Below are 86,395 nucleotides of genomic sequence, written 5' to 3'. Positions count from 1 at the left end.
ATCATTTTTGTACCAACTTATTTTTAAAGCGTTACTAAATAAAGGTATTTGCACAGTCAATGATCCGCTCTATATCTTCATTCGTCAGTAATGGAGATATAGGGAGGCTTAGCTCCTCATTATGGATGCGTTCCGTAATGGGGAGTTGTTGCATTCCATATTCTTTTTTCAACGCCTCCTGGCGATGGGGAGGGATGGGGTAATGAATTTGAGTACAAATGCCGCGACTGTTGAGATAACGTTGCCATTCATCCCTGCGGGGAGAAAAGACGGGGAAGATATGAAAAGCATTGGCATCATTGATATCATCCGTATGGACAGTACTCTGTAATTCCAGATGCTGCCAGTCGATCCCTTCTTTATATAATTGCGCTATTTCCCTTCTACGGATATTATCCTGATCCAAACGAGGAAGCTTCACGGAAAGGACTGCCGCCTGCAACTCGTCCAGACGGCTGTTTATACCTTGATACCGATGGACATATTTCTCCGTGGAGCCATAATTGGCAATGGAACGCACTGCAGCGGCAAGCCTTGCATCGTGAGTGGTTATAGCACCGCCATCCCCTAATGCCCCTAAATTTTTGGCAGGATAAAAACTGAAAGCAGCGGCATCTCCCAGATTACCGGCACGCAGAGGACGATTCTCTTTCCCCGGTAAACTTTTGTTCCAGATAGCTCCATGTGCTTGTGCGGCGTCTTCTATGACTTTCAGTCCGTGTTGGTTGGCTAACTTGCATATCTCTTTCATGTCAGCTAAACGCCCATACAAGTGGACGGGCAGTATGGCACGCGTGCGGGGAGTAATCAGTGTCTCGGCATAGGCGGCATCTATATTGCATGTTTCGAAAGAAGGTTCACAAAGCATTGGTTTCAGACCGGCACGAAGAATGGAAAGCAGGGTGGCAATGTATGTATTGGCGGGAACAATAACTTCATCTCCTGCATTCATCACTCCCAGTTCCCGGTAAGCCAGAAATATCAAAGTAAGAGCATCCAGACCATTTCCAGTGCCAACACAATAAGAAGTGCCGCAATAAGCAGCGAACTCCTCCTCAAAACGGGCTGTAGCTTCACCGTGCAGATACCATCCGGAATGTGAAACATGCAACAGAGCATCCGAAAGTTCGGGTTCGAAGGAGGCGTTGATCTTTTGCAGATCTAAATACTTTATCATAAGCGTAATTCGTAAACGTCATACATAATTGCCCGTGCACCGAAACCTTCTTTTTGGAAAAGTAATCCCTCGTTCAATATTTGTCCGCCGTGTTCGGTAGATATGCCAAAGTCGAAGTATCGCTTCTGCGCATAACGGTCGTATATTAATTGGTGGAAAAGCAGGTCGAGCGCACCGCATTTCTTTCCGCGTGGGGAAGCTGCGATGTATTGCACGTGGGCTACCTCGTCAGTTTCATACACAATGCATCCACCCAACGTTTCGGCTCCATCGCATACACGGAAAAGGGAAATCTGGCGGGGGAAATTGCTGTGCAGACGGGCAATCTCCTCCAGCGAATGTACGGGAGAGACACCGTATCGTTCGTGCAGGTTTTCTTCCAGTATCGGCCAGAAAGAAGCAAAGTCTTCGTCTTCTGTAATCGTCAGTGAGGATGCCAGGGCTTTTTTCAGTTGGCGACGGCGGAGAGTACGGAAAGGCAGGCGGTCGTCCAGTGGAATGACGGATGAGATGCTCCGTGCCACAAGGGTTGCACCCAGCCGGGTGAGGACATAAAGGTCTTCTTCTGCAGGATAGCAGTGATAGATATGTGGGATAGCACGATAGACTATCGACTGCACACTGCATTCCTTATGCAGATAATCGAGTGCGGCATGAAATACACTTTCTACTTGTTGCAGGGTGATGGAAGGGGAAAGGAGCATTCCGCCATACGTCAGTCCTTGATGGGAATGGAAACAACTGCCGGAAAGATTGCCGGGAAGCAGGGCTGTTAACTTTCGGTTGCAGAAGATTAGCAGGGAACAATCCTGGAAACGGTCGGCATGATAATCCATATAGTCACGCAGCAAGAGGAACGTACCGTTTTTAGAGCGGCGCACGAAGCGGTCCCAGCGCTCTTTATCTCCTGCCGAGTAGCGGATTATATGCCATTCCTGGTCGGTTGCCACACTTATTTCCATGTATCTGCCTGTCTTTTATATTACTTTCGAAATTCAAATATAGGTATATTTTTAAAGTTTTGCATCTGTGTCAGCTTGAAAGGCTGTGTGCGTAACTTACGTATATTTTAATAACGTAAGTTTCGGCGGTTTATTATTTATGTGAATCATCAGGAGTTGAATTGGGCTCATAACTGAAAAGACATGAATCAATAGATACGCGGACGACGCGGATAAGGCGGACGAACGCGGATTTAAAAGGCTGCGCTATACTATTAATAAATTAAAGTCCGCGTTCGTCCGCCTTATCCGTGTCGTCCGCGTACCCATTTGATTCAAAACCGCTCCGAGAGGAGTTAAAAGCCGATACTACGCTTTATGCCTTCCTTTTGGTTATGAGTAGCAGCACTATCATCCCGAAACTTAAAAATATGCCTGAAAACGAAAAAGTTCATCTTTTTTCTTTCCGTCAGGACGGGATAAGAAAGACAATTCGTTATATTTGTAGCAATTTAAAAACCCGAACAAAATGAAAAGAATAACTTTGAAATTCATTCCCGGTGTACTTTTGGCAGCTGCATTCCTGCTAAGTTCTTGTACTTCTGCATATAAGGTGACGAAGTCAGAGGGAACCATGGTGGCGATTGACTCTACTTGGGATGTGAACCCGGATGCTGAAGCGGTGGCACTGCTTGCTCCTTATAAGGCAAAAGTTGACAGTATCATGTATCGTGTGGTGGGTACTGCGGAAATGAGTATGGATAAAGGAGCTCCGGAGAGCTTGCTTTCCAATCTGGTAGCGGATGTACTGCGCAATGCTGCCGCACAAGTGCTGGGTGAGCCTGCCGACATGGGGCTGATAAATATGGGTGGTTTGCGTAATGTACTGACAGAAGGCCCTATCACTACCGAAAACATCTATGAGATATTACCTTTCGAAAATTCTCTTTGTATATTGACTATGAAGGGAGTCAATCTGAAAGAACTGTTTAATAATATCGCCGTGCGTCATGGCGAAGGTGTCAGTGGAGTACAACTTCTGATTACAAAAGACGGGAAACTGTTGCAGGGTACGGTTGGCGGGCGTCCGATAGAAGACGATCAACTTTATACAATTGCTACAATCGACTATCTGGCTGACGGAAACGACGGGATGACTGCCTTGCCCCAGGCTGAGAAACGGGAATGTCCGGACGGAGCCACTTTGCGCGGCCTGTTCATGGACTATGTGGAACGTCAAACTGCTGCCGGAAAGAAGATCACTTCGCGTCTGGAAGGTAGAGTAACTGTGAAAGATGAGTAATCCTGCTCATCGAGAAAATAAATCATAATTCATAAATCAGAAATCATGAAACGATATATTCTTTTAATGTTGGCAGTCTGCTGCCTTCTTCCGGCATCAGCACAACAACCTACCCGGAAAATCTCCGAGGAACCTCTTTGTCTGCTGGCTCCTGACTCTGCACAGAAAACCAAACAATTGGTGATTCTGCAAACAAGTGATACACATAGCCGTATTGAGCCTATTGCTGTAAATGCTGCTGACCGCTATGCCGGTATGGGCGGAACCGTGCGCCGGGCTACCTTTATTAAAGAGGCACGCAAGGTGAACCCTGATCTGTTGTTATTTGACTGTGGAGATATCTCCCAGGGAACTCCTTACTATAATCTGTTCCAGGGGGAAGTAGAAGTCAAGATGATGAACCTTATGGGCTACGATGCCATGACGATTGGTAATCATGAGTTTGATTTCGGTCTGGAGAATATGGCACGTCTGTTCCGTATGGCAAACTTCCCGGTGGTATGTGCCAACTATGATGTAACAGGTACGGTACTGGAAGGACTGGTGAAACCTTATACTACTTTCAGCCGCAACGGATTGAAGATCGGTGTCTTCGGTCTTGCTCCGAGGATGGAAGGATTGGTGCAGGCAGATAAATGTGAAGGTGTGGTTTATAATGATCCGATAGAAGCGGCACAGAAGACGACAGATCTGCTGAAGAACCAGGAAGGTTGCGATGTCGTTATTTGCTTGTCGCATCTGGGTTATCAGCTTAAAGGTGCTCCTTGCGACGAAGAACTGGCGCAGAAAACAAATAATATTGATGCCATATTGGGCGGGCATACCCATACTTTCATGAAAGAGCCTGCTATTTATTTGAATAAAGACGGTAAGAATGTACCTGTGATGCACACAGGAAGAAGTGGAATTTATGTGGGAATGTTGAAACTGACACTTACAGAAGAAGAGTGATAAGGTGGTAGGGTGATAGGGTGATAAAGTGGCTGCGCTATATATCACAGAGCGTTATCCCGCTATCACCTTATCACCTTACCGCCTTATCACTCTTTGTTCATATCCTATCAAGAAATGAATGAATACCGCCAACGAACTACAAAGAAATGAAAAGAATAATTCTTTTGTTGTTAGCTATCCTTTTATGGGGTGGCACATCCTTGCTTCATGCCCAGGCGGAAGCCCCTTTTCTACCTTCAGCGGCAGATGCCCGTTGCAAGCAGTGGGTAGATTCCGTATTTTCCGGTCTGAACCTGCAAGAGAGAGTGGGACAGTTGATTGTCACCACCTTCCCGGCCAAGGCGGATAAGCAGAAAAAGAAGCAGATACGTGATCTTGTGAAGAAGTATAAGATCGGAGGTCTGCTCTTTGCCGAAGGCACGCCGGAGGAACAGGCAATACTGACGAATATTGCGCAGAAGAACTCCAAAGTTCCCGTTATGATCACTTTTGACGGTGAGTGGGGACTTTCCATGCGTTTGGAAGGTACCCCTTATTTCCCCAAGAATGCTGCTCTGGGCTGCATTGAAGATAATCAGTTGATTTATGAATACGGACGTGAGGTGGCACGGGAATTTCGTGAATTGGGTGTGCACGTCAATTTTGCACCTGATGCGGATGTGAATACCAATCCTTTGAATCCGGTGATTCATGTTCGTTCGTTCGGTGAAGATCCGAAGAAAGTAGCCGAAAAGGTGCTGGCTTACAGTCTTGGATTGGAAAGTGGTGGCGTGCTGTCCGTAAGCAAACACTTTCCCGGTCATGGAGATACGGACGTGGACTCGCATAAGGGACTGCCGGTGCTCTACTATAATCGTGAACGGTTGGATAGCGTCGAGCTGTATCCGTTCCGCGAAATGGTGCGTGCCGGATTGGGCGGTGTGATGGTAGGTCATTTGCAGGTGCCGGCTTTGGAACCGGACGCCAAAACGGCATCTTCACTTTCCAGAAATGTAGTAACGGGATTACTGAAAGATGAAATGGGCTTTCAGGGCTTGGTGTTTACAGATGCGCTGGATATGAAAGGTGTTTCGTCTGTGCCCCAGCTTACCACAAAAGCCTTACTTGCCGGAAATGATATGGTACTGGTGCAGTACAACACCGCAAACGCTGTGCAGGAAGTGCTGAGTGCTGTGAAAGAGGGCGTTCTCTCTGAGAAAGAAGTGGAAGCGAAATGTCGTAAGATACTTACTTATAAATATTTGTTAGGCTTGCGCCAGCCGCGCCCGCAGTTGCAAGTTAGCGGAATGAGCTATCGTATCCATACGGATGAAGCGAAGGCGCTGGTAACCAGGTTGCGCCAGGCCGCCGTTACGGTACTTGGCAATCATTTCGGGATATTGCCTTTGACGCCCGTCGGTGGTGCTCCTATTGCTCTTCTGAGTATAGGCGAAGGCAAAGACAGTGTTTTTGTGGATGAGATGAAGAAATTATCTCCAGTTCCTATGGAGTGTTTTCGTTTGACAAGAGAAACGTCGGAAGATGGCCGCCGTGAACTGGCGCGTAAATTGGTGGACTATCGGCGTATAGTGGTCAGCGTATCGGGAAAAGATGCTGATGTGGTTGCTTATGCCGATTTCCTGGCGGGATTGGACTTGTCCGTGCCGCTGGTATATGCTTTCTTTACGTCTTATCGTGGAATGCAACCGTTAGAGCCTGCTTTGAACCAAGCCAGTGCCGTAGTGCTGGGACATTCTTCCGAAGCGGATATCCAACAGTATGTGGCAGGTGTCATCTTTGCCAAAGTGCCTGCCCAAGGCAAACTTTCCATGAGTATCGGAAGTCTTTATCAGGCCGGTGAGGGAAGTGTGGTCACTCCGGGGATGAAGCCGGGAAGCATTATTCCCGAGGATTTGGGGATGAAGTCCAATGAGTTACACCGCATTGATGCTATCGTTCGGTCGGGATTGGCTGCCGGAGCTTTTCCCGGTTGCCAGGTGCTGGTGCTGAAAGACGGTCAGACGGTGTATGATAAATGCTTCGGTATACATTCCGATAAGGATACCACTGCTGTACGTCCTACGGATCTGTTCGACCTGGCTTCCCTGACAAAGACTACTGCAACGCTGCTTGCCGTGATGAAACTTTATGATGGCGGTAAGTTGAAACTGACGGATAAGGTTTCCCAATACTTACCTTTCCTGCGAAGTACGAATAAGAAGAATATTACGATTAAGGACTTGCTTCTTCACGAGTCCGGACTGCCGCCTTATATTCGTTTCTATCTGGAGGCTATCGACCCGAACTCCGTGCATGGACCGTATGCCCAAAGTTGGGTGGATGAATGGCATCGCACTCGGGTAAGCGAGCATAGCTATTATTGTTCGGACTTCAAGTTCAAGAAAGGACTGGTGTCGGAGAAGGAATCATCGGTTTACAACTTGCATGTAGCTGATAAGATGTGGTTGAATAAGAGCTTTAAGAATACCATCCTGCAAAAGATCGCCCGTTGCGAAATGGACGGTAGGCGGTATGTGTACAGTGATCTCGGCTTTATCCTGCTGCAACAGGTGGTAGAGTCAATTGTCAAGTTGCCGATGGACCTCTATCTGACTAAGGAGCTTTACGCGCCTATGGGCTTGCAGCGTACCATGTACCTGCCTTTGCGGGAATACTCCAAAGAAGAGATAATGCCTACGGCTGCAAACGACTTCCTGCGTCGTCAGGACTTGTGTGGCTATGTGCATGATGAGGCTGCCGCCTGCATGGGTGGCATATCCGGCAATGCCGGTCTCTTCTCCACCGCCTCCGAAGTGGCTAAAATCTACCAGATGCTATTGAACGGTGGCGAATGGAACGGTAAACGCTATCTGAGCGAAGCGACCTGCCGCCTGTTCACTACGGAAACTTCCGATATCAGCCGCCGGGGACTGGGCTTCGACAAACCTGATCTGAAGGATTTGAAGAACAGTCCTTGTGCCGCCTCCGCTACCGCTGCCGTTTATGGGCATACCGGTTTCACGGGGACTTGCGCCTGGGTGGATCCTGAACACGGGACGGTGTACGTCTTCCTCAGTAACCGCCTGTGTCCCAATGTGTGGAACACGAAACTGGGTGAAATGAATATTCGCACGGATATACAGGAGGTGATTTATAAAAGTCTACCCCAGACTAAACCTTAGTCTACCCCTGGACAAATCGTTAGTCTACCCTTGGACAAGTCGTTTGTCCACCCTGGACAAGTCGTTTGTCCAATAGTGAATAACCGTTAATGAAAAGAGCCATATCTTAATAAAGTGTAAAACCGTGAGTTGCAAGCTACGAGTGGCCGCGCTATATTCCGAAAGGCACTCGTAACTCGTAACTCATAATTTGTAGCTCGTAACTCGTAACTCGAAGCTTGTTAATGTATGAAGAAACTATTCCTATTCCTCCTGATACTATTCAGTTGTTGTGTCCGTCCGGATGCCCGGACACATCGTTTGCCGGCACCGCAATCTCCTGTTGCGCCTGTTGAACCTATCCTGATGCGTCCCTTTACCAATGATGCCCGCTGCCGGCAGTGGGTGGACTCAGTGCTCAACAAGATGAGTCTGAAAGAACGTATCGGACAACTATTCATTTATACCATTGCCCCCCAACAGGATAAAGCAAACCGCGACCTGTTGCGCAAAGTAGTGGACGACTACAAAGTGGGTGGCCTGCTCTTTTCCGGTGGACGGATGGAAAACCAGGTGGCACTGACTAATGAAGCGCAGAAAATGGCGGATGTTCCGTTGATGATTACCTTTGACGGCGAGTGGGGGCTTTCCATGCGTTTGCGGGGTACGCCGGTGTTTCCGCGAAATATGGTTCTGGGCTGTATACAAAACGACAGCCTGCTCTATGAGTACGGGCGCGAGATGGCCCGGCAGTGCCGTGAGCTTGGCGTGCAAGTCAACTTTGCTCCCGTGGCAGATGTGAATATCAATCCGAAGAATCCCGTTATCAATACCCGCTCTTTTGGAGAAAGTCCGGTAAATGTGGCGGATAAAGTGATAGCTTATGCACGTGGACTGGAAGATGGCGGTGTACTTTCCGTAAGCAAGCATTTTCCCGGTCATGGAGATACGGATGTGGATTCGCATCATTCATTGCCGAAGCTGTCGTTTTCGCGTGCACGTCTGGACAGCGTGGAGCTTTATCCGTTCAGAAAGGCGATTCAGGCCGGACTGTCCGGTATGATGGTGGGACATTTGGAAGTGCCGGTGCTTGAGCCGAAACGGGGGGTGCCTTCTTCGCTTTCGCGCAAAGTGGTGCATGATTTGTTGACGCAGGAGATGCAGTTCAAAGGGTTGGTGTTTACGGATGCACTTGCCATGAAGGGAGTATCTGCCAATAACGCGAGTATTTGCTTGCAGGCGTTGCAGGCCGGGCACGACCTGCTGCTTGTTCCCCGGCGGATAAAGGAAGAGGTGGAAGCTATACTGGATGCCGTGAAGAGCGGTGAGTTGACAGAAGCGGAAATCGAAGCGAAGTGCCGGAAGGTGCTTACCTATAAATATGCTCTCGGATTATCGAAGAAACCTTTTGTCCGTCTTTCCGGTTTGGGAAACCGCATCAATACGGCACATACGCGTGATCTGATACGGCGTCTGAACCAGGAGGCGATCACTGTGCTGAGAAATAAAAACAATGTGCTTCCATTGGATGCGGATATCCGTGAAGTGGCGGTGCTCAATGTGGGGGATGCGAAAGAGGTACAGCCGTTCCTGAAAGAACTCTCCGGATATATAAATTCCACCAGGACGGAAGGAAGTCCCACCGTCTTTCAGCTGAAGAAAGACTTGCAGCCTGCTGCACGCAAGCTGTTGCGTGATTCATTGTCACAATATAAACGTATTCTTGTCTGCGTCACGGAACATCGCCTGGCACCCTACCAACCCTTCTTTGCCGAGTTTACTCACGATGTGCCGGTGGTTTATCTGCTTTTTATTCCCGGTAAACAGATGTTGCAGATACGCCGGGCAGTGTCGGCTGCGGACGCCGTAGTATTGGCGCATTCTTCGATAGATGATGTGCAGTGCCGGGTAGCCCAAATACTTTATGGAGATGCGACAGCCGACGGACGCCTTTCGGCAAGTATCAGCAATTTGTTTGCCACAGGTACGGGGCAGGTTATTACTCCGAAGACACCGCTCCACTTTGTGCCCGATGAGTATGGAGTGAACTCTCGTCTGCTGACCCGTATCGATGAGATTGCGAAAGAAGGGATTAAGGAAGGTGCCTATCCCGGTTGCCAGATCGTGATATTGAAAGATGGAAAGGAAATGTATAATAAGGCATTCGGAACGCATACCTGGCCGGGCGCTTCTGCCAACGGACTTTCTGCATCCGCTATTCCGGGTGCTACCTTGCCGGTATCCCCGACGGATGTTTATGACCTTGCTTCGCTGACAAAGACTACGGCAACACTGCTTGCCGTCATGAAGCTGTACGATAAAGGGCGTCTGAATCTTACTGACCGTGTGTCGGACTATCTGCCTTGGCTTCAGGATACGGATAAAAAGGATATTACTGTCCGGCAATTACTGTTGCATGAGTCCGGATTGCCTTCCACGTTGTTGTTCTATCTGGAAGCTATCGATAAGGAAAGTTATGAAGGAACTCTTTTCAAGGCAAAGCCCGATGCCGCACATTCCGCACAGATTGGTGTACGTACCTGGGCAAACCCGAAGTTCAAGTTCCAGAAGGGGCTGATGTCTAAGGTACGGACGGCAGAGCACACATTGCAGGTCTCTGATAGCTTGTGGCTGAATCGCTCCTTCAAGGAGGCATATCGGCAGAAGATTATAGAAACTCCGTTGCGTGACCGCCGCTATAGGTATAGTTGTGTCGGCTTCATCCTGTTGCAGCAGTTGGTGGAAGCGCGTACGGGAATGTCGATGGATGCTTTTCTGGAGCAGGAGTTCTATGCTCCGATGGGACTGAAACGTACCGGATACCTGCCGCTGCGAGGTGCAGCTACTGCGGGAACGGTTTATGCCGGCATTGTTTCCGGTGGCCATGCTCCTCTGTCGAAAGCCGAAATTATACCTTCTTCCTTTGATCCTTTCTTGCGGAAGACTGTTCTTCAAGGCTTTGTACATGATGAGTCGGCAGCCTTCCAGGGTGGTGTATCGGGGAATGCCGGACTATTCTCTAATGCAACGGAAGTAGCGCGAATTTATCAGATGTTGCTGAATGGTGGTGAACTGGATGGCAAGCGTTATCTGAGTCCGGAGACTTGCCGTGTATTTACTACTACGGTTTCGCGCATCAGCCGCCGTGGTCTGGGATTTGATAAGCCCGACCGTCAGAATCCGGCAAAGAGCCCATGCGCTGCCGCTACCCCTTCTACTGTTTATGGTCATACCGGCTTTACGGGTACTTGTGCCTGGGTAGATCCGACGAACGGCCTTGTTTACGTCTTCCTGTGTAATCGCATTTATCCCAATGTATGGAATACGAAACTGATGAAGATGGATATTCGTACACGAATACAGGAGGTGATGTATCAGGCGGTGAAATGAGAAAAAAAGGGGAATAGCCCCCCGCTCACGCGGCCGGTTATTCCCTTTTTTCACGTCTTGAAACAATCAATTAATACCAGTCAAACTTATTGTGTTGCAATGCAAATTATGTTAGAATGCAATACCCAGGCGTAGACCGAAGTTGCTCAAACCATCTACACTGTATGTGAACAGGTCACCCTTGTTTGTGCCGTAGCTATAGTAAGCGGCAACGTGCAGACCCGGACCATAAGCCCATGGGTAGATGTTGATACCAATTTCCGGTGATACGTAGAAGCCCCAGGTGCTCTTGTTAGCTTCGTACACATTGAAAGTAGACTTGATTTCGGCATATTGAGGACCTACTTTCACACCAACGTAAGGTTGGAAAGCGCTACCGCGGTCGAAAGTATAGCGTCCGGCAAGGCCGAAAGGCAATTGGAACAATGTGTGCTGCTGGTCAGTATTGATGCTACCGCCTTCGCCTACGGGAAGTGTCTGGCGACCGAAGTATTCATGGTTGCTGTGGTAGGCCAGGAAGGCACCAAGAGCAATATTCGGAGTCACATAGTAACCGCCTTCAAAGCTCATACCCCATCCGCTGGCTTTATCAGCGAAGTGGTTGCTCAAGGGGAAGTTGAATTGCCAATCGATGTTGGCATAACCGTTATCGGTTAGTTGTGCCTTTGCCGGCATGGCGAAGACGAGAGCCAGGGCAGTGATTGCCAGTACTCTCATAGAAAGATATTTTATTGTTTTCATACTTGTTATTGTTTTTAGTTATGAGATACTTCAGGCTGTACCTCTCTACTTAACTATTTACTACTAATATAAATCAGGAGTGAAAGGTTGATAGTTTATTATGGTATCTCCTGTTTCTCATTACTTATTAGTAAGATAGGAAGATTGAGCGTAGGCTTGGTTCACACCTTCAACGGCCAGTTTGGTGTTTACAGCTGTAGAACCGCTAAGCAATCCACTCATATAGCTTGTCCAGAGTATGGGCAATTTTTCCTTTTCGCCTTGAGTGGCTTCCAGGTTGAGGAGCTCGGTGATGAATGAACCGGTGCTATATGTATAAGTCACGGCATACGGGTAGTACCATCCGCCCCAGTTACCCCAGTAAGGTGCATCCCAGTAGCCTGGGTAGTTCCACCACCATTCGGGACGTCCGTAGTCATTAAAGTAGTAAGTGCTCTTAATGTAGCTGACCTGCAAACCGAGGTTGGCTTCTTCGCGATCGTCTACACGGACATAGCCGCGATTGTTCATATTGGTAGCGTAGGCTTGCAAAATTTCCTGGGCGCTCTCATCTTTCCAGTATTCAGCTTCTTTCTTATCACCGATGATAAGGATGCTGTCCGGCATGTAGTACGTTTGGAAAGCTTTGAAATCAGCTTTCGTGTCATAGTTAGTATAAACCAGATACTTGTTGTCCAGCTTATCCGTGTCAGGGTCTTTTTCGCAGGCTGCGAAAGTCAAGACCACCAATAATAGGGGAATTAATTTCTTCATACTTTTATAATGTTTAGGTTAAATATAAAAATCCTGCCCTGGTACCTCAGGCTTTTGGTACATGAACAAGATAAAAAATAAAAGGTTCAGAAGGGGGTATGTTAAAATTGTATTCTTGGTGAAAAAAGTCTTAAGAAAGGGAATGCTTGTTCCCTCACGTAGGAACGCCTGTTCCTTTAATGGGAACTGGGATTTCCCTTAATGGAAACGAGCGTTCCCTTTCGTGGAACGCTCGTTACTCTTAAAAGGAACCGATTTACCTGATGATGATAAAACAAGTCCTTGTTATCAGTTTATTTCAGACTATCTATCTGATTGATCTTTTCTAATTCTTCTGCCGTGAATTTCGTATTTTTGATACTTTGCAGATTGTCATTTAACTGTGCTACAGAGCTTGCTCCGATAATGACTGAAGTAATCATATCATCTTTCAGTAACCATGCCAGAGCCATCTCAGCAAGAGTTTGTCCGCGTTGTGTGGCAATTTCGTTTAGGGCTCTTATCTTCTTCAGTGTCTCGTCAGTCAATGCTTCTTTTTTCAGGAAACCGCCTTTGGCGATGCGTGAGTCTTCGGGAATACCTTTCAGATAACGGTTCGTCAGCAGTCCTTGTGCCAACGGTGAGAAGGCGATGAAACCTGTTCCGTTTTCTTTGGCCTGTTGCAGAATACCTTCTTCTTCCGGTTCCCGGTTGAACATATTATATCTTCCTTGATAAAGCAAGCAATGCACATCTCTCTCTTCCAGATAGCGGTAAGCAAATTCGGCAGCTTCTTTCGGATATTTGGAGATACCCACGTATAAGGCTTTGCCCTGTCGGACAATGTCAACAAGAGCTTGCAGTGTTTCTTCCAATGGAGTTTCCGGATCATAGCGGTGCGAGTAGAAGATGTCTACATAGTCCAGATTCATCCGTTTCAGACTTTGGTTGAGGCTGTTCATCAGATACTTTCTGGACCCCCATTCACCGTATGGGCCGGGCCACATGTCATGACCGGCTTTGGTTGAAATGAACAGTTCGTCCCGGTAGGGCATGAACGATTTCTTCATAATCATTCCGAAGGTTTCTTCGGCAGAACCGTAGGATGGACCGTAGTTGTTGGCAAGGTCGAAATGGGTGATACCTTGGTCGAAAGCGTAATGTGCCATTGCCTGGGAATTGGCCAGCGTGTTTACGTCGCCGAAGTTGTGCCATAAGCCTAAGGATATTTCGGGCAGCAGGATGCCGCTTCGTCCGCACCGGCGGTACTTCATACCATTGTCATACCGGTTGCTGTCGGGAGAGTAAATGGGGTTTATCATGTTATTGGGTTTAAGAGATTGTTCGGATACAAAAGTATATATTTCTTCCGGAAAAGACTTGTTTTGTTCATCAAAAGTATGAGGAATACAACTGATACCTCGATTTGAAACAAATTGTACTACATTTGGATAAGAAACTGTTGCCGGAAATTCATGGAGAGCACTATCTTTGCGGTGTAACGGAAAAGAAAAGAAGGAAAAGAGTGATAAGGTGGTAAGGTGATAGGGTGATAAAGTAGCTGCGCTATATATCACAGAGCGTTATCCCGTTATCATTTTATCACTCTACCACCTTATCACATTTAGTTCATATCCTAATAATAATGAAGAAAATAATCGCAACTATGGCAATCGGAGCTTGTTTGTGTTCCTGTGGCGGAAGCCAGAAGGAAGTGTATAAAGACTCTACCGCACCCGTAAAGGACAGGGTAGAAGATCTCTTGAAAAGAATGACTCTGGAGGAGAAAGTAGGTCAGATGAATCAGTTCGTCGGTGTGGAACATATCAAGGCAAACAGTGCCGTGATGACCGAAGAAGAATTGAAGAATAATACCGCAAATGCTTTCTATCCCGGCTTTACGGAGAAAGATATAGAGAAGTGGACGGAAGAAGGCCTGATCGGTTCTTTTCTACATGTATTGACCATTGAAGAGGCCAACTATCTGCAATCTCTCGCAATGAAGAGCCGCTTGCAGATACCTATTATATTCGGTATCGATGCTATTCATGGCAATGCCAATGCGCCGGATAATACAGTATACCCCACCAACATCAACCTTGCCTGTTCCTTTGATACGCTGATGGCTTATAAGATAGCCCGGCAGACTGCAAAGGAAATGCGTGCCATGAACATGCACTGGACGTTTAATCCGAATGTAGAAGTAGCCCGTGATGCCCGTTGGGGACGTGTTGGCGAAACGTATGGTGAAGATCCTTATCTGGTCACTTTGCTGGGCGTACAGTCCGTGAAAGGTTATCAGGGTGATTTGAATGGCAACGAAGATGTACTGGCTTGTATCAAGCATTTCGTCGGTGGCAGTGAACCCATCAACGGAACGAACGGGTCTCCCACAGATTTGTCAGAGCGTACACTTCGTGAAGTTTTCTTTCCTCCCTTTGAGGCAGGAGTGAAGGCGGGAGCTATGTCCCTGATGACTGCCCACAATGAACTGAACGGTATCCCTTGTCATAGCAATGAGTGGCTGATGCAGGATATTCTGCGTGGCGAATGGAACTTCCCCGGATTCGTAGTCAGCGACTGGATGGACATTGAACATATCCATGACCTGCATGCCACTGCCGAAAATCTGAAGGAAGCTTTTTATCAGTCCATTATGGGAGGTATGGACATGCACATGCATGGTATCCACTGGAATGAAATGGTAGTGGAATTGGTGAAAGAAGGGCGTATCCCCGAATCCCGTATTGACGAATCCGTACGCCGTATACTGGATATAAAATTCCGTCTCAGTCTTTTTGAACAACCATACGCTGATGAGGCCGAAACCATGAAAATACGCCTTTGCGATGAGCATCGTGCAACGGCTCTTGAGTCTGCCCGCAATGGCATTGTATTGTTGAAGAATGACGGTGTGCTCCCTCTGGATGCTTCCAGATATAAGAAGATTATGGTGACCGGCATCAATGCCGATGACCAGAATATCCTGGGTGACTGGAGTGCTCCTGAGAAAGATGAAAACGTAACTACCATCCTGGAAGGTCTGAAGATGATTGCTCCCGATACTCAGTTTGATTTTGTAGACCAAGGTTGGGACCCTCGCAACATGGATCCGAAGAAAGTGGCTGAAGCTGCTGTACGTGCCAAGAGTGCCGATCTCAATATAGTAGTGGCAGGTGAATATATGATGCGCTTCCGTTGGAACGACCGTACAGACGGTGAAGATACCGACCGGTCGGATCTCGACCTGGTAGGTTTGCAGAACGAGTTGATAGAGAAAGTGGCCGCTTCCGGTAAGCCGACTATTCTTATTTTGGTGAACGGACGTCCTCTCGGTGTGCAGTGGGCGGCCGAAAATCTTCCCGCTATCGTAGAAGCATGGGCACCAGGGATGTACGGAGGGCAGGCAGTAGCCGAAATTCTGTATGGTAAGGTGAATCCGTCAGCCAAGTTGGCTATTACGATTCCTCATAGCGTAGGTCAGTTGCAGATGATATATAACCATAAGCCGTCACAATACTTCCATCCTTATGCGGCAGGCAAGCCAAGCACTCCGCTTTATCCGTTCGGTCACGGTCTTTCTTATACTACATATAAATATGATGACCTGAAATTGGCACAGAAAGAAATCACTAAGGACGGCACGGTGGATGTGAGTGTAAAAGTTACGAATACGGGCGACCGTGATGGAGTGGAGATCGTGCAACTGTATGTCCGTGATAAATTCAGTAGCGTCACCCGTCCGGTGAAGGAACTGAAAGACTTTGCCCGCGTATCGTTGAAAGCTGGCGAAAGTCAGGTCGTGAGCTTTAAGATTACTCCCGATAAACTGGCTTTCTATGATAAAAAGATGAAGAAGATTGTAGAACCGGGTGAGTTCATTGTGATGGTAGGTGCATCTTCTGATGATAAAGATCTGCTGAAAGATTCTTTCTTTGTGAAATAAAATAGGAGAAATAAAATACAGTTATTGCTTTTTTCTTTTAAGGTTATACCTTTCCGATGGCTAGGTATAACCTTTCTTTCTTTTATAACAAATCTTACCCCATAATAAAACAAATTCTACCATTCGGGATTAAAAAGAATGGTTATTTTTGTGACATGATACTATTTTAACCAATCAATATGGAAAACTCAAACTACATTATGAGGGAGATTACTCCCTTGTCCGACCGCGATTGTTTTTATATCGCCGACCGTCGCAAGACGGAGTTTACTTACCCTATCCACTGTCATGCCGAATTCGAATTGAACTTTACGGAACATGCAGCCGGTGTCCGCCGGGTAGTGGGAGACTCTGCCGAGGTTATCAGCGACTATGACTTGGTACTGATCACCGGCAAAGAACTGGAGCATGTGTGGGAGCAACACGAATGTACTTCGAAGGAGATACGGGAAATCACGATTCAGTTCTCATCCAACCTGTTTTTCAAGAACTTCATGAATAAGAACCAGTTCGACAGCATCCGGCGTATGCTGGAAAAGGCGCAATGCGGCATTAGTTTCCCCATGCAAGCCATCATGAAAGTGTATAACTGGCTGGATAAACTGGCTTCCGAAGAACAGGGATTCTATGCAGTGATGCATTTTCTGCGCATTCTTTATGAATTGTCTTTGTATGATGATGCAAAGGTGCTGTCCAGTTCTTCCTTTGCTAAGATCGAGACGTTCTCTGACAGCCGCCGGGTGCAGAAGGTACAGAAATATATTGCCGATCATTATCAGGAAGACATCCGTTTGAATACTCTGGCGGATATGGTGGGCATGACACCGGTTTCGTTCAGCCGTTTCTTCCGTTTACGTACAGGGAAGACGCTTTCCGACTATATTATAGATATTCGCCTGGGGTTTGCTACACGCCTGCTGGTGGACTCGGCGCATACCATTGCCGAAATCTGCTATGATTGCGGCTTCAATAATCTGTCCAACTTCAACCGGATGTTTAAACGTAAAAAAGATTGTTCACCGAAGGAGTTCAGGGAAAACTATAGGAAGAAGAAGATTGTGATATGATAATATTGTATCATTATTATTCTTCGAAACCACGTACATTTGCAACAACGAACAAATCTTAGTTTTCTACCATGAGAAAAATATCACTTCTTTTTGGATGTCTGTTGTGTATGCTTGCTGCAACAGCGCAGATACGCGGTAATGAAATCCGTGTAATGGTTTCTCCTGATCATACCGATTGGAATTATCGTTTGAATGACAAATGTACATTTACCGTGAGAGTGCTGAAAGCTCAGAATCTTTTGCAGAATGTGACGGTGGATTATGAGCTGGGGCCGGAGATGTACCCTACCGAAGTCAAGAAAGGTGTATTGCTGAAGAATGGTGAATTAAAGTTGCAAGGGACGATGAAGACATCCGGATTTCTGCGTTGCAAAGTGACGGCACACGTAGGTGATCGTAAATACGAAGGATTGGCGACCGCTGCTTATGCTCCCGAACAATTGCAGCCTATTACGGAGTTTCCCGCGGATTTTCGTGAATTTTGGGCGAAAGAGCTGGAAGGCGCCCGCCGGACATCGCTTCAACCCTTGATGACTCTGCTTCCCGAACGATGTACTGCGACAGTCAATGTCTATCATGTCAGCTTTCAAACAGATCGTTGGGGTTCCCGTTTCTACGGTGTCCTTTGTGTACCGAAAAAAGAAGGTAAGTATCCGGCTCTGTTGCGTGTACCCGGTGCAGGTATACGTCCGTATGCCGGAGATGTTTATACAGCGGAACAAGGTGCAATCACATTGGAAGTTGGCATCCATGGTATTCCCGTTACTATGGAGCAATCTTTTTATGATAATCTGATGAATGGTGCATTGAATGGTTACTGGACTTTCTGCCGGAATGATTTGAGGAATTTCTATTATCACCGGGTGATTATCGGCGCTTTACGTGCGGTTGATTTCATCTGTGAATTGCCGCAATATAACGGGCAGGCACTTGGTGTGACGGGCTCCAGCCAGGGTGGGGCACTATCTGTGATGACGGCGGCCTTTGATCCGCGCGTCACTTTCTTTGCTGCCGTTCATCCGGCACTGTGCGACCATGAAGCCTTTATGAAGAAACGTGCTTGTGGCTGGCCGCATTATTTCTATTATTATGGTGCTCCCGATGCTAAAGAACTGGAAGTGGTGCGTTATTATGATACGGCTAACTTTGCCCGTTGTCTTACAGTACCCGGTTGGTTCAGTTGGGGATATAATGATGATGTTTGTCCGCCGACTTCCATGTATGCCGCTTATAATGCGGTGACTTCTCCAAAAGAACTCCATCCATATCTTGAAACAGGTCATTATTGGTATCAGGAACAATGGGACGAATGGCTGGCATGGCTGTGGAAACAGTTGGGAATAGGGAAATGATAAAATTGTTACTAAAACCTGATAATATGAGACACTTATTCTTATTGACTCTTCTTTTATCCTTTTTGGGTGCATGTACTCCTAAACCTATTGAAAACTCATTCGTTCATGTGAATGCGAACGGACAGTTCATCCGTAATGGAAAACCCTATTATTATGTAGGTACCAATTTCTGGTACGGTGCCATTCTTGGTTCCGAAGGTGAAGGAGGCGATCGTGAACGCCTGCATAAAGAATTGGATTTTCTGAAAAGTATCGGTATTAATAATTTGCGTGTATTGGTAGGTGCGGACGGTGAAAATGGTGTGAAAACCCGTGTGCAACCTTCTCTGCAAATAGCTCCCGGTGTGTATAATGATACTATTTTAGCCGGATTGGATTACTTCATGAATGAATTGCGCAAACGGGATATGACCGCCGTACTTTATTTGAATAACTCCTGGGAGTGGAGTGGTGGTTATTCTGTATATCTGCAATGGTCGGGACACGGTAAGGCTGTAGTGCCTGCAATAGACGGCTGGCCTGCCTATATGGAGTACGTGAAACAATTTCAGCAATCGGATAGCGCGAAGGTGTTGTTTGCCAATTATGTCAAAGACATCGTCACAAGAACAAATAGGTATAATCAGATAAAATATGTGGATGATCCAACGCTTATGTCCTGGCAGATAGGCAATGAGCCTCGCGCTTTTTCCGATGAAAACAAGGAGCCTTTCGCTAAATGGATGGCAGATGTTGCCGCTCTTATTAAGTCACTTGATTCCAATCACATGGTTTCTTCGGGAAGTGAAGGTGCTGCGGGATGTGAGGGGGACATTGCATTATATGAAAGAGTGCATGCAGATCCGAATATTGACTATCTGAATATCCATATTTGGCCTTATAACTGGGGATGGGTAAAAGCTGATAGTTTGAAAGAACTTCTTCCGCGAGCTAAGGAGAATACGAAGAAATATATTAATGATCACATGGTGGTTGCGCAGAAATATAAGAAGCCTGTGGTACTTGAAGAATTTGGCTTCCCTCGTGATGGTTTTCGTTTTTCTAAAAGCACTTCGACAGAAGTTCGTGATGAGTATTATCAATATGTATTTGATTTGATTCGTCAGGATCGGGAGAACGGCGGACTTTTTGCCGGATGTAACTTTTGGGCATGGGGTGGTTTTGCTGAACAGAATCCCGACCATATCTATTGGGAAAAGGGAGATGATTACACCGGAGATCCGGCTCAGGAAGAGCAGGGGTTGAATTCTGTTTTCGCAACGGATACTACTGTTGAGATTATAAAAACTGAAAATGCAAAATTGAAATAATATGATGAATATCTGGAAAAGTTTGTTGGCCGTTTGTCTGCTGACCGCAATGTTTGGGTGTGGGGCAGGTGCGTCTAAAAAAGCAAATCAGGAAGGTGCTGCAAAGCAGTTGCCCCGTCTGTGTGTGACTGGTACGCAATTGATGAATGAACAGGGCGATACGGTTGTACTGAAAGGTGTTAGTTATGGGTGGCATCAGTTTTGGCCTCGTTTCTATAATGCTTCTACCGTAGCTTATCTTTCAGGAGATTGGGGTGCGGAGGTGCTTCGAGCTTCTATGGGAGTGGACTTGGATAGTGCCTGCTATGTGTACAAGCCGGAGTTTGGCATTAAGTGTGTCACGACAGTAGTGGATGCGGCTATTGAAAATAATGTTTATGCAATCATTGACTGGCATAGCCATAATCTGCGTCAGGAAGAAGCCAAGGAATTCTTTGCACAAATGGCAACTCGTTATAAGGGTGTCCCTAATGTGATTTATGAAGTGTTTAATGAACCGGTGGAAGATAGTTGGGAACAAGTGAAGGCTTATTCTGTCGAAATTATCAAAACCATCCGTGCCATAGAACCAGAGGCTGTTATTCTGGTAGGTTGTCCGCATTGGGATCAGGATATTCACCTAGCGGCAGATGATCCTATTACCGGCTATAATAATATAATGTATACTGTTCACTTTTATGCCAATACTCACGGACAATGGTTGCGTGACCGTACAGACTATGCTTTGAGCAAAGGGCTTCCAATATTCATATCCGAATGTGCCGGTATGGAGGCCAGTGGCGACGGTGCAGTAAATAAAGAAGAGTGGCAAAACTGGCTGGACTGGATGCAGCAACGTTCCATAAGTTGGGTAGCATGGTCTGTTTCGGATAAGAATGAGACTTGCTCGATGCTTCTCCCCTCAGCTTCTTCTGATGGCGATTGGGCTGATCAGGATATGAAGGAATGGGGGCAGATAGTACGCGATGGACTACAGAAAAAATAGAATCATATAATCAATTCAGACATTAAAGCAAGGGTATGGAACTGATACTGTTATTTTGTAAATATAGTATTAGTTCCAGATAAAATTGTATTTGTTTGCGCCACTGATATCATCTACCTTTGTCGTGAAAGATTTGTGACATATTAAATCTAATAATTATAGTATGAAGAACTTTATGTTGTTTCTGATGACGCTCTTCCTGAGCTGTCATGTGATGGCCCAACAGACCACAGTTACCGGTACAATTACTGACGGTACGGATGGTTCCCCTCTGATTGGCGCCAATGTTCTGGTAAAAGGAACCGGTACCGGTTCTATAGCGGACGTAAATGGGAAATTTAGTGTGAGTGTTCCGACCGGTAAAGATGTTCTGGTAATTTCCTGTATTGGATATAAGCAGCAGGAAATTACCTTGAAGCCGGGACAAAAAGTTGTGAATGTGGTAATGAAAGAAGACTCGGAACTTCTGGATGAAGTGGTCGTTGTAGGCTATGGTACAATGAAAAAGAGTGACCTTTCAGGTGCGTCGGTATCTATGGGCGAAGATGCTATCAAAGGCTCTATTATTACCAATCTTGATCAATCATTGCAGGGACGTGCCGCTGGTGTTACGGCGGTGCAGACTTCGGGTGCGCCGGGCTCTTCTTCTTCTATTCGCGTACGCGGACAAGCTACAATCAATGCCAATGCTGAACCGCTGTATGTAGTAGATGGTGTGATAGTACAGGGGGGCGGACAAAGCGGTGGTGATTATGGTTTTGGCGATGCGTTGGGTAACGGTACAGTCTCTACTATATCTCCGCTTTCCACGATTAATCCCGCAGATATCGTCAGCATGGAAATATTGAAAGATGCTTCGGCCACAGCTATCTATGGCGCTCAAGGTGCCAATGGTGTAGTGCTTATCACTACCAAACGCGGTAAGGCAGGTGAAGCTAAATTTACCTATGATGGTATGGTAGCTATGCAGCGCCAGACGAAACGTCTTGACCTGATGAACTTGCGTGAATATGCTGACTATTACAATGATTTTACAAAAACGTTTGATGGTGGTTTGAAAGAGAGTGCATATTATTCTGACCCATCTCTACTTGGCGTGGGCACCAATTGGCAAGATGCGATTTTTCAAACAGCTTTCCAGCACCAACATCAGATTGGAGCACAAGGAGGCACAGAAAAGATTCAGTATTATGTTTCTGCCGGATATATGGATCAGGAAGGTACGTTGATTGGCTCAAACTTCAATCGTTTGTCAGTGCGTACCAATCTCGATGCTCAACTCAAAAAATGGTTGAAGTTAGGGCTTAGCGCAACATTCTCCGACACGAATGATGACTTGAAGCTTGCCGAAGGTGAGGAAGGTATTATCAATTTTGCCATGACTTCATTGCCGGATGTACCTATCTATAATATGGATGGCAGCTATGCGACGGTAGTCCGCGAGAATTATACTTCGCGTAACCCTATCGCTTTGGCCATGGAGAATTCTAATAAACTGAACCGTAAGAAGCTGACGGGTAACATATATGCAGAGATTTCTCCTATCAAGAATTTGACTTGGCGTGCCGAAGTTGGTTATGATATCAGTTCCAGCAAGGCTGATGTCTATAGGCCGATTATTGATTTAGGTACTTGGAAACAGAGTAATAGTAGCAGTATGCAGAAGAATAGTTCAACTTTTTGGCAAATTAAGAACTACGTTACATATAATAATACATTTGGTAAACATAGTCTGACTGCCATGTTGGGACAAGAATGTTGGGAGAGTAAATGGGACTACGCTGCCGTGTCCAGTACGAATCTACCTTCCGATGCTGTTCATAACCCTCAACTGGGAGCCGACAATAAAACGATTGGTTCTGCTTTTGGCAGTTCGGCGATGGCTTCATTCTTTGCCCGTTTGAATTATAATTATAGTGACCGTTATCTGGCAACTTATACCTATCGTTACGATGGTAATTCCAATTTTGGCCCTAATAACCGCTGGGCGGGCTTCCATTCGTTTGCTGCTTCTTGGCGTTTCTCAAATGAAAAATTCTTCGAGCCGTTGAAGAAGGTTGTCAGCAACGGTAAGGTACGTGTCGGTTGGGGACAAACTGGTAACTCAGGCATTGGCAGTTACAAATGGGGCACAAGTATGAGACAGGTTTATACCTCTCTTGGACAGGGTTATCGTCCGTCAAACATTCCTAATCTTGACATCCAGTGGGAAAGTCAGGAACAATGGAACATCGGACTTGACCTTGGATTCTTCAATGACCGCATCAACATCACTGCCGATTGGTATCAGAAGGAATCGAAGAATATGTTGATGGAAATGCAGTTACCCTCTTATATGGGAACAGGTGGAAATGCTAGTTCTAGACTATCGGCTCCCTGGGGCAACTATGGGCACATCCGTAACACAGGTTTCGAGCTTGCTGTCAATACTCACCCTATAGTAGGAACATTTGAATGGGATAGCAATTTCCAGATATCTTGGAACAAGAATAAACTCTTGGCGCTGAACAATACAGCTAACGCAGCCATTGTAGGTTATGGTCAGTGGAACGATGTGGTAAGTATGACTACTATCGGAGAAAGTCTCTACAACTTTTATGGATATGTCACAGATGGTATCTATCAGAATCTGGAAGACATACAGAACTCCCCGAAACCGGAAAAATATCCGGCAGATGGTGTGTTCAATCGTTCGCAGACGGTATGGGTTGGTGATGTGAAGTATAAAGACCTGAGTGGCCCCGACGGTAAACCTGATGGTGTTATCAATGAGTATGACAAAACTAACATCGGCTCTCCGATGCCCGACTTTACGTTTGGCTGGACGAATACTTTCCGCTACAAAGGCTTTGATCTTTCAATCTTTATCAATGGTTCTTATGGAAACAAGGTTTATAACTACTTGAAGATGAAGATGACTTCTATGAGTGGTGCTTGGAGTAACCAGCTTGCTGACGTCGTGAATCGTGCGCGTCTTGAGCCTATTGACGCAACTGTGGTGTATGCTGATGGTACTCAGTGGTACGATCACATCGAGAATGTGAGAGTTGCCAATCCCTCAGCTTCGCTTCCGCGTGCCGCTATTGGAGACCCGAACGATAATGATCGTATCAGCGACCGCTATATCGAAGACGGTTCATATATCCGTTTAAAGAATATTGCTTTTGGATATACATTCCCCAAGAAATGGATTAAAACAATTGGTGTAGAGAACCTTCGTGTTTACATGAACATACAAAATCTGCTAACCATAACTGGTTATGATGGATATGATCCTGAAATTGGTGTAAACACTCAGAATGTCAATGTTTACGGTATGGACTTCGGACGTTATCCATCGCCCACTACTTATTCATTCGGACTAAGCTTAACTTTCTAACTCAATTAACAGATATATCATTATGAAACTATCAAATATCAAATATATAGCATTAGCGATGTTGTTTGGACTATCCATCACTTCGTGTGAGGATTTTCTGGACCGTCCAGCAGAAGACAGCTACAATGACTCTAATTATTATCAGAATGATGAGCAGTGTAAAGCGGGTGTACTTTCTCTATATAATGTTCCTTGGTATGATTTCCTGAGTCGTGGCTTCTATAAAATTCCTGAAGTGATGGCGGGTAACATCTATATGGGAGGCAGTCCCTACCTGTCACTTAACGTTAACGGAAGTGATCCGGATATAAAGAGTACGTCAGAGTCGCTTTGGGCGGTTAATGCGCAGGCAAACGTTATCTATAATCGCTTGAAGTCGGCTAATGCTTCGGAAACCGTGAAGAACACTTGCATGGGAGAATGCCTTGCCTGGAAGGCTATGGCTTATTTCTATTTGGTGCGTATTTTTGGCGAAGTGCCCATTGTTCATGATAACAGTAGTGAAATAGGCGACGGGAGTTATAATGATAAATATAAGGTGCAGAAAGGTGATTTATACGAATATATCGTGATGACGCTTGAGAAAGCCATTGAGTTGTTGCCAGAGCGTAATGATCCTGGTAGGGTAGATAAGTGGGGGGCTAAAGGGTTGCTTGCTAAGGTCTATCTCACGAAGTCGGGTGTTGAAGCCGGTGGTAGCGGTCAACGCAATACCGATGATTTGACCAATGCTGCACGTTACGCCAAAGATGTGATAGATAATTCAGGAAAAGAGCTGATGACGAATTATGAAGACATCTTCAAAGGGGAGAACAATAACTGCGCTGAAAGCCTTTTTGGCTGGAGATGGAGTGCTGAGCAACTGGTTTATACTTGTGGTAACTGTCTGACATCGGAACTTGCAATGAGCGGTTTCGACATCTATTCGAGCTGGGGTGACTGGACGGCTCCGTCTACCGACCTGCAAGATGCTTTCGAAGTTTCTCCACTCGGTAATCCTGCTCAGCGCATCAACCCGGACACACGTCGCAAGGCAACTATGATGATGCCGGGAGATAAGTACAGTTATTGGTGGCAGGATAAGGGTGGATTTGACTATTTGCAATTTCTTTATGACAAGAGCTATGCGCCCGGTTCCAATGTAGGACTCAGTTCTGCAACCGGTGCCAATATCGCAAAACATCTTTATGGCAACAACGAAGACCATAAGAAGACATTCGGCATCGCTGCCGAACAGCAGACAAGCAGTCTCAGCACACATGTGCTTCGTTTGGCAGACGTTTATTTAGTGTATGCGGAAGCCGTGATAGGTAATGCCACCTCCACCACCGATGTAAGTGCTATCGACGCTTTCTATGCCGTTCGTCATCGTGCTGTAAGTTCTTACGAACGTCCGGTCTCCATTACGCTTGATGATGTATTGAAAGAGCGTCGTCTGGAATTGGCTTTCGAGGGTGACTATTGGTTCGACTTCGTGCGTATGTCATATTACAATATGGATAAGGCTATACAGACTTTGCAGAATCAGCGCCGTAACGGTTACTATGGTTTAGGAGGTCTCTATAAAGCTTATTATGAAGATCCTACCCAATGGATTGTGAATCCTGAGGAAATGCTTTATGAAACAGATACTGCTAAACCGAACGTAACGGCTTCAGTATTCACGCTGCCGCTCCCCTCGGATGATGTAGTCTTCAATCCTCATCTTATGGAAGATGCACAACATGTGGATGTTCGTGCCACTTTCTCATATTAATTGTGTAAATGACAACTATATTAAAAGGAAAAAATATGAAAATCAAGAGATATTTTAAATGGATGATATGCTTGACTGTTGCAACGCTGGCATTCACAGCCTGCGAAGATCAGCCTGATGCATTCGAAAATACGGGCGGACTTCCTGAGGTGAGTTATATCCGTTTGCCCTATGCCGCGTCTTCAGACTCTCTGATTGTAAGCGGATATATGGGAAACACGATTTGTATGGTAGGTAATAACCTTACCAGCATACGTCGCCTTTACTTCAATGACCAGGAAGCTACGCTTAACACCAGTTATATCACTGGCAGCACGCTGCTCGTGGATATCCCTAATACCATACCTGGGGTGGTGTCCGATAAGATATATATGGTGAATTGCAGCAATGATACGGTAACTTACGACTTTCATGTTAGCGTTCCTGCCCCTACGGTGAGAACCATGTCGTTTGAGTACGCTCCTGTGGGAAGTGTCGTAACTATTAACGGAGATTATTTTATTGACGATCCCAATGTGCCGCTAAGCGTTAAATTCGGCGAAATACCAGCTGTCATTGACCACTTTACAAAGACTGCTATTGATGTAGTAGTGCCTGAAGGTGCAACAGAAAGTGCTGTGACTGTAGAAACCGTTTACGGTGCAACGAAATCAGTGTTTCACTATCGGGAGTCGCGCGGGCTTATGTTTGACTTTGACGGCATAACCGGACTCGGTAACCATGGATGGCATAATGTTCCTATTGAAACAGATGCAGACGCGCCTTCCGGTAACTATATCATGCTGGGTGATGGTGCAACTCTGATGGCTGCCGAAGGCCCATGGAATGACGGCAAGTTTGCATTCGAGTATTGGCCTGGCGACTGGAGTACGCCTACTGATTATCCGGCAGACGGTATCCGTTTGTTCGATCTTGTAGACTTCAATGATTTCAAGAATATGGCCATTAAGTTTGAGATGTGTATACCTGCTGAATATGCTTGGGGTGCCGGTGCATTGCAAGTTATCTTTGCCGGTACCGATAAGGTGACGCTGGGAAATGCCGGTACTGATATTTACGGTAATGCTGTACCCGGCCCTAACAATACTTACTTCCAGAACAGTGAATTGCCGCGTGCGCTGTATCGTCCTTGGACTGCTTCAGGATCTTATCACACCAACGGCAAGTGGATTACTGTGACTCTGCCCATTGCCACTGAGTTTGTCTATGCGTTTGAAGGCGGAATAGCTACCGGTGCACTTAAGAAAACCGATTTTGCTAGCCTTGTGCTCTTCGTTGTGGGCGGTGGTATCAGTGGTACCGATTGTACTCCTCTTATAAAGATTGACAATATTCGTGCGGTACCCAATTAAATTAAGTAAGAACCATAAAAATAAATGACTAATATGAAACTATATCATAAATTATCGGTGCTTTTAATGTCGAGCTTGCTGCTTGTGGGTGGTTCTATGCTGACGGGGTGTGATAATGATGATTTGGATACCAATCCATACAATAAGGCCGGTGTGAACTTATTGGGCTTTGGCCCATGTCCACTGAAGCGTTTGGATAATATGCGCATCACCGGTACTCAATTGAATAGAGTGGACAAGGTTCTTTTCCCGCAAGGGAATACCTTGTTGACAGAATCCACTACCTATGAAGAAGCTGAATTTCGTCTTGTCAATAATGAAGAGATAGAGGTGGTGGTGCCCGATCAGACAGTTCCCGGAAAGCTTCGACTGGTTGTCGGTAATGATACCATTGTATCTGTATCGAAGATTACATTTGAGGAAACGGCTGTAATAGAAAATGTTACTCCAATCAGAAACCTGCGTGCCGGAGACGTAATAACCATTTCCGGAGAATTTGTCTGGAACATTGCTTCGGTAACTTTCAGCGACCATGTGGTGGTAGAAGCGGAAAACTTTCTGAAGAATACTCGTAAGGAGATTCAGGTGACGGTACCGCGTGAAGCGCAGAGCGGTGAGATTACATTTAGCAACGGTGCGGATAAGCCTCAGGTGGTTTCATGGCCCGAACCGCTTGAAATCCGACAGACGGTAGTAACCGGACTCTCAGCTGAAGCATTGGAGTTTGGTGAAACAATTACTATTTCCGGTATAGATCTTGATCTGGTAGAGAGAGTTAGCTTCCCGCTGATGACTGAAGGTGCTGCTTTCACAGTAAATGCTGATGGTACTCAGTTGACGACAGCTGTACCTGCAACTACTGTTTCCGGTACCATTTCTTTGGTTCAATATTCTGGTTTGATAGCCGAAACTGTTGCGTACACATTGCCGATGGCTGAGTATGTTAGTATTTCTCCTACTGAAGATTTGAAAGAAGGGGATGCCGTGGTAATTGTAGGAAAGAACTTAGACCGCATTGCGTCAATTAATTTGCCGGGTGGCATCGTGTTGGAACAAGGTGAGTTTGCTCAAAGTGAGACCCAGATTCAATTTACAGTGCCTGAAGATATGGGTGATGGTAAAGTTGTTCTGGTACAGCACGAAAATTATAGTATTGAAACAGATAAAGTTGCTATGCACCATGATGGCGCAGAAATTGTTATTTGGACTGGTCCTTGGCCCTGTACGGGTTGGGCAGGTAATCAAGACCTTGCATGGGGTAATTTTGATTGGTCAACCGTAAAAGTGGGGCAAGAGATTATCTTCTATGTTGAATTTGCAGATCCTACGGCTGGTTGGGCTTGCATTAGTCCTCGTGTGGCTGACGGTTGGGGTAATTTACCTTCTGTTGGTCAGATAGACTTGACTCCAAGTGCTGAAGTTCAGAGGGTGGTATTTAAGCCGACAGCTGAAGATTTGGAAGCTTTGCAAACGAAGAATGGTTTGGTTATCACAGGAGATGGCTTTATCTTAAAACAAGTAGCACTTTCCATTCTTGAAACAGTTCTTTGGACAGGTTCGGTTGACTTAGGAAACTGGGCTAACGGTTTCCAAGAACTTGCATGGGGTGGTTGTGATTGGACTACAGTCAGTGCTGGACAAAAGCTGCTTGTTTACTTTGAACAGGATACAGCTGCTGATTTTTGGCAGTTGAAGTTTGGTCAGGGCAATGGTTGGGATACTTTACCTGATTTTAAAGATTTTGCAGGTGGTGCAGATGCTGTAGATATTGCTGCTGGTGATACTAGTTTAGAATATGTACTTGGTGCGCGAGATGTGGCTACTTTACAGGATGGTGGTCAGGGACTCATTATGCAAGGGGCAAATTTGATTATTAAAAAAGTTGCTATTCAATAGACAGGGATAGAGACAATCGTTTGGTTGAACTCCCTTCATTTTGACTTTTCAGGTAAAGTGGAGGGAGTTTGTTTGCACTATTCTTACAATGCAGGTAAATGAACAATCCAAATAGAATGAAAGATATGAAAATTGAATCTATGGTATTATATAAATGTATTGGAAAGTTACTCATTGTTCTCCTTTTGCTGCCTCTTTTCTATGCGTGTGGCAGTGATAGCTCCTCGCAGGAAGAACCGCAACTGGATGCTCCTCAATTGGTATCCAGTACTCCTGCTAACGGTGCTGTTGATGTTGCTAATGCAGACTTGAATGTTGTGTTGACTTATGACCAAAACGTGACGGCACCTTCTGCTGGACATAGTCGGGTTGTAGTTGCGGGGGCAACGGTGGATAAAGTATCTGCTAATCTTAAAAATGTGACGATTTGCTTGTCGGGATTAGAAAAAGGGACAAACTATAATTTGGTTATTCCTGAAGGGGTGGTTTTGGGACCTACTGGGGTGAAAGCACCGCAGCTGACTATTTCTTTCTCGACGGTGAAGAAGCCGGAAATTAAACCTGTAGATGCTGAGCTCTGTACCTCTAATCCCTTGCCACAGGCAAAGAAAGTATACGATTATTTGATCAGTGTTTATGGTAGTAAAACATTGTCTGCTTCTATGGCCAATGTTAGTTGGAATATTGCTGAGGCAGAACTAGTGGAAAAAGCTACAGGTAAATATCCGGCTATTGCTTTCTTCGACTATATTCATTTGGCGTGGTCGCCTGCTAACTGGATTGATTACTCTGACACCAAAATAGTGGAAGATTGGTGGAATGCAAATGGATTAGTAGGTGCGAGTTGGCATTGGAATGTTCCGGCTAAGGAGGGAGATACTGATTTGAATAAATATACTTGTACTCCGGGGAATGGAACCCAGAATAGCGATGGTAACTGGACGACCACTTTCCGTCCCAAGAATATCTTCACAGAAGGCACTTGGGAGAGTAATATAGCTAAAGCCGATTTGGAGAAAATGGCAGGATATTTAAAGTTGCTTCAGGATAAAGGTATTCCGGTAATTTGGCGTCCACTTCATGAGGCTGCTGGTAACATTTATGAGTATAATGGTGGTACGGCTTGGTTCTGGTGGGGAATTGATGGTGCGGAGGCGTACAAGAAATTATGGCGTTATATGTTCGACTTCTTCAAGGGAAAAGGCATCCGTAACCTGATTTGGGTATGGACTACCCAGACAAAGGATACGGACTTCTATCCGGGAGACGAGTATGTGGATATCATAGGACGTGATATTTACAGCCAGACCGTCGGGACGGATAATGCATCGCAATATAATCTGATTTTTGGCTCGTACCCGCAGAAGATGATCGCACTGAGTGAGTGCGGCAGTGTCGCGAAACTTTCCGAACAATGGAGTGCCGGAGCGAATTGGTCGTTCTTCATGCCGTGGTATCAGTATGATGCTACTACACTGGTTGGTCATCAACATGCAGATCAGGCTTGGTGGAAGGATGCCATGAGTCAGGATTACGTAATCACTCGCGACCGGATGCCTTCTATGAAGTGACAAGGGGCAGCGATGAATATTGCTTATATAAGCATGATACAGCAAAGTGATAAAAAAGTATCACTTTGGTATCTTTTAATCGGCTATTTTTGTATCTGTATATAAACAATAGGACTGGATATAAATAGAATACAATCAATGAGAGACAAGTATATGAGAAACATAGGAACAAGGCTTGCGCTTCTGGCAGTTGGTATGCTGATGGCATGTGGTTCTGCTAAAAAAGAACGGGAGGTTACAGAAAAGAATACGTTTGTGCGTACCCCCGAGACCGAGAACCTGCTCGCCCATCTTAAAAAAGTATCATCCCGCGGCTTTATGTTCGGCCATCATGACGACACCAACTATGGCATCGGCTGGGAAGGCGATGAAGGGCGTTCCGATGTAAAGAGCGTCTGTGGAGACTATCCCGCAGTCATCAGTTTCGACCTGGGGCATTTGGAACTGGGCGATACGTTGAGCCTGGACAAAGTGCCGTTCAGCAAAATCAGAAGAGAGATATTGAACCAATATAAAAGAGGAGGGCTGTCCTCTCTTAGCTGGCACCTGCGCAATCCGCTGACAGGGGGAGACTCCTGGGATGTGTCAGATACGACGGTGGTGAAGTCCATTCTGCCCGGCGGAGCCAATCATGAGAAGTTTGCAGGCTGGGTAAGTAAAGTATCGGCTTTCATCAACTCCCTGCAAACGGAAGACGGAGTGAAAGTCCCGGTACTCTTCCGCCCGTGGCACGAACATACGGGCAGCTGGTTCTGGTGGGGAGAGAAGCTCTGTACACCTGAAGAATACAAAGCCCTCTGGCACATGACGGTGGACATCCTCCGCAGCGATGGCGTGGACAATGCCCTGTATGCCTATTCCCCCGGCAGTGAACCGCAGGATACGGCAGAATATCTGAAACGCTATCCCGGTGACGACCTGATAGATGTAATCGGTTTCGACACCTATCAGTTCGACCGCCCTTCTTATCTGGCGAATGTGGGCAAAAGTCTGGCTATTGTAGACAGTATAGGCCGGACGCACGATAAAGTGATAGCCATCACCGAGACGGGCTACGAAGGCATCCCCGATCCGAAATGGTGGACTGAAACCCTGTTGCCGGCCATTGAAGATTATCCGATAGCCTACGTCCTAGTGTGGCGCAATGCCCGCGAACGTGTCACGCATTTCTATGCCCCCTATCCCGGACAGGCATCAGCCGAAGATTTCGTAACATTCTATAATCATCCCAAGACCCTTTTTGTGACAGACGTAAACTCTTTGTATAAATAAGATAAACAACGAATATGGAAACTTTTAATGATAAGGTATCAAGACTCTTTCAGGAACACGAGGAGTTGATCACGAGAAAGAATGAACCGGTGGAAGGTGGCAACGGCATATTTACACGTTATAAATATCCGGTGGTGACGGCTGCTCACACGCCCGTTTTCTGGCGCTACGACCTGGATGAAAAGTCCAATCCCCACCTGATGGAACGTATTGGCATGAATGCCGCGCTCAACTCCGGCGCCATCAAGTGGAATGGTAAATACCTGCTGTTGCTGCGCATGGAGGGGGCCGACCGCAAATCGTTCTTTGCCGTGGCGGAAAGTCCTAACGGTGTGGATAACTTCCGCTTCTGGGATTATCCCGTCACGATGCCCGAAGATGTGATACCGGCTACCAATGTCTATGATATGCGCCTCACCGCCCATGAAGACGGATGGATTTATGGTATCTTCTGTGCCGAGCGTCATGATGATAATGCCCCCGCGGGCGATTTATCCTCGGCTACGGCTACGGCAGGCATTGCGCGTACCCGGGATTTGAAAACCTGGGAGCGTCTGCCGGACCTGAAGACTAAGAGCCAGCAACGTAATGTGGTGCTTCATCCCGAATTTGTAGATGGCAAATATGCCCTTTACACCCGTCCGCAGGATGGATTTATTGATGCCGGAAGCGGTGGCGGCATAGGCTGGGCCTTGGTAGACGACATGACACATGCGGAGGTGAAAGAGGAAACCATCATCGACCAACGTTACTACCACACCATCAAGGAGGTAAAGAACGGTGAGGGCCCGCATCCGATAAAGACTGATAAAGGCTGGTTGCACCTGGCTCATGGGGTGCGTGCCTGCGCTGCCGGACTGCGTTATGTGCTCTATATGTATATGACCGCCCTGGACGATCCTACACGCCTGATAGCCACCCCTGGAGGTTACTTCATGGCTCCTGAGGGAGAGGAACGTATCGGCGACGTAAGCAATGTGCTCTTCACCAACGGCTGGATTGCGGATGAAGACGGCAAGGTGTTCATCTATTATGCCTCGTCGGACACGCGGATGCACGTAGCCACTTCTACGGTGGACAAGCTGGTGGATTACTGCATGAATACGCCGGTGGACGGATTATCCTCTTCGGCTTCGGTGGAGACGCTGAAGAAACTTATTAGTAATAATTTGCAACTCATGCGGAAATAAATATCTTTGCGGTGGCATCAAGCCGTTATTGAACCTATTTCAGTCGTATACTGAATAGGGTTCACTATACGACTGAACCCTATTCAGTATACGACTGATTCCACCCCCGCCGAGAAGGCATTCGGACACGGTTTTTAAGTTTCGCGTGCGCATGGTTATAAATCTTTAATTTAATAGTATGGCAACACTAAAAGAGAAAATTGGTTATGGCTTTGGCGATATGTCTTCCTCTATGTTCTGGAAGATATTCTCCTATTATCTGCCTATATTCTATTCTAATATATACGGGCTGAGTCTGGCTGATACGGGCGTCCTGCTGTTGGTAACGCGCATTTGGGATGCGGTGTCCGACCCGATGATGGGCATCATTGCCGACCGAACCCATACGCGATGGGGAAAATACCGTCCTTATCTGCTGTGGATTTCTCTTCCGTTTGCCGTCTGTGGCGTATTGATGTTTACCACGCCCGACTTCGGGCCTACGGGGAAACTCATTTGGGCATACGTCACTTACATTCTGATGATGACGGTTTATACAGCTATCAATGTTCCATACGGGGCTATGTTGGGGGTGATGACGGATGACTCGGATACGAAGACGGTGTTCTCTTCCTACCGGATGTTCTTTGCATACGGTGGTAGTTTCATAGCCTTGTTTGCCTGGGAGCCGCTTTGCACGTGGTTCAGGGAGATGACCGGTTCGGTGACCGTCAGTTGGCAATATTCCATGATTGTGATTGCTGCGTTGTGCTTCGTCGTGTTCCTGCTATGTTTCAGCATGACGAGGGAGTACGTGAAGAGCGTATCTACGGTTTCCATCGGGAAGGACTTCAAGTCGTTGCTTGCCAACGTGCCTTGGTGGTTGCTGATAGGTGCGGCATTGTGTTCTAACCTGTTCAATACGGTGCGTGGCGCTACGGCTGCTTATTTCTTTAAAGATTATATAGGTGACAGTATATTCCTGAACTTGGGTGACTTCACTATTTTGTTCTATGCCGGGTTATTCCTCGGAGTGGGTGAAGTTTCTAATATGATAGGGGTAGTGCTGGCAGTTCCCCTTTCGCGCGGACTGGGCAAGAAATCCACCTATATCGCCACGATGGCGGCACTGGCGGTATTGAGCATTCTGTTCTTCTATCTGCCTTGCACACCGGCGGGCTTCTGGATGATGCTGATTATGCAAATCGTTATATCTATTTGTACGGGTATCGTTTCACCGTTGATATGGAGTATGTATGCCGACGTTTCGGACTATGCCGAACTGAAAGACGGGACGGCTTCGACCGGGCTTATATTCTCATCTTCGTCGATGGCGCAGAAGTTTGGCGGCGCTATGGGCGGGGCGGCTGTGATGTGGATACTGGCATCCTTCGGTTATAATACGGCTGAGGGTGCCATGCAAACGGAGGAGGCGCTGACTGGTCTGAACTTGCTTATGAGCTGGATACCGGCTGCTGTGGCAGTGCTGGCTATGGTGGTCGTGTACTTCTATCCGTTGACGAAGAAGCGCGTGGAGGAGATTAACGAGAAGCTGAAACCCATACGGGCGAAGGGGATGGCTTGACTTTCATTTCCCAAACGGGTTCAAAATATAAACTAATACGATTTTTTATGGACGTCAAGAATATGCGAAAAGAGATGGAAGAAGAGTTGATAGCCAACATTCTTCCCTTCTGGATGAACCGGATGACGGATGAAGCGAACGGTGGCTTCTATGGCCGCATCACGGGAACCGGAATCCTGATGCCGGAAACAGAAAAGGGTGCTGTATTGAATGCCCGTATTCTCTGGACTTTCTCGGCAGCCTACCGTTTGCTGAAGAAGGAAGAATACTTGTCTGCGGCAACGCGTGCCAAACGCTATGTAATAGATCATTTCTATGACCGCGAGTTCGGCGGTGTCTACTGGTCGCTCGATTGCGAAGGCCGCCCATTGGATACGAAGAAGCAAATCTATGCCATCGGCTTTGCCATCTACGGGCTGAGCGAATATCATCGTGCCACGGGTGATGCTGAGGCTTTGGAATATGCCGTCCGCCTGTTCGAGGATATCGAAAAGCATAGCTTCGACCCTGTGAAGAATGGCTATTGTGAGGCTCTGACCCGGGAATGGGGAGAGATTGCCGATATGCGTCTTAGCGATAAAGACGAGAACGAACGTAAGACCATGAACACCCATTTGCATATCCTGGAGCCTTATACCAATCTGTACCGTGTATGGAAGGACGATCGCCTCAAGAAGCAACTCCGCAATCTGATAGAACTATTCACGGACCGGATTCTTAATCCTGAGACTGGACATCTGGAATTGTTCTTCGATGACAATTGGCGGAGTAAGTATCGCATTGTTTCCTACGGACATGATATAGAAGCTTCCTGGCTGATACATGAAGCCGCTTTGATACTGGATGATAAGACTTTACTGGAAAAAGTGGAACCTTTGGTTGAATTTATTGCCGCTGCCGCTGATGAAGGACTGACGTCTGACGGTGCCATGATTTATGAGACTTTCCTGGATAGACAGAAAACCGATACCGACCGCCATTGGTGGGTACAGGCAGAGAATGTGGTGGGACATGTTAACCTTTACCAACATTTTGAAGATGAAGTGGCATTGCGGAAAGCATTCCGTTGCTGGAACTTCATTAAGAAGCATCTGGTAGATTACCGGAACGGCGAGTGGCATTGGAGTGTGCGTGCCGACGGCACGGTGAATACTGAGGATGACAAGGCCGGATTTTGGAAATGCCCGTATCATAATGGACGTATGTGCATGGAGATAATGGAACGTTTTTCATGAGTGGTTTAGAGGTTATTTCATAAGTATTTTAGAAGTTTGGAATGAGAAGATCGATTGGATTTTGTGTTGTGTTGTGCATAGGGATTGCCTTACAGGCGCAATCCTTTTATCCTGATTTCAGTAAGATGAATTTCGGTTGTGATGGGAACAGCATCACGGCGGGTGAACAATGGTCGAAGGCGGTGGTCGATCTACTTGGATTTGCCACCCATCATAATGTAGCGGTAGGTTCTGCAACGTGGGCGTGCCATACCGATACCCAGGATTACGGAAGTGCCGGTTTTGCTGGAATATCCAATGGCTGGCAGCCTACCGAAGACGGGCGTGAATTGCAAATGCGCCATAACAATGTCTCCAAAGTCCATATCCAGAAATTCATTGCCGAGGTGGAGAGCGGGCAATATCCGGCTCCCGATGTCTTTGTCTTCTCTATGGGGACGAACGACAAGGATTTAGGCTCTGCCGAAGAAGCCTTGAAAGGTAAGACTCTTGCCGAAGTGGACGTTACCACTATGGCAGGCGGTGCCCGCTGGGCCATACAGACCATTCTGGAGCATTATCCCAAATGTCGTGTTTTTGTGTGTACCCCTATTCAAACCGGTGATGTAACCCGCAATGAACGTAATCTGGAGAAGATTGCCATTCTGCGTGAAATCTGCTGTGCTCTCTCCGTACAACTGATAGATTGCTACTCTAATAGCGGTATAACCGGGAAATTCGAACAGCCTTCGGGCAGGGGACGCTATCTGCGCGATGGCTTACATCCCGATAAAGAAGGGCAGGAGTTGATGGGGCGCTATATTGCGAAAGAAATACGGAATAATTTCTTTTAGGTGCGGGTTGATTTCTTTCAGCCGGGATATGAACTAAATGTGATAAGGTGGTAGAGTGATAAAGTGATAACGGGATAACGCTCTGTGATATATAGCGCAGCTACTTTATCACCCTATCACCTTACCACCTTATCACTCCTTTCCTTCTTTTCTGAGCGATTATGAATTAATTCCGCCAACGGGTTATATAGAGAATATATTCAAGACGCCTTCTTAAACCACTCCTTCTTCAGCAACTTCTCGTCGAGCAACCGGAGTGCTTCCACCTTGTCTGTTGCCTTGACCACCAGCGACACATCATTCTCATCACTTCCGTAAGAAATCATCTTCAGCGGAATATTCTTCAACGCATCCATAATCCGCGCTTCGGTTTCGATGCACGATGACTTCATGTTTCCTACCACAGAAATGATACTCATCTTATCTTCCACCCATATCCGGGCATACTTATTCAGTTCCCGCAGGATGAGCGAAAGGAAGTTCCCGTCATCCGTGGCTACGGATATGTTATCGTTGGATGAAGTCAACAGACAGGGCATCGTCTTGTATTTGGCGAAGATATCGAAAATCTTGCTGATAAACATATAAGGCCGGAGCGTGTGGTTCGATTCGAACCGGATGTATGTGATAGAATCTTTGGTGGCGACTGCCTTCACCATGTTCCCGTTCAATCTGTTGGCGGATATATAAGTCCCTTCTGATGCCGGGTTCACCAGGTTGAGCAAACGGATGGGAATATTCTCTTTCCATGCCGTAGCCAGACAAAGCGGGTGCAGTATCTGGGGATTGAAGTAGATGAGCCGTTCGGCTTCACTGAAACTCAGGTTCTTTATCGTGTCGGCATCTTTCACTACCAGTGTGTCGTTGCTGTGTATATCGACATCTGTCCATATCCGTATTTCCTCCGCCTGTATGGCTGTCCCTATCAGGGCGGCGGTATAGTCGCTTCCGCCTTGTTTCAGACAATCGGTCTCACCAAAGGCATTCCTGCAAATGCTTCCCTGTGTGAGAAACAGATGCGTATCGGGGTATGCTTTACATATCTCTTTCACCTTCCGGCTGATATATTCCTCATCTGCTTCCCCGTTCATGCCGGTGCGTATGAAGTCGAAGGCACAAATCACGCTGTTGCCCACTCCCTGTTCCTGCAAGTAGAATCCCAGTAAGGTGGATGTCAGTAACTCGCCTTGTGCCAGGATTTCCTTTTCGTCGGTAGCGTAGAAAGGCTCCATGCTGTATTTCCATATTGCCTGGAAACAGTCGAGAATGCCCCGGATGGCTTCGTGCTTGATAGTGTCGTCCGTAAGTAGTTCATTGGCAAAGTCAATGAACTGGAATTCCAGCCGGGTTATTTTGTCGTGTGCTTCCTCTATGTTCCGGTTGAAGAAGTTGGCGGCTACCTCGCCCAAATGTTTGGTGACATCTTTGGGAGCGGATAGTACGACTATTTTAGACGTATTGTCTTGAATCAGTTTTGCCACATGTTGCATACCTTTTACGGATGCGGTTGCGTTTCCATCGAATTTGTAGATTTCCATATTCTTCTTTTTTAAGTTATTAATCAAATCCTCTTGTGAAGCCTCCTTGCCATTTCAGAATGGTTTTATCAAAATGGAAAGGAAACTCCCCGCTACCTGTTCTCTCTTTTCTGCCCTTATCTCCTTGTACTAATGGAGTTAAGCTATGAAACCAGTTACGGGGCTTTCAGACTCTCTACTATAAAAGTTCAAAAGATGTGCCGCTCGTATTCGGGAAAAGCTTTATATTTGCACATCCTGTTTTTAGCATTATCAGTTTAAACACTTATCCGAATAAGATATGAGTAAGATTTTAATCGTTGATGACGAGATGCAAATCCGTACCCTTTTGGCGCGTATGATGGAGTTGGAGGGATATGAAGTCTGTCAGGCTGGTGATTGCAGGGCTGCCCTGAAACAGTTGGAATTGCAAAGTCCCGATGTAGCTTTGTGTGATGTTTTCCTGCCCGACGGGAACGGGGTGGATCTGGTGCTGGCTATCAAGAAAGCCGCGCCCAATGTGGAAGTCATTCTCCTGACGGCCCACGGCAATATCCCCGATGGCGTACAAGCCATCAAGAACGGGGCTTTCGACTATATCACCAAAGGAGATGACAATAACAAGATTATTCCCCTCGTCAGCCGTGCGGTAGAGAAGGCCGCAATGAATGCCCGTCTTGAAAAGCTTGAGAAGAAGGTGGGGCAGGCGTACTCTTTCGATTCTATCCTGGGAGAGTCCAAATCTTTGAAAGATGCTGTGTCGTTGGCGCAGAAAGTGTCGGTGACCGATGTACCTGTATTGCTGACCGGAGAAACGGGAACAGGCAAGGAAGTGTTTGCGCAGGCCATCCATTACAGTAGCAAGCGTGCCCGGCAGAATTTCGTTGCGGTGAACTGTTCCTCGTTCAGCAAGGAATTGCTGGAGAGCGAGATGTTTGGGCACAAGGCAGGTTCGTTTACGGGGGCGTTGAAAGATAAGAAAGGGCTTTTTGAGGAAGCGAACAATGGAACGATCTTCCTGGATGAAATAGGTGAGATGGCCTTTGAACTGCAAGCGAAGTTGCTGCGCATCCTCGAAACGGGCGAATATATCAAGATAGGCGATACCAAGCCGACACGAGTCAACGTGCGTATCATTGCGGCAACCAACCGCAATCTGCCCGAAGAAATAGCCAAAGGGCGTTTCCGTGAAGATTTGTTTTATCGCCTTTCGGTATTCCAGGTGCATCTACCGCCATTGCGTGAGCGTGCGGGGGACATCCGCCTGTTGGCAAAGGCTTTCGTGAAGAACTTCTCCGCGCAACTGGCCCGTTCGATAACCGAGATCACTCCCGAATTTCTCACTACGCTTGAACTGCAACCGTGGAAGGGGAATATCCGTGAACTCCGCAATGTGATAGAGCGCAGCCTCATCGTCTGCGAAGGGGAACAGCTGACTATTGCCGACCTGCCGCTCGACATTCAGAATGCCCACTACGAACAGTCGGACGAGGAGACTCCCGGCAGTTTTGAACTTTCGGCCATGGAGAGGCGGCACATCGCCCGTGTGCTGGAGTACACGAAGGGGAATAAGACGGAAGCGGCTCGGCTACTGAAAATCGGGTTGACGACGCTGTACAGGAAGATAGAGGAATATAAGATTTGAGGTGCATTTCGGGGCGTGCAGCGACGGGCTTTTCGGAAAACATTGCTATCTTTGTGTTGTTCAACTGAAAGAGATAAGAGATTATAATTATGAATAGGAGGAAAGCTAATGAAACGACCTGATCTTGTCCGTCGTATTGCAGAAGTGATGCATCATATTGCTCCCGATGCGAAGACCATTCTTTATGGTTCCGAGGCCCGTGGTGATGCTCGTCACGACTCAGACATTGACTTGCTTATCTTGCTTGATGAAGAAAAACTGGCTCCTGAACGTGAACTGGAAATAGCTCGTTATTTGTATGAGGTAGAAGTGGAGACAGGTGTCATTATCAGTCCTATGGTGATGTTACGTCATGTATGGGAAAGATTTACCACGCCGTTTAGCATTAATGTAATGAAGGAAGGGGTAGTGCTATGAAGGAGAAACTGGATGCAGAAAGCCGTTCTGCCATTGTGAACTACCGTTTGGAACGTGCTTACGAAACTCTGAAAGAGGCTGATTATAATACCGGGGGCGGGTATTATAATGCTGCTGTAAACCGCCTTTATTATGCTTGTTATTACGCAGCTTCTGCCTTGTTATTGCATTATGAAATAGAGGCTAATACACATAATGGTGTGAAAACACAACTTTCCATGCATTTTGTTCGTACCGGACGTTTGAGTTTGGACTATGGAGCAACCTTCAGTTTGTTGTTTGAAAAACGTCAAGCAAGTGATTATAGTGATTTTGCTTATTGTGACCTTGCTTTAGTGGACACACTTCGCCCACGGGCAGAAGCATTTATTGATGCGATGGAAAGGTTGATACATGAAGAGTGTCCCGATTAAATACATTCTCATTTCTCTTTAATACTCATCATCTCGCCCTATTTTGATAAATACCCTTTCAAAATGAAAGGGTATTTATGTTTTATACTTTTCTGTTTGTAACCCTCACGATCTTGGATATTAGACTGTTATGTACTTTTCTGCATGTCTGGCACGCAATTGGCATACCTAAACACGATGAAATAATAGTATCAATTTTAAAAAGGTAAAAGACATGGGAATAACGATTTCATTTATTTTCTGCCTGTTGAGCGGGTTGCTCGCTTTCGGGCTGTTCTGGAAATGTGTGGATTGGTTTGAAAAGATTTAAGAAGGAGAGAGAATTATGTACACAACATTATTTGTATTAGGTATTGCGGTTTTCGGGTATTTGATGTATGTGCTCGTAAAACCGGAGAAGTTTTAGTCAATTGACAATGGATAATTGACAATTAAGGTATCATTCTATTAATGAATTAGAGAAATGAACACAGAGATTTTAGGTGTAGTCCTGCAAATAGTCCTGATGGTGGTACTGGCTTACCCGTTGGGAAAATATATTGCAAAGGTCTATAAAGGACAAAAGACATGGTCGGACTTCATGAAGCCGATTGAGAGACTTATTTTTAAAGTGTGTGGCATCAACCCCGCCGAGGAGATGAACTGGAAACAGTTCCTGAAAGCATTGTTGATACTAAACGCTTTCTGGTTTGTGTGGGGCATGGTGCTGCTGGTTACTCAGCACTGGCTGCCTTTGAATCCCGACGGTAACGGGCCGCAGACACCGGATCAGGCATTCAATACCTGCATCAGTTTTATGGTGAACTGTAACTTGCAGCACTATTCCGGTGAAAGTGGATTGACTTATTTTACGCAGTTGTTTGTCATCATGCTGTTCCAGTTTATTACGGCGGCAACGGGTATGGCGGCTATGGCGGGTATCATGAAGTCCATCTCCGTGAAGACAACGAAGACAATAGGTAACTTCTGGAACTTCCTTGTATTGAGTAGTACACGTATCCTGTTGCCGCTTTCGCTGATTGTGGGTTTCATCCTTATTATAGAAGGTACTCCGATGGGCTTTGACGGAAAGATGGAGGTGACCACGCTCGAAGGACAGGAACAGATGGTTTCACAAGGCCCTGCGGCTGCCATCGTGCCCATCAAGCAACTGGGTACCAATGGTGGCGGTTATTTCGGTGTAAACTCTTCGCATCCGTTGGAGAATCCTACGTATCTGTCCAATATGGTAGAATGTTGGTCTATCCTTATCATACCGATGGCAATGGTTTTCGCACTCGGTTTCTATTCCAATCGTAAGAAACTGGCTTATAGTATATTCGGTGTAATGCTCTTTGCCTATCTGGCGGGTGTCGGCATCAATGTCTATCAGGAGATGAACGGTAACCCGCGTATTGACGAACTGGGTATTGCGCAGGATGGCGGAGCGATGGAGGGAAAAGAGGTGCGGCTTGGTGCTGCTGCAACAGCCTTGTGGAGTATTACGACCACCGTCACTTCCAACGGTTCGGTGAATGGTATGCACGACTCTACGATGCCGCTCAGTGGACTGATGGAGATGCTGAATATGCAGATTAATACCTGGTTTGGTGGTGTCGGGGTAGGTTGGATGAACTACTATACATTTATAATTATAGCCGTGTTTATCAGCGGACTGATGGTGGGGCGTACACCGGAGTTCCTCGGTAAGAAGGTGGAAGCACGCGAAATGAAGATTGCGACTGTTGTGGCGTTGCTTCATCCGTTTGTGATTCTGGTAGGAACGGCTCTGTCCACGTATCTGTTTGCCCATCATCCCGACTTCGTGGCAAGCGAGGGCGGTTGGCTGAATAATCCTGGTTTCCACGGGCTGAGCGAGCAATTGTATGAGTTTACGTCGTGTGCAGCTAATAACGGGTCCGGTTTCGAGGGACTGGGAGATAATACTTATTTCTGGAACTACGCTTGTGGTTGGGTGCTTATCCTGAGTCGATTTATCCCGATTGTAGGGCAGGTAGCCATTGCGGGACTGCTGGCGCAGAAGAAGTTCATCCCGGAAAGTGCCGGTACACTGAAGACGGATACGGTTACATTTGCTGTGATGACTTTTGCGGTTATCTTCATTGTAGCTGCCCTGTCATTCTTCCCGGTGCATGCATTGAGTACGATTGCTGAACATTTTAGTTTGTAAGTAGTAGAAAAAGAAAGATATGAAAGATAAGAAATCAGCTTCTTTGTTTCAAAAGGAGCAAGTTATGGAAAGCTTGAAGCAATCATTCGTGAAGTTGGATCCACGGGTGATGATTAAGAATCCGATTATGTTTACGGTGGAGCTTGTGACGCTGGTGATGCTGGTGGTCTGCATCCTATCGCTGGGGACTACGGAATATGGAACATTCGGGTACAACTTCCTGGTGTTCGTCGTTCTCTTTGTTACTCTGCTGTTCGCCAACTTCGCTGAGGCCATTGCCGAGGCTCGTGGTAAGGCTCAGGCCGACAGCCTGCGCAAGACGCGTGAGGAGACTCCCGCTAAAATCCTGATTGATGGCAAAGTCTGCAATATCAGTAGCGCACGCCTGAAGAAAGGTGATTACTTTATTTGCGAAGCCGGTGATACGATTCCGGCTGACGGTGAGATTGTAGAAGGATTGGCTTCCATTGACGAAAGTGCCATCACAGGCGAATCTGCCCCGGTAATCCGTGAGGCGGGTGGAGATAAGAGTTCTGTAACCGGTGGTACGAAGGTGCTTTCTGATAAGATAAAGGTATTGGTAACCCAACAACAGGGTGAGAGCTTCCTCGACAAGATGATTGCCCTGGTGGAAGGCGCTACCCGGAGGAAAACACCGAATGAAATAGCGTTGACTATCCTGCTGGCGGGTTTCACACTGGTATTTGTGATTGTTTGCGTCACGCTGATTCCGATGGCGGACTATACGAATATAGATCATCCGGGAACGTACATCTCGATTGCAGCTATTCTCTCCCTGTTTGTCTGCCTGATACCGACGACAATCGGTGGTCTGCTTTCCGCTATCGGCATTGCGGGTATGGATCGTGCGCTTCGTGCCAATGTGATAACGAAATCGGGTAAGGCAGTGGAAACGGCCGGTGATATTGATACGTTGCTGCTGGATAAGACGGGAACTATTACAATCGGTAACCGTAAAGCTACGAAGTTCTATGCAGCTCCCGGTGTGGACGAACGTGATTTTATTGAGGCTTGCCTGCTGTCCTCCATCTCCGATGAAACACCGGAAGGTAAATCAATTATAGAACTGGGACGGGAAACAGGTCGCCGCATGCGTGACCTGAATACTACGGGTGCCCGGATGATTAAGTTCACTGCAGAAACGAAGTGTTCAGGCGTGGATTTGCAAAATGGTACTCAGATACGTAAAGGTGCTTTCGATGCTATCCGCCGGATTGCGGAGAGTGCCGGAAACAGTTTCCCGAAAGAGGTGGAAGATGTGATTGCTGCAATTTCAAGTAACGGCGGTACACCGTTGGTAGTGTGTGTCAACCGGCAGGTGGCTGGCGTTATTGAGTTGCAGGATATCATCAAACCGGGTATTCAGGAACGTTTCGAACGCCTTCGCAAGATGGGAGTGAAGACGGTAATGGTGACCGGAGATAACCCGCTGACAGCAAGGTACATCGCAGAAAAGGCCGGTGTGGATGATTTTATAGCTGAGGCCCGGCCGGAAGACAAGATGGAATATATCAAGAAAGAGCAACAATCCGGTAAGCTGGTGGCAATGATGGGAGACGGTACCAATGATGCTCCGGCATTGGCACAGGCAAATGTGGGCGTTGCTATGAATAGCGGTACGCAGGCTGCAAAGGAAGCCGGTAATATGGTGGACTTGGACAATGATCCTACGAAGCTGATTGAAATTGTGGAAATCGGCAAACAGTTGTTGATGACGCGCGGTACATTGACCACGTTCTCTATAGCAAATGACGTGGCTAAATACTTTGCGATTATTCCCGCTTTGTTTATGGTAGCCATCCCTCAGTTAGCACCGCTGAATATCATGGGGCTGCATAGTCCTGAGTCAGCCATCCTTTCAGCTATAATCTTTAACGCTGTCATTATTCCTATATTGATTCCGTTGGCACTGAAAGGAGTACAGTATAAACCGATTGGTGCCAGTGCATTGCTTCGCCGCAACTTGCTGATTTATGGCTTAGGCGGTGTCATTGCACCCTTTATCGGAATTAAATTAATAGATATGGTGGTCAGTTTATTCTTTTAATAAATAACAAGATAATGAAAACTTTATTGAAATCCCTCAAAATAACACTTGCTTTTTGCGTGTTCTTCTCTGTATTCTATATCCTTATCCTGTGGATATTTGCCCAGGTGGCAGGTCCCAATAAGGGTAATGCGGAAGTAGCGACTCTGGATGGTAAAGTGGTCGGTGCCGCTAATGTAGGACAGATGTTCACAAAAGACATCTACTTCTGGGGGCGCCCTTCCCATGCCGGTGACGGTTACGATGCTGCCAGTTCTTCCGGTAGCAACAAAGGCCCTACCAACGAAGAATACCTTTCGGAAGTAGAAGCCCGTATCGATACTTTCCTGGTGCACCATCCCTATCTGCAACGCAAGGACGTTCCGGCTGAAATGGTGACAGCCAGTGCTTCGGGGCTTGATCCGGATATCACTCCCGCCAGTGCTTATGTACAGGTGAAACGCGTAGCCCAGGCATGTGGCATGGATGAGGCACAAGTAAAGACTCTCGTAGACAATGCAGTACAGAAACCGCTTCTCGGCCTTTTCGGTACGGAGAAAGTGAATGTGCTGAAACTGAACATTGCACTCGAAGAGGCAAATAAGTAGTTAAGCTACAAGCTACAGGTTACAAGTTGCTGCGCTATACTTGTGGGCGAATAATTATTCGCCCGGCTATCATGCCGAAAGGTACTCGTCACTCGTAGCTTGTAGCTCGTATCTTGTATCTCACAGAGAGGCGGACAGGCTCCGTTCATATTTTGCCATGGTGATGTCTAAAAACAGGGTGAACGGAGACACGCCTCTCTCTTTTTAAAAGATTGTATTTTAAAGATTGAATGAATTATGAAACAAGTAAAAAGAACGTTTTTTGTAATAGCAGCCATTGTTGCTGCATGTTTTTTCGGGACAAATGATGTGAAGGCACAGGAATTTACCGTGCAGGGTGATTTAGTAAGCTCTTACGTCTGGCGCGGCGTATATCAGACGGGAGCCAGCTTCCAACCTACACTGGGTTTCGGCATCGGCAGCTTTTCTCTGACTGCGTGGGGTTCCACGGACTTCGACGGTTATAAATCTACCGAAGGCCAGGCAAACAAGGAAATAGACCTGACGGCAGCTTACGCATTCGGCGAGTCCGGTCTGTCACTGTCTGTGGCAAGCCTTTGGTGGGCGGGACAGGGTGCCCGGCAGTATTTCAACTTCAAAAGTCATGAGACGGCACATTTCTTTGAAGCTGGTCTGGCCTATACGTTGCCTTGCGAGAAGTTTCCCCTGTCCATAGCTTGGTACACCATGTTTGCGGGAGCCGATAAAAATGAGGAAGGCGCGCAAAACTATTCTTCCTATTGTGAACTGAACTATCCGTTCAGCGTGAAGTCGGTAGGTTTGAATGCAACCGTAGGATTCGTTCCTTATGAAACTTATACGGTAGGATATGGAAACTCCGGTTTTGCCTTTACCAATGTAGCATTGAAAGCTACTACGGCTATCAGGATAACAGACTCGTTTTCATTGCCTATATTTGCACAGGCTATCTGGAATCCTTGTTTGGAAGATACCCACTTAGTCTTTGGTATAACCTTAAAGCCTTAATGTAAGTGACAGAGGTATCTTGTCTCTATGACTTAGCATAGAATCATTGGCATTGATTGTGGGAATCATTGGCATTGATTGTAGGAATCATTGGCATTGATTATACCCATCATCCGTATTGATGGTACTCATCATCCGTATTGATGATACCCATCATCCGTATTGATGATATGCCAACTCACTTACCAATCCCAGCTAACCCATAATGATAACTACTTAAAGGTATGGACAGAGAACAAAACGTGCAACACTTCCTCGACCTGATAAAGAAATCCCGTCGTGGCAAGTTCAAGATTTACATCGGCATGATAGCCGGTGTGGGCAAGTCTTACCGGATGCTCCAGGAAGCCCACGACCTGCTGGACAACGGCGTAGACGTGCAAATCGGCTACATCGAAACCCACGGACGTGCCGGGACGGAAGCTCTCCTTGCAGGCCTGCCCGTCATCCCCCGCCGCCGGATATTCTACAAAGGCAAGGAACTGGAAGAAATGGATTTGGAGGGTATCATCCGCATCCATCCCGAAATAGTCATCGTGGACGAACTGGCGCATACCAACGTAGAAGGCAGTCGTAACGAAAAGCGTTGGCAGGACGTGATGGACCTTTTGGACGAAGGCATCAACGTGATTTCCGCCGTCAACATCCAGCACATCGAGAGCGTGAACGAAGAAGTGCAAGGCATCTCCGGCATCGAAGTCAAAGAGCGCATCCCCGACAGTGTCCTTCAGGAAGCGGACGAGGTGGTGAACATCGACCTGACTGCCGAAGAACTGATAACCCGTCTGAAAGCCGGCAAGATTTATCGCCCGGAGAAGGTGCAGACGGCACTGACCAACTTCTTCCGGACCGAGAACATCCTCCAACTCCGTGAACTGGCCTTGAAGGAAGTAGCCCTGCGAGTGGAGAAGAAGGTGGAGAACGAAGTCGTCATTTCGAGCGTAGGCGTCCGGCACGAGAAGTTTCTGGCATGCATCAGCAGTCATGAGAAGACGCCACGGCGCATCATCCGTAAGGCGGCACGGCTGGCTACCCGCTACAATACTTCTTTCATTGCCCTGTATGTGCAGACGCCCCGCGAGAGTGCCGACCGCATCGACCTGGCAAGCCAGCGTTATCTGCTGAACCACTTCAAACTGGTTACTGAGTTGGATGGTGAAGTTCTCCAGGTACAGTCCCGGGACGTGCTGGATGCCGTGGTACGGGCCTGTAAAGAGCGGCAAATTACGACGGTTTGCATGGGAAGTCCTGCTTTCCGCTTTCCGCAATCCTTGTTCATGGTGTTGAAATACAGAAAATTTGTGAGCGAATTGGCGCAAGCAAACATAGATTTGATTATACTTGCATAAAATTTAATTCATCAGTGCATTATGAATATTCGTACTAAATTAATACTCAGTGTAGGCATTCTGGCTGGTATGATCATTCTGCTGGTTGCTCTCTCCGTAGTGAATCTTCAGATACTGACAGCCACCGAACCGGACAGTCCTGCCGCCATGCCCGGACTGGAACGTGCTTTGCTGTGGATTTCCGTTACAGGTGCTATTTGCATTCTTGCCAGTATCGTGTTGCTGGTCTGGCTTCCCCGTTCCATCAACAAGCCTATCCAGGAACTGACGCGTGGCATCCTTGAAATCGCCAATCATAACTATGAGAAACGTTTGGATATGAGCGGACACGAGGAATTCCGCCAGGTGGCCGATAGCTTCAACAGTATGGCTGAGCGCCTGACTGAATATCGTGCCAGTACGCTGAACGATATTCTTTCTGCCAAGAAGTTTCTTGAAGCCGTTGTGAACAGTATCCATGAACCTATTATCGGTCTGAATTGTGAGCATGAAATACTCTTTATCAATAAAGAAGCACTTACCGTATTGAATCTGAAACGTGAAGATGTAATCCGCCACTCTGCCGAGGAACTGTCCTTGAAGAATGATCTCCTTCGTCGTCTGGTTCGGGAACTGATTACTTCGGGTGAGAAGAAAGAACCCTTGAAAATCTATGCGGATAATAAGGAAAGCTATTTTCAGGCTTCTTACATCACCATTATGAATACGGATGCCGATACGGATGAACCGCAGAACTTGGGTGATGTGATCCTGCTGAAGAATATCACCGAATTTAAAGAGTTGGATTCTGCCAAAACAACCTTTATCTCCACCATCTCCCATGAACTGAAAACGCCTATCTCAGCTATTCTTATGAGTTTGCAGTTGTTGGAAGACAAGCGGGTAGGAGCTTTGAATGATGAGCAGGAACAATTATCGAAAAGCATTAAAGAGAATGCCGACCGCCTGCTGGGTATCACCGGTGAACTCCTGAATATGACACAAGTAGAAGCCGGCAAGCTCCAGATGATGCCGAAGATAACCAAGCCTATCGAACTTATAGAATATGCCATTAAAGCCAATCAGGTTCAGGCGGATAAGTTCGGCATCCAGATAGAAGTGGAGTATCCGGAGGAAAAAATGCCGAAACTGTTTGTGGATAGTGAGAAGATAGCCTGGGTATTGACGAATCTTCTGAGCAATGCAGTCCGTTATTCAAAAGAAAACGGACGTGTCGTTATTGGTGCCAAGCGTGAGGGAGACTTTGTTGAACTGTATGTGCAGGATTTCGGTAAAGGTATCGATCCCCGTTATCATCAGAGTATCTTCGACCGTTATTTCCGTGTGCCCGGCACAAAGGTGCAAGGCAGTGGACTGGGACTTTCCATTTCAAAAGACTTTGTGGAGGCACATGGGGGAACATTGACGGTGGAAAGCGAATTGGGGAAAGGAAGTAAGTTCATTATGCGACTGAAGGGGTAGAGTGATAGGGTGGTAAAGTGATAAGCACTCTATCACCCTATCACTTTATCACTTCTTCACCTCTTCCCACTTCGGCGGGTTTCCCCCCATCAGATGGCGTACAAAGAAATCATAGCGTTTATGTTCCCCGAAATCTTCTCCCATCGTGTGGTGTGCACCGGGAATCACTACCAATTCAAAATCTTTGTTGGCTTTTATCAGTGCGTTCACCACCTGCATGGTTGAGGCAGGATCTACATTATCGTCCAGTTCGCCTACCACCAGCATCAGGGGGCGACTCAGCAGATGGGCATTCTCTACATTCGATCCTTCCTTATATTGATCTCCTACGGGATATCCCAGCCAGAGTTCGTTCCACCAGATTTTATCCATGCGGTTGTCGTGGCAGCCACAGGCGGAATAAGCGGCTTTGTAGAATTCGGGATGCAGCAGCACGGCAGTGGTGGATTCCTGGCCTCCGGCGGAACAGCCATAGATGCCTACGCGGTCCATATCCATATACGGATACTTCTCTCCGGCAGCTTTAATCCAGGAGATGTGATCGGGAAGTCCTGCATCTTTCAGATTCTTGTAGCATACGTTTTCAAATTCACGTGAGCGGAATGAGGTTCCCATTCCATCTACCATGACGACGATAAAGCCGAGTTCGGCAAGGGAAGTCATGTACCAATTGTACGGAATGAAGGTTTTGGGCACATATTGATCGCCGGGGCCTTGGTAGATATATTCGATCACCGGGTACTTCCGGTTCGGGTCGAAATTGGTAGGGCGTACAATCAATCCCCACATGTCCGTTTTCCCGTCGCGGCCCTTGGCTGTAAATACTTCGGGGGCTTTCCAACCTTCTGCTTCCAGACGACTGATATCGGCTGTCTCCAGCGGCATCACCACTTTGCCGTCTTCGGCACTGCGCAATACGGCAACGGGGGCTTTGTTTACCATAGAGTAAACGTCTACCAGATAATTCATGTCCGGTGAGAACCAGGCCCGGTGCATACCTTCTTCGGGAGTGAGGCAGGTGAATCCTTTGCCATCGAAGCCGATGCGGTAGTAGCGGATGAGGTAAGGATCTTCGCCCGGCTGCACACCGTTGGCGGAGAAATAAATCTGCCGGTTGTCCTCGTCTACGCGGAGCACTTCGCGCACATACCATTCGCCGCGGGTTATCTGATGGACGGGCTGTGCGGTAGTGCGGTCGTACATGTACAGGTGGTTCCAGTTATCCCGTTCGCTCATCCAGATGATGTGTTTGTTGTCCCTCAGGTCGTGGCGGAAGCGGCGGGTATAGTTCACGTACTTGTCACTGGTTTCTTCTATCAGAGGACGCACGGCGCCTGTTTCGGCAGAGAGTTCAAGTACACGATATGCCTGATGTCCGCGCTGGTTGTACTCGAAGGTAACAGAACGGCTGTCCGGGTTCCATTCGGGGCCGTATATTTCATACTGCCGGTCGAAGAGGTCGGTGCTGGGGATGATACCTCGTCCTGTTTCAACTTCATAAATGCAAGGTATCTTGAAAGGAAGTTCGTCTCCCGGTTTGGCATATTCCTGCTTGTGCAGTTTCGGTTGGAGCTGATCCGCCGGAGAAGACTCTACATAGTATACATATCGTTTCTCTACCGGGCGGATTTTGCAGGATGCCACTTTCTTGCTGTCCGGAGACCAGCGGATATAAGCTGAGTAGTAGTTGCTGAGTGTACCGTCAAGGCTCAACTGCTTCTCTTTTCCGGTGGTAAGTTCCTTCACATATACATTCTGATTTTTGATATAGGCGGTATACTTTCCATCGGGTGAAGTTACGGGAGCGGTTTCTTTTTCGTCATCCCGTTCCATCCAGTGTTTCTGTGGTGCATTGCGGCCGGGCAGGTTGCCTTCATTTACCAACTGATTTTTGCGGGTGGCGTACATCCAGCGCTGATTGCCAAATACAAAACGAAGCGTATCTAAGCTCGGGTTCACCCGTAACCGTTCCAGTTGGATTGTCTCGGGCTTTACTTCTTTGCCGGATGCGTTGCTCAGTGCGCTTGACAGACGCTTGTGGTCGAACAACTCCTTTCTGTTTTTCTTGTCTGCGTTCACCGATACGTAGATACGGCCTTCGGGCGTATTGCGTACATACCAGAACTGATGTGTGCCTTCTATCCATTGCGGCGTGACGTTGGAGTAGAAAACTTTGTTGGCACTGAATTTCTCTCTTAATGCGTAGGCACGGTTATAATCATCCACTGTGCCTTGTGCGAAAGCCATGCCCCCGCTAAGGAGCATGGCTATCGACAAACCTAACTTACAAACATTCATATCTAACTAACCTTTATTGTACTTCCCATTCATAAACACCTGCTGCATGTTTGTCCGGCAGGGTAATTTCCAGTTTTACTGATTTGGTTTTCACGGGATCAAAGTTTACGGTGTTTCCCGCACCTTTTACAACGCCATATTTGTCGGTACCTGTGACGGGGTGCCACTGGCCTTGTGCATCTTTATAATATACCTTCCAGCTTTTCGGTACACGGCAACCGCCCCAGGGAGCATCGTCGAACCAATATACGGTAGAACTTGATACGGTAGCTTCTGCCGGGAACTCATACGTGATCCATTCTGTAGTTCCCTGTTTGGGCCACCAATGATAGTAGGGCAGGGAGCGGTCATTTTCATCTTTCGGAACCAGGCGGTCGTTGATGGCTGAAATGGAGCTTGCGCGGTGGGATGCGTCTATTTTACTTTCCGAAGCCAGTGTGGCAGGCATGGTGGGGCGGGATGCGCTCAGCTCTTGCGGCAACCATACTTCCATAGCTCCCGAACCACGGTGGGCCCATGCGTAGTAAGGTATCAGTGTCAGGCTCACATCGGTAGTGGTCAAGCGCCCCTGATCGTCATAGCCAAGTGTCTGTGCGTCGGTCTTCAATTGGTTGATGCCATACAGCAGATCGGGCTTTTCCACTACTTCAAACTTCGGGTTGCGGTTCATGAATACGCTGAAGATGTCGAAGTTATTATCCGGGAATTCTGCACAGTATACAATCGGTCCGCGTTCTACGGCAATGCGTCCGCGGTCGGCTTCCACCTTATTGCTGGCTTTCACGGTACGCGGTTCCATGTCTAAGTGTACTTCCACCTTATCACCCTTTTTCCAACGGCGGTCAATGCAGAAATAACCATCCTTCAGTTCATTCTGTACGGCTTCTCCGTTTACTTTTACTGTATACTTCAGACGCTTGCCGTCACTATAGGCATACAGGTCACTGGGAACTACCTGACCCCGAACCCATCCGGGAATACGGACTTTCAGGTTGAACTGTCCGGCGTTATTCTTGTTGATGCCGATGGTGATGTCACCGTTCCACGGGTATTTGGTGGTTTGCTCGATAGAAACAGCTTTGCCATCCACTTTCAGGTCCGAAGTATTGGACATGAAGAGGTTAACATAGACATCTTTATCCTTCACCGCATAGATATATCCCGGCAATGACGGAATGAAACGGCAGATATTAGAGGGGCAGCAAGCGCAGCCGAACCAAGGTTGGCGTTGATGTTGTCCCATGCTCTCCAACGGATTCGGGTAGAAGAAACCGCCGCCGTCCAGTGATACGCCCGAAATCAAACCGTTATATAAGGTACGTTCCAATACATCATAATACTTTGACTCGCCGTGAAGCAAGAACAGACGGTAGTTGACATATACATTGCCGATAGCTGCGCAAGTCTCGCAATAAGCTGACATGTTGGGCAATTCGTAGTTCTTGCCGAAAGCCTCTCCGGCAGCTGTGGCTCCGATACCGCCGGTGATGTAATACTTCTTACCGACGATATTGTCCCAGATGCGGTCGATGGCATGAATATAGGCAGTGTCTCCCGTCAAGGCGGCTACATCGGCCATACCTGCATACATATATGCGGCGCGAACGGCGTGTCCCACAGCTTCATCCTGCTGAACCACCGGTTTATGTGCCTGGCTGTATTCGTCCGTGCGGCTGGTGTATCCGCGCTGGTCGAGGAAGAATTTAGCCTGGTCGAGGTATTTCTTGTCTCCAGTGACCAGATAAAGCTTGGCAAGTGCCATTTCTGCAATCTGATGTCCGGGAACACGGATTTGCTGCCCTTCTCCTGTACCTATCTCACGACATACGCAATCGGCGTACTTGATGGCGATGTTGAGGAAGTTTTTCTTCCCGGTTGCCTGATAGTGGGCTATTGCGCCTTCCACCATGTGTCCCAGATTATAGAACTCGTGGCTTAGGTCTTCTACTTTTTCCCAGCGCTTGTTTCCTGCCCATTCGTGCGGATGTTTCGGATTCATGGTACGACTGGTGTAGAGGTATCCGTCCGCTTCCTGTGCGGCGGCTACGATGACGAGCACGCTGTCAATGTATTTAGCCAGTTTCTTGTCCGGATAAGTCTGCAACAGGTAGCTGGCACCTTCGATAGTTTTGTATACGTCCGTATCGTCGAAAGCCAGTCCGCCTACTTTAATCGTATCGCTGGGATGCGCTGCGTTGACGAAGTTCTGATATCTTCCTGTTTCCTCGCATTTGCTGAAAGCAAGAGGAATGGTTACTTCGCGGCTCGCGTTGAGGCGTTGTCCCCAGAAGGAGTCGGTTACTTTCACCGAGGTGAAAGGTACGGGATCGATGGGATACCCGTGCGATTGGTTTTTCACTTGCGCCTGGCTGCTCAAGGTGGCGGCAACCAGCAAGGTGGTAACTAATACTTTTCTCATGGTTATTATTCGTTTTATGGTATTATTTCTTGATCGGAATATATTCGTCCCATAGTTTCAGTGAATGCAGATAGCCCGTGAACGGCCAGTTGTGTTCTGCATTCCGCCCCAAAGTTACGTATTGTGATGGTTTTATTAGCAATTGAATATCTTTTTCGCTAATTAATTTACCATTGATATATACTTGTTCTATGCGGCCGTCGAAACAAATATAGATATGCTGCCATTTGCCGGTCAGCTCTTTCATGTCCTTGTATCCGGCATCTTCGTACCAGCCATAGTGGTTGATGACACCGCATCGGGGCTCCGTGCCACTGACGAGCATAATCTTTTCCAATTCGTCATGCGAAGTCGTGAAGTCGGCCACACATTCGTTTTCGGCAATAGAATCATTCAGTATCCAGGCTTCCAATGTATAGGGGGCATTGTCCAGCAAGGTTGCAGGCAGGGAGAAGTTGGACTGGAATACCTGATGACCATCAAAACTGAAACTCTTTTTTCCTTCCACTTCCTTAATGATGGAGGGGGCTTTGTGGGCTTCGAAGTATCCTTCTATTCCATGATTGGAAAGATAATGTACGGTGTCGCCTGCGGCGAAGTCATCAGCGGTGATGCTTACTATTAGGCCACGCTTTCGCTGATCAGCAGCCGGTAAGCGGACGATATCCGTAGTGGTGTCATATTCCTGTTCGGCAGGTTCCTGTTTCCAGTTATAATAGCGGAGGTTAGTGATGATTAAAGGTTCGGCTCCGCTTTGAAGCGAAATCACACCCGATGAGAGGGCGGACTCCGCTTCGTAGCTTTGCCACCTACCTAATCTATAAACTAACCCGCTAATTGTATGCTCTTTGGGGGGAGAAAGTAACGGATGACGGTATTCTAGCGTAGTGCCCGGTTCGAGAACCAGTGCGTCGCGTCCGTCAATGCGTTCGGTGCGGGCTGATCCTGCTTTCAGGATAAAAGTACCTCCTAACATTCCTTCATTGTTCTGCCATTCGCGGCCATTCCAGTCGGCGGCTGTCAGTCCGAGCCATTGTTGGGGAGCGGAGTCTTCGATACCGGAAAATACCTTGATGTTCCAGATAGCGCCACCGAAGCCATTCTTCTGCCCGCCGGTATAGGTGAGGCGCACGAAGCGGGCTTTGGCTTTTCCGAAATCTACCATCGGGCTGCCTGCCAGATGATTGTTTCGCTTGTCGGCAAAGATAGCCCAGCGTTTACCATCTGTTGAAGTTTCAATCAGATATTGATAGAACTGAGTGCCATATTCAAATTGTGTCCAGATCGTTTGTATCTGTTGGGTGCGTCCCAGGTCTATTTCAAGCCATTCCTGTCCCATGCCGCGCGGACGCCATAAAGTTCCGTTGTTATCATCTACGGCATATTCGGGACGGAAGTTGTCATCATAAGAGGAAGAGGCACGCACGCTTTTACCAAAAGCAAGGTTGGTTGATTTAACAACGGAGGGGGCCAGTGCACCTACGCCGTCATGAGTAGGGATGATTTTCTGAATCGTCCCGTCTGCATTGAATGTCATGCGGTCGATGCAAAGCTGGCGGTGGAAGCCACGGTTGGAGTGTGGATTGTCGTGGCGGTGATAAACGATATAGTAATCATTGCCTTCCTGAAGGATGCTGTGGTGGCCGGGACCGTGAATGGTTCCGTCAGCATTGGTTTCGAGGATGCAGCCGCCATAGGTGTAAGGACCCAGAGGCTTGTCTGAGGTGGCGTATTGCACACGGTATGTGTGGTCGTGGCAGGAACCGGAGGAATACATAAAGTAGTAGGTTCCATTGCGTTTGATTACAAAAGGTGCTTCGAAGAAATCGGTGGCTTCGGTATTGGGGATGAGGCGGGTTTCGGTAAAACTCTTCAAATCGGGAGCTAATTTTCCGGCACCGCAACCGAAACCTTTGTAAATGCCCCAGGTTCCCCAGTACATATAGACTGAGCCGTCATCGTCTACAAATGTTTGTCCGTCCAAAGTGATGGCATTTGTTACGAAGCGGTCGGGGATGAGGACAGCTTCGCTATCGCCCAGGATATTCTTCCACGGGCCGCGGGGCGTTTCGCTAACGCCGCAATGGATGATGCAGGGCTGGCAATAGAAATAGTAATACTTGCCATCAGAGTGCTGCATCACGTCGGGAGCCCATATCCAGTGGCTGTCCGGCCAGTTCATGGGCATCAGGGTCCAGTTTACGAAGTCTTTGCTTGTCCACACTTGGGCAGGGCCGAAGCCGGCACCACTGCCGTCGGTAGTGGCGTACATATAATAAGTGTCACCGAACTTCTTTATGGTAGGGTCTGCAAAGTATCCGGGGATGACGGGATTACCCGCGCCCGGGGTATTGAAGGCGTTCTGCGAGAAGACGGAAAGCATTCCCAGTAAGAGGGAAGCGGTCAAAAAGATGATTCTATTCATGCTGTTGCTTGATTGTTTTATAAATGATAATTTAGTGGAACTCTACTATGCAGGGCGCCGTACCTTACCTGGTACGGGTGCCGTATATTATATCGACGCTCGTCCGCTGAATTATCATTTATGTATTTCATTATTAATCGGTATCTCTATCTCATAAAAGTACTCTTTCAGTAACTTATACATATCCGGGTCGTATGCTTTCAGCTTCACACGTCGGTTCATGGAATTATGTACTCCATTGGCAGGCTCGGCATATCGATTACAGTTAAAGAAAGACTGTACACATTCGGCAAAATACTCCTCTTTGTTGCTTAGGGCATAAGTGCCTGCCCATAATCCTTTTTCGCTTGCACTTTTCCATAAAGCCTCCAGTCGGTCATTGAAATCAGGTTCTACGCCAACTATCCCTACCATGTGTATCAAGTGCGCAAATTCATGAATCAGGATATTCTCACCCGTATACTTATCCTGAGGCAAACCCAATAGGTTCTCTTCTCCGCAACTGGCGGAGAACTCATCTTCCGGTGCACCTCCGAAACCTCGGGCACGCCAGTTCCAGTAAGCAATGCTGTCCGGCGAATTGCAGATATGTGCAAACTCCGGCAGGTCGCAAGTTTCTTCGTCTTTACCGATAACCATCACATGGCAACCTTTTTTCACCATATGCGCTTTTACATCCGGACGTTTTGCCAGCATCAGACTGATAATATCACAGGCTTTCAGCAATGCCTCGTCGCTCACCCGCTCAGATGAAGTGACATATAAACCTTCCGTTTCAATGTATTTCTTGTAGAAAGAAGGAATATTCTTGCCTTCGGGTATTGCCGTCATCGTTCCGCGCGCCGGACAGGCTTCGAGCTTCATTGCAAATCCTCCTCCCGAAGCGAGGTGCAATTTTATCCGGCTGTTTTTATCTACTGTGAGCGTTTCTGTGCGGTAATCTTCCGCCTGTTTGTTGGCGTTGATGCCGTCAGCGAATAGCGTGGCGGTGTAACGGGCACCTGTTGGCAGGAAAGAGAAGTCTATTTCCACATCCCGCTCGTCCCAGTTTGTCATTCCGCCGACGTACCAGTTGATGTCTTTCTTACGGACAGTCACAATGTATTCTCCTAATTTGCCTGCGGCGATAAAAGTTGAATCAGTTTCTACAGGAATGGAGGTGATGAAATCTACACATTCCTGTTCATTCAGATAATTTGTCGGTGCATCGCACAGCATGGTGAGGGGGGAATCATGCACGATATAGGCAGCCAGTTGATGGCAACGGGTTCCCATGCTCATTGGCGTATAGTAAACGGCACGCCAGTCAGCTTTTGTGGCATTACGCATAGCTCCCGGGGTGTAGTCCACCGGACCTGCCATCATCCGGATGTAGGGGAAAGTGACATCATAAAGCGGCATGTTATTTTTGAGTTCCGTCCATTTCACTTCTTCCATGCCAAACAGACTTTCGAAGTTGATGATGTTCGGATAAGTACGGTTGATGCCTGTCGGTTTATAGATGCCGTGCAGGTCGAGCGTCAGTTTATGCTTGGCGGTGGCTTCGGCAATGCGGTATACCATTTCAACGGCAGTCTGGTCGTCGCGGTCGAGGAAGTCGACTTTAAAACCTTTGATGCCCATGTCGGAGTACTTCTTGCAGGCAGCTTCCAGTTGGTTGTCGAGTACGTTGAATACTGTCCAGAGAATGAGCTCCACTCCCTTCTCCTTTCCGTAAGCAACCAGCTCCGGGAGGTTCAGCTCGGGAATGACGGTCAGCATATCACCGCTTTTGGGGGCGTACCATCCTTCGTCGAGCACAATAAACTCGATGCCGTTGCGGCTGGCGAAATCTATATAATATTTGTAGGTATCCATATTGATGCCTGCCTTGAAGGGGACACCTTTCAGATTCCAGTCATTCCACCAGTCCCAGGCCACTTTCCCGGGCTTTATCCACGAGGTGTCGCCTATGCGGTTGGGGGATGCCAGTGCATAAACCAGATTGTTGACGGGCATATCCGTATCTTTTTCCGTCACAGCCAGCACACGCCAGGGATAAGTACGTGCACCACTACTGCGTGCTATGTAATCAGTTGTCTCTGTCACATACTCCTGCCTGCGCCAGGGGTAGAAATCTGTCTTGGTGGGGTAGGAGGCGAATACTCCTTTCAGGGAGTAAGTTGACGAGGAGACAACTCTCTCCACAAACATACCCGGATAAGCTTCGAGGTCAGACTCCAATATCGTCAGCTTGGCTTTACCACAGTCCACGGTTACGGGTAGGAAAGCCGGTTTCGGCTGTGCCTTCGATAGTGGGGTGATGTCGTAGACATTCTGGAAAGCCATTGCCATTGGCTTCTTATCGTTGGTTGTATAAGGAAGATAGGCTGTGTAATCCTGGTTGAAGTTAAATTCTGCCACTTCCTTTTTGATGGTTACTTCCGCCTTTTGCGTTGTGTAAAAACGGTAAGCCACTCCTTCATCATAGGCGCGGAAGGTAACGCCGAAATCACCTTTCAGTTTCAAGTTAAGTTCACTGCATGTGGTTATGAACTCCTTGAAGCGATAGAAAGGAGACTCTACATTATCCCTGACCTTTTTCCTTTTAATACCCGTTACCTGAGAATCGTTTCCTATTGTAGTTCCGTCTGCCAGAACTAATCCTATGTTAGAATGAGAGAGAATTGTATCGTTTTCGTGCATCACCTGATAAGACAGCTTGTCTCCGGCAGTAACCTCCACCTTCAACTTTCCATCAGGAGAGAAGAGCGTATATTTCTTTCCGGGAGCTGCCCCGAGTGGGTTATTCCCGAAGTACAAAAATAAGGAAATAACGACTAATTTGAGAGATGTGTAGTTTTTCATAATCAGTTAACTCTTTATTGGGTCTGTGTGCAAAGTAAACAAAAAAAGGGTGAACGGAAGGACTGAATAATATAATGTAATAAAAAAATAGTCCAAGAATCACCCTCTTATGGTGCTCTTGGGTTATGTTTGGATTATCTTTTTAGTCTTTGGATTATTTTTGCATAGCTATAAAGTGTTCTTCGCTTCGCACTTGAGACGTACCTGAGATGTACTTGCTCCGTACCTTCCCCATACTTTCTCCGTGTAGAGGTACCTCTGGCCGAAGAAGCTACGGAGCAAATATAGCTCAGGTAGAGGGAAGCTACTGTGAAGTATTTATTCGTCTGTTTTCTGCAGTACATTTTTAGTTATCAAATCTTGTATATCACGTAAAGCAGTATCGGCAGAACATTTTGTAATCTTCCCCCATTTGGATGAAGTTACCTTTCCATTAAAGCCATCCCAAAGTAGGTTTACCATTTTTATTTGTCGCTCATTCATCGGAACTAAACGGTGTTTGTCCCCAAACGCTGCTTTCTGCAAAATGGTACTGATTGTTTTTTCAGTACCTATCAATGCGGCTTCCAGACAGTCGAGAAAACATTCAAGCCAGCCTGTGATGTCTAAATCACCATTTTGAGTCTTCTCTAATTTCTGATTGTCATTTATCCAATCTAAAAATAACTTCATCTGATAGGGGACATTGCCGGAAGAAGGTGCCTGATAATGAACTATTTCTTTCCCCATGGCACCTGAAATAACCTGCATAGGTTCTGTTCCTTGCCGTCAACCGTCAACCGTTATTTTATATGCACCACTTCGCCCCATGGGGAATAAAGCTGCATGCCAATTGAAGAGACGTTCGTCTGTTAATGGTTGCATATAATTTTGAGTAGCATCTATCATTACTTGCACTACTCCATCTATATAACGATCAGCTTCGGGCACTCCCTCTATCTCTATTCCTAAATGGCGGGCTACGGAAGAACGTACCTGGTCGACATTCAATATTTCGCCTTCTATTTCAGATGATTTCGTAATATCAGCTGTTAATGTGTTAAGTATAGCACTATTTCTCAAATCAAATCCGAGCACACTCATTTTTCCTACAAGTTTGCCTTGTAAGTTTCGAACTTTACCTAATTTGTAGGATAATTTTGTATCATCCCAAGTGAAGACAGGCCGGTCTTTTTGTTGCCAGATGTAAATTGGTCTCATAATCTCAGCATGTTTTGCAGTAAAAAAACAAATTATTCTTCATATTCTTTATGCTGCCACGAAACTTAGTAAGCATTAAGTCTTACTTAATATGAATTAGCAAGGTATCTCTGCTTGCTATTCACAAACTTGTCCTATATAATATTGGCAGTCATGAAAAAATAATCCAAACCAATGCAATAATAATCCAAATATTCTCCAAAGACTTTGTGATCCGACTATTTTTGCATTCATATAGATTTTTGTTTCATCTTGTTAAAAAGAGAATCCTTTTCTTTGCCGTACACTAATGCTAATGATTTAAAAACACATATATAGTATGATGAAGAAACGAATCCAATTCCTTTTCGGTAGCATTGCCCTCTTGGGCATGAGTGCTTGCAGCGAACCCTACGTTCAGCCTGATGCTCCGATTAAAGAAGTTCCTTTTACACAAGTTCACCTGAACGATAACTTCTGGACTCCGCGTATTGAAACCAATCGTACCGTTTCTATTCCTTCCGCATTTAAAGAATGTGAGAAGAACGGGCGCTTCGATAATTTTGCCATTGCCGGAGGATTAATGAAAGGCGAACACCGTGGTGATTTCTCTTTTGACGATACCGATCCTTATAAGATAATAGAAGGAGCCTCCTACTCGCTGGCTGTGAAGTATGACAAAGCACTGGATGCTTATCTGGATAGTGTCATCTCCCTTATCGCAGCCGCTCAGGAACCGGACGGCTACCTCACTACGTGCGTAACTAATAAATGCTACCGTCTTTCCGGTTGGTGGGGAAAGAATCGTTGGGAAAAGATTAATAGTCATGAACTTTATAATAGCGGTCACTTGTATGAAGCTGCCGTTGCACACTATCGCGCAACAGGTAAACGCTCCTTGCTTGATGTAGCTATCAAAAATGCCGACCTTGTTTGTCAGGTATTTGGTCCCGATGAAGGGCAAAAGCATGTTCCTTCGGGACATCCCATTGCCGAAATGGCGCTTGCTAAATTATATAAAGTGACAGGTGATGAGAAATATCTGAAAATGGCTAAATATTTCGTGGAGGAGACCGGACGCGGAACAGACGGTCATCGTCTCAGCGAATACAGTCAGGATCATAAACCCATTTTGCAGCAAGATGAGATTGTGGGGCATGCCGTGCGTGCCGGATATCTTTATTCTGGTGTTGCCGATGTGGCTGCCCTGACCCAGGACACAGCTTATTTCAACGCACTGAGTCGTATTTGGGAGAATATGGCAAGCAAGAAGCTCTTTATTACCGGTGGAATCGGCTCTCGTCCGCAAGGCGAAGGCTTCGGTCCCAATTATGAATTGAACAATCATACCGCTTATTGTGAAACTTGCGCAGCCATTGCCAATGTTTATTGGAATCACCGCATGTTTTTGGCTACGGGAAACGCCAAATATGCCGATGTGTTGGAACGTGCACTTTATAATGGTGTGATTTCGGGTGTTTCTCTTAGCGGTGACAAGTTCTTCTATGATAATCCGCTCGAATCTATGGGGCAGCACGAACGCCAGCATTGGTTTGGTTGTGCTTGCTGTCCGGGTAATGTCACCCGCTTCATGGCTTCCGTACCTTATTATATGTACGCCACCCAGGGCAATGATATTTATGTTAACCTTTATATCCAGAGTAAAGCTGACCTTAATACGGACAGCAATAATATAGCTTTGGAACAGACTACTGAATATCCTTGGGAAGGAACGGTTTCCATCTTAGTTACTCCCGAGAAAGAGCAGGAATTTGCTTTGCGTTTCCGTATCCCGGGTTGGGCGCAGGATGCTCCCGTACCAACGGATCTTTACTCATTTACTGATAAGGCAGGTGCTTACAACATCTCTGTTAACGGCAAGAAAGTAAATGCTAAACAATATGATGGCTACGCTACTATTTCACGTACCTGGAAAGCGGGTGATGTGGTAGAAATCAACCTTCCGATGGATGTGCGCCGTATTAAAGCCAATGATAATGTGGAAGATGATCGTGGTAAACTGGCTATCGAACGTGGTCCTATCATGTTTTGTCTGGAAGGCAAAGATCAGGCTGACAGCACTGTTTTCAACAAGTTTATTCCTGATGCCACTCCAATGGAAGCAGCTTATGACGCTAATCTGTTGAACGGTGTTGTAGTGCTGACCGGTAATGCGAAAGAAGTGGGTAAAGATGGTAGTGTGAAAGAGGTTCCTTTTAAAGCCATTCCTTATTCAACCTGGAATAATCGCGGTGCAGACCAAATGGCAGTTTGGATTCCTGAAGCTGCCGAATATGCCCGTCCTATTCCCGAGCCGACAATTGCCAGCAAGGCACGGACTCTGATGATACAGGCTCCTATCCAGAAAGACGCTCCTGAATCAGCCTCAGTAGAAAGCTGGGCATGGGGTGTGAATGACCAATGGGAACCGAAACGTTCATCGGATATTTCTAAGCCTTACCATTATTGGTGGTTGAGAAACGGAACGCTGGAAACTTTGGCCTATCAATTTGACCAGCCCTACACCGTTTCGAATGTACAGGTTTATTGGTTAGATTTCGATCATTACGATGGAAACTTCCGCGTGCCGGAAAGCTGGAAACTCTACTATAAAGATGGTAAAAATTGGAAAGAAGTAGAGGCATTGAATGAATATGTGGTGAAGAAGGACTGCTATAATAATCTTGATTTTAAACCGATAAAGACGACAGGATTGAAGATAGCTGCCCAGTTGCAGAAAGGTGCTTCGGGTGGGGTGATTGAATGGAAAGTAAACTAAATTAACTCCTTTTGAAAAATTAGAAATTTGTAACTTGTATATAGAATATTAACCTTTTAATTAGAGATGTGATATGAAGACACATGAGAATCGGTCCTTGTTCAGTAAAGCTGTTCTAAGGGCTACAGCCTGTCTTTTCTTTGCAGCGGGTGCCGGCATTAGTCCGACAACAATGTTTGCGGAAACAGCGGGAACACTGGACATCGAGGCTGTACAACAACAGACTGTTACAGTCACGGGTGTAGTAAAAGATAAGAGTGGCGAGCCTATTATTGGTGCTAACATTCTTGAAAAGGGAACGGCTAATGGTGTGATAACCAATGTTGATGGAGAGTATACATTGAAGGTGAAGGGTGCCAATTCTGTGTTGTCTGTTTCTTATATAGGTTATAAGGGACAGGAAATAACGGTAGGAAACAAGAGAAAAATAGATATTATTCTTGCTGATGATACGGAACTATTGGATGAAGTAGTAGTTATCGGCTACGGAACTCAGAAGAAAGGTGATGTAACGAGTGCCATTGCCAGTGTGAAAGCTGAAGACTTCTTGGTAGGTAATTTTAATAATGCGGGTGATTTACTGAAGGGTAAAGTGGCCGGTTTGACCATTGCTAAACCTTCGGGTGACCCTAATGTAGGTACTGAAATCAGTCTTCGTGGTATTGTCTCTGTATCGGGTAACGCTTCTCCATTAGTACTGATTGACGGAGTTCCTGGTAGCATGAGTACAGTTCCTACTGAGAATATAGCCTCTATTGATGTTCTGAAGGATGCTTCTGCTGCCGCTATTTATGGAACGAGAGGTGCAGGTGGAGTTATTCTTATCACTACCAAAACCGGTATGCGCGAACAGAAAGCGACTGCTACTTATTCTGGTTACGTCTCATTTTCTAATTGGGTCAAGAAAGTAGATTTCATGGCTCCTGATGATATTCGTGCAGGAAAAACACAATATAATGACGAAGGGTATGACACTGACTGGCTCGATGCGGTGAGTCGTACTGGTGTGACACATAATCATAGCTTTTCTATCACAGGCGGTTCTTCTACTACCTCTTATTATGGTAATGTAACTTATCGCAATCAGCAGGGGGTAATGAAGAAGTCTGGTAACGAAGACTTAAGTGTGTCGTTTGATGTGAGTCATTGGATGTTCAACAATATGTTGAAGGTAAATCTAAACATTGTGCAAGACAATTATAAGTATTTGGATAAGTATGATGCTTATGGAGTAAATAGCCTTACGCAAATTTATAGACAAGCTGTGATTCGAAATCCGACTTCTCCAATTTGGAATGAAGACGGTACTTACAACGAACGTTCACTGTTACAATACTACAATCCTGTTTCGTTGCAGAATGAAAGTACAGGTGAAACAAAGGAAATAAATACTCGAATTACCGGAAATGTAACTTTTGAACCGATTAAAGGATGGCAAACTAACTTAATGTTGGCCAGTCACCGCTCAACAGGTAAAACCGGTTCATACAACACTAAGTATCATACTACTACCGCGATTGGTAACCTGACTGGCGAGGCAAGTCTAAGTGATAATTATGATCGTACAGATTACTTGGAATTGACTTCTAAATATCACGCTACATTTGCTGGAAAGCACCGTTTTGAAGGTATGGTAGGTTACAGCTGGTCAAGAAATACTTATGAGAGTGCTGGCATGTGGAATGCCAATTTCCCGACAGATTATTTTGGTTACAACAATATGGGTGCCGGTGAATATCTTACTGATGGTAAGGCTTCAATGAGTAGCTCAAAGACAGAATCGACTTTGATTGGTACATTTGCCCGTATCAGCTATGGTTTTGATAATCGTTATAACATTTTGGCTTCTGTTCGTTATGAGGGCTCTTCCAAGTTTGGTGCCAACCATAAGTGGGGCGCTTTCCCTTCTGTTTCCTTGGGCTGGAATATCATGAATGAGAGTTTTTTGGAATCAATTCGTAACTGGTTGAACAATTTGAAACTTCGTGCTGGTTATGGTGTGACTGGTGTAATTCCGGCTTATTCTTACCAATCTATTGTTCGCTATAGTTACTCTGGTGGTAATTATTACCGTGATGGGAAATGGGCTAAAGGATTGAAAGCATTATCAAATGCCAATCCTGATTTGAAATGGGAGATTGCCAAAGAACTCAATATAGGTTTGGACTGGGGCGTATTGAATGACCGTTTGGGTGGTTCCGTAGACTTCTATGTAAAGAATACCTCGGATATGCTTTTTGATTATGCCGTACCCAGTCCCCCTAATTTGTATACTTCTACCTTGGCCAATGTAGGTAAGATGCGCAATTCCGGTATCGAAATTATGGTTCGTGCCATTCCTATTCAAACCAAAGATTTTGAATGGAATACTGCACTAACAATGCAACATAATGCCAATAAGTTGGTAAGCCTTTCCAATGACCTTTATCAGACTGAGAATATTCTTTGGCAGCAAGGTGTAGGTGACCCTGTGAGCCAATATACCCACAAAGTGGAGGTAGGCAAGAGCTTTGGCGAAATTTGGTCACTGAAAGCAGTTGGTGTATCAGAAAAGACAGGTCTGTTCTTGATAGAAAACCCGGAAACTGGCCAGGCTGCCGAATTTTATCAGGAAATGCGTAACGACCGCGACAACTGGTACCAACGTATGGGTAATGGCATTCCCAAAATCTCTATGGGATGGAATAATACATTCCGCTATCAGAATTTTGATTTGACTATGCAGTTTACCGGTCAGTTTGGCTATAAGATTATCAACCAGCAGCGTGTGTTTTATGAAAACAACGCCCATGCTTACAATAAGTTGAAATCGGCAGCCGATGCAATTGGCGGTATTCGCCCACTCTCTGCACAGCAGTCACAAGTAGTGACCAGTTATTACATTGAAGATGGTGATTACTTGAAACTGACCAATATGACTTTGGGCTATACTTATGACTTTAAGAAACGTACTTATGTAAAAAGCATACGCTTCTATGGTAGTATAGATAATCTTTTTACAATCACTAAGTACAAGGGATCTGATCCGGAACTAGGCAGCAATAACTTTTGGACTGCCGGCGTAGACAGTCGTGATAAATATCCTACTGTACGTTCATTCACTGTAGGTATGAACGTGACTTTCTAACCTCATTAACAACAAAATAATTATGAAATATAATAAGATATTTAAGAAAGGTGTTGTCGGTATGTTATTTGCCGGTTCAATTCTGTTAGGCAGTTGCACCGATTTGAGTGAAACCTTATATAGTGAACTTCCTGGTGATGGTAGCTATGAATTTACTGAAACCGAGATTGCGGCTCAATATGGTGTAATTTACGACCGTTTGCGCGATATGTATGATGGCTGGGAAGGTTATATGGACATTAGCCAAGAGTGTGGTGACTTGATTATGACCCCTTACCGTACTTATGGAGGATGGGGTGCACAATATGTTTCATTGCACAAGCATGAATTCCATCCTACTATTAATCATCTTTATCGCCCTTGGTACTCTTGTTATCAAGGTATAAACTCTTGCAATCAGCTACTTGACGATGAAACCATCAGCAGTAATGAAAGAGCAACAGCCGAGTTGCGCACTTTCCGTGCGCTGTTCTATTATGTATTGTTCGATTTGCATCGCAATATTCCTGTAACTACTACTTTGAAACTGCCGGCCGACTATATGCCGAAACAGGAGACTCCGCAGTTTACTTTCGATTTCATAGTGAAAGAAGTAGAAGAGTCGAAACCATTGCTTACTAAAGAAGTGGAAAAAGGACAGCTGAATTACTATGGTGCCTGTATGCTACTGGCAAAGATGTATCTGAATCATGATGCTTGGTTCCCCGATGCTCCTGATAATAAATACTATGGTTTGGCTATCGAACAGGTGAATGAAGTCATCAATGATGGTGCCTATACACTGGCTGAGAATTATCGTGAGCCTTTCTCCGTAGCCGGGAGCAAGGAAAATATATTCGAACTGATGTATAGCAATAAATATGCTGGTCATGGCACGAACCACTTCTGCAAATGGTTTCCCGCCATCTGCAAGGATGTATTTGGCGTTTCGTTCGACCCTTGGAATGGAAGTGCTTGCGTACCGCAGTTTTTTAATACTTATGATGAAGATGACACTCGTAAGGCTGATACTTGGAAATGGGGCGTTCAGCGTGACCAACAAGGAAATATACTCTATGAAAACGGAAAAGAGGTGAATCTTACTCCCGAAGTATGGGCTATTGAAAAGCCAGGTGCAGGTGACTATCAGGGTGCTCGTTTATGGCTCTATGAGATTCAACCGGGTAACATTGGTACCAGTGATGACAATGTACCTTTCTTTCGTTTGACAGACGCTTACTTTATCAAGGCTGAATGTTTGCTCCGTCTGGGCGGATATAATGGTGAGACAGAGCAGGATGCTGCGGATATTGTAACGATGATTCGTCGTCGTGCATTCAAAAACAATCCTGAAAAAGCAGTCCGTACTGTTGCCCAACTGAAAGGAGGCAGCGTATACGATTATGGATTGCGCGAAACGCAAGGTACGCTTGATGATGACAAGAACCTTACCAATGTTGAAGTTATTACTACTCACGAAGGTGGTGATGATATCATTCTTGGTGGTTTGCTTGATGAATTGGCTTGGGAGTTTGTGTATGAACACCACCGTCGTCAAGACCTTATTCGCTTCAAGATGACTAATGGATGCAATGTATTCAATGGTAAGTCATGGTTCGGCAAGAGCGCCAATACTAATCCGAACGATCACCATCTTGATATCTTCCCCATCCTGCAGGATAATCTGGATGCCAATCCTAACTTAGTTCAGAACCCTGGTTATACAACCGCAAAATAAAGAACCATGAAAAAGAAATTAATCTATATACTGATGATTTGTGGTGCGTTGTTTATGACAACCGCTTGCAGTGAAGAATATACAGATGCTACAAGTATGCATGTGTACGGTCCAAATGAGAATCCACCTGTGAAAACAGATGAAAAGGGAACTGTAACCAGTACCTTTGATAAAAAAGCTGGCGATCCTGTTCCTGCTACCATTAGTATCGAACAATATGAAACAATAATACAGCAACAGCTCGGCATGACAGTAAATGAACTGATGAGTGCTATTGAGAGCGGGAAAGTGGTTGTCTGTCCCATTAATGCCTCCCGTAGTGTATGGAACAAAGCAAAAGCCAATGTAGAAGGGAAGAAATATGGCTGGTATGTTAATAAAAACGGTAATGTATGTGACATTGATGATGCATCCTTATATGGCATCATTGAATTCGATGCCGCAACCAAATGCTTCAATTTTTATCCCGATGGAAATGCCGGTGGTGCAGCTTCGATAGAGTTTGGCTTTGCCCTTGATGGACCAAACTACAATACGGCTATTCGTTTCGTTATGGCTATGACTGTATTTGATAAGAGTTTTATCATTCAGGATATAACGATTCCTGCTGGTGACTATAATGCTTATTCGTTGACATTCGAGAGTGTAGCTGAAAATATCAATTATGTGTTTGGTATGTCTTCTGCTGAATTGGTTGCTGCTGTTTCCGATGGCGCAGTAAAACCTTATATGATGAACCTTGAAACTAATGCATATGTTTGGGACGGCACTTCTACAGCAAATAATGGTGGTTACTGGTGTAATGCCAATAACGAAATTTGCACTTGGGGAGCAGATGGCTTCTCTTTCTTCATCGAGCCTTGGCTAGAGGATGATCCGGCTTGCATGGCTATCGGACGTGCTCCGGGTATTGCATCGGGAACTACAATGATGGTTAAATTTGGTTTGGCTACTCCTGATAAACAGAAAGCGATGTCGTTCCTTTTGAACGCAACTTTCGAGTAATGCCTTATTTTTAAACTTTCTAAAACAATATAAAATGAAAAGCAATATACGACACTATTTCTACCTCGCGGCTATGTTGATGGCTGTTAGTGGAACATCGTTTCTCACTACTGCATGTGAAGATGACGATATGTCAAAACGTGTAGCTGATTATGATCCTCGATATAAAGGTACTATTGCTGGTATGGAGGTCGATTATGCGGTTGAAGCCGAAGACAAGAGCTTGGAAATACACTTTAAGAGTGACATGGACTGGACGGTTGCCGTTGTAGATGCCGAAGGTAATGCCTGTTCATGGGCTAGCGTGTCACCTGCTGAAGGTAAAGCTGGTGAAGAGTTGAAGTTGACTGTGACCATGCAGGAGAACGAAGACACGACCAATGACCGTTCTGCCACTGTTACAATCTCTACCGTAAAAGGCCAGTCACAGGCTATTAAGTTGGTTCAAAAGTATAAGGTATTGTACCTGAAACCTGACGAAATTAAAGATTATGCCAAATACATTTGTCCCAGTGCCGGAAATCCTCACTTCGAGGAAGGTCCTGAGTATATGCTTCGTCATGACAGCTACTATTCATGGCATCGCATGAAGCAAAGTGAACACTTCTTTGTATTCTGGTCACCGGAGTTTGGAGAAGATCCAAATGCGGAAACCGTTGCGGCTGCCATGCGCGTAGATATTGATGACCTTCTTAAGAAAGCGGAATCATACTTCAATACCAATGTTAACATTCTTAAGATGGCGACTTTGGGTGAAGGTAAATCTATGCTTGACGATTATAAGATGCAGATTTATCTGATTTATCAGGATGAGTGGCTTGCCACTGGTTCTGGTTATGATGACAAAATAGGTGCCCTCTGGGTAAATCCATCTACTTGTCAGCCTGTAGGTTCTACCATAGCTCATGAAATCGGTCACTCATTCCAGTACCAAGTTTATGCTGATAAAGTGAACAAGCAGGGGGCTCCTGCTGATTTACATCATGGATTCCGTTATGGATTTGGCCCCGATGGTGCCGGAGGTTGTGCTTTCTGGGAACAGTGTGCACAATGGCAAGCTCAACTTGACTATCCGGAAGAAATGTTCGGCTATCATCTTGATGTTTGGAAAAAGAATTATCATCGACACTTCAACCATGAATGGATGCGTTATGCCAGTTACTGGTTGCAGCATACTTGGGTAGAGAAACATGGAATTGATGCATATGGACGTATTTGGAGTGATTCGGAATATCCTGAAGATCCATTACAAACTTACCAACGTATATATTGCGGTAATAGTCAGAATGTTCTTTATGCTGATCTTTATGACTATGCTTCACGTATGGTATACTATGACTTGAGGTTTGCCAATAATGAAAGTAAACCGGTGACTGTACCTGATTATGTGAAAGGTGATTATAGTACTGATTTATACAAGGTAGGCGACCTCAAATATCAGGTGGGTTATGCGAGCTGTCCCGGAACTACCGGTTTCAATGTTATTAAAATGAAAGTGCCTGCTGCCGGTACTACAGTTTCTACTACGGTTGGTGCAATCACTCCCGGAAGTGCTCTTGCCAAGGGAGATAAAGGCGAGCAGGTAGATGGAGATGGAAAAGTTGTGGCTAAAACCACGACCTACAATACTTCGGATAATACTTCATCTGACTATCGTTATGGTTATGTAGCTATCGTAAACGGCAAACCGACCTATTCGGAAATGAGCAAGGGTGCCGAAGGTACGGCTTCTTACACAGTGCCTGTCGGTACAAATGAACTCTACTTCGTGATAATGGCTGCTCCCGATGAATACAATCGTCAGTATTGGAATGATAAGGAAGAAGATGACGAACAATGGCCTTATACTATTACTTTGAGTGGCACCGACGTGGAAAGTTATAATGATGTAGTTGAAGTGGTGCTTGATCCGAATGCTAAGCCTAAAAGCGTTGAGATGATTATTAATGTGCGCGGTACGTCTGATGCATCTTATGAATTTGCTCATTATAACATCGCTTACTACGATAATGCAGCTATTTGCCATGCTTTCTGCCTGATGCCGGAAGATTTTGCAGCCATCCAGCAACATAGTTCTGAGGGATTGGCCGAAGGAAAAATCTGTATGCGTTTGAAACTGACTGACGGTACTTACAGTTATGAAGATAATTGTGGTGGTGAGTTGGGAGGATTCTGGTGCAACGCTGTTGGCGAGCTGCAAGGATGGGGTGCAGATGCACGTACCTATACCAAACTTCACACTATCTACGATATGGAAGTAGGCTTTATGCCGGGTACTCTCACTGCTGGAGAAATTTATCCTCAAATCGTTGAACTTGTCTATATCAAGGATGGTAAAGAATACATTGCTACTCTTAAATTCAATTTTATTGTAGAATAGTATAAGGCTCTGAAGTATTTATTCCATAGGATTAGGGGGGATAATCCCCCCTTGCTATTATAAACTTCTAAAAATAGGAAGAAGTACTTTTCTTCATTTTTTCAAAACTACGAAATGTTTTCGTTATGGATAAAAAGAGGAGGTATGAGCCTTTAGATTGTTTGTGTTGATAGTTATTTGTTTAGCTGCAGAATGTGTTGATTTAGGTCATCTGTAGCTGTTTTTATAAGTTGTTCTTGTTCTATTTATTTAAAATTGAAAATTGATATGGTTATGAAAAAATATATAGTATTTTTAACATTTTGCTTTTTGGCTATAGGATGTAGTGATGATAGGCAGGATCAAATAGAAGGGATACCTGTGTCAGAAATGCAAATTTGTGGAACTCCTACACCTCCTCCGCCCACTTGGTTTTTTGAGGCTGAAACGAGAAATATAAACAATATGAGATTTTATAATTTATATGTTTTTATTCATGTTGTTCGATATTCATCAGGTTCTGGACTTGATAAAGAAATTGTTTCTTCAACAATAATAAACAACTTAAATAGAGATTATGCAGATACGAGCTTTTCGTTTAGTTTGTTAGGTTCTGAATATATAGATAATGATGATCTCAATAGGCTTCCAAGTTTTTTGATAACTCCTCTGTTCTCTCAAAATCGTCATTCTAATGCTATAGATATTTATGTAGTGTCAGTTGGGCGAGATTTTAATGCTGCAGGACAAGCTCAGTCTATACCTTCTACAGCTTGTATTATAAAGGGAAATTATTACAAGGAAAGTACTGTAGCACATGAAGTGGGACACTGTTTAGGACTATATCATACTCATCATGGAACAAGCGTAGGTGAAAGCGGAAGTGGTACTTGCGCAGAACTCGTTGATGGATCAAACTCTACTACATGTGGTGACTATATAAGTGATACACCAGCAGACCCTAATATTTGGAATGGATGTACTTATATAGGTAATATTACTGATGCTCACGGGGATTCTTATTCTCCATCTTCTTCTAATTTAATGTCATATGCGGGTAAATCATGTCGTACTCAATTTACATTAGTACAGAATCAACGAATGGTAAACACATTAGAACATAATTATGTCTTGCAAGCAGCAATTAAGCCTTGGATAAATGGGGCTGATTTCTTGGCAACTTCTGGAATTTATTCAGTAGACTTAGCAGATAATTTTGACGTTCAATGGACGGTTGAATGTCAGTCATATTCGAAACAGAAAGATGACTATGAAACGTATTCAAAACAATTTTCGGGGCATTCAATTACTATCGTAAATCAGGATGATGCATCTCCATCACAGCTGTATACGATAACTATGCGAGCTACTTTGGGTAATAAAACTATTACGGAAACAAAGAAAGCATATCATGTTAAGGTTTATTCTGAAACAGGACAACTAAGATGGAGTACGAGTCCAGATGGGGGCAGTGGCTCTACTACACAGGTAGGTACTATCAATTTGAAGGATCCTTTTAATAGCCCTGTAAAAGTATACCAAAATGGTTACTTGTATTTATATTATGATGATAGTTTAGGAGGGAACTCTGTAACCTATCCTAATTATTATAATTTTCAATTTATGGAAGGGCCTGGTAGCTCCTTCACAAAACCGACTTCAGCCAATAATGCTTTTTATTGTCCGAGAACAGTTTCGGTTGGTACTAGCTCATTGCGAGCTGTATTGTGTATATCCATAAACGGATATGTAAATTTCTTAAGTATTCCTATTCAGGTGTTGTCAGCTATTAATTGATCTTAATAGAGATACTTTCTGCTATTTTAGTAATCATAAAAAATAACTTGGTACATCAATGCCGGTTTATTATTAGCCTATTACTAAAATATTTTTCTCCTATTGGGGAAAAATGTTTTTCTAACCGGGAAAATAAAACGCCGTTTATACCGAGTTGTTTTTTTGCATTACTTAAGTATTATTTGGAGTTTAACTAATGCAGAAAAGTCAGTCTGAAAGTCCTAAAATATTTTTTAGACTGTCTTAAAATTGTATATCAATGAAATTCTCAAATTTGTTTGGCTTAGTCTGTTTATCTTTGTTTTTAGCAAACTGCTCTGATGATTTAGAACCTGCTTGTATTCATCCGATATTTCCAGAAGTACCTTCAACCTTCATCTATCAGGTTGCCCAACTGGCCATCAACACCGAAAATGGTGCTCCTATTGTCTCAAAGGACAAGAAGGACTATGTGAACTGTATCCTCACCATTGATTCTGAAAAAGAAGAATGGGACTATACCGGAACAGGACGCATTCGCGGGCGTGGAAATTCTACCTGGCTTTGGTATCCGAAGAAACCTTATCGCATTAAGTTGGATAAGAAGTCGGAAATACTTGGACTGGCTACTGAAAAGGATTGGGTACTTCTTGCCAATTACCGTGATCCGACCCAAATGATGAACACCTTCACATTTATTGCAGGTGAGAAATTAGGTTTGCCTTATACCAACCACTCTCGTTATGTAGAGGTAACACTGAACAGTGAGTACATCGGACTCTATCAGTTGACCGAGCAAGTGGAACAAGGTAGTAGCCGCGTAGCAGTGGATGACGAACAGGGAATGCTGATTTCGCTGGATGCGGATGATGGACCGGAATTGAATCCGGACGGGGTAGATAACTTCTGGTCGACAGTTTACCGGATGCCTATTTGTGTGAAACATCCGGAAGATGCTACTGTTGCACAATTGAGAGTGGTTCAGGATGATTTTGCCCGGTTGGAGCAGAGCATACATGAAGGCAATTATGAAACAACCGCTCAACTGATGAATATCGCTTCGTTTATAGATTATATGATGATACAGGAACTGGTGTATAATGTAGAAGTAGATGCTCCACGCAGCATCTATATGCATAAAGATAAAAACGGTCTTTGGACCATGGGGCCACTTTGGGATTTCGATGCAGGATTTGATTTCGACTGGGGAACCATGTATACCGGGCATAACTATTTCAATAGTTACAAAGAGCTTGTATTAGGCACTGATCCGGTCAACCATACCGGAGGCTATCGTGTTCCGTCTTTCTTTACGGATCTTTTCAAAAATAAACGCTTTGTGAGTGAATATAAGGCACGTTGGAAAGAAATAAAAGATAAGATTATGTCAGAGTTCTGGGAGGAAACGAATACTTTTGTTGTGAATTGCTTCGAAGCCATGAAGCGTAATGCTGAATGCTGGCCTATTGATAAAAATTATCAGACGGAGATAACCCGGATGAAACAATGGCTTCAACAACGTACCGATTATTTAGATACTGTTATTAAAAACTATCCGTCAGGAACAAAAAGATTATGAAGAAGTATATCTTTTTATTAAGTCTTGCTATCGTTTGGGGATTAGCCTTGAAGGCACAGAATGTGACATCTGTCTCTATGCCTTCGGGAAAAACTATCTATATCCCTAAAGACCTCCAGAGAATGGATTTGCAAAATCCTGAAAGCAAGTGGAGTTATCATCGTATGGCTTGTACAGAGAACTTCGTCATCTTCTGGGAGAAAGGGTTTGGGAATGATTTATCCAATCCGCCTCAGTTGGAAGGGCACGATATGCAGGTCGATTTACCGAATCTGATGGAAAAGTTGGAGACCTTTTACCGTTTCTTCCGTGATACATTGGAGTTCTCACGTCCAGGTTCCAAGTGCGACAAGTATCGCATGATGGTGATGCTGAACTATTCCCTGGAAGGCACGGCATACGGTGGAGATTATGACGGAGAAATCGGTGCTTTATGGATTGCCCCCAACCGTGTGCAAGATAAGAAATTGAACTGCATCGCCCACGAATTGGGACATAGTTTTCAGGCACAGATCAGTTGCGACGGGCAGGGCGAAGCCTGGGGAGGATGCGGTTTCTTTGAAATGACTTCGCAATGGATGCTGTGGCAGGTGAATCCCGAATGGATTACTGATGAAAAATATCATTGGGATGCTTTCATGAAACTGACTCACAAGGCTTATCTCCACATGGAGAATATTTATCATTCACCTTATGTATTGGAATACTGGGGGATGAAACGGGGACTTCCCGTCATAGCCGAACTTTACCGTCAGGGAAAGCGGGGAGAAGACCCGATTATCACCTACAAGCGTTTGGCTACCTTGAATCAGAAGCAATTCTGTGACGAGATGTTTGATGCTTACCGCCACTTTATCAACTGGGATTTTCCGCGCGTCTGGAAAGAAACACGCCCGTATGCCAATAAATATACTTCTCAGCTAATAGCTCAGCCGGATAGATGGTATAGGATAGCACCGGAGAATTGTCCTGAAAATTATGGATTCAATGCTATTCCTTTGGCTGTTCCTCAGCCGGGAGAGAAAGTGAAAGTGGAATTCTGCGGAGAAGCAGGAAAGGAAGGATATACTGCAATCCATACAGATAAGGCAGGTTGGCGTTATGGTTTTGTTGCTGTAACGGCAGAAGGTAAATCTATTTATGGCGAAATGGGCGATAATAGCGGGAAAAGTATTATTTTTACAGCTCCAAAAAATCAAACTCTGACCCACTTGTGGTTGGTTGTGATGGGAGCGCCGACGGAGCATTGGATGAATCCCGCTCCGGGAGAGAAAGATGCTCAATGGCCATACCGCATCAGGGTTACGGGAAGCAATCCTTTATAAACATACAGATAAATACGATGTCTGCAAAAGAAACATATATGAACCGATGAAAAACAGTACAAGTGCCGTTGTTTATGCCTGCATTGCAGTGCTTAGTTGGTCTACTGTAGCCACTGCTTTTAAGATAGCTTTAACGCATCTAACTCATTTTGAGATGCTACTGATAGCCAGTTGTACTTCATTAGTCATATTTGCTCTTTTGCTAACTTTCCAGAAGAAGTGGAGACTGGTGTCGGAACTTTCCGGTCGCCAATGGGGATATTTTGCATTGTTGGGATTACTGAATCCTGTCGCTTATTATCTGGTGTTGTTCAAGGCTTATGATCTGCTACCTGCACAAGTAGCGCAGCCCATCAACTATGCATGGCCTATTGTGCTGCTTATTCTGTTGGCCTTGTTTGCCCATCAGCCCATACCACCGAAGAAATATATCGGCATGTTTATTTCACTGGGTGGAGTGGTACTTATTTCTGTAGGAACCGGGCAGTCGGGAGGTATGGATATACCCGTGCATGGCTTATTGTTGGCGGCATTGAGTGCTTTGTTGTGGGCCATGTATTGGATGATAAACAATAAGTTCAAAGATAAAACGGATGGCAGCATTGCGCTGTTTATGAGCTTTCTGTTTGGCACGGTCTATTTGCTGATAGGAGCTGTGGGAGTAGGTGTGCATCTCAATACATTGCCCGGTATTTTGTCGGGTATGTATGTCGGTGGGTTCGAAATGGGTATTCCCTTTATCTTTTTCAGTCTTGCCATGCGGAAGACATCCAATCCGGCACTGGTCAACCAGCTTTGTTACTTATCCCCCTTCTTGTCTTTATTCTTCATTGCAATCATATTGGGTGAACAGATTGTGTTTACAACTTACATCGGCCTTGCATTGATTGTAATGGGAATTATGTTCAATCAATATCTGGTGAAGAAATGAAAAAGATTATCCTTGCCATAATAGCCGGTATTATTCCGTTGGTGCTTCCGGCAGCTTCTACTGGCTTCTGGTTCCGCCATTTCTCCGTGGAAAATGGATTATCCTCCAACTCGGTGCGTGCTATTATGCAGGATAAATATGGCTTCATGTGGCTTGGTACGGATGACGGCTTGAACCGTTACGACGGTACCACTATAAAGGTTTATAATCTGAATCCGCAAGGGCCTAATGATTATATCTCTTCTCTTTACGATACTACAGACAATATCTGGGTAGGGACAGAAGACGGGGTTTATATTTTTGATTATGAAACGGAAAGCTTTGAACTATTCAAAGTATTGACAGCCCAAGGTGACAGCATTAAGAGCAATGTGAATCATATTGCAGAAGACAGAGACGGCAACCTGTGGTTCTCGACAGTAGGGCAAGGGATTTTCAAGTATAATATATCCAAGCACTATCTGGAACATTATGAATTTAAAGATGCCAATGGATTAATGGCGAGTGTGCTGGTTGATAGTGAAAATCAGATTTGGGCGGTCACTAATTGGGGAAGTCCCACTGTGTCCAAGCTGAATAAGGCGGAGAATAAATTCGAGCCTTTCCCTATCACTTATGAAGCGGGGCAATATGACTCAAACTCTCTGGTCATGCTCGAAGACTCTGAACATGCACTGTGGCTGGGAACCTGGGAATGCGGTTTGCAAAAGATAGACAGATATACGGGTAAGGCAACCACTTATTTGCATCCGTCGGAAGGTAAGGGAGCTACGCATATTCACTCTTTGATGGAGTATGCCCCTCACCAGCTATTGATAGGATCGGATGACGGTCTTTTACTGTTTAACACGCTTACGTGTGAGCAACAGTTATTCACGGAAGATGAAACGAATCCTTATTCATTATCCAATCGTTTTGTTTATCCTATCGTGAAAGATGGTGAAGGTGGCGTATGGATAGGAACCTATTATGGTGGCGTGAATTATATTTCACCCAGCACCGGACAATTTGAATGCTTTGCTCATTCCCGTTTCTACAATTCCGTGAATGGAACAGTCATCGGACGTTTTTGTGAAGATGCTTATGGGCATATCTGGATTGCTTCTGATGATGGTGGTTTAAGTCGCTTTTCTCCAAAAGATAAGCAGTTTGTTCATTATCTGCCCGATGAACACAAAAACAGTCTTTCTTATCATAACGTGCATGCACTTTGTATGGATGATGACGATTTATGGATTGGTACCTATACGGGAGGAGTCAACGTGCTGAATACGAAAACAGGCGCATTCAGGGTATATACCACTAAATCGGGTGATCAGAGTACTCTCGATGGAACCAGTTCCTACGCCATATTTAAAGATAGGGAAAAAAGAATATGGGTAACTTCTATGGCAGGGGTGAATCTGTATAACAGAAAGGAAGATAACTTTATCCGGGTGAAAGATCTTGAATCTCTGACCATAGACATAGATCAGGATATCGAAGGAAACATCTGGTTCTCTACCCAAGGAAAAGGATTATTCAAATATACTCCGGACAAGCAGCTTTGGAAGAACTACGTGCAAGGCAATGCTCCCGGCGCATTGGTCAATGATCAGGTAAACTGCACGCTTATAGATGTCAATGGAAATATGTGGGTGGGAACCATGAACGGGCTTTGCAAGTATAATGCTGAGGAAGACCGGTTTGAAGCGATACTTTTGGATATTCCCAGCCGTAACATCTGCGGCATAGTTGAAGATCAGCATGTGTTGTGGCTGACCACGACGAAAGGACTGGTTCGTTACGCTCCCGGCGAGAGTTGTCAGGTTTTTACGCGCAGCGACGGGTTGCAGAGTGAACAATTCCTGCCTAATGCGGCTTTGAAGGCTTCCGACGGGAAGATATATGTCGGTTCGGTAAATGGCTTCAATGCTTTTTATCCTTATCAGATAAAAACGAATAAGGTGCTTCCACCGGTTGTTATCACAGGGCTGGAAATCTTCAACAAGGAAATACGGATAGGAGATAAGAAGCTGCCAAAAGCCTTGAACCGGATGGCGGAACTGGATTTGTCTTATAAAGACCATGTTTTCAGTCTGTTCTATGCTTCATTGAGCTATTGTACCCCCGAAAAGAACCAGTATGCCTATAAACTGGAAGGTTTTGATAAAGACTGGAATTATGTAGGTTCGCAGAACAAAGCTACTTATACCAATTTGCCTGCCGGAACATACGTCTTTAAAGTGAAAGCCACGAATAATGACGGTATTTGGAGTAATCAGGAGGCGAGCTTGAAGATAACCATTCATCCTCCTTTCTACTGGAGCACGGCTTCCAAGATTCTTTATTTCATATTGGCATGCATAGCGCTGACCTTCTTTATCCGTTTCTTGTTGAAGCGGACGGAGAAGAAGCACACTGCGGAAATCAATCAACTGAATGTCAGCAAAGAGAAGGAAGTACATGAAGCTAAGATTAAGTTCTTCACGATGATAGCTCACGAAATCCGTACTCCGGTCTCGCTTATCATCGGTCCTTTGGAGAAGATTATGAAATCGTCCATACCGATGCCGGCCGCGCTGCGGGACGATCTGAATATTATTGACCGCAATAGTCAGCGACTGCTGTTTTTGGTCAATCAATTGCTGGACTTCCGTAAAGTGGAGCAGGAAGGAATGACTATCAGATATGCTTCACAAAACATCCGCCAATTGCTACAGGCGGTTTGCGAGCGGTTCAAACCGTTTATCACCCAGCATGGCGCCCATCTGGAAGTGGAATATCCCGATGCCGATTTTACGGCTATGGTGGATAGTGAGGCAATCACCAAACTGATAAGCAACCTGCTGACGAATGCGAGCAAATATACCAAGGATAAAGTAATCCTTTCTTGTGTTGTTCAGCCGGAACAGCATACGTTTGTGGTGAAAGTGACAGATAACGGAATCGGCATTAGTGAAGAAGACCGGAAGAAAATCTTCAAGCCTTTCTATCAGGCAATGGATAATAAACCCGGTACGGGTATCGGACTCAGTATTGTGAAGAGCATTGTGGAGTCGCATAACGGTTGCATAGAGGTGGAGTCCGAAATTAATAAAGGCTCTTCTTTCATAGTGACCTTGCCTGTCGAACAAGTCGGGGCGACGGATCAGGAAGGAGAAGCGGGCGTTCTCAACCCGGCAATACCCGAGGATATCTTGTCGGAAACCTTGCCGGTGGTGTCTTCTAAGAACAAACCGCTGATGCTGATAGTGGATGATAACGAAGAAATGCTGAATTTCCTTTCAAGCAGTTTCTCCGCCCAATATTCCATTCTGACGGCGGAAGACGGAATAGAAGCATTGGAAAAACTAAAGGAGCATGAAGTCACCTTGATTGTGAGTGACTGGATGATGCCACGCATGGACGGAGTGGAATTTTGCAAGGCTTTGCGGGCCGATCAGTCCATCAGTCATATACCGTTTATTTTGCTGACTGCCAAAACAGATACGAATTCCAAAATAGAGGGTATGGACTGCGGAGCGGATGCTTATATTGAGAAGCCTTTCTCTGTGCAATATCTGGAGGCATGTATCAAGAATCTCCTCGACTTGCGTAATCTGTTGCGCCAGAAGTTCTCAAAAATGCCGATGGTGCCCCTGAATAGTATAGCCAGCAATTCGTTGGACAATAAATTCCTTACTCGTATCAATGAGATCATAGAACAGAATTTCTCTGAACCGGAACTGACCGTTGATTTTTTGGCAGAACAGCTTGGCATCAGCCGTTCCAGTCTGTTTACCAAGATCAAGACATTGGCTAATGTCACTCCGAATGAGTTGATACAGATAGTGCGGTTAAAGAAAGCGGCAACTCTGCTTGCGGAAAATAAATACCGTATTAATGAAATCTGCTATATGGTAGGATTTAATAATCCATCGTATTTTGCAAAGTGTTTCCAGAAACAATTTGGCATAAAGCCGGGGGAGTTTGTTAATAATCCGGGGGGATCGTTGTAATTATTCTTATTCTTTTCTTACTTTTGTAAGTTGACTAAATTCAAATAACATGAGTAAGAAATTTCTTTTATCCTTGTTCGTTCTGGCCGGTGCGTCTGCATGGCTTTCTGCAGCAGATGAAGCGCGTTTATTGCGTTTCCCGGCAACGAATGGTAGTGAGATTGTGTTCTCGTATGCAGGCGATCTCTACAAAGTGCCTGTCACAGGAGGAGAGGCTCAACGCCTGACTTCGCATGTGGGTTACGAAATGTTCCCCCGTTTTTCACCCGATGGCAAAACGATTGCTTTTACGGGCCAGTATGATGGAAATACGGAAGTATATACCATCCCGGCAGCCGGCGGAGAACCACAACGCCTGACGTATACCGCGACAAATTCCCGTGATGACTTGGGCGACCGTATGGGACCTAACAATATCGTGATGACCTGGACACCGGATGGCAAACAGATCATTTATCGTAACCGTATCAGTGACGGCTTTTCCGGTAAGCTTTATTCTGTCAATCAGGAGGGTGGTATGCCCGAAATTATTCCTTTGCCTGAGGGTGGATTCTGTAGTTATTCTCCCGACGGCAAGCGGCTGGCTTACAACCGTACCATGCGTGAATTCCGTACCTGGAAGTATTATAAAGGCGGTATGGCGGATGATGTCTGGATATACGATCCGGCAAAGAAGTCAGTGGAGAATATAACGAATAATGTTGCTCAGGATATCTTCCCCATGTGGATAGGCGATGATATATTTTTCCTTTCCGACCGTGACCGTACCATGAATATCTTTGTTTATAATACGAAGACAAAACAGACGTCGAAGGTTACTGGCTTTACCGAATATGATGTGAAGTTCCCGAGTGCCTCCGGCAATACCATTGTGTTTGAGAATGGCGGATATATCTATAAGATGGATACTGCCACCCGTCAGCCCGAGAAAGTAAATATCAATCTTGCTTCGGATAACATCTATGCACGCAGTGCCATAAAGAATGGGGCTAAGTATCTGACAGCCGCCAGTGCATCTCCCGACGGAGAACGGGTGGTGGTGACTGCTCGCGGAGAGGTCTTTAATTTGCCCTCGACCAAAGGTGTGACGAAAAATATAACCCGCACTCCGGGTGCCCACGAACGTAATGCACAATGGTCTCCGGATGGAAAATACATTGCTTATATCTCGGATGCTACCGGAGAGACAGAACTTTATCTTCAGGATGCAGTGGAAGGTAATCCGGTGCAGCTGACCAAGAATAATGATACGTATATCCGCTCTTTCGAATGGAGTCCGGACAGTAAGAAGATTGTTTATACCGACCGTCAAAATCGTATCAATCTGCTGGATGTAGCTTCACGACAGGTGACTATGCTATTACAAGACCTGATGGGGGAACCGCAGGATGTGACTTTCTCACCGGATAGCAAATGGCTGACCTATACCCGTGATGCAGATAATGAAATAACTGTTGTATATGTCTATGATATTGCCGGAAAGAAGGAATATCCGGTGACGGACAAGTGGTATAATTCTTCTTCACCGGTATTCAGTACGGATGGTAAGTATCTGATTTTCTCATCTGCCCGCGATTTCAATCCTACATACGGCTGGTTGGAATGGAACCATGTTTATAACAATATGTATGGAGTTTATCTTGCTTTGCTCTCGAAAGATACCCCGTCACCTTTCATACAGAAAGATGCCGGAGTGAAGAACGACAGTGAGAGTGAGGCTCCGAAGGCTGCTGAAAAGACTGCCGGAAAGAAAGACGCGAAACAGGAAACTGCTTCTGCGTCACTCGTCAAGTTTGATCCGGAAGGTATCACCGAACGTATCATCAAGCTTCCATTGTCGGCTTCTTATTATGCTAATTTCTATTCAAACGGAAAGAAGGTATATTACTGGGGCAATGGCGGAACGAAGTTTTTCGATCTTGAAGGACAGAAAGAAGAAACGGTTGCCGATGGTGCTATGATGACGGTTACTCCGGGTAGCCAAAAGGCTTTGTTCTACAAGGACAACAAGCTTTATGTAACCGCTATACCGGAAGGAGCGGCTAATCTGAGTACGCCTGTCAATATGGATAATATGTCCATTACGATAGATTACCCCAAGGAATGGGCACAAATCTTCGATGAGGCCTGGCGTGCTTATCGTGATGGTTTTTATCTGGAGAATATGCATGGTGTGGATTGGAAAGCAATCAAACAGAAATACTCTGTTCTGTTGCCTTATGCAAAGACACGTCTCGACCTGAACTATATCATTGGAGAGATGATTGGTGAGCTTAACTGCGGACACGCATACGTCAATCCGGGTGAAACGGATAAACCGGCACGTATCAAGACCGGTTTGCTGGGTGCTGAAGTATCGGCGGATAAGAGTGGTTTCTTCCGTTTGGATAAGATACTTCCCGGTGCTTCCTGGAGTAAGGAACTGCGCTCTCCGCTTACTGAACCGGGTATTGAGGCTAAGGCCGGGGAATACATTGTTGCCATTGACGGTATACCTACGAATACGGTGAAGAATATCTATGCTTTACTGGTAGGAAAGGCTGATGTACCGACAGAAATCTCGCTGAACAGCAAGCCGCAATTGGCAGGTGCAAGAAAGATTGTCATCAGTCCGCTGGAAAATGAATATCCTCTTTATCATTATAACTGGGTACAGGATAACCTGAAGAAGGTGGATAAGGCATCCAATGGACGTATTGGTTATATCTATATACCTGATATGGGTCCGGAAGGTCTGAACGAGTTCTCCCGTTATTTCTATCCGCAGCTCGATAAGGAAGGTCTGATTATAGACGACCGTGCCAATGGTGGCGGTAATGTATCTCCTATGATTCTGGAACGTTTGTCTCGCGAACCTTACCGCTTGACGATGGGACGTGGTACGAAGCGTGTCGGTACTATACCCGATGCCGTGCAAGTGGGGCCGAAGGTTTGCTTGATTAATAAATATTCTGCTTCCGACGGTGACCTCTTTCCATGGGGATTCCGTGCACTGGGGCTTGGTAAACTAATCGGTACCCGCACCTGGGGTGGCATTGTAGGTATCAGCGGACCGTTGCCTTATATGGATGGCACGGATATCCGTGTTCCTTTCTTCACCAGTTATGATGCGAAAACGGGCCAGTGGATTATTGAAAATCATGGTGTCGATCCGGATATTTTGATTGATAATGATCCGGTGAAGGAATGGAACGGTGAAGACGAACAGCTCAATAAGGCTATCGAAGAGGTGATGAAGGAATTGCAGGATCGTAAGCCATTGCCACCTGTTCCGGCTCCGAGGGACTTCAGTAAGTAGTGAGAATTACTTGCTGTACAAAGAAGAGTTTTATGCGTTTTTGCATACACTCCTACATTCGATGCATAAGTTGCAGATATGCAGTTGATTAACGGGGTGTAGGTACGGTGTAGGTAAGTGCTGATAAATCACTTGCCTACACCGTTTTCGTTCTGTTTCTTTACATATATAGTGATTATTGTTAATTAACAATATGTCATGCAGTCTTTTCTCCCATATTTCATTTCTATAATGTAGAAAAATTATTTTAAATGTTTAATAGGAGGAACCACACTATGAAAATTGATTCTGTATTTAATAAAGCACTTTTATTTGCCGGGGCTATTGTTTGTACTATAGGCTTGCAGTCCTGTCTGGACGATGACGATAACAATGGCTATTATTTGAGGTACCCTAATGCTCTTGTAACAGTGAAGGGTGCTGCCGACGATGCATTCTTCTTGCAGTTGGATGATAAGACGACTTTATTGCCGACCAATGTAAGTACTTCTCCTTTCGGAGACAAAGAAGTCAGAGCCTTGGTGAATTACAGTGAAGTGAATGAACCCAGTGGCGATTACACAAAAGCCGTGCATATAAACTGGATAGACAGTATCCTGACAAAGCCTATTGCACCGGATTTGGGAGAAGAAAATGATGAGGTGTATGGCACAGACCCTGTAGAGATTGTGAATGATTGGGTAACTATCGCTGAAGATGGATATCTGACACTTCGTTTCAGGACTATATGGGGAGGTAGTAAAAAGCATTTCGTTAACTTGTTGTTGGGACAAAATCCGGAGAATCCTTATGAAGTAGAATTCCGTCACAATGCGTATGGCGATACCTACGGAAGTGAAGCTGACGGCTTAGTAGCTTTTAAGTTGGACGAACTGCCTGATACGGAAGGTAAAGCAGTTAAACTGAAATTGAAATGGAAGTCATTTAGCGGTGAAAAATCAGCCGAATTTGACTATTGTACGCGGAAGTCCGTTACACCGAGTGAATCGGCTATTGCAGCAGTAAGAAGCACTTTGGATTTGAAATAGTTCTCGTAAGACTGTGATTGATAGGAGGAAGGATTCAAATTTCATCCACATCTATCCACTCCATGCGCGGGTCAACGAGTGTCCGTTCTGTTACTTGGCCTCGTTGTCCCCGACTGTACTCGGGTATGAAGCGCACTTTTACGGCGGTAATCTGACCGGGATTCACTTCTTCGGGCGTGTCCACCCCTTGCCCGTTGGACTGGCAGGTGCAATAGAACGTGCCCACGCCCATCAGTCGTACGGAGCGTCCCGCGCTCATCATGTCCGCCAGTACGTCACCCAGATTTGCCAGTACGGCATACGTGTCTCCCCGGCTCACGGTGGAGATTAAAGATAATCGGGTGGCAACGTCATCCGTGGTATAAGGTCGTCCTTTGGTGATAGCTCTGGGGTACCACTTCCCTTTCTGTTTTTGTTTCTTGTAAAATGCCATTACTTGTTTTCTCCTTTTAGATTGAGTGAGCACGGCTGATGCCGTGACTGTGCATGGCTGATACCGTGAGTGAGCACGGTTAATGCCGTGACTTAGATAGGAATCATGTATAATGATTGTCACAATCATGTAGGATGATTCTTACAATCATTATACATGATTCCTATTTGAGTCGCAAAGGTAA

The 86,395-nt window shown here is 45.7% G+C and carries 54 protein-coding genes; 41 read left to right on the top strand and 13 right to left on the bottom strand.

The features are described 5' to 3' along the window. Positions 1-34: 34 nt before the first annotated feature. Both BN161_RS14730 and BN161_RS14725 read right to left on the bottom strand, forming a co-directional pair. The gene (locus BN161_RS14730; RefSeq protein ID WP_044267483.1) at positions 35-1,177 is read right to left on the bottom strand and encodes a DegT/DnrJ/EryC1/StrS family aminotransferase; all 1,143 of its coding nucleotides are present in this window, start codon (positions 1,175-1,177) and stop codon (positions 35-37) included. Beyond that, positions 1,174-2,139 (bottom strand): GNAT family N-acetyltransferase, encoded by a 966-nt coding sequence (locus tag BN161_RS14725; RefSeq protein WP_044267480.1) that lies wholly within the window; start codon positions 2,137-2,139, stop codon positions 1,174-1,176. Before BN161_RS14725 ends, BN161_RS14730 begins: the two co-directional genes overlap by 4 nt. Before the next feature lie 508 nt (positions 2,140-2,647). On the opposite strand from BN161_RS14725, the gene BN161_RS14720 reads away from it, so the two are divergent. The 4 genes from BN161_RS14720 to BN161_RS14705 all read left to right on the top strand — a co-directional run bounded on the left by BN161_RS14720 (position 2,648) and on the right by BN161_RS14705 (position 10,905). Beyond that, on the top strand, positions 2,648-3,421 hold the full coding sequence (locus BN161_RS14720; protein ID WP_044267477.1) for a 5'-nucleotidase C-terminal domain-containing protein: 774 nt from the start codon (positions 2,648-2,650) through the stop codon (positions 3,419-3,421). Positions 3,422-3,466: 45 nt separating this feature from the next. Continuing rightward, complete coding sequence (locus BN161_RS14715) at positions 3,467-4,372, top strand: bifunctional metallophosphatase/5'-nucleotidase (RefSeq protein WP_044267475.1); 906 nt, start codon at positions 3,467-3,469, stop codon at positions 4,370-4,372. Positions 4,373-4,521: 149 nt separating this feature from the next. After that, positions 4,522-7,536: a glycoside hydrolase family 3 N-terminal domain-containing protein gene (locus tag BN161_RS14710; RefSeq protein ID WP_044267473.1), complete on the top strand. Its 3,015-nt coding sequence runs from the start codon at positions 4,522-4,524 to the stop codon at positions 7,534-7,536. Between the two features lie 228 nt (positions 7,537-7,764). Beyond that, positions 7,765-10,905: a glycoside hydrolase family 3 N-terminal domain-containing protein gene (locus BN161_RS14705; RefSeq protein ID WP_044267470.1), complete on the top strand. Its 3,141-nt coding sequence runs from the start codon at positions 7,765-7,767 to the stop codon at positions 10,903-10,905. Between the two features lie 111 nt (positions 10,906-11,016). On the opposite strand, the gene BN161_RS14700 is transcribed toward BN161_RS14705, so the two are convergent. The 3 genes from BN161_RS14700 to BN161_RS14690 form a co-directional block, all read right to left on the bottom strand. Next, entirely contained in the window at positions 11,017-11,646 is a 630-nt protein-coding gene (locus BN161_RS14700; RefSeq protein WP_044267466.1) for a porin family protein, read from the bottom strand. A gap of 120 nt (positions 11,647-11,766) precedes the next feature. Next, entirely contained in the window at positions 11,767-12,399 is a 633-nt protein-coding gene (locus BN161_RS14695; protein ID WP_044267463.1) for a DUF4136 domain-containing protein, read from the bottom strand. Positions 12,400-12,692: 293 nt separating this feature from the next. Then, positions 12,693-13,700 carry an aldo/keto reductase gene (locus BN161_RS14690; RefSeq protein WP_044267498.1) on the bottom strand — a complete coding sequence of 336 codons (1,008 nt, stop codon included), beginning with the start codon at positions 13,698-13,700 and terminating at the stop codon, positions 12,693-12,695. A 323-nt stretch (positions 13,701-14,023) separates the two neighbouring features. Here BN161_RS14690 and BN161_RS14685 point away from each other — a divergent pair, with 323 nt between their 5' ends. The 15 genes from BN161_RS14685 to BN161_RS14615 all read left to right on the top strand — a co-directional run bounded on the left by BN161_RS14685 (position 14,024) and on the right by BN161_RS14615 (position 37,092). Further along, positions 14,024-16,324, top strand: a complete 2,301-nt coding sequence (locus tag BN161_RS14685) for a glycoside hydrolase family 3 N-terminal domain-containing protein (protein WP_044267461.1) — start codon at positions 14,024-14,026, stop codon at positions 16,322-16,324. A 179-nt stretch (positions 16,325-16,503) separates the two neighbouring features. Beyond that, the gene (locus BN161_RS14680; protein ID WP_044267459.1) at positions 16,504-17,391 is read left to right on the top strand and encodes a helix-turn-helix domain-containing protein; all 888 of its coding nucleotides are present in this window, start codon (positions 16,504-16,506) and stop codon (positions 17,389-17,391) included. 71 nt (positions 17,392-17,462) lie between these two features. Then, the gene (locus BN161_RS14675; RefSeq protein ID WP_044267456.1) at positions 17,463-18,746 is read left to right on the top strand and encodes an acetylxylan esterase; all 1,284 of its coding nucleotides are present in this window, start codon (positions 17,463-17,465) and stop codon (positions 18,744-18,746) included. A 26-nt stretch (positions 18,747-18,772) separates the two neighbouring features. Continuing rightward, positions 18,773-20,059 (top strand): glycoside hydrolase 5 family protein, encoded by a 1,287-nt coding sequence (locus tag BN161_RS14670; RefSeq protein ID WP_044267497.1) that lies wholly within the window; start codon positions 18,773-18,775, stop codon positions 20,057-20,059. A 1-nt stretch (position 20,060) separates the two neighbouring features. Next, positions 20,061-21,044 (top strand): glycoside hydrolase family 5 protein, encoded by a 984-nt coding sequence (locus BN161_RS14665; RefSeq protein ID WP_052356300.1) that lies wholly within the window; start codon positions 20,061-20,063, stop codon positions 21,042-21,044. A gap of 214 nt (positions 21,045-21,258) precedes the next feature. Then, entirely contained in the window at positions 21,259-24,423 is a 3,165-nt protein-coding gene (locus BN161_RS14660; protein ID WP_394332297.1) for a SusC/RagA family TonB-linked outer membrane protein, read from the top strand. A 22-nt stretch (positions 24,424-24,445) separates the two neighbouring features. Next, complete coding sequence (locus BN161_RS14655; protein WP_044267454.1) at positions 24,446-26,179, top strand: RagB/SusD family nutrient uptake outer membrane protein; 1,734 nt, start codon at positions 24,446-24,448, stop codon at positions 26,177-26,179. Positions 26,180-26,214: 35 nt separating this feature from the next. Further along, positions 26,215-27,531: a glycan-binding surface protein gene (locus tag BN161_RS14650; RefSeq protein ID WP_044267452.1), complete on the top strand. Its 1,317-nt coding sequence runs from the start codon at positions 26,215-26,217 to the stop codon at positions 27,529-27,531. A gap of 33 nt (positions 27,532-27,564) precedes the next feature. Further along, entirely contained in the window at positions 27,565-29,427 is a 1,863-nt protein-coding gene (locus BN161_RS14645) for a hypothetical protein (protein WP_125910842.1), read from the top strand. Positions 29,428-29,543: 116 nt separating this feature from the next. Next, complete coding sequence (locus BN161_RS14640) at positions 29,544-30,998, top strand: glycosyl hydrolase (RefSeq protein WP_244436507.1); 1,455 nt, start codon at positions 29,544-29,546, stop codon at positions 30,996-30,998. 201 nt (positions 30,999-31,199) lie between these two features. After that, positions 31,200-32,270: a glycoside hydrolase family 26 protein gene (locus tag BN161_RS14635; protein ID WP_394332296.1), complete on the top strand. Its 1,071-nt coding sequence runs from the start codon at positions 31,200-31,202 to the stop codon at positions 32,268-32,270. Between the two features lie 14 nt (positions 32,271-32,284). After that, on the top strand, positions 32,285-33,460 hold the full coding sequence (locus BN161_RS14630) for a glycoside hydrolase family 130 protein (protein ID WP_044267449.1): 1,176 nt from the start codon (positions 32,285-32,287) through the stop codon (positions 33,458-33,460). Positions 33,461-33,638: 178 nt separating this feature from the next. Further along, entirely contained in the window at positions 33,639-35,024 is a 1,386-nt protein-coding gene (locus BN161_RS14625; protein WP_044267447.1) for an MFS transporter, read from the top strand. A gap of 47 nt (positions 35,025-35,071) precedes the next feature. Then, positions 35,072-36,259 (top strand): AGE family epimerase/isomerase, encoded by a 1,188-nt coding sequence (locus BN161_RS14620; protein ID WP_044267445.1) that lies wholly within the window; start codon positions 35,072-35,074, stop codon positions 36,257-36,259. Positions 36,260-36,300: 41 nt separating this feature from the next. Next, positions 36,301-37,092, top strand: a complete 792-nt coding sequence (locus BN161_RS14615) for an SGNH/GDSL hydrolase family protein (RefSeq protein WP_044267443.1) — start codon at positions 36,301-36,303, stop codon at positions 37,090-37,092. Positions 37,093-37,292: 200 nt separating this feature from the next. On the opposite strand, the gene BN161_RS14610 is transcribed toward BN161_RS14615, so the two are convergent. After that, positions 37,293-38,630: an amino acid kinase family protein gene (locus BN161_RS14610; protein ID WP_044267440.1), complete on the bottom strand. Its 1,338-nt coding sequence runs from the start codon at positions 38,628-38,630 to the stop codon at positions 37,293-37,295. Positions 38,631-38,910: 280 nt separating this feature from the next. On the opposite strand from BN161_RS14610, the gene BN161_RS14605 reads away from it, so the two are divergent. The 10 genes from BN161_RS14605 (at position 38,911) to BN161_RS14565 (ending at position 49,706) form a co-directional block, all read left to right on the top strand. Further along, the gene (locus tag BN161_RS14605) at positions 38,911-40,254 is read left to right on the top strand and encodes a sigma-54-dependent transcriptional regulator (protein WP_044267437.1); all 1,344 of its coding nucleotides are present in this window, start codon (positions 38,911-38,913) and stop codon (positions 40,252-40,254) included. A 108-nt stretch (positions 40,255-40,362) separates the two neighbouring features. Next, on the top strand, positions 40,363-40,671 hold the full coding sequence (locus BN161_RS14600; RefSeq protein WP_044267434.1) for a nucleotidyltransferase domain-containing protein: 309 nt from the start codon (positions 40,363-40,365) through the stop codon (positions 40,669-40,671). Further along, a complete protein-coding gene (locus BN161_RS14595; RefSeq protein ID WP_044267432.1) occupies positions 40,668-41,084 on the top strand; it encodes a HEPN domain-containing protein in 417 nt (138 codons plus the stop codon). Before BN161_RS14600 ends, BN161_RS14595 begins: the two co-directional genes overlap by 4 nt. Before the next feature lie 325 nt (positions 41,085-41,409). Further along, a complete protein-coding gene (locus BN161_RS31040; RefSeq protein WP_074435147.1) occupies positions 41,410-41,490 on the top strand; it encodes a potassium-transporting ATPase subunit F in 81 nt (26 codons plus the stop codon). 57 nt (positions 41,491-41,547) lie between these two features. After that, positions 41,548-43,254 carry a potassium-transporting ATPase subunit KdpA gene (gene kdpA / locus BN161_RS14590; RefSeq protein WP_044267431.1) on the top strand — a complete coding sequence of 569 codons (1,707 nt, stop codon included), beginning with the start codon at positions 41,548-41,550 and terminating at the stop codon, positions 43,252-43,254. A gap of 19 nt (positions 43,255-43,273) precedes the next feature. Further along, complete coding sequence (gene kdpB / locus BN161_RS14585; RefSeq protein ID WP_044267429.1) at positions 43,274-45,322, top strand: potassium-transporting ATPase subunit KdpB; 2,049 nt, start codon at positions 43,274-43,276, stop codon at positions 45,320-45,322. 14 nt (positions 45,323-45,336) lie between these two features. Continuing rightward, a complete protein-coding gene (locus BN161_RS14580) occupies positions 45,337-45,909 on the top strand; it encodes a K(+)-transporting ATPase subunit C (protein WP_044267427.1) in 573 nt (190 codons plus the stop codon). Positions 45,910-46,146: 237 nt separating this feature from the next. Beyond that, positions 46,147-46,896, top strand: coding sequence for a hypothetical protein (locus tag BN161_RS14575; protein ID WP_044267425.1), 750 nt, complete (start codon positions 46,147-46,149; stop codon positions 46,894-46,896). Between the two features lie 224 nt (positions 46,897-47,120). After that, entirely contained in the window at positions 47,121-48,245 is a 1,125-nt protein-coding gene (locus BN161_RS14570; RefSeq protein WP_009129358.1) for a hypothetical protein, read from the top strand. 21 nt (positions 48,246-48,266) lie between these two features. Further along, positions 48,267-49,706, top strand: coding sequence for an ATP-binding protein (locus BN161_RS14565; RefSeq protein ID WP_044267422.1), 1,440 nt, complete (start codon positions 48,267-48,269; stop codon positions 49,704-49,706). Between the two features lie 48 nt (positions 49,707-49,754). On the opposite strand, the gene BN161_RS14560 is transcribed toward BN161_RS14565, so the two are convergent. The 6 genes from BN161_RS14560 to BN161_RS30575 all read right to left on the bottom strand — a co-directional run bounded on the left by BN161_RS14560 (position 49,755) and on the right by BN161_RS30575 (position 60,895). Then, the gene (locus tag BN161_RS14560) at positions 49,755-52,004 is read right to left on the bottom strand and encodes a S9 family peptidase (RefSeq protein ID WP_044267420.1); all 2,250 of its coding nucleotides are present in this window, start codon (positions 52,002-52,004) and stop codon (positions 49,755-49,757) included. Between the two features lie 13 nt (positions 52,005-52,017). Next, positions 52,018-54,423 (bottom strand): glycoside hydrolase family 127 protein, encoded by a 2,406-nt coding sequence (locus tag BN161_RS14555; protein ID WP_044267418.1) that lies wholly within the window; start codon positions 54,421-54,423, stop codon positions 52,018-52,020. Positions 54,424-54,445: 22 nt separating this feature from the next. Further along, complete coding sequence (locus BN161_RS14550; RefSeq protein ID WP_044267416.1) at positions 54,446-56,848, bottom strand: family 43 glycosylhydrolase; 2,403 nt, start codon at positions 56,846-56,848, stop codon at positions 54,446-54,448. Positions 56,849-56,962: 114 nt separating this feature from the next. After that, positions 56,963-59,695 (bottom strand): glycoside hydrolase family 97 catalytic domain-containing protein, encoded by a 2,733-nt coding sequence (locus BN161_RS14545; RefSeq protein ID WP_044267414.1) that lies wholly within the window; start codon positions 59,693-59,695, stop codon positions 56,963-56,965. Positions 59,696-60,013: 318 nt separating this feature from the next. Then, positions 60,014-60,424 carry a Fic family protein gene (locus BN161_RS30580; protein WP_244436506.1) on the bottom strand — a complete coding sequence of 137 codons (411 nt, stop codon included), beginning with the start codon at positions 60,422-60,424 and terminating at the stop codon, positions 60,014-60,016. A gap of 39 nt (positions 60,425-60,463) precedes the next feature. Next, complete coding sequence (locus tag BN161_RS30575) at positions 60,464-60,895, bottom strand: DUF4172 domain-containing protein (RefSeq protein WP_244436505.1); 432 nt, start codon at positions 60,893-60,895, stop codon at positions 60,464-60,466. Positions 60,896-61,217: 322 nt separating this feature from the next. Here BN161_RS30575 and BN161_RS14535 point away from each other — a divergent pair, with 322 nt between their 5' ends. From BN161_RS14535 to BN161_RS14480, 12 genes are all read left to right on the top strand, one after another. Next, positions 61,218-63,653 (top strand): glycoside hydrolase family 127 protein, encoded by a 2,436-nt coding sequence (locus BN161_RS14535; protein WP_044267489.1) that lies wholly within the window; start codon positions 61,218-61,220, stop codon positions 63,651-63,653. Between the two features lie 73 nt (positions 63,654-63,726). Next, complete coding sequence (locus BN161_RS14530; RefSeq protein WP_044267412.1) at positions 63,727-66,780, top strand: SusC/RagA family TonB-linked outer membrane protein; 3,054 nt, start codon at positions 63,727-63,729, stop codon at positions 66,778-66,780. A gap of 22 nt (positions 66,781-66,802) precedes the next feature. Further along, a complete protein-coding gene (locus BN161_RS14525; RefSeq protein ID WP_044267410.1) occupies positions 66,803-68,497 on the top strand; it encodes a RagB/SusD family nutrient uptake outer membrane protein in 1,695 nt (564 codons plus the stop codon). A 6-nt stretch (positions 68,498-68,503) separates the two neighbouring features. Continuing rightward, entirely contained in the window at positions 68,504-69,502 is a 999-nt protein-coding gene (locus BN161_RS14520; RefSeq protein WP_044267408.1) for a DUF4859 domain-containing protein, read from the top strand. Between the two features lie 34 nt (positions 69,503-69,536). Continuing rightward, positions 69,537-71,882: a DUF6055 domain-containing protein gene (locus BN161_RS14515; protein WP_044267407.1), complete on the top strand. Its 2,346-nt coding sequence runs from the start codon at positions 69,537-69,539 to the stop codon at positions 71,880-71,882. A 273-nt stretch (positions 71,883-72,155) separates the two neighbouring features. Next, positions 72,156-73,658, top strand: a complete 1,503-nt coding sequence (locus BN161_RS14510; RefSeq protein ID WP_167332545.1) for a M43 family zinc metalloprotease — start codon at positions 72,156-72,158, stop codon at positions 73,656-73,658. A 259-nt stretch (positions 73,659-73,917) separates the two neighbouring features. Next, positions 73,918-75,216 carry a CotH kinase family protein gene (locus tag BN161_RS14505; RefSeq protein WP_052356296.1) on the top strand — a complete coding sequence of 433 codons (1,299 nt, stop codon included), beginning with the start codon at positions 73,918-73,920 and terminating at the stop codon, positions 75,214-75,216. Continuing rightward, positions 75,213-76,541, top strand: coding sequence for a DUF6055 domain-containing protein (locus BN161_RS14500; protein WP_044267406.1), 1,329 nt, complete (start codon positions 75,213-75,215; stop codon positions 76,539-76,541). The genes BN161_RS14505 and BN161_RS14500 overlap by 4 nt, the downstream gene beginning before the upstream one ends. A gap of 46 nt (positions 76,542-76,587) precedes the next feature. Next, entirely contained in the window at positions 76,588-77,472 is an 885-nt protein-coding gene (locus tag BN161_RS14495) for a DMT family transporter (protein WP_044267405.1), read from the top strand. Further along, positions 77,469-81,452, top strand: coding sequence for a hybrid sensor histidine kinase/response regulator transcription factor (locus BN161_RS14490; RefSeq protein ID WP_044267403.1), 3,984 nt, complete (start codon positions 77,469-77,471; stop codon positions 81,450-81,452). The genes BN161_RS14495 and BN161_RS14490 overlap by 4 nt, the downstream gene beginning before the upstream one ends. A gap of 49 nt (positions 81,453-81,501) precedes the next feature. Then, complete coding sequence (locus BN161_RS14485) at positions 81,502-84,750, top strand: S41 family peptidase (RefSeq protein WP_044267402.1); 3,249 nt, start codon at positions 81,502-81,504, stop codon at positions 84,748-84,750. A gap of 275 nt (positions 84,751-85,025) precedes the next feature. Beyond that, entirely contained in the window at positions 85,026-85,778 is a 753-nt protein-coding gene (locus BN161_RS14480) for a NigD1/NigD2 family lipoprotein (protein WP_044267401.1), read from the top strand. Between the two features lie 34 nt (positions 85,779-85,812). On the opposite strand, the gene BN161_RS14475 is transcribed toward BN161_RS14480, so the two are convergent. Further along, positions 85,813-86,211 carry an HU family DNA-binding protein gene (locus BN161_RS14475; protein ID WP_044267399.1) on the bottom strand — a complete coding sequence of 133 codons (399 nt, stop codon included), beginning with the start codon at positions 86,209-86,211 and terminating at the stop codon, positions 85,813-85,815. Between the last annotated feature and the right edge of the window lie 184 nt (positions 86,212-86,395).

The sequence above is a fragment of the Bacteroides timonensis genome (genome assembly GCF_000513195.1).
GTDB classification, from domain to species: domain Bacteria; phylum Bacteroidota; class Bacteroidia; order Bacteroidales; family Bacteroidaceae; genus Bacteroides; species Bacteroides timonensis.
Note: the sequence above shows the minus strand (reverse complement) of the source record. Positions and strands in the feature narration are given on the sequence as shown.

Bases quoted from the DNA above. Each gene is read 5' to 3' on its own strand.
- BN161_RS14730 (WP_044267483.1), bottom strand. From the start codon at position 1,177: ATGATAAAGTATTTAGATCTGCAAAAGATCAACGCCTCCTTCGAACCC.
- BN161_RS14725 (WP_044267480.1), bottom strand. From the start codon at position 2,139: ATGGAAATAAGTGTGGCAACCGACCAGGAATGGCATATAATCCGCTAC.
- BN161_RS14720 (WP_044267477.1), top strand. From the start codon at position 2,648: ATGAAAAGAATAACTTTGAAATTCATTCCCGGTGTACTTTTGGCAGCT.
- BN161_RS14715 (WP_044267475.1), top strand. From the start codon at position 3,467: ATGAAACGATATATTCTTTTAATGTTGGCAGTCTGCTGCCTTCTTCCG.
- BN161_RS14710 (WP_044267473.1), top strand. From the start codon at position 4,522: ATGAAAAGAATAATTCTTTTGTTGTTAGCTATCCTTTTATGGGGTGGC.
- BN161_RS14705 (WP_044267470.1), top strand. From the start codon at position 7,765: ATGAAGAAACTATTCCTATTCCTCCTGATACTATTCAGTTGTTGTGTC.
- BN161_RS14700 (WP_044267466.1), bottom strand. From the start codon at position 11,646: ATGAAAACAATAAAATATCTTTCTATGAGAGTACTGGCAATCACTGCC.
- BN161_RS14695 (WP_044267463.1), bottom strand. From the start codon at position 12,399: ATGAAGAAATTAATTCCCCTATTATTGGTGGTCTTGACTTTCGCAGCC.
- BN161_RS14690 (WP_044267498.1), bottom strand. From the start codon at position 13,700: ATGATAAACCCCATTTACTCTCCCGACAGCAACCGGTATGACAATGGT.
- BN161_RS14685 (WP_044267461.1), top strand. From the start codon at position 14,024: ATGAAGAAAATAATCGCAACTATGGCAATCGGAGCTTGTTTGTGTTCC.
- BN161_RS14680 (WP_044267459.1), top strand. From the start codon at position 16,504: ATGGAAAACTCAAACTACATTATGAGGGAGATTACTCCCTTGTCCGAC.
- BN161_RS14675 (WP_044267456.1), top strand. From the start codon at position 17,463: ATGAGAAAAATATCACTTCTTTTTGGATGTCTGTTGTGTATGCTTGCT.
- BN161_RS14670 (WP_044267497.1), top strand. From the start codon at position 18,773: ATGAGACACTTATTCTTATTGACTCTTCTTTTATCCTTTTTGGGTGCA.
- BN161_RS14665 (WP_052356300.1), top strand. From the start codon at position 20,061: ATGATGAATATCTGGAAAAGTTTGTTGGCCGTTTGTCTGCTGACCGCA.
- BN161_RS14660 (WP_394332297.1), top strand. From the start codon at position 21,259: ATGGCCCAACAGACCACAGTTACCGGTACAATTACTGACGGTACGGAT.
- BN161_RS14655 (WP_044267454.1), top strand. From the start codon at position 24,446: ATGAAACTATCAAATATCAAATATATAGCATTAGCGATGTTGTTTGGA.
- BN161_RS14650 (WP_044267452.1), top strand. From the start codon at position 26,215: ATGAAAATCAAGAGATATTTTAAATGGATGATATGCTTGACTGTTGCA.
- BN161_RS14645 (WP_125910842.1), top strand. From the start codon at position 27,565: ATGAAACTATATCATAAATTATCGGTGCTTTTAATGTCGAGCTTGCTG.
- BN161_RS14640 (WP_244436507.1), top strand. From the start codon at position 29,544: ATGAAAGATATGAAAATTGAATCTATGGTATTATATAAATGTATTGGA.
- BN161_RS14635 (WP_394332296.1), top strand. From the start codon at position 31,200: ATGGCATGTGGTTCTGCTAAAAAAGAACGGGAGGTTACAGAAAAGAAT.
- BN161_RS14630 (WP_044267449.1), top strand. From the start codon at position 32,285: ATGGAAACTTTTAATGATAAGGTATCAAGACTCTTTCAGGAACACGAG.
- BN161_RS14625 (WP_044267447.1), top strand. From the start codon at position 33,639: ATGGCAACACTAAAAGAGAAAATTGGTTATGGCTTTGGCGATATGTCT.
- BN161_RS14620 (WP_044267445.1), top strand. From the start codon at position 35,072: ATGGACGTCAAGAATATGCGAAAAGAGATGGAAGAAGAGTTGATAGCC.
- BN161_RS14615 (WP_044267443.1), top strand. From the start codon at position 36,301: ATGAGAAGATCGATTGGATTTTGTGTTGTGTTGTGCATAGGGATTGCC.
- BN161_RS14610 (WP_044267440.1), bottom strand. From the start codon at position 38,630: ATGGAAATCTACAAATTCGATGGAAACGCAACCGCATCCGTAAAAGGT.
- BN161_RS14605 (WP_044267437.1), top strand. From the start codon at position 38,911: ATGAGTAAGATTTTAATCGTTGATGACGAGATGCAAATCCGTACCCTT.
- BN161_RS14600 (WP_044267434.1), top strand. From the start codon at position 40,363: ATGAAACGACCTGATCTTGTCCGTCGTATTGCAGAAGTGATGCATCAT.
- BN161_RS14595 (WP_044267432.1), top strand. From the start codon at position 40,668: ATGAAGGAGAAACTGGATGCAGAAAGCCGTTCTGCCATTGTGAACTAC.
- BN161_RS31040 (WP_074435147.1), top strand. From the start codon at position 41,410: ATGTACACAACATTATTTGTATTAGGTATTGCGGTTTTCGGGTATTTG.
- kdpA (WP_044267431.1), top strand. From the start codon at position 41,548: ATGAACACAGAGATTTTAGGTGTAGTCCTGCAAATAGTCCTGATGGTG.
- kdpB (WP_044267429.1), top strand. From the start codon at position 43,274: ATGAAAGATAAGAAATCAGCTTCTTTGTTTCAAAAGGAGCAAGTTATG.
- BN161_RS14580 (WP_044267427.1), top strand. From the start codon at position 45,337: ATGAAAACTTTATTGAAATCCCTCAAAATAACACTTGCTTTTTGCGTG.
- BN161_RS14575 (WP_044267425.1), top strand. From the start codon at position 46,147: ATGAAACAAGTAAAAAGAACGTTTTTTGTAATAGCAGCCATTGTTGCT.
- BN161_RS14570 (WP_009129358.1), top strand. From the start codon at position 47,121: ATGGACAGAGAACAAAACGTGCAACACTTCCTCGACCTGATAAAGAAA.
- BN161_RS14565 (WP_044267422.1), top strand. From the start codon at position 48,267: ATGAATATTCGTACTAAATTAATACTCAGTGTAGGCATTCTGGCTGGT.
- BN161_RS14560 (WP_044267420.1), bottom strand. From the start codon at position 52,004: ATGAATGTTTGTAAGTTAGGTTTGTCGATAGCCATGCTCCTTAGCGGG.
- BN161_RS14555 (WP_044267418.1), bottom strand. From the start codon at position 54,423: ATGAGAAAAGTATTAGTTACCACCTTGCTGGTTGCCGCCACCTTGAGC.
- BN161_RS14550 (WP_044267416.1), bottom strand. From the start codon at position 56,848: ATGAATAGAATCATCTTTTTGACCGCTTCCCTCTTACTGGGAATGCTT.
- BN161_RS14545 (WP_044267414.1), bottom strand. From the start codon at position 59,695: ATGAAAAACTACACATCTCTCAAATTAGTCGTTATTTCCTTATTTTTG.
- BN161_RS30580 (WP_244436506.1), bottom strand. From the start codon at position 60,424: ATGGGGAAAGAAATAGTTCATTATCAGGCACCTTCTTCCGGCAATGTC.
- BN161_RS30575 (WP_244436505.1), bottom strand. From the start codon at position 60,895: ATGAGACCAATTTACATCTGGCAACAAAAAGACCGGCCTGTCTTCACT.
- BN161_RS14535 (WP_044267489.1), top strand. From the start codon at position 61,218: ATGAAGAAACGAATCCAATTCCTTTTCGGTAGCATTGCCCTCTTGGGC.
- BN161_RS14530 (WP_044267412.1), top strand. From the start codon at position 63,727: ATGAAGACACATGAGAATCGGTCCTTGTTCAGTAAAGCTGTTCTAAGG.
- BN161_RS14525 (WP_044267410.1), top strand. From the start codon at position 66,803: ATGAAATATAATAAGATATTTAAGAAAGGTGTTGTCGGTATGTTATTT.
- BN161_RS14520 (WP_044267408.1), top strand. From the start codon at position 68,504: ATGAAAAAGAAATTAATCTATATACTGATGATTTGTGGTGCGTTGTTT.
- BN161_RS14515 (WP_044267407.1), top strand. From the start codon at position 69,537: ATGAAAAGCAATATACGACACTATTTCTACCTCGCGGCTATGTTGATG.
- BN161_RS14510 (WP_167332545.1), top strand. From the start codon at position 72,156: ATGAAAAAATATATAGTATTTTTAACATTTTGCTTTTTGGCTATAGGA.
- BN161_RS14505 (WP_052356296.1), top strand. From the start codon at position 73,918: ATGAAATTCTCAAATTTGTTTGGCTTAGTCTGTTTATCTTTGTTTTTA.
- BN161_RS14500 (WP_044267406.1), top strand. From the start codon at position 75,213: ATGAAGAAGTATATCTTTTTATTAAGTCTTGCTATCGTTTGGGGATTA.
- BN161_RS14495 (WP_044267405.1), top strand. From the start codon at position 76,588: ATGAAAAACAGTACAAGTGCCGTTGTTTATGCCTGCATTGCAGTGCTT.
- BN161_RS14490 (WP_044267403.1), top strand. From the start codon at position 77,469: ATGAAAAAGATTATCCTTGCCATAATAGCCGGTATTATTCCGTTGGTG.
- BN161_RS14485 (WP_044267402.1), top strand. From the start codon at position 81,502: ATGAGTAAGAAATTTCTTTTATCCTTGTTCGTTCTGGCCGGTGCGTCT.
- BN161_RS14480 (WP_044267401.1), top strand. From the start codon at position 85,026: ATGAAAATTGATTCTGTATTTAATAAAGCACTTTTATTTGCCGGGGCT.
- BN161_RS14475 (WP_044267399.1), bottom strand. From the start codon at position 86,211: ATGGCATTTTACAAGAAACAAAAACAGAAAGGGAAGTGGTACCCCAGA.